The organism is Comamonas guangdongensis, from assembly GCF_041079535.1.
Classification (GTDB): domain Bacteria; phylum Pseudomonadota; class Gammaproteobacteria; order Burkholderiales; family Burkholderiaceae_C; genus Comamonas; species Comamonas guangdongensis.
In genome coordinates, this window is sequence record NZ_JBFYGN010000007.1 from 1 (window position 1) to 111,565 (window position 111,565).

Below are 111,565 nucleotides of genomic sequence, written 5' to 3' on the forward strand. Positions count from 1 at the left end.
ACCCATCGCCTGCCAACCCCGCAAGCCATGCTCCTCGCGGCTATCGGCGTTTTTCCACACTCAACGGGGACATAGCCTTTTTTTATGCCTGCGCACGCTATTGGTGCTGCGGTGCGACAATCGGCGCGCTCCGCGCCCGGGACTCAGCACCACCGGGCCTTTCCCCCGCAGGCTGGCGGCCTCGCCCGCCAGCCACGCACCACTTGCAGGCACCGCTTCATGGAATGGATTCTTGTCTCTCTCGCCTCGGCCCTGGCCGGTTTTGTCGATGCCATCGTGGGCGGAGGCGGCCTGATTCTGGTGCCGGCCATGTTTGCAGCCTTTCCCAGCACCACGCCCGCCACGCTGTTCGGCACCAACAAGAGCGCGGCCGTCTGGGGCACGGCGATTTCGGCCTGGCAGTACAGCAAGCGCGTGCAGATCACCTGGGCCACCCTGCTGCCCGCCATAGGCACCACGCTGGTGGGAGCTTTTCTCGGCGCCTGGGCCGTGACGCTGATCTCGCCGCATTTCCTGCGCCAGCTCCTGCCCTTCATCCTGCTGGGCGTGCTGCTCTACACCCTGGCCAAGAAGGAGCTGGGCCGCGACCATGCGCCGCGCCTGGCGGGCCGCGCCGAGATGCTCACGGCCAGCGCCATCGGTCTGCTCATAGGCTTTTATGACGGTTTCTTCGGCCCCGGCACCGGCAGCTTTTTCGTGTTCCTGTTCGTGCGCCTGCTGGGCTACGACTTCCTGAACGCCTCGGCCAGCGCCAAGCTGCTGAATCTGGCCTCGAATGCGGCGGCGCTGCTGCTGTTCTCACTGAAAGGCCATGTGTGGTGGCACTTCGCAATCCCGCTGGCCGTGGCCAATGTGCTGGGCAGCATGCTCGGCACCTGGCTGGCCCTGCGCCGCGGCACGGGCTTTGTGCGCACCATCTTCATCGGCGTGGTCGGCGTGCTGATCCTCAAGACCGGCTACGACGCCTTCCTCAAGTAATCAGGGCGCCTCGTCCGAGGCGTCCAGCGGCACGTCCTCGGCACGGCGCGGCGTGCCTATCGGGGCCGCGGCCTTACCCACGCGCATGGCGGCCATGTCGGCCTCGCTGGGATAGTTGCCCAGCAGCCAGTAATCGATGATGCGACGCGCCATGGGTGCGGCGGCCGCAGCGCCGAAACCCGCGTTCTCCACAATCACGCCGACGGCGATCTTCGGGTCCTCAGCCGGCGCATAGGCGATGTACAGCGAGTGGTCGCGCTGGTATTCGGCCAGGCGCGCCGCGTTGTACTTCTCCTTCTGGCCCACGGAAATGGCCTGGGCCGTGCCGGTCTTGCCACCGGACAGATAGCTGGCCCCGCCAAACACGCCGCGGCCGGTACCGCCGGTCACCACGGCCATCATGCCGCGCTTGACGGCGTCGATATTGCTCTGCTTGTAGCCCATGTTCACGGGGGCCGGCCGCTCTATGGCGGTGCGCGCGCCGGTCACGGCGTCGATCAGCTCCTTGCCCACATGCGGCGTGTGGTTCACGCCGTTGGCGACCAGCGTGGACAGCGCATGCGTGAGCTGCAGGATCGTGAAGTTGTTGTAGCCCTGGCCGATGCCCAGCGAGATCGTCTCGCCCGCATACCACTGCTGCTGCGCGGCGCGCTTGTAGGTGTTGCGCTTCCACTCCTTGCTGGGCAGCACGCCGCGCACCTCGCCGGGCAGGTCGATGCCCGTGAGCTGGCCGAAGCCCAGCGGCTTCATGAAGTCGTGAATCCCGTCCACGCCCATCTCGTTGGCCAGCGTGTAGAAGTAGACATTGCTCGAATGCTGGATGGCGCGCACCAGATCCACCGGCCCCAGGGCATGGCCCGAGCGGAAGGTATGGCCGCCGAAGGTCCAAGAGCCTCCGTCCTGGATGATGGTGCCTACCGTGCGCTTGCCGGTTTCCAGGCCCGCCAGCCCCATGAAGGGCTTGTAGGTCGAGCCCACGGGATAGGTGCCGCGCAGCGAGCGGTTCAGCAGCGGCCGGTCCAGGGACTCGTTGAGCGCCTTCCAGCTTTCCTGGTCTATGCCGTCCACGAACAGGTTCGGGTCATAGGTGGGCTTGCTGACCATGGCCAGCAGCTCGCCGTTGCGCGGATCCATGGCGACGGCCACGCCGCGGCGATTGCCGTAGAGATCCTCGATCATCTTCTGCAGCTTGATGTCTATGGACAGCTGCAGGCTGTTGCCCGGAGTCGCCGCGCGACTGCCCAGCTTGCGCACCGCATGGCCGCCGGCCGAGGTTTCCATTTCCTCCCAGCCGGTCTGACCGTGCAGCTGCTGCTCGTAGCTCTTTTCAACGCCCAGCTTGCCTATGACCTCGGTGCCGCGGTAATTGGCTGCATCGTCGGAGTCGTCGATCTCCTCTTTCTCCTTCTGGTTGATGCGGCCGATGTAACCGATGACGTGGCTGGCCGTCTCCTTGAGCGGATAGGTGCGGAACAGCCGCGCCTTGATATCCACACCGGGGAAGCGATAGCGCTGGGCCGCGAACTTGGCCACCTCCTCGTCCGTGAGGCGCGAGCGGATGGGAATCGACTCGAAGCTCTTGGAGTCGTCCATGAGCCGCTTGAACTTGCGCCGGTCGCGCGGCGTGATCTCCACGATCTCGGCCAGCCCGTCTATGGTCTGGTCCAGGTCTTCGACCTTGGAGCGCGTGATCTCCAGCGTATAGGCGGAGTAATTGCTGGCCAGCACCACGCCGTTGCGGTCCAGGATCTGGCCGCGGTTGGGCACGATGGGCACCACGGCCGTGCGATTGCTCTCGGCGCGCTCGGCCAGTTCCTCGTGGCGCTCCACCTGTAGCACCAGCAGACGCGACACCAGCAGGCAGAAGGCCAGGAACACCACCACACTCATGACCAGCGTGCGCAGCCGAAAGCGCTGCAGCTCGGCTTCGGTGTTGCGAATTTCCATCATGACTCAATACCCACGAGATTGGCGCGCCCCAAACGCGGGCAGCCGAGCAAGGGCCGTCCCGCAGCAAGGGCTGCGTCCCCTTCCCATAGCGCGCAGCGCGTAGAGAGAGGGGGAAGGCGCGAAGCGACTCAGGGGGTGCTGCATCACAACGGACGGTTTTCGTCGCTGTCGGGCGCACGGCGCTGGGGCGCCAGCAGCAGCACGCTGATGATGGGCCACAGCAGCGTCTCGATGACGGGCGCCAGCAGAAACCAGGGGCCGGGGAAGATGCCGCCCACGGCCACGCGCAGCAGCACCTGCAGGCCATGCGCGGCCGCAAACAGCGGCAGCATATGCAGGGCCTGCACGGGGCTGGAGAACCACAGCAGGCGCCGGCTCATCCAGCCCGTCACATAGACCAGCAGGGTATAGGCCAGCGCATGCTGGCCCAGCAGCGCCCCGCGGTCCACGTCCATGATCAGCCCCAGCATGAAAGCCAGGCCCATGCCCACGCGCTGGGGTTGGTTCAGGCTCCAGAAGGCCAGCAGCACGATCAGCCAGTCGGGCAGCCAGACGATGCGGCCCAGCGGCAGCATATTGATGACCAGCGCCAGCAGCAGCGTGATCGCGATGAACAGGGGATTGACCGGCAGCAACAGCTGCTGGCCGCGCGGCATGATCATGCGGGGTCCTTTGCTTGCGGGGCTGCCGGCTTGTCGTCGGCCTTCTCGGCCGCCGCTTTTTCCTTCCTGCTGCGCGCTTTGACGGTCTTGTCGGCCTTGGTGGCTTCGGCCTGGGCCGCCATACTCGCGGCCTCGGGGTGCTCGACGCGGTTCAGCGGCTGCAGCACCATCACATGGCTGACCCCCTGCACCCGGCCCACGGGCTCGCAATAGATGCGGCTAAAGGCCGAATCGGCCCGGCGGTCCACGGTCACCACCTTGGCCACGGGCAGGCCGGTCGGGTACAGCCCGTCTACGCCGCTGGTGGTCAGCAGATCGCCGACCTGCACATCGGCATTGCTGGGCATGAAGCGCAGCTCCAGCCCGCCGGCGCGCGCCGACGAGGCGTCGCCATAGGCCACGCTGCGGGCCCCGGTGCGCGGGTTGAAGACGGGAATCGCCTGGTCGCGGTCGATCAACAGCGTGACCTCGGCGCGCGTGGGATAGACGCGCGTGACCTGGCCAACCACCCCTCTCTCGTCGAGCACGGGCGAGCCCGGCGCGACCTTGTCCACCTGGCCCTTGTCGATCACCACGCGGCGGGTATAGGGATCGGGGCTGTCATAAACCACCTCTGCCACCTGGCCCGGAGTGGTGCTGCGCTCGCGCAGCGTCAGCATGGCGCGCAGATGTTCGTTTTCCTTGAGCAGCTCCTCGGCCAGCTCGGCGCGCTGAGCCATAACGACCAGCTCCTTGCGCGCCGCATCCTCGCGGGCCACGGCCTGCTGCTGCACCTCGGCATAGCGGCTGGCGTTCTGGTAGGCCAGCACGGGCTGGGCCACCACCCACTGCACGGGCGCCAGTGCCACGGACACGGCGGCGCGCACCGGCGCCGTGATCTTGAAACGCGCATCGGCCACCATCAAAAACAGCGCCAAGGCGCTGTAGAGGGCAAGCTGCGAGGTGCGCGAAGCCTGCTGCTTGAACAGCGAGGGCGCGCGGCGGTCCAGGGTTTCCAGTGTCATAGCCACCCCAGGTGCAGGGCCGTGTACGCACAGCCTCCCGTCGCGGGAAGCATGCCAAAGGAGAGCGCAGTTAGGCGTATCACGGACTCAAGCCCTGTTCAGTCAATAGCGGTGGCGGTACGCGCACTATGCCGCGTACCGCAAAACACCACGGTGCACAGCGATTAATCGCTGGTGAAGATGCTGCCCTGGCGGTCCATGGTCTCCAGCGCCATGCCGCAGCCGCGCACCACGCAGGTCAGCGGCTCTTCGGCCACCAGCACGGGCAGGCCGGTTTCCTCGGCCAGCAGGCGGTCCAGATCGCGCAGCAGCGCACCGCCGCCGGTCAGCATCATGCCGCGTTCGGCAATGTCGGCGCCCAGCTCGGGCGGCGTCTGCTCGAGCGCGTTCTTCACGGCCGAGACGATCTGGTTCAGCGGATCGGTCAGCGCTTCCAGCACTTCGTTGGAAGAGATGGTGAAGCTGCGCGGCACGCCTTCGGAGAGGTTGCGGCCCTTGACTTCCATTTCCTTGACTTCGGAGCCGGGGAAGGCGGAGCCGATCTGCTTCTTGATGGCTTCGGCCGTGGGCTCGCCGATCAGCATGCCGTAGTTGCGGCGGATGTAGCTGATGATGGCTTCGTCGAACTTGTCGCCGCCCACGCGGACCGAGCCCTTGTAGACCATGCCGCCCAGCGAGATCACGCCCACTTCGGTGGTGCCGCCGCCGATGTCGACGACCATGGAGCCCGAAGCTTCGGACACGGGCAGGCCCGCGCCGATGCCGGCGGCCATGGGCTCTTCGATCAGGTACACGGCCGTGGCGCCCGCGGCTTCGGCCGCGTCCTTGATGGCGCGGCGCTCGACCTGGGTGGAGCCGCAGGGCACGCAGATGATGATGCGCGGGCTGGGCGTGAGCACCGAGCGCGGATGCACCATCTTGATGAACTGCTTGATCATCTGCTCGGTGATCACGAAGTCGGCGATCACGCCGTCCTTCATGGGGCGGATGGCTTCGATGTTGCCGGGCACCTTGCCCAGCATGGCCTTGGCCTCGCGGCCCACGGCCTGGATCACCTTCTTGCCGTGGGGGCCGCCTTCGTGGCGAATCGCGACAACCGAGGGCTCATCGAGAACAATGCCCTTGTCTCGGGCGAAAATCAGGGTGTTGGCTGTGCCAAGGTCAATGGCTAGGTCGGTGGAGAAGTACCGACGGAAAGCTCCGAACATTCAAGGTCCTCTCAGGCACGGCTGGCGCATCGGCTGCCGTCGCCGGGGTGTAAGGTAATGGAGTCTGGGTGGGTGGGCTTTTTTTGCACAATGACCAGCCGGACGGAGGTCTTGCGGCAAAGCCGAGATAATACCGTATCCCCTGTGAATAACTTCTACTGTCAGGGTTAGAAACACTGCTTTACACGCGGCTGCCCTGTTTAATATTTTCTATGGCATTGAACGATCAAGATATTGCGCGTATCGCCAACCTGGCACGGCTTGAGCTGTCGCAAGACGAAAGTAAGCGCATGCTCGCGCAGCTAAACAACTTTTTCGGCATCGTCGAAAAAATGCAGGCTGTGGATACTTCAGGCGTCAGCCCTCTGTCACATCCCGTGGCGGCCATCCAGGACATCGCCTTACGGCTACGTGACGATTTGGTAAGCGAGCCCAATAACCGCGAAGCCAACATGCAAAACGCTCCGGCCGCCGACAAGGGCTACTTCCTCGTGCCCAAGGTCATCGAGTAAACGCGCAAGCCAAAGAACCATGAGCAACACCGAACTGCACAACCTCGGCGTGGCCGAGCTGGCCGCACAGCTGCGCGCCAAACAGGTTTCCGCCACCGAAGCCGCCCAGCACTTTCTGGCCCGCGCCAAGCAGCACCAGAACCTGGGCGCTTTCGTCGCCATCAATGAAGAAGCCACGCTGGCCCAGGCCAGGGCGGCCGATGCCCTGATCGCCGAAGGCCGGGGCGGCAAGCTGGCCGGCGTGCCCATCGCGCACAAGGACATCTTCGTCACCAAGGACTTTCCCACCACTGCCGCCAGCAAGATGCTGGAAGGCTACCAGTCGCCGTTTGACGCCACCGTGGTGCGCAAACTGGCCGATGCCGGCGTCGTGACCCTGGGCAAGCTCAACTGCGACGAATTCGCCATGGGCGGCGCCAACGAGAACTCGGCCGTCGCCCCCGTGGGCTTCGACACGGCCCAGCCCGTGCGCAACCCCTGGAACCACGAACGCGTGCCCGGCGGCTCCTCGGGCGGCTCGGCCGCTGCCGTGGCCGCGCGCCTGGCCCCGGCCGTGACCGGCACCGACACCGGCGGCTCCATCCGCCAACCCGCGAGCTTCTGCGGCATCACCGGCATCAAGCCCACCTACGGCCGCGCCAGCCGCTACGGCATGATCGCCTTCGCCTCCTCGCTGGACCAGGCCGGCCCCATGGGCCGCAGCGCCGAAGACTGCGCGCTGCTGCTGTCCGAGATGTGCGGCCCCGATCTGGACCGCGACTCCACCAGCCTGGATGTGCCCGCCGAGGATTTCAGCGCCAAGCTGGACGATTCGATCGAAGGCCTGCGCATCGGCATTCCCGCCGAGTTCTTCGGCGAAGGCCTGTCGGCCGATGTCCGCGCAGCCGTGGACGCCGCGCTCAAGGAATACGAGAAGCTGGGCGCCAAGCTGGTTCCCGTGAGCCTGCCGCGCACCGAGCTGTCCGTGCCCGTGTACTACATCCTGGCTCCGGCCGAGGCCTCGTCCAACCTCTCGCGCTTCGACGGCGTGAAGTTCGGCCACCGCGCCGCGAAGTACGAAGACCTCAACGACATGTACCGCAAGACCCGCGCCGAAGGCTTTGGCGACGAGGTCAAGCGCCGCATCATGATCGGTGCCTATGTGCTCAGCGAAGGCTATTACGACGCCTACTATCTGCAGGCGCAGAAGATCCGCCGCATGATTGCCGACGACTTCCAGGCCGCGTTCAAGGACTGCGACGTCATCGCCGGTGCGGCCGCGCCGACGACGGCCTGGGCCATAGGCGGCAAGGCCGACCCCGTGAGCAACTACCTGGCCGACATCTTCACCCTGCCCGCATCGCTGGCCGGCCTGCCCGGCCTCTCCCTGCCCGCCGGCTTCGGCGACGGCGGCATGCCCGTGGGCCTGCAGCTGATCGGCAACTACTTCGGCGAAGCCAGGCTGCTCAACGCGGCCCACCGCTTCCAGCAAGCCACCGACTTCCACCTGCGCACCCCCGCCGGTATTTAAATGGAACACCCCCTGAGTCGCTTCGCGCCTTCCCCCTCAAGGGGGACGACAGCCTCGCTGCGGGGCGGCCCTTGCTCGCTGTCCCTGGATCGGGCCGCGCCGGTTTCATGCGCGGTGCCATGGATACAGCCCACTTTTTGAAGCAAGAACATGACTGTGAAACTAATCAATGGCTACGAAGTCGTCATCGGCTTCGAAACCCACACCCAGCTGGCGACGAACAGCAAGATCTTTAGCCGCGCCAGCACCGCCTTCGGCGCAGAGCCCAACACCCAGGCCTGCGCCGTGGACCTGGCCCTGCCCGGCACGCTGCCGGTCATGAACAAAAAGGCCGTGGAATGCGCGATCAAGCTGGGCCTGTCGCTGGGCTCCACGATTGCGCCGCGCTCCATCTTCGCGCGCAAGAACTACTTCTACCCCGACCTGCCCAAGGGCTACCAGATCTCCCAGTTCGAGATCCCCGTGGTGCAAGGCGGTGAAGTCAGCTTCTACGTGGGCGACAAGCTCAAGACCGTGCGCCTGGTGCGCGCCCACCTCGAGGAAGACGCGGGCAAGTCCGTGCACGACGAATTCCCAGCCGAATCGGGCATCGACCTGAACCGCGCGGGCACGCCGCTGCTCGAGATCGTGACCGAGCCCGACATCCGCAGCACCGAGGAGGCCGTGGCCTACGCCAAGGAGCTGCACAAGATCGTCACCTGGATCGGCATCTGCGACGGCAATATGCAGGAAGGCAGCTTCCGCTGCGACGCCAACGTCTCCGTGCGCAAGCCCGGCCAGCCGCTGGGCACGCGCCGCGAGATCAAGAACCTGAACTCGTTCAGGAATATGCAGATCGCCATCGACTACGAAATCCTCTGGCAGATCGAGCAGATCGAGGACGGCCACAAGATCCAGCAGGCCACCGTGCTCTTCAACCCCGACACGGGCGAGACCCGCGCCATGCGCACCAAGGAAGACGCGGCCGATTACCGCTACTTCCCCGACCCCGACCTGCCGCCGCTGGTCGTGGCCCCCGAATGGGTGGAGCGCGTGAAGGCCGAAATGCCCGAACTGCCCCGCGCCATGGCCGCACGCTTTGTCGAGCAATACGGCCTGCCCGAATACGACGCCACCACCCTGACCCAGAGCCAGGCCATGGCCGCCTACTTTGAGGACGCGGCCAAGGCCTGCGGCCAGGCCAAGCTGGCGTCCAACTGGGTGATGGGAGAAATCTCGCGCCGCCTGAACCAGGAAGAAATCGGCATGGAGGCCGTCAAGGTGAGCAGCGCCCAGCTGGCCGCCATGATCGGCCGCATCTCCGACGGCACCATCTCCAACAACGCCGCCAAGCAGGTGTTCGAGGCGCTGTGGAGCGGCGAGGGCTCGGACGTGGACGCCGTCATCGAAGCCAAGGGCCTCAAGCAGATGAACGACACCGGCGCGCTGGAGGCCATCATCGACGAGGTGATCGCTGCCAACCCCGCGAATGTGGAGCAGTACAAGGCGGGCAAGGACAAGGCCTTCAACGCCCTGGTCGGCCAGGTCATGAAAGCCTCCAAGGGCAAGGCCAACCCCGGCCAGGTCAACGAACTGCTCAAGGCCAAGCTGGCCTAACTCTGTTACAAGCACGTCGTTACACGCACGTCGCCAAAGGCGTGCCTGTGAGCTCTGATAATGCGCAAGGCCGCAGGCAGCATATGCCTGCGGCCTTGTTATTTGTCGGTTCCCATGCCCTGCGCCGCCTGCTCAGGAAAGTTTCTGTGATCTTCTCGAACGCCTCCCTCATCGAATCCGAAAAAGAGCGCAACCTCTGCACCAAGTTCTTCGCCGGCTACTTCTTCAACGAATTCACGCCCGGCTACACCAAGCGCATCACACTCTTCAACCGCTACCTCCAGGAAGTCACGGGCCGCGAAGACCTGGCCCTGCACAGCCCCCATGTCTCGTTCGACACCCACGCCTATCTTTGCCACGAACGCCTGCGCAGCAAGCTGTCCGACGTCCTGATCTCCGACCCCGCGCGCCAGATCTTTCTATTCATCGAAACCAAATACCTGAGCAACTGGACCTATGCCGCCGATGTGGCCAAGGGCCTGGAGCGGCTGGACAAGGTCTTTGACGCCGAGAAAAAGCCCCACCTGGCCGATGCCCGCCAGCATTACTTTGTGCTGACCTCACGCCGCAAGGAAGAAGCCACGGGTCGCCCCGTGCAACACTACGCCCCGGTGAACGTGCCTATCTTTGTGCCCAGCCCTGCGCGCACCGCAGATGCGACCGAGGGCGACGTGGCAGAGCCTGCCAAGGCTGCTTTCACCAGCTTGCTGTACTGGGAAGATCTGGCGCAGATGTGCGATCGCTCGGAAGTGCGGCAGTACATGGAGGCGCGGTTGAAGCTGTGTGTGAGCAGCAGTCGGAATCAGCATAGGTCGGGGTATTTTTTGCCGACCGCCTAAACGTCAAGCAAGCCATTAGGTATGCGTCCAAGACAAAACCTCATCTGTCTCTAGCCCAGCGGCATCAAGCGTAAGTCGCTATCAAAGCAGCGATTGCTTTGTCGCTCACGACAGAGGCCGGGTCTCGCCCCGGCAGGCGAGGTACTTTCTTTTGCTTCGCCAAAAGATAAGTACCCAAAGAAAAGGCGACCCTACCGTCCGCGTCCCTGCGCTTCGCTCCGGGCAAACCTGCGTCACGCAATTCAGGCTGCGGTGCGGCAGCTGCGCGCGCCGCTCAAACACGTTGCCGCAAATTGGATGACGCAGTATTGGCACTCTTCGGTGCCAATACCCGCAGTCTGAACCGCGTGCCGCAGGCGCAGCCAAACGGGGAGAACAGATTCGGATGACCTGCACGAAATCAGGCTCTAGCGCCTATCCAGATTGCGGCAACAGCTATCAAAAACACGCAGAAGCTATCCCGCACCCGGTATCGCCCCTTGTGCCCACGCCTGCGACGGCAGCCTCTTGGGGCGCGCGGCTGCACCGCAGAGTGCAGCCGCATCGTGCTCTGACTTGCGGCAACGTGTCTGAACGAAGCGCATCAGCGCGCAGTGAGTTTTGCCGCACAGCCACAGGAGGTTGACGGCGCAGGTTGCCCCACAGCGCAGCGAAGGGGTCGTGGGCAGCAGGGGCTGTGTTCTTTGCTTACTTTCTTGCACAAGCAAGAAAGTAAGTCGGCAAGGCGGGCCGAGACCCGCCCTCTGCTCAAAAATCAGGCATGCGGCGGTACAAGCCCATCAAAAACCCGGCCCGGCTCGCAGCAAAAACAGAAGCACAAGCAGAATCAGCCTCAAGCCAAGACACATCAAGCGCCGCCAGCTATCAATTTCACAGCCTCTTTTACATAAAGCTGCGTCAAAGACTACACAGCAGTCACACAAAACTGCGCACAATCCAGCGCACTCCCGCATCACTTGCCCGTCCGTTCATGTTCTCCAAGCTGCTCAAGCCCCTGCTCTGGCTGCTCGCCCTGTGTGTGGCGATCTATGTCTGCATCTGCAGCTATATGTTTGCGCAGCAGCGCCAGATGATTTTTCAGGGCGGCAGCACGCGGGTGGAGGCCGAGAGCACGAACTTCTCGCTGCAGCGCGCCGATGTGCTGCTGCGCGGCTGGCAGCTGCATCCCAAGGACGGCCAGGCCGGCAGCGCGGTGATCTACTTTGGCGGCAATGCCGAGAATATCGAGCGCCGCCTGCCCCAGCTCGCGCACAACCTGCCGCATAGCGATATCTATACGCTGGCCTACCGCGGCTATGGCGCCAGCGAGGGCGAGCCCACGCAGGAGCTACTGGAGCTCGATGCCGCGGCCCTGTTCGACGAGGTCAAGCGGCTGCACCCGCAGCAGCCCATCACCGTCATCGGCCGCAGCCTGGGCACAGGCGTGGCATCGGCCGTGGCCGATCTGCGCCGCCCCGACAGGCTGGTGCTGGTCACGCCCTTCGACAGCATGCTGAACACGGTGCGCGGCATGTATGGCTGGCTGCCCGTGGAACTGCTGCTGCGCGACCCCTTCGACTCCGCCGCGCATCTGCAGCATTACGGCGGCCCGATTCTGGTGCTGCGCGCGGGCCAGGATCAGGTGGTGGAGCCGGCGCGCACCGATGCCCTGCTGCAGCGCCTCAAGGGCAAGGCCGTGCAGGTGCTGGCCTTCGACCAGGCCGGCCACTCCAACATCCTGCGCAGTCCCGGCCTGTGGCAGGCCATTGAGCGCTTCGTGGACGGGGCTCCGGTCCAGGCATTGCCGCAAGGCCTCTGAGCTTCGCCCTGCAAGGCCAAAGCCGCAGCGGCTCGGGCCGGCTGTGTCTTTTTGCACTGTAGCGCTGGTTCGACAAGCGCTTTCAGCTATCAAAACCAGAGTTTCTCAACCATCAGGGCTTGAGCACGCGCCGGTAGAAGAACACGCACAGGCCCGCAAAATACGCGAGGCCCAGCCACATGGCGGGCGCGAAGCCCTCGCCCACGACGGCCAGCGGCGCATCCTTGCCGCTGAAGCCTATCAGCGCGGCGATGATCAGGCCCATCAGGCTTTCGCCCACGATCAGGCCCGAGGCCAGCAGCAGCCCGCGCTCCTCGGCGGCCGCCCCCCAGGGCTGGCCGCCGCGTTCGGCATGGGCCTTGACGGCCCTGTGGATCAGCCAGCCCAGCAAGGCGCCTAGAGTCAGCGTCAGGCCTATGGTGGGCGGCAGATAGATGCCCAGGCCCACGGCCAGCGGCGGCAGCGCGCCCCGGCCGCTCTTGCGCAGCAGCACATCGGCCACGATGACGACCAGGCCCGTGGCCACGCCCAGGCCCAGGCCCAGGCCCAGCATGCTCCAGTCCAGCGAGCCCTCGAAGATGCCCGAGGCGATCTTGAGCATCAGCGTGGCCTGGGGCGCGGCCAGCGCCTGGTTCGGGTCCATGCCGGCGCGCGGCAGACTGCCCGCAAAGCCGTAGGCGTTGTAGAGCAGATCCAGCACGGGCGGAATCACGGCCGTGCAGATCAGCGCCGTCTGCCAGAACGGAAAGCCCGTCCACAGGCCCAGCATCAGCAGCGCCGGCAGCACGAAGATCACCGAAGACAAGGTGCCGGCCGCCGAGGCCTGGGTCTGCACCAGATTGTTTTCGAGGAGGTTGGAGTCCTTGAAGCGGTAGAGCAGCGCCATGGAGATCACGGCCGCCGGTATGGCCGAGGCAAAGGTCAGCCCCACCTTGAGCCCCAGATACACATTGGCCGCGGTAAAGGCCAGGGTGATGAGCGCACCCAGCATGACGCCGCGCAAGCTGAACTCTCTCATAGCGGTAGTTGTTTTCATGATGGACTTGAAGAGCTGCAACCGGCATCAGCCTAGCACCGCCTGCGGCGCCCCGCATGCCCCACGGAGCGCGGGCAGGCCCGGTCCTACAAAGCGCCCGTATCATGCGCGCATGGCCGAACTGACCTACCAGCTCACCGAAGCGCAATTCGTGGATGCGCAGCGCCTGCACGCCTCGCTCAAGCCCTGGTGGGCCAGGCTGCTGCTGTATTTCGTCAGCTTGGCGGGGCTGGCGCTGCTGGGGCTGGGCCTGTACTACGGCAACCACTGGCTGGCCCTGGGCGGGCTGGTCTACGCCCTGCTGCCCCTCGGCAGCTTCCGGCTGATCACCCAGCCCATGGCGCGGCGCAGCTACCGGCGCTCGCCCTCGCTGCGCGAGCAAAACACCGTGGCGCTGCGCGACGGACAGCTGCAGCTGCGTTCGGCGCGCGGCGGCGGCAGCCTGCCCTGGGAGCACATCATCCAGTGGGCCGAGGACGAGCGCAGCCTGCTGCTCTATCTGCAGCCGCGACTGTTTCTGGCTCTACCCAAGGCCGCCGACACGCAGCCCGGCCTGATCGCGCCGCTGCGCGAGCTGCTGCTGGCCAATGTGGGCGCACCGCGCAGCTAGGCCGGGACTAGGCCTTGCGCCATGAAAAAAGGAGACCTGGGTCTCCTTTTTTCATGGCTGCGGTAAGCGTTAGAACAGCACGCGGCAGCGTATGGTGCCCGGAATCTGAGCCAGCTTGGCCAGCGCCAGCGCCGAGGACTGGGCGTCGATGTCGATCACCACATAGCCGACCTTCTCGTCGGTGCGCAGGTACTGGCCCGCGATATTGATGCCGTTGTCGGCAAACACCTGGTTGATGGCCGAGAGAATGCCGGGGCGGTTCTCGTGCACATGCAGGATGCGGTTGTTGCCCGGGTGCTCGGGCAGCGCGACCTCGGGGAAGTTGACGGCCGAGGTGGTCGTGCCGTTGTCGCTGTACTTGACCAGCTTTTCCGCGACTTCCAGGCCGATATTGGCCTGGGCCTCCATGGTCGAGCCGCCGATATGCGGCGTCAGGATCACATTGTCCATGCCGCGCAGCGGCGACTGGAACTCGTCCTTGTTGCTCTTGGGCTCCTTGGGGAAGACGTCGATGGCCGCGCCCAGCAGCGTACCGGCCTTGAGCGCCGCGGCCAGGGCCTCGATGTCCACCACCGTGCCGCGCGAGGCATTGATGAGGATGCTGCCGGGCTTCATGGCCGCGATCTGCGCGGCGCCCAGCATGCCGTGGGTGGAGGCCAGCTCGGGCACATGCAGGGTCACGATATCGGCCTGGCCCAGCAGCTCGCTCAGGCTCGCGGCCTGGCGCGCATTGCCCAGCGGCAGCTTGGTCACCACGTCGTGGAAGACGACCTTCATGCCCAGGCTCTCGGCCAGCACCGACAGCTGGGTGCCTATGGAGCCGTAGCCGACGATGCCCAGGGTCTTGCCGCGGATCTCGAAGGAGTTCTCGGCGCTCTTCTTCCAGCCGCCGCGGTGCGCCACGGCGCTTTTTTCGGGGATGCCGCGCAGCAGCAGAATGGCCTCGCCCAGCACCAGTTCGGCCACCGAGCGGGTATTGGAATAGGGCGCGTTGAACACCACCACGCCGCGCTCGCGCGCCGCGTTCAGGTTCACCTGATTGGTGCCTATGCAGAAGCAGCCCACGGCCACCAGCTTCTGCGCGGCCGCAAACACCTCGGCCGTGAGCTGGGTGCGCGAGCGTATGCCCACAAAGTGCACGTCGGCGATCTTGCGCTTGAGCTCCTCGCCCTCGAGCGCGCCGCTCAAGGCTTCCACATTGGTATAACCCGCATCATTGAGCACCTTGAGTGCGGAGGGGTGGATGCCTTCGAGCAGCAGAAACTTGATCTTCGATTTGTCCAGCGATGTCTTGGCCATAAGCGGGCCCTCCGATCCGTGAAAACCCCATTACAGCGGATTGGATAATTCGGCACAGCTTCTGGGTGCAATTCATGGATATTTGTTGCATTTGTGCCGCGGCGCAGTGTTTTTATATGGCCATCCCCGCGCCAGAGGTCAAGCTCGCACGGGGAGCAAGTGCCAACACCGGCGCCCGCCCACTTGTAACAGACTGAGACAAACGCTTTCGCTTCCTAGAATCCCTGGCACCCGAATGCTTCAAATTTAATAGCTTGAAGCCTTTTATCGACAAGTTTTCAAAAAGGATTTGCCGCATATGCTGAACCTGTTGCGCCGCGTGGAAGACACGCTGGTACAGATCGTGCGAGTGGTGCTGCTCGCGTTCTCCGTCTTTGTGCTGATTGGCATGGGCCTGTGGATCTGGGACCACTACAAGAGCAAGAAGCCCGATGCCGCGCTGGCCGCGCCCGTGGCGCTGAACTGGAAGGACGCGCCCTACGACCTCAAGTACATGGAGGAGGAGACCGGCCGCGACCTCAGCAGCATCAACCCCCAGATCCCCCTGGAAAAGCGCCTGGCCGACCCGGCGCTGCGCTCCAGCTTCCAGAAGGCCGACGGCCTGCTGCGCGGCCTGATCTACAAGGACCCCGCGGCACGCAAGCGCATCGAGAAGGAAAACAGCGGCCAGGGCCTGGACCCGATTCACCCGCTGCTCAAGGGGGATGCCGCGCCTTCCGACGATGAGGTCAACCGCCAGATCAAGATGCGCGAAGCGCGCGAGAACTCCTGCTGCGACAAGGAGGCCGCCGACGCCGCGGCCGCGGCCGCCGATGCGGCCTGGAGCGCGCGCCGCATTGCGCTGAACCGCGAGGACCGCGCCGCAGCGGCGGCTGTCAGCGCTGCCGTGGCTGCCGCCGCCGAAGCCGAAGCCTCCGACGAGGACGTACCGCTCAGCGATCCCGTGAACCTGGCCGCCGAAATCCACAGCCGCGCCCAGGCCGCCGAGCAGGAGCATGGCGAGGGCTCGTACGCCGCCTATGTGAAGGGCCTGCCCGCGGCCCTGGAGAAGGTGCTGGCCAACGAGAAGCTGACCGCCAAGCTGCAGCTGCAGCCCGCGCAGCAGATCGTGAACATTCTGCTGACCAACTACACCCTGTCCTTCGATCGCACGGCCCAGATGCTGCGCGGCGAGAACCCCGACGAGGACAAGTGGAAGTTCCTGGGCGTGGACACGGCTTTCGCCACCATGCTGATCTCCTGCCTGGTGATGGTGGTCATGGTGCTGGTGCTGATCCGCATGGAGCGCCATATGCGCACCATGAGCCAGAACTCCACCCCCAAGTCCTGATACCGAGGCTCCGAGCAGAAAGCCGGAGCTTGAGCTATGGTTTCGGGCCCGGCCCTCCTGTGAGGCCGGGCCTTTTTGTTTTCCGGATTTCACGATGAGCACCACCCGCACCACCGCCACCCCCATCCACTCCCAGTTCCTGGAGCGCATGTCGCCACGCGCCTTCGTTCCCGAGGCGCTGAGCACGGCCCAGCTGGAGCAGCTGGTGGACGCCGCCCGCTGGGCTCCCTCGGCCAGCAACAAGCAGCCCTGGCACTTTGCCTATGCGCTGCGCGGCGACGCCCACTGGCAGGCTTTCTCCCAGATCCCCAACGAGGCCAACCGCCGCTGGTGCCTGAACGCCGGCGCGCTCATCGTGCTGCTGTCCAACCAGGAGAGTTCTCCGGCCAAGCACAGCTTCGACGCGGGCTGCGCCTGGGGCTATCTGGCGCTGGAAGCCCATGCCATGGGCCTGGCCACCCACGCCATGGGCGGCTTCTCGGCCGACGAGGCGCGCCGGGTGCTGAACCTGCCCGCCCATCTGCTGCCCGAGTGCGTGATCGCCGTGGGCCGCCGTGCCGACGCGGCCACCCTGCCCGAGGACCTGCGCGCGCGCGAAATCCCGTCGCTGCGCAAGCCGCTGAACGAGGTGCTGAGCGCCGGCGCCGTGCCCAGCGCCGCCTAAGCACTCGCGCAAAATCCAAAGCCCCGGCCCCATTGTGCCCAGCGGCTTTGGATAAAAATGGCAGGCAAACCAAGACTACAAGGCGCAGCCAGCTATCAAATTTGCTAGCTCCTCTGCGCCAGACCACACCATGTCCGTGATGCAAACGCTGAGGCAGCGCCTGGGGCCTGTCACCACCCGTCCTTCTTGGCGCGAGCTGCTGCGCTCGGGCATAGGTGCCGGCCTGGGCCTGGCGCTGGCCGGCATGCTGGTGGGGCTGGTGGACACTTTTTTCCCGCGCACGCTGTTTCTGTTCGCGCCGCTGGGCGCCACGGCCGTGCTGGTGTTTGCCGTACCCAGCAGCCCGCTGGCCCAGCCCTGGAACTGCGTGGTCGGCAACACGGTCTCGGCGCTGTACACGCTGCTGCTGCTCTGGGCCTTTCCCTCGCTGTCGCAGACTGGGCTGGCCGCGCTGGCCGTGGCCGGGGCCATCGCCCTGATGCTGCTGCTGCGCGCGCTGCACCCGCCCGGAGGTGCCGTGGCCCTGCTGACGGTGCTGGCCGCGGCGCAGATGGTGCCGCTGGGCTGGCATCTGCTGATTCCCATGGCCGTCATGTCGGGCGTGCTGGCCGCCGTGGGCGTGCTCTACCACCGCGCCTGCGGCCGGCCCTATCTGCACCAGCCGCCGCCGGCAGCCGTGCGGCGCCAGGCTTCAGGCCTGGCACTGAGCGAGCAGGATCTGCAGCAGCTGCTGCAGCGCTTTGACCAGTCCTACAACCTGACGCCCGACGACCTCGGCGAGCTGCTGGCCGCGGCCGAGGAGCAGGCCATCAAGCGCCGCCTGGCGGCCGTGAGCTGCGGCGAGGTCATGTCCGCCCGGCTGCTGACCGTGAGCCCGCAAACCCCGCTGGAAGAGGTGGCCGACCTGTTTCACCGGCATCTGGTCAAAAGCCTGCCCGTGGTGGACGAACAGCAGCAGCTGATAGGCCGCGTTCTGCGCGCCGACCTGTTCGACTGGCTCTGGCAGGGCCACCGCGCCAGCCAGCAGCAAAGCCTGTGGCAGCGGCTGCGCAAACCCGGCCACAAGTCCGGGCCCGTGGCGCGCAGCCTGATGCGCGAGCCCGAGCTCTGCGTGCAGGAGTCCACGCCCATGGGCGATCTGCTGCACGAGCTGGCCTCCCACACCGTGCAGTTCATCGCCGTGCTGCGCGGCAACACGCTGGTGGGCGTGATCACGCGCTCGGATGTGATCCGCACCCTGCTGTCGCTCAACCGCTAGGCCCGCCCCGAGCGCACCCTCTTGCGGCGTCGCGGCCGCGGACTACACTGTCTGCAATGCGTCGCCTCAAAGGAGTTGCCATGGACAGCGTGCTCACCCCAAATCTCGACAAGCTGCGCAACATCGTGCAGAGCTTCGGCCCCCATTCCTTCACCGCTGCCCAGGTCGCCACGGAGTACGAGGGCAGCGCAGCCAGCAGCGACACCGCCAGGACTTTCGACGAACTGCTGGCCCACCATGCGGCCGTGCTCGGCATCCAGGCCGTGCCCGGCGGCCATGCGCTCTGGCAAGCCGCCTGAGGCCGCCATCCCATGTGCCCGCCCGCTAAGGCGGGCATTTTTTTGAGCCTTTGCTATCTGCGCTAAAGTGCCGCGCCATGTCGTCGCTGATTCCTCTTTCGCTCTGGCTGCCGCTGTCCATCGCGGCCTGCGCGCTGCTGGTGCTGGCCGCCGTGGGCTGGCTGTGGCGCGGCGCGCTGCGCATTCCCGCGGCCAGCCGCGACGGCCGCAATATGCGCGTCATGGCGGCGCTGGCCAGCCTGGGCCTGCTGCTGTGGCTGGGCTACGGCCTGTTCAAGGGCTATGCGGCGCTATGGCAGGCCAATGCGCTGCGGCTGCTGGCCCAGGGCCCACTGCTGCTGCAAACGCCGCTGATCGTGGGCGGGCTGGCCTGGGCCTGCACCCTGCTGCTGGGCCGGCTCATGGCCATGCACAATCCGTGATCAGTGCGACTCGCGCGGCTGGGCCTGGGCGGCCCAGAGCTTGCGCAGCTGCTGCAGCTCCGCATCGAAGCGCTGGTTGATGCGCTGCTTTTCCTCATCCTGCTGGCGGATGAAGCGCTGCTGCTCTTCCTGGGACTCGGTGTTGTCCTTGAGCTGGCGGCGCAGATTGGCCGGAGCCTTCGCGGCATCGTTCTGATAGAACTCCAGCTCGGTGTCGAGTTTCCGGCGCCGCTCCCTGAGCTCGGTCTGCCGCTGCTGGGCCACGGCGACCACGTCATTGGCCTGGGCCAGAGCCTCGCTGCGGGCCGCATCGTGCACGCCCTGATTGGGATAGCGCAGCAGCATGGCGCGATCGCGCGAGCGCTCCTCGCGCAGCCGCGCCTGTTCGGCCTGGTTTTCACGGCGCCGGGCTTCCTGAGTGCCGCGCTCCTGCTCGGTCAGCGTGGGGCCCACACGGCGCAGCTCCACGCCGGTCTTGCCCAGCACGCGCTGCTCGCGGTCCACGCAGTCGGCAATCGGGCGGTCGGCCGTGATGCGCCGCCCCTTGGCGTCGGTGCAGGCATAGATGCCACCGGTATTGGCCTGAGCCTGGGCGAGTGCGACCCCGGCCCAGAAGATGGCTCCCACGGACAAACCCAGTTTTGCATGCCATGCCTGCTTCATGCGTGTTTATTCCTTGTCTTCGACACCGTAACGCTGGCGATAGGCTAGCACGCGCTCGTGGTGCTCGCGGCCCGCATCGCTGCCCTGCTGCTCGAGATAAAGCAACAAATCTGCCAATTTGGCAATCGCGCAGACCTGCATGCCCAGCTGGTGGCGCACGTATTGCACGGCGCTGTGGGGCACGTCCTGGCCATTCTCGGTGGCCATTTCCTGGCGGTCCAGGGCGATGGCCACCGCATGGGGCTCGGCACCTGCGGCCTTGATGATGGCGATGGACTCACGCGCGGCCGTGCCCGCGCTCATCACGTCGTCGACGATGAGCACGCGGCCCTTGAGAGGCGCGCCGACCAGGGTGCCGCCTTCGCCGTGGTCCTTGGCTTCCTTGCGGTTATAGGCGAAAGGCACGTTCTTGCCCTGGCGCGCGAGCTCCACGGCCACGGTCGCGGCCAGGGGGATGCCCTTGTAGGCCGGGCCGAAGACCATGTCGAACTCGATGCCGCTGGCCAGAATGGCTTTTGCATAGAATTCGGCCAGACGGGCCATCTTGGCGCCGTCATCGAACAGGCCTGCGTTGAAGAAGTACGGGCTCAGTCGACCGGCCTTGGTCTTGAATTCGCCAAAACGCAGCACGCCCGCATCAACGGCAAACTGCACAAAATCCTGCGCCAGACGGCCTGCGCCGTCCACTGGCTGCTTACTCACCACCATGGATTCATCCTTGTTCAAATTAACCAGCCTCAACCTCAACGGTATCCGCTCTGCAACGACCAAAGGCGCGGAAGCCTGGATCGCGGCCACTGCGCCGGATTGTATTTGCGTCCAGGAAATCAAGGCCCAGGCCAGCGATATGGCCGGGCGTTTCGAGGTGTTGGCCGGCATGAAGGGCCACTTCCACTTTGCCGAGAAAAAAGGCTATTCGGGCGTCGGCGTCTACTCCCGCCACGAGCCCAGCGACGTGGTGGTGGGCTTCGACGGCGAGGAGTTCGACGCCGAGGGCCGCTATGTCGAGACCCGCTTCGACAAGCCGGGCCGCAAGTTCTCCATCATCAGCGCCTATTTCCCCAGCGGCAGCTCGGGCGAACTGCGCCAGGAGGCGAAATTCCGCTTTCTGGCCAAGATGCACACCCATCTGATGCAGCTCAAGGCCGAGCGCGATTTCATCCTCTGCGGCGACATCAACATCGCCCACCAGCAGATCGATCTGAAGAACTGGCGCGGCAACCAGAAGAACAGCGGCTTTCTGCCCGAAGAGCGCGACTGGATGACAAAGTTGTTGCACAAGACTGAAGCCTCGGGCGGCCTGGTCGACGTTTACCGTCAGCTCCAGCCCGACACCACCGATGCCTGCTACACATGGTGGAGCAACCGCGGCCAGGCCTATGCGAACAACGTGGGGTGGCGTCTGGATTACCACCTGGCCACGCCCGCCGTGGCCGCGCTGGCGCGCTGCGAGTCCATCTACAAGGACGAGAAGTTCTCGGACCATGCGCCCATCACCATAGGCTACGAGATGACGCTGTAAGCGGCCCGCGGCCGCTGCAGCCATCCCGGCAACGCCTGCGCCACGCAGGCGTTTTGCTATCTGGCGCCGGCCGCGGGCCTAGTCCATGGCCGAGGTCAGGGGGCGGTTGGTGACCACATGCTTCATCACCAGGGTGGAGGTCATGCGCTTCATGCCGGGCAGGTCCGTGAGCCTGGCGTCATACAGGCGCTGGAAGGCGGGCAGGTCGCGCACCACCACATGCAGCAGGTAGTCGGGGTCGCCGAACAGCCGCTGCGCCTGGACCACGTTCTCGATCTGGGCCACGGCCTCTTCAAAGGCCGGCACGGACTTGCTGTCATGCAGGGTCACGAAGACCAGTGCCGAGAACTCCAGGCCCAGCGCCGCCGGGTCCAGTTCCGCGCGGTACCCCCGGATCACGCCCGACTCTTCGAGTGCACGCACCCGCCGGTGGCATGGCGACAGGCTCAGACCCACCTGCTCGGCCAGCTCGGTCACCGTCAGGCGGCCATCGTTTTCCAGCGCCGCAAGAATTTTTCGATCAATTGCATTCACGAGGCAGATTCTTTCAATCTCAAGCCGTTAACCGGCATTTATTGAGAGCACATTCTCGCTGGTCTTCCATATTCTCTCTGCACCCATGCTTTTCGAGAGAACTTCGTGTCATTTGCCGCTCTGACTGCCTTCTGGGCCGTCTCCTTTCTTCTGGTGCTCACGCCCGGCGCCGACTGGGCCTATGTGATTTCCGCGGGCCTGCGCGGGCGCAGGCTGGTGCTGCCCGCCACCGTGGGCCTGGCCTGTGGCGCGCTGCTAGCCACGCTGGCCGTGGCGGCGGGCGTGGGCGCTCTGGTGGCGCGCAACCCCGCCCTGCTCACGGCTCTGACTGCCACGGGTGCGCTCTACCTGGCCTGGATGGGCATAGGCCTGTGGCGCAGCCCGGCCGCCATTCAAGGCGGCGACGATGCCGAGGCCGGCACGCGCTGGCACTGGACGCTCAAGGGCGCCAGCGTCAGCGGCCTCAACCCCAAGCAGCTCCTGCTGCTGCTGGCCCTGCTGCCCCAGTTTGTACGCCCTGCCGACCACTGGCCCGTGTTCGCCCAGATCATGGCCCTGGGCGCGGTCCATGCAGCCAGCTGCGCCGTGGTCTACTTTGGCGTGGGCTGGGGCTCGCAAAGCGTGCTGCGCTCGCGCCCCGCGGCGGCCCAGCTGGTCTCCCGCATCTCCGGGACCTTGATGCTGGGCATTGCCCTGCTTTTGCTCGTCGAGATGGCCTGGCATTGATCCCCGAATAGAAAAGCGCCCGGGACCTATGTCCCGGGCGCTTCGCGAGGGGGAGGCGCATGGCGCCTCAGGAGATGCGGCCCCTCAAGCCTTGAGCGCCGACAACACCTCGTCGAGCATCTTCTTGGCGTCGCCGAACAGCATGCGGTTGTTCTCCTTGTAGAACAGCGGGTTGTCCACCCCCGCATAGCCCGAGGCCATGGAGCGCTTCATCACGATGGAGGTCTTGGCCTTCCAGACCTCGAGCACCGGCATGCCGGCGATCGGGCTGGCCGGATCGTCCTGGGCGGCCGGGTTCACGATGTCGTTGGCGCCTATGACCATGGCCACGTCGGCCTCTGGGAAGTCCTCGTTGATCTCGTCCATCTCCATCACGATGTCGTAAGGCACTTTGGCCTCGGCCAGCAGCACGTTCATGTGGCCGGGCATGCGGCCGGCCACGGGGTGGATCGCAAAGCGCACGTTCACGCCCTTGTCGCGCAGGGTCTTGATGATTTCATTGACCGTGTGCTGTGCCTGGGCCACGGCCATGCCGTAGCCGGGCACGATGATCACGCTCTTGGCCTCGCGCAGCAGCTCGGCCGTGTCGGCCGCCGCCACGGGCACCACCTCACCCTGGGGCTCGGCCGCCGCGGCATCGCCCTTCTTGGCGGGCGCGCCCGAGCCGAAGCCGCCCGCGATCACGCTGAGGAAGTTGCGATTCATGGCGTTGCACATGATGTAGCTCAGGATCGCACCCGAGGAGCCCACGAGAGCGCCGGTCACGATCAGCAGGTCGTTGCTGAGCATGAAGCCCGTGGCCGCGGCGGCCCAGCCCGAGTAGCTGTTGAGCATGGACACCACCACGGGCATGTCGGCGCCGCCGATGGCCATGACCATGTGGATGCCGAACAGCAGCGCGATGGCCGTCATCACCACCAGCGGCAGCATGCCCTGGGCCAGGGTCTCGGCGCGCAGGAACTCGCGGCCGAACCAGATCACGATCAGCAGCGCCGCCAGATTAAGCCAGTGGCGGCCCGGCAGCAGCAGCGGCTTGCCGCCGATGCGGCCGTTGAGCTTGCCGAAGGCGATCAGCGAGCCCGAGAAGGTCACGGCGCCGATGAGAATGCCGACATAGATTTCCACCTCGTGGATGATCTTCTCCGCACCCTGCAGCGCGCTGGAGCTGTCCACATAGCTGGCGAAGCCGACCAGGCAGGCGGCCAGGCCCACCAGGCTGTGCATGAGGGCGACCAGCTCGGGCATCTGGGTCATCTTCACGACCTTGGCCGCATACAGGCCTATGCCGCCGCCCACGACCAGGGCGCCGACGATCCAGGCAATTCCGGCAGGGCTGACGCGCGGGCCGAAGACCGTGGCCAGCACGGCCAGGGCCATGCCGATCATGCCGAACAGATTGCCGCGGCGCGAGGTTTCGGGGTTGGACAGGCCACCCAGACTCAGGATGAACAAAATGGCGGCGCCCAGATAGGCCACCGTGGCGAGACTTTGGGACATGGTTCTCTCTTCCTGCTTCTTCTTATTTGCGGAACATGGCCAGCATGCGGCGCGTGACGGCAAAGCCGCCGAACATGTTGACGGCCGTCAGCACCAGCGCGGCAAAAGCCAGCCAGCGGATCAACTCGTCGGGCCGGCCGCCGGCCGCGCCGTCGGGCGGCGCGATCTGCACCAGGGCGCCGATGGCGATGATGCTGGAGATGGCATTGGTCACGCTCATCAGCGGCGTGTGCAGCGCGGGCGTGACGTTCCAGACCACCATGTAGCCGATGAAGCAGGCCAGCACGAACACCGTGAAGTGGCCCAGGAAGGCCGCGGGCGCATAGGCGCCGATGAACCAGAAGGCCAGGGCCGCCACGGCAAACAGAATCGCCAGCGTCCTCGCGGGCAGCGGACCGGCCGAGCCATGGCCGTGACCGCTTTTCTTCTGCTCCACGGGCGCGGCCGCAGGCTTGGCTGCGGGCTTGGGCGCCTGGGCCAGGGGCGGCGCGGGCCAGGTGATTGCGCCGTCCTTGACCACGGTCAGGCCGCGGATCGCGTCGTCCTCCATGTTCACCACGGCCCGGCCGTCCTTGGCCTTGCACAGCTCCTCGCACAGGCGCAGCAGATTGGTCGCGTACAGCGTGGACGACTGCTTGGCCAGACGCGAGGCCAGGTCGGTGTAGCCGATGATGGTCACGCCATGGCGCACCACGGCCTCGCCGGGCTGGGTCAGCTCGCAGTTGCCGCCCTGCTCGGCCGCCATGTCCACGATCACGCTGCCGGGCTTCATGCTTTGCACCATCTCGGCCGTGATCAGCTTGGGCGCGGGCTTGCCGGGGATCAGCGCCGTGGTGATGATGATGTCCACCTCCCCGGCCTGCTGCGCATACATCTGGCGCTGCGCGGCCTGGAAGCCCTCGCTCATGACCTTGGCGTAGCCGCCGCCGCCCGAGCCTTCCTCCTCATAATCGACCTTGACGAATTCGCCACCCAGCGAGGTGACCTGATCGGCCACCTCGGCGCGCGTGTCGTTGGCGCGCACGATGGCGCCCAGGCCTGCGGCCGTGCCTATGGCCGAGAGGCCGGCCACGCCGGCACCGGCGATGAAGACCTTGGCCGGCGGCACCTTGCCCGCGGCCGTGATCTGGCCGTTGAAATAGCGGCCGAAGGCGTTCGCGGCCTCGATCACGGCGCGGTAGCCCGAAACCCCGGCCATGGAGGTCAGCGCATCCATCTTCTGCGCACGGCTCAAGGTCCGCGGCAGGCAGTCGATGGCCAGCACCGTGACCTTTTTGGCGGCCAGCTGCTGCATCAGCTCGGGGTTCTGGGCCGGCCAGATGAAGTCGATCAGCGTCTGGCCTGCGCGCATCAGCGCCACTTCCTCGACAGTCGGCGGACGCACCTTGAAGACGATGTCGGCCGCGGCCCAGAGCGCGGCCGCATCGGGCAGCACCTCGGCGCCGGCAGCGCGGTAGGCATCGTCGCTGAAGTTGGCGGCCGCGCCGGCGCCGGCTTCGATCGCGACCCTGAAGCCCAGCTTGACGAGTTTTTCCACCACCTCGGGTACGGTGGCCACGCGCTTTTCCAGCGCAAAGGTTTCCCGCGGAATGCCTATGCACTGGGCGTCACCTCGCTGGGCCTCGCTGCGCTGTGCATCGCCATGCTGCGCCGGCGGGTTGGAAGGGCTAGACATGAAAAGTCTCCTGGAGTTTACAAACTGGCTCTCCAGGCCGACACCGGACCCCAACCACTCCTTCTGCGGAAGGAAAGTGCTTTGCACGGGCATTGGCACGGCCTGAACGATCTTGAAACTGTGTCGGGCCGCTTCTTGTGAGCGCTTGCCCGCTGCCTTGCAGCACAAATACGTTTTACCAGCCCGCACCAAAATGGGGCACTCGTATTCATGCTAGCTCATATGAAGGATGACGCAGGGTCTGAGCGGACATTTTTGATGCTCGCGGCTTGCCGTGTCATGCTTGCGGGGTTCGCTGCCCGCGAGACTACGCAAACGCCCGAAAAATACAAGTCACCCATGTTGCAATACCACACCGTTCCCGTCACCGCCTTTCAACAGAACTGCTCTCTGGTCTGGTGCGACCAGACCATGGAAGCCGCCGTCATCGACCCCGGCGGCGATATCGAGCAGATCGAATGGGAAGTCGAGCGCCTGGGCCTGAAGCTCAAGGCCATCTGGATCACCCACGCCCATATCGACCATGCGGGCGGCACCAGCGAGCTCGCGGCCAAGCACGGCCTGCCCGTCATCGGCCCCCAGGAAGGCGACCAGTTCTGGATCGACGGCCTGCCCCAGCAGGGCGCGATGTTCGGCTTTCCCCATGCCGATCCCTTTGTGCCCACGCGCTGGCTGCAGGACGGCGACCAGGTGACGATAGGCAAGGAGACTCTGAACGTGCGCCACTGCCCGGGCCACACGCCCGGCCATGTGGTGTTCCACGCGCCGCAGATCGAGCGCGCCTTCGTGGGCGACGTGCTGTTCGCGGGCAGCATAGGCCGCACCGACTTCCCCCAGGGCAACCATCAGCAGCTGATCGACTCCATAGTCCAGCGCCTGTGGCCCATGGGCGACCAGACGGTGTTCATCCCCGGCCATGGCCCCGAGAGCAGCTTCGGCCGCGAACGCAGCATGAATCCCTACGTCAGCGGTACCTGAGCGGGCCGACGCGGGCCTGCGGGGCGCGCAAAGGTTGACATTCGACCCCTTGCGGATTGCGGGGGCTGGTAGCAGTATGTGCGGGTCACGGACTTTGTGACGTCAATCCACCCGGGAGTGCATGTATGCGCAACACATGGAAAGTCTGGCTGGCTTCAGCCCTGGTTAGTGCCTCGTTTGCAAGCTTTGCCCAAACCCCTGCGGCTGCACCCGCCGCTGCCGCAGCGCCGGCTGCCGCAGCAGCGATGCAGACCTTTGTGTGCAAGGACGGCACCAGCGTCAGCGCCGCCAGCTCCAAAGGCGCTTGCACGGGCCACAAGGGCATAGACAAGACCGCCACCAGCAAGGCCGGCGCAGCGCCAGCCGCCATGCCGGCTCCCGCAGCCGGCGGCAAGTCCGCACCGGCGGCGGCTGCGGCTCCCGGCGGCGGCCCCGGCCAGGTCTGGGTCAACGAGAAGACCAAGGTCTACCACTGCCAGGGCGACCGCTACTACGGCAAGACCAAGAGCGGCAAGTACATGAGCGAAGCCGATGCCAAGGCCGCCGGCATGCATGCCTCCAATAACAAGGCCTGCGCCTCCTGAGCGCCCGGCCGCCACGCCAAGCGCCTGCCATCGCAGGCGCTTTTTATGTCTCCGAGGCCGCCTGCCCCGCGGTTCAGGGCTGTGGCGCATCCCGCCACTGGCCGGGCTCCAGGCCCTGGACCGAATACGGTCCTATGGCCATGCGCACCAGGCGCAGCGTGGGATGGCCCACGGCCGCCGTCATGCGGCGCACTTGGCGGTTGCGGCCTTCGCGGATGATGAGCTCTATCCAGCAGTCGGGAATGTTCTGCCGCACGCGGATCGGCGGCTGGCGCTCCCACAGCTGGGGCTGCGGCTCGAGCAGACGCACCCTGGCGGGCAGGGTCCTGCCGTCGTTGAGTTCCACGCCATCGCGCAGGCGCTGCAGCGCGGCTTCGTCGGGAATGCCTTCGACCTGCACCCAATAGGTCTTCTCCATCTTGTGGCGCGGATCGGCAATGCGCGCCTGCAGCTGGCCGTCATTGGTGAGCAGCAGCAGGCCCTCGCTATCAGCATCGAGCCGGCCCGCCGCATGGACGCCGGGCACAGCGATCCAGTCCGCGAGCCCCTTCCAGCGCCCCTCGGAGGTGAACTGGCTCAGCACGCCATAGGGCTTGTTGAAGCACAGCAGCCGCGGCACGGCGGGCCGGGGCGCGGGCTGGCGCAGGTTGCGACGAGGGCTGGGAGGGCGGCTGGAGGAAAACGGGCGGGGCATGGCGCGAGCTTAGCGCCTGCCCAATGGCCCGGTTCTAGTGCATGAAATGCCCGATCGCCCTTAGACCCATCTGCCTTCTTCGCTGGGCGCTATGTTTTTTGGTAATCCGGAAACTCGGTCCCCGCCAGTGGCTGCGGATAGACCTCACGCACGCAGTCCAGCCAGGCCTGCGCAGCGCGCGAGAGATAGCCGGGGCGCCACATCAGCGCCACGTCCCAGGTGATTTCAGGCTCGACCAGCGGGCGGCTGGCCACGCGCTCGGGGTTGTAGCGGGCGATGACATGCTCGAACATCACGGCCACGCCCACATCGGCGGCCACGAGGTGGCCGATAAAGTCCCAGTAGCGCGACTGCAGCGTGACTCTGGGAGTGAAGCCCGCGGCCTCGCATTGCTGCAGCACATGCTCGTGCAAGGCGAAGTCCGAGGTATAGAGCACAAAGCGCAGGTCGCGCAAATCCTGCCAGCGCATGGGCAGCGTGGCGTCCGCCACGCGGTGCACGGGCAGGACCACGCGGGTCTTCTGCCGCGCCACCGTGTAGCGCTCGACCTGCGGATCGGGGGCGCTGAACAGGCCTAGCGCCATGTCGAGCTTGCCCTCCTGGATCAGCTGGTACTGGGCGCGCGCGCCCTGCTCGTTGACCTTGAGGTCCACGCCGGGATAGCGCTGCTGGAACAGCGCGATCACCGGCGCCATATAGTGGCCCGTGGTCGGCATGATGCCCACGGAGAGCTCGCCGCGCGTGATGCTGTCCACCTCGGCCACCTGCTGGCGCAGCAGCTTGGCCTGGTCGAGGATTTCCAGGCCGCGGTCGTAGACCACCTGGCCCGCATCGGTGAGCTGCACGCCGCGGCCCGCGCGCAGCAGCAGCGCACCGCCGAGCTCGTCCTCCAGCGACCTGACCATCTTGCTGATGGTGGGCTGGGTTACATGCAGGGTTTCGGCGGCGCGGGTGAAACTGTTCTGGCGTACCACCTCAATGAAATAGCGGAGAGCGCGCAGGTCCATGGGTATTCCTTGAGCAATGCCTTTTATGAATTCAAAAAATGAAAATAATTCATTTTTAGAATATAGGTAAAAACCCTAGAATTTTCCCCATGTCACAGCATTCGGAAATTTCTTCGGCTCCCGCCGCGTTCTGGCGCCAGAGCCTCTGGCCGCTGGCCAAGGCGGTCGCGCAGATCGCGCTGCTCAGCGCCATCTGGATCGCCATGGACATGCTGCGCCAGCATTTTGGCTGGAGCATGCCCGCCGGGCTGATCGGCTTCGCGCTGCTGGCCGTGGGCCTGTTCACGGGCCTGGTCAAGGCCCGGTGGCTGCAAAGCGGCACCAACTGGCTGCTGGCCGAGATGCTGCTGTTCTTTGTGCCGGCCATGCTGGTGGTGACCGAATATCCCGACCTGATCCGCCACCAGGGCCTGCGCATTCTGGCCGTCATCGTGGCCAGCACGGCCTGCGTGATGGCCGTGACCGCGCTGGCCGTGGACCGCGTCTACCGGCTGGAGCTGTGGCTGGCGCGGCGCAGGTCCACACGCCAGGCCCAGGAGTAAGACATGATCTCCAACCAAGTCATAGGCGTGGTGTCCTTTGTCGCCACCGTGGCCTGCTACTGGGCCAACAAGCGCGTCTATCGCAAGCACCCGCATCCGCTGCTGATGCCCATAGTCGCCACCCCCATCGTGCTGATAGGCCTGGCCCTGCTAACCCATGTCAGCTATCCGCAGTACATCGCCCAGACGCACTGGCTGGTCTGGCTGCTCGGCCCCACCACCGTGGCCTTTGCGCTGCCGCTGTACGAGCACCGCAGCCTGCTGCAAAAGCACTGGATGTCCATCGCCACGGGCGTGGTCGTGGCCAGCGTGGTGTCCATCGGCACCACCGTGCTGTTTGCCCATGGCTTCGGCCTGTCGGAGGAGCTGCAGAAAGGCCTGGCCGTGCGCTCCGTCACCACGCCCTTCGCCATCGAGGCCGAGAAAGTGCTGGGCGGACCTACCGACCTCGCGGCCCTGTTCGTGCTGCTGACGGGCGTCAGCGCCATGCTGCTGGGCGAGACCGTGCTGCGCCTGCTGCCGCGCGTGCGCAGCAAGCTGGCCACCGGTGCCAGCTGGGGCGGAGCGGCCCACGGAAGCGGCGTGGCGCGTGCGCGCCAGACCGGCGAGGTGCAGGCCGTGATGGCCTCCCTGGTCATGATGATTGCAGGCGCCGTGAATGTGCTGGCCGCGCCCTGGGTGCGCACGCTGCTGTTCTGAGCAGGCCGCAGCACGGTCCGAAAAGCAAAAGCGCTGCCTGGGCAGCGCTTTTTTTCATGCCGCGCGCAGGCAGGGCTCGGACTGCCGCATGCTGCCGGTCTGCAGATAGCGCTGGTGCCAGGCATAGGCTTCGCCCAGCAGATGCGGCGTGTGCTTGCCCGGTGCCTCGCGCAGGGCCCGCTCCAGATACTCGCGCATCGCATCCCGGTAGTCGGGATGCACGCAGTTCTCTATCACCAGACGCGCGCGCTGCACGGGCGCTAGGCCGCGCAGATCGGCCAGGCCCTGCTCGGTGACTATGACCTGTACATCGTGCTCGGTGTGGTCCACATGCGAGACCATGGGCACGATGCAGCTGATCTTGCCGCCCTTGGCCACGGAAGGCGTCATGAAGATGGACAGATAGGCGTTGCGCGCGAAGTCGCCCGAGCCGCCTATGCCGTTCATGATGGACGAGCCCATGATGTGGGTGCTGTTGACGTTGCCGTACATATCGGCCTCGATCAGCGCGTTCATGGAGATCAGGCCCATGCGGCGTATCAGCTCCGGATGGTTGGAGATCTCCTGCGGGCGCAGCACGATGCGCTGACGGAAGCAGTCGATCTTGGCCAGAAAGCGCTCCATGGCCGCAGGACTCAGCGCCAGCGAGGTCGTCGATGCGGTATCGAGCTTGCCCGACTCCAGCATGTCCAGCATGCCGTCCTGCAGCACTTCGGTATAGGCGTTCAGATGCTCGAACGGGCCATGGTTGAGTCCGGCCAGCACGGCGTTGGCGATATTGCCCACGCCGGACTGCAGCGGCAGCAGCTCGGGCGGCAGGCGACCTACCTTCACCTCGTGCTGCAGAAAGTCGATGATGTGCCCGGCAATGCGCTGCGAGTCGGCGTCGGGGGCCGCAAAACCCGCCAGCTTGTCGCGCTGGGCCGTGGGCACGACGGCGATCACCTTGCTCGGATCGCAGTGCAGATACGGGTCGCCGATGCGGTCGAACGGGTGCTCCATGGGAATCGGCTTGCGCCTGGGCGGCACGGCGGCGCCGTAATAGATGTCGTGCATGCCTTCGAGCTCGGCCGGCTGGGCGCTGTTGACCTCGAGGATGATCTTGTCGGCCTGCTCCAGCCAGGTCTTGTTGTTGCCCACCGAGGTCGAGGGGATCAGCCGCCCGTCGGGCAAGATGCCCGCCACCTCGATCACGGCCACGTCGAGATGGCCCAGAAAACCGAACCACACATACTGCGCCACATGGGACAGGTGGATGTCCACATACTGCATGCGGCCGCTGTTGATCTCGGCGCGCACCGTGGGGTCGCTCTGGTAGGGCAGGCGGCGCTCTATGCCGTGGACCTTGGCCAGCGCCCCGTCGAGCTCGGCCGAGGTCGAGGCTCCCGTCCACAGGCTGATGCGGAAATTGCCGCCTGAGGCATTCTGCTGCTCGATGCGGCGCGCCAGCGCCTGGGGCACGGCCTTGGGCGCACCGGCAGGGGTGAAGCCGCTCATGCCCAGCGTCATGCCGGATTGAATCAGGCTGGCGGCCTGGTCGGCCGTCATGATGCGTTCGCGCAGGGCGGCGCACAGCACGCGGTCCGCGGGTGATGCATGGGTGAAAGTCGTGTGCATGGACTATGTCTCGTGGTGCGAGCCGCCGGGCGCGGCATCTTTTTGTAGCTTATGAGTTGCACTTTGACTGGTGCAAACCCGGAGTGAACCACGCTCGCGGCGAAGAATCCACCGTAGTTGACTAGTGCAAACCCCGATGCAGCGATAGGCAAAAACTGGGCGCGGTTGCCGTTGCGCTCCGGAAATGCGAGCACCGTCCGCACAGCCCATAAGGCAGCCGAAAACAAAGGCCCCGCAGCGCTACCCCTTGTGGGCGCGGCCGCTACGGATCGAGTCACGCCCAAGAATTTGCACAAGGTCGGCCGGAAACCACGGCCGCAGCGGCGGCACCGGGCCGGCTTAGAGCACACAATGCATGCATGGATGCAACTCTTTCTGCCTGGACGCAGCGGCTGATCCGCCCCGCCCGGCCGCTGGTGAGCGCCGTGCAGCTGTGGCTGCAGGCCGACGGCCTGCGCATGAGCGCGGCCATGTCCTTCTACGGCATGCTGAGCCTGGCCCCGCTGGCGCTGGCCGTAGTCGGCCTGCTGGGCTGGTGGCTGGACCGCAGCTATGTGGAGCACACGCTGATCACCCAGATCCAGCATGTGGTTGGCGACAGGGTGGCCCAGGTCATACAGGGCGCGCTCAACAGCGCCAAAAGCTCGAACGAGGGCTCGCTGGCCTCGGTGCTGGGTCTGGCCATGATGCTCTCGGGCGCGACCGGGGTGTTTGTGGAGCTGCAGGTCTCGCTGGACAAGCTCTGGTCCATGGGCGAAGCCCCGGCCCCCAAGGCCAAGGCGGCCTGGTGGAATATGGCGGTCTCGCGCCTGCGCGGCCTGATCTATGTGGGCGGCCTGGGCTTTTTGCTGCTGCTGTCCATGGTGATGTCCACGGCGCTGCAGATCGTCACCAAATGGGCCCACGAGGAGCTGCAGCTGGTGCCGCTGGGGCCGGTGCTCGGGCTGATCAACGAAAGCGTGTCCTTCGGCATCGAGGTCGTGCTGTTCCTGGGCCTGATGCGCATGGGCCATGGCATCAAGCCCGCGCTGCGCTATCTGCTCGTGGGTTCGGTCGTGGGCGCCGCGCTGTTCACGCTGGGCAAGCAGGCGCTGGCCTGGTATCTGTCCACGGCCGCCGTGGTCTCGGCCTATGGCGCGGCGGGCTCGCTGGTGGTGGTGTTGATGTGGTTTTACTTCACCTCGGCCATCCTGCTGTTCTCCGCCGCCACGGCCAAGGCCTGCAGCAAGGCCGAGCTGCACTTCGGCAAACGCAAGAGCCAAGCCTCCCGGATACCGCCGCAGGACCTGCGCCAGCGGCCCGACTCCGCGGGCGAGAACATCTAGGCAGCCGGCAGGTTCTCGCCGCAAGCCCCATACTCCCGGCGCTCACCCCGCTCTTGTTTTGCATGCACAAAGAACATCATGGACCGACTGTTGACCATGCGCGTATTCCAGGCCGTTGCCGACGAGGGCGGCTTTTCCGCGGCCGCGCGCAAGCTGGACATTTCCGTGCCCACGGTGACGCGCCTGGTGGCGGATCTGGAGCAGCACCTGGGTACGCGGCTGATGCAGCGCACCACGCGCAGCGTGACGCTGACGGGGGCCGGCGAAGCCTATCTGGACCGCGTGCGCCGCATCCTGGCCGAGGTCGATGATGCTTTTTCCCTGGCGCAGGAACATACGGCGCAGCTGTCGGGCACGGTGCGCATGCTGATGCCGCCGGTATTCGCCGAGCACATGCTGGCGCCGCTGATCACCGAGTTCCACCAGCGCTACCCCCATGTGAGCATCGATGTGTTTGTGGAGTCCGCCACCGAGGCCGCCCAGGGCGAATACGACATCACCTTCCTCAGCGCCGCCGAAGGCTATAACGCCAATGTGATTGCCAGGCCCATCATCAGCACCTACGGGCTGGCCTGCGCCTCCCCCGATTACCTGCGCAAGTTCGGCACGCCCCGACACCCGTCCGATCTGGCCGCACACCAGGTGCTGCTGCGCCGCTCCCTGGTCACGCGCGGCGACGTTCTCCACATGCACCGCATCGACAACATCCAGGACCAGGTCCCGGTCGCCGTCAAGCCCATACTGGTGGCCAACCACACGGGCACGCTGCTGCGCGCCACGCTAGACGGCGCGGGCATCAGCACCCAGCCGCTGGACCTGGTGACCCGCCATCTGCAGGCCGGCAGCCTCTGCCATGTGTTGCCCGAATGGACCAGCGGCATCTTCACGCTCTATGCCACCCTGCCCTCGCGCAAATTCATGCCGGCACGGGTGAGAGCCTTTCTGGACTTTCTTACCGAGCACACGCGCGATTCGCTGCAGCGCACGCTGCCGCCGGATCTGCCGACCCTGTCGCTGACGCAATGAAAAAAGGCCTGCTGCTGCAGGCCTTTTGTCTGGACGAAGCCAGAATCACTTTTCCACGAACGCGCGCTCGATCACGAAGTCGCCGGGCGTGGTGGTATTGCCTTCCTTGAAGCCGCGCTTTTCGAGCAGCTCCTTGAGCTCGGCCAGCATGGCAGGGCTGCCGCAGAGCATGACGCGGTCGGTCTCGGGGTTGAGCTCGGGCAGGCCGATGTTCTGCGGGAAGCTGCCGTTGTTGATCTGCGTGGAGATCCGGCCATGGTTGCGGAAGGGCTCGCGCGTCACCGTGGGGTAGTAGACCAGCTTGTCCTTGACGATCTCGCCCAGGAACTCGTGCTCGGGCAGCTCCTTTTCCAGCAGTTCCTGGTAGGCCAGTTCGTTGATCTGGCGCACGCCGTGCACCACGACCACCTTCTCGAACTTGTCGTAGGTCTCGGGGTCGCGCGCCACCGACAGCCAGGGTGCGAGGCCGGTGCCGGTGCCGATCATGTAGAGATTCTTGCCGGGCAACAGATAGTCGATGAGCAGCGTGCCCGTGGGCTTCTTGCCCACGATGATGGTGTCGCCCACCTTGATGTTCTGCAGCTTGGAGGTCAGCGGGCCGTCGGGCACCTTGATGGACAGGAACTCCAGATGCTCTTCGTAATTGGGGCTGGCGATGGAATAGGCGCGCAGCAGGTTTTTGCCATCCACCTTCAGGCCGATCATGGTGAAGTGGCCGTTGGAGAAGCGCAGCGAGGTGTCGCGGGTGGTGGTGAAGGAGAAAAGACGGTCGGTCCAGTGGTGAACCGACAGCACGCGTTCTTCGAGAAAAGCACTCATGATTCGTCTACAGCAATAAATCCAGGCCAGCGATGACTGGCGCAGCAAGAAAAGCCCGGCAGATTTGCCAAGAAGGCAGCGGGTAGCGAATTGCGCGGCGAGACCATAGACCTCGGACCTAGCGCGTTGGCTGCCGGTTGCCAAGCGGGACAGAACCTATATTGTCCGGCAAATGCGCAGGAAACGGGTACATTGCACGCCAATGTCTTGAGATTGATTAGTGATAAGGAGAATGACGATGCGTTCGCACATGCGCTGGGTGACTCCAGTCCTGACCCTCGCGGCCCTTTCCGGCGGAGCTTCCGCCTGGGCCCAGGGCGTGATCAAGATCGGGGAAATCAACAGCTACAAGGCCCAGCCCGCGTTTCTCGAGCCCTACAAGAAAGGCATGGAGCTAGCCGTCGAACAGGTGAACGCGGCCGGCGGCATTGCAGGCAAGAAGCTGGAACTGGTGACGCGCGACGACAATGCGAATCCCGGCGACGCCGTGCGCGCGGCCGAGGAGCTCTACACGCGCGAGAAGATCGACGTGCTCACGGGCAGCTTTCTCTCCCATGTGGGCCTGGCGCTGACCGATTACGCCAAGCAGAAGAAGCGCTTCTTCCTCGCGTCCGAGCCGTTGACCGACAAGATCGTCTGGGCCGACGGCAACCACTACACCTACCGCCTGCGCGGCTCCACCTATATGCAGACCGCGATGCTGGTGGAGGAAGCGCTCAAGCTCAAGAAAAAGCGCTGGGCCATCGTCTACCCCAACTACGAATACGGCCAGTCGGCCATCGCCACCTTCAAGACCTTGATGAAGGCCAGGCAGCCCGACATCGAGTTCGTGGCCGAGCAGGCGCCGGCCCTGGGCAAGATCGACGCCGGCTCCGTGGTCCAGGCCCTGGGCGACGCCAAGCCCGACGCCATCTTCAACGTGCTGTTCGCCACCGATCTGGGCAAGTTCGTGCGCGAAGGCAATACGCGCGGCCTGTTCAAGGGCCGCGAGGTCGTAGGCCTGCTGACGGCCGAGCCCGAGTACCTCGATCCGCTGAAAAACGAAGCACCCGTGGGCTGGACCGTGACCGGCTACCCCTGGTACTCGATCAACACGCCCGAGCACGCGGCCTTCCTCAAGGCCTATCAGGCGAGATTCAAGGACTATCCGCGCCTGGGCACCATCGTGGGCTATAACGCCATCCAGTCGATTGCGGCCGGCCTGCGCAAAACCCACGGCGACCCCGATACCGAAAAGCTGGTGGCGGCCTTCAAGGGCCTGGAGGTCGACACGCCGTTCGGCCGCATCAGCTACCGCGCCCAGGACCACCAATCGACCATGGGCGCCTATGTGGGCAAGACCGCGTACGACGAGAAGCTCAAGCGCGGCGTGCTGGTCAACTACCGCTACGCCGACGGCAAGAACTACCAGCCCACGAACGAGGAAGTGAAAAAACTGCGTCCGGCATCGGCCAACTGAGCTCCGGGCCGGCGCGGCTTTTGCGAAAATATCAGAGCCACCCATGTCAGGGTGGCTTTTTCGCATCTGCACAGGAGTGGGGGAATCTCGGGTGATGAATAGGAGCACCGCAGCATGAGCGTATCCGGCCTGCTGGCCCAACTGCTCAACGGGCTGGCCAGCGCATCGGCGCTGTTCCTGGTCTCGGTGGGGCTGTCGCTAATCTTCGGCGTCACGCGCACCATCAATTTCGCCCATGGTTCGTTCTACATGCTGGGCGCCTTCATCGCCTACAGCAGCGTGGACCTGCTCTCGCCCCATATCGGCTTCTGGCCCGCGCTGCTGCTCGCGCCCCTGGCCTGCGGCGTACTCGGCGCGCTGGCCGAAACCCTGCTGCTGCGCCGCATCTACCAGGCGCCCGAACTCTTCCAACTGCTCACCACCTTCGCCCTGGTGCTGGTCATCAAGGACGCGGCGCTGTGGCTGTGGGGGCCCGAAGAGCTGTTCGGCCCGCGCGCCGCGGGGCTGGAAGGTTCGGTGGAGATCCTGGGCCGCCAGTTCCCCAGCTACGATCTGTTTTTGATAGCTGTAGGCCCATGCGTGCTGCTGGCCCTGACGCTGCTGCTGGGCAAGACCCGCTTCGGCACCCTGGTGCGCGCCGCCACCCAGGACCGCGAGATGGTGGGCGCTTTAGGCGTGAACCAGGCCTGGCTGTTCACGGCCGTGTTTGCCCTGGGCACGCTGCTCGCGGGCCTGGGTGGCGCGCTGCAGCTGCCGCGCGAACCCGCGAGCCTGGAGACGGACATGCTGACCATAGGCGCGGCCTTTGTGGTGGTGGTGGTCGGCGGCATGGGCAGCATTCCCGGCGCCTTCATCGCCGCGCTGCTGGTGGCCGAGCTCAAGGCCGTCTGCATCTGGCTCGGCGTGCAGCAGATTGGCGGCCTGGATATCTCGTTTTCCAAGCTCACCCTGGTCGTGGAATTCCTGGTCATGGCCGTGGTCCTGGTCTGGCGCCCCTGGGGCCTGCTGGGCAAGCCCCAGGCGCCGGCGCGCAGCGGCGGCACGCCCGAGCAGCCGCTGCGCGCCGCCGGCCGCGCGGCCTCGGCCGCATGGCTGGCGCTGCTGGCCGCGCTGCTGCTGCTGCCCGTGATCGGCGATGCGGGCAGCTATGCCACCGTGCTGCTGACCGATATCTTCATCGCCGCGCTGTTTGCGGCCAGCCTGCATTTCATACTCGGCCCCGGCGGCATGCACTCCTTCGGTCACGCGGCCTACTTCGGCCTGGGCGCCTATGGCGCGGCCCTGCTGGTACGCGCTCTCGATCTGCCCATGGAGGCCGCGCTGCTGCTGGGCCCGCTGGCCGCTGCCGCGGGCGCCCTGCTCTATGGCTGGTTCTGCGTGCGCCTGTCGGGCGTGTACCTAACCATGCTGACGCTGGCCCTGGCCCAGATCAGCTGGGCCATAGTCTTCCAGTGGAACGACTTCACGGGCGGCAGCAACGGCGTGACCGGCGTCTGGCCGCCGCAATGGGCCTCGCAGGGCGCGGCCTTCTACTGGCTAGCGCTGGCCATCTGCGCGCTGGGCATCTATCTGCTGCGCCGCCTGCTGTTTTCGCCGCTGGGCTATGCGCTGCGCGCCGCGCGCGATTCGGCGCTGCGCGCCGATGCCATAGGCATAGACGTGCGCCGCGTGCAGTGGACGGCGTTTGTGATCGCCGGCCTGTTCGCGGGCCTCGCGGGAGCGCTGTTTGCCTTCAGCAAGGGCGGCGTGGCGCCCGATTCCATGTCCGTCACCAAATCCGTCGATGCGCTGGTCATGGTGCTGCTGGGCGGCGTCCAGACCCTGGCCGGCCCCGTGGTGGGCGCGGCGGCGTTCACCTGGCTGCACGACACCGTGGCGCGCAACACCGAATACTGGCGCGCGCTGCTGGGTGCGACCATGCTGGTGCTGGTGCTGCTGGCGCCCCAGGGCATTGCCGGCTATGCACAGCGGCTGCGGCAGAAATTTGCGCCGCTGAAGCGGCAGGGAGAGCCCGCATGAGCCTGCTGCGGATCGAGGGCATCAGCAAGGCCTTTGGCGGCGTGCAGGCCGTGCAGAACATCTCTTTCGGCCTTGAAGCTGGCGAGCTGCTGGCGCTGATAGGCCCCAACGGTGCCGGCAAGAGCACCACCTTCAATATGGTCGGCGGCCAACTGGCACCCGACAGCGGCCAGGTGCTGCTCAACGGCCAATCCATCACCGGCCTGCCACCGCGCACCATCTGGAGCCTGGGCGTGGGACGCACCTTCCAGATTGCCCAGACCTTTGCCTCGCTCAGCGTGGTGGAAAACGTGCAGATGGCCCTGCTGTCGGCAGACCGCAAGATCTTCAGCTGGTGGCCGCGCGCCGCCAGCCACCGGCCTGACGACGCCCTGGCCCTGCTGGAACAGGTGGGCATGGCAGACCAGGCCGATCGCCCCTGCAGCGCTCTGGCCTATGGCGATGTGAAGCGTGTGGAGCTGGCCATGGCGCTGGCCCACGATCCGCAACTGCTGCTGATGGACGAACCCACGGCCGGCATGGCCCCGGGCGAGCGCGTCACGCTGATGCAGCTGACGCGCCAGATTGCGCAACAGCGCCGCATGGGCGTGCTGTTTACCGAGCACAGCATGGACGTGGTCTTCGGTCAGGCCGACCGCGTGGCCGTGCTGGTGCGCGGCCAGTTGCTGGCCGAAGGTACGCCGCAGGCCATTCGCGACGATGCGCGCGTGCAGCAGGCGTACCTGGGCACGGGCCTTGTTCTGGAAAAACCATGAAACACCCCCTGAGGCGCAAAGCACCTTCCCCCTCTCTGGTGCTGCGCACCGGAGGGGGACGACACCCCCGCTGCGAGGCGGCTCTTGCTCGGTGTCACTCGTCAAAGCCACGCCCGTTTCACCCGCAGCGAACGACACTCGCCATCTCGGATTCTTGCCATGCAAAAACATAGCAGCCAGCGCTTGATGGATAAGGGCCAGAATCAAAAGTTGCTTGAAGTCCAGAACCTCAACGCCTGGTATGGCGCGGCCCATATCCTGCATGAGGTATCGCTGACCGTGGGGCGCGGCGAGGTCGTGGCACTGATGGGACGCAATGGCGCGGGCAAGTCCACCACGCTCAAAAGCATCGCCGCCCTGGTGCCGCGCCGCGAGGGCAATATCCGCTTCATGGGCGAGGCGATAGAGAAAAAGGCCTCGCACCAGATCGCCCAGCGCGGCCTGGGCTATGTGCCCGAGGACCGCCGCATCTTTACCGAACTGACGGTGCTGGAAAACCTCGAGGTCGGCAAGCAAAAGCCTCGCCAGTGGCCCGATGGCTCCGCCATGCCGCACTGGACGCCCGAGAGGCTGTTCAAGCTGTTCCCCAATCTCGGCGAGATGCCCGCTCGCCTGGGCGGGCGCATGAGCGGCGGCGAGCAGCAGATGCTGAGCGTGGCACGCACGCTGATGGGCCAGCCCTGCCTGGTGCTGCTCGACGAGCCTTCGGAGGGCGTGGCGCCGCTGATCGTGGAGCAGATGGCGCGCACGATTCTCGAGCTCAAGGCCCAGGGCATAGGCATTCTGCTCAGCGAGCAGAACCTGCCGTTTGCCGGACTCGTGGCCGACCGCGCCTATGTGCTCGAAAAAGGCCAGATCGTGCACCACAGCCCCATGGCCGAACTGGCCGGCGATGCGAAGCTGCGCCGGCAATATCTGGGTATTTAAAAAATGAAGGAAGAACGCTAATTTCAGCCTTCACCGTTCTGGTCTTGCAACGGGAAACCGCGCAGAAAATTTACAAAGACCGGTACGCCGAACTAGGGGCCGAATAAGCAGACTCACTCCACCACCACGGGGCTGAATTCCGGCGGCGCGCCGAAGTAGGCGCGCGGCGACGGCGGCTGGGCGCCATCGATGTCCAACACGCCATACCGGCCGGCCAGCTCGGCGGTGTAGAACACGCGGCCCGAGCGCTGCTCCAGGCAGTCGGGGTCGCCATGCAGCGCCAGCACCACGCGGCCTATGAACTGCGGGGTTTCGGCGCTGTCGAAGCTGTCGCCGTATTTGTCGGGCTCGGCCGCGCAGACGCGTTCGGAGCGCTCGGTCCTGACCAGGCCCGGCCACAGCGAGACCACGCTCACGCCCGCGGGCCGGAAGTCATGGGCCATGTCGAAGCTCATCTTGTCGCCGCCGGCCTTGCCCGCGCCATAGGCCGGGCCGTGCATATAGCAGCGGCTGCCCGCCGACGAGATATTGACCACCAGGCCGCGCGCCGCAATCAGCAGTTCGGCCCCCTGGTGGCAGGCCACATAGGTGGAGCGCAGGCCCACGTCCAGCAGGGAGGTCATGGCCAGCGGCTTCTGCCAGAACGGACCGGCCATGGTCAGCGGATCGGGAATCGCGATCGCGCAGTTGACCAGAATGTCCAAGCGTCCATGTTCGCGGCGCACGCACTCGAACAGGGCCGCCACCTGGGCGTCGTCGCCATGGTCGCAGGCCACGGCGATGCCCGTGCCGCCCGCGGCCGTCACCTCGTCCGCCGTCCGGCCCACGGTGCCGGGCAGGGGCGAATCGCCCTCTGTCAGGCTGCGCCCCGTCACATAGACGGTCGCGCCCGCCGCGCCCAGCGCCAGTGCCACACCCCGGCCCACGCCGCGGCTGGCCCCCGTCACCACGCATACCAAAGCCTTACTCATCCCTCGCCCCCTTTTGTCGCTCCAGCCTGCAATGTGGCGCCGGAGCGCGGGCCGGGCAACGTCTGTCAGGACTATCGGGTTTGCGAGGAGTTCAGGCGAACGCCGTGGCCGCCAGATGCGGGCGCCCGGCCATGCTCTCCAACCATCGGCACAGCCGCGGGCATTGCCGTGCGTTCAGGGTGCCGGGCAGGCGGAAGTTCACATACTCGGCCGCCACGGCCACCACCAGCTGGTCCAGCGTCGCATGTTCGCGCGCCGCCGCGGGCGGGGACTGTTCCAGGCATTGCAGGTCGCGCCCGATGGCGGCCAGGCGGCGCTGGCCCAGCAGCGTGGCATCGGCCCCTGCATCGTGCTTGCGCGCGATCATGGTGCCGAAGGCCGCCTCCATCAGTCCATAGCCCACGCTGGCCATGGCCAGCGTGGCGGCCATGGTGGCCGCGGGCACCAGGGGCGCGCCCCCGCCCCGGGCATCCAGATACTGCGCGATCAGCAGCGACTCGGCGATCGCGTGGCCGTCGTCGGTGAGCAGCACCGGTATCCGGCCCTGGGGATGGACGGCCAGCAGCGCCGAGTCATTGGCCCAGGGATCGCACCAGACCAGCTCGGGGTTCAGCCCTTTCTCCAGGGCCAGCACACGCGCCACGCGTGCAAACGGGGAAGTGGCGTTCAGGAACAGACGCATAGACTCAACCTTATTTGAAACAGTAGCTGCCGGCGCTCAGCCATGCAGGGCCAGCACCGGTTTCGATCTGGAAAAAACCACCAGCAAGGTGCCGAGCACCAGCGCCGCGCAGCCGAGCACGAACAACTGGCGGTAGCTGCCGGTGCTGGCATAGATGAAGGCCATCAGATAGCCCGAACTGGCCTGCAGCAGCGCGAACGCCGCCGTGGCATAGCCCCACATCTTCTTGTGCTGGCCCGCGCCTATGAGCTGCATCAGATAGCCCGAGGTGATGGCCGCCATGCCCGGCGACAGCGCCCCCACCAGAAAGCCCGACAGCGCATGGCCCGCAAACCCGGCCCAGACCAGCGGCAGGCCTATGGCCAGGGCCTTGATGGCGTAGGCGCCGGCCGTGGTGCCCCACCAGCCCCAGCGCGTGGCGCAGTAGGCCGCACACAGCGGCCCCGCAATCGCGCCGAGGCCGAAAAACGCCCATTGCGTGGACGCATAGGCCGCGCCCAGCTGCAGCTCGCGGTCCAGATAGTCGACCCAGAACACGGTATGGGGCACAAAGCCGAAGGCGTCGCAGGTATAGGCGAGCAGGACCAGCACCACGGCCAGGCTCCACAGCGGAGCGGCGGGCACGGCCGCCGCTACGGCGGGCGCGGCGGCCACGGGAGCATGCAGCTGGATCTGGCGCGCGGCGCGGCGGCCGCTCCACAGCGCCAGCACGCACAGCGCGGTCAGCGCCCACCACACGGCGCTCAGGCTGCTGCGCGCAAACATGGGCACCAGGGTCGCGGCCAGCAGCGCGCCCACGCCTATGCCGCAGAACATCAGCGGCCCCAGCGTGGCGCGGCGCGACGGCTCTGCGGCCGCCATCGCCACCGACGGGCCCAGCACCATGAGCGCCGCACCGGCAATGCCCGAGATCAGCCTCCAGACGAAGAACACGGCCATGGGCAGGGGCAGGCTGCAGCCCGCAAAGCTCAGCGCCACGGCCACCCAGCAGATCACCAGCACGCGCAGCGCTCCCATGCGCTCGGCCCAGGGGGCAGCGGCCAGCGCGCCGATCAGATAGCCGAGCAGATTGGCCGCGCCCAGATAGGCGACCTGTTCGCCGCTGAACCAGCCCGCATGCACCATCTGCGGCATCAGCGCCGTATAGGCAAAGCGGGCCAGGCCCACGCCGCTGAGCGTGGCCATGAAGCCGGTCAACAGAAGAGGAAGTTCTTGGCGCTGGATCACAGGTCGGTTTCCGTGGAAATTTGCATCAAGCCTAAACGCAGTGGCTCAATCATGTCCAATGATTCAAAATGATGGCCTGAATCTTTTTTTGAGATATTGGAGTGCGGCATGCAACTCAAATCCCTGCGCATGTTCGAAGCCGTTTGCGACGGCGGCAGCTTTGGCGTGGCGGCCCAGCGGCTGCATACCGTGCAGTCCAACGTCACGGCCCATATCAAGAAGCTCGAAGACGAAGTAGGTGCGCAATTGCTGATGCGCGCCAGCCCCGTTTTCCCCACGCCGGCGGGCCGCACCCTGCTGCAGTACGCGAGGCAGATGCTGCAGTCCCACGATCAGGCTCTGGCCCTGTTGCAGTCGCGCCAGCTCGCGCCGGGCCAGGCCAGGGGCACGCTGCGCATAGGCTCCATGGAGACCACGGCCGCCCTGCGCCTGCCGCCCCTGCTGGCCCGGTTGCGCCGGCAGCATCCCGACATCGATCTGGAGCTGGATGCCAGCCCCACCGCAGCCTTGCTGACCGAGCTGACGGCCGGACGCATAGACTGCGCCTTCGTCAACGGCGCGGCGCCGCAGAGCGATCTGCATTCCTGGCCCGTGTTCCGCGAAGAGCTGGTACTGGTCAGCGGCCAGCCGCTGCTGCGCTTCCCCACGGCCGACGAGTTCTGCGCCTCGGTGTTCCTGGCCTTCCGCCAGGGCTGCAGCTACCGCCAGCGCATCGAGCTGCTGATGGCCTCCATGGGCATCAGCGCCGTGCGCATCATGGAGCTGGGCATGCTGGACACCATTCTGGGCTGCGTGGCCGCGGGCATGGGCTATGCGCTGCTGTCGCGCTCCCTGGTCGAGGTCCAGCAGCAGCGCTTTGGCGTGCACTGGATGAGCCTGCCCGGCAAGACCGGCCAGGAGCTGGCCTGGGTGGACACCTGCTTTGTGACCGGCGCGCCGCAGGGCTGGTCGCCGGTGCTGCATGCGTTTGCGCAGCTGCTGGGCGTGGACCCGCAGGCGCGGCAGGCCCAGCCCGTGCCGCTGGCCATGGCCGCCTGAAGCTAGGCCTGCATCAGCGCCCGCCGGTATTGCAGGGCCTCGGCCACATGGACCAGGGCGATGCTGTCGCAGCCCGCCAGGTCGGCGATGGTGCGCGCCACCTTCAGCGCCCGGTGCGTGCCGCGCGCCGACCAGCCCAGGCGCGCGGCGGCCTTGTGCGCAAACACCAGGGCCTCGGGCAGCAGCCGCAAATGCGCGTCCAGCTGCGCGCCCTGCAGCAGATGGTTGGCCACGCCCTGGCGCTGCAAGGCCATGGCGCGCGCCGCGCTCACGCGCTCGCGCACCTCGGCGCTGCTCTCGCCCGCGGGCGCCGCCAGCAGCTCCTCGGGCGGCAGGGCCGCGACCTCCACATGCAGATCGATGCGGTCTAGCAGCGGCCCGCTGATGCGGGCCTGGTAGCGCGCCACCTGGTCGGGCGTGCAGCGGCAGACGCGCTGGCGCGAGCCCCAATAGCCGCAGGGACAGGGATTCATGGCCGCGAGCAGCTGAAAGCGCGCCGGAAACTCCGCGCGCTGCGCGGCCCGCACGATGGTGATGCGTCCCGTCTCCAACGGCTCGCGCAAGGCCTCGAGCGCGCTGCGCGCAAACTCGGGCAGCTCATCGAGAAACAGCGAACCGCCATGGGCATGGGAGATCTCTCCGGGCCGGGGCGGCGAGCCGCCACCCACCAGCGCCACCGAACTCGCCGTGTGATGCGGCGCCGCAAACGGGCGCCGGCGCCAGTGCTCGGGCGCAAAGCGGCCGCCGAGGCTGGCGATGGCCGCGGCCTCCAGCGCCTCCTCGTCGCTCATGGGCGGCAGCAGACCCGCAAAGCGCTGGGCCAGCATGGACTTGCCCGAGCCCGGCGGGCCGACCATCAGCACGCCATGCGCGCCCGCGGCCGCAATTTCCAGCGCCCGCTTGGCCTGCATCTGCCCACGCACCTCGCGCAGGTCCAAGGCCTGCGGCGCGGCCGCGGCCGAGGCCGGCTCCACGCGCTGCCAGCCGGCTGCATCATCCGGCTCGGCGTCCTGCTCTGCGCCCGCTGCGGGCTGGGCTTCATGGGCGATGAACTGCTGGACGACATCCAGCAGATGCCGGGCGCCGAAGACCTCGATCGCCGGCACGAAGGCCGCTTCCTGCGCGCTCTCGGACGGTAGCACCAGGCGCGCCCTCTGCTGCTGGCGTTGCAGAGCCAGCGCCGTGGCCAGGGCCCCGCGCACCGGGCGCAGGGCACCCGTCAGGGACAGCTCGCCCGCAAACTCGTAGTCGGCCAGGCGCGCGGCCTCGATCTGGGCGCTGGCCGCGAGAATCCCGAGCGCGATCGGCAGGTCGAAGCGGCCCGAGTCCTTGGGCAGGTCCGCGGGCGCCAGATTCACGGTGATGCGCTTGTTGTTCGGGAACTCCAGCCCCGCGTTCACGATGGCTGCGCGCACGCGCTCGCGCGCCTCCTTGACCTCCACATCGGCCAGGCCGACCAGGGTGAAGGAAGGCAGGCCGTTGGCCAGGTGCACCTCCACCGTGACGGCGGGCGCGTCCAGCCCCAGCAGGGCACGACTCTGAACCAAGGCAAGTCCCATAAGCCCCTCCGCATTGAACCCATAGGTTATGCGCGAGCCCCGCTTCCGGGCAAGAGGGGCGGAACTCAGGCCGCCGGCCGCGACGAGCTGCGGCCGCGGCGGCGCTCGGCCTTGGGAAAATCGCCCTGCTGCTGCATGGCCGCGGCCCGCACCCGTATGCGCGCGAACAGCTGCGACAGCAGCTGCAGCTCCGCATCGCCGATGTCGGCCAGCAGCTCCTGGTTGATCCGCTGTATCTGCGGGAACAAGGCCGCATGCAGGGCCTGACCGGCCTCGCTCAGCCGCAGCAGCGCCTGGCGCCCGTCCCCGGCAATGCCCTGCTTTTGTACCAGGCCCTTGGCAATCAGGGTGGAGACGGTGCGCGAGGTGCGCGTGCGATCCAGCTGCGCGAGCTCGGCCAGCTGCGAAGGCTGCATGGCTCCCTTGTCGGCCAGCAGGCCCAGCATCCGCCATTCGCGCCGGGTGATGCCGAACCCGCCCTCGCACAGGCGCACCACCATGCCACCCGTCGCGCTCATCAGACGGGCCAGGTGGTAGAGGAACAGGTCGTCCAGCTCGGACGGCTGCCGCCACGGATGGCTGCGGTCCTTGGGCATGCTCACTATGGGTTTTCTCTAGGGATGATGGATTAGATCCATTATCGAGGCAGTACTTACAGTGACTCCGAGAACAACCACCGGAGACACCATGCCTTGCTTTCGTATCGCCCGCCGAGCCCTGGGCATGCTGGGGGCCGCGGCCCTGCTGGCGGCTCAGCTGGGGAGCGCCGCCCAGGCCGCCGACGCCTGGCCGAGCAAACCCATACGCATCATCGTTCCCAACCCGCCGGCCGGCCCTTCCGACATCGCCATCCGGCCGCTGGCGGCGGCCGTGCAGAAGGCCCTGGGTCAGCCGGTGATCGTGGAAAACCGGGCCGGGGCCAACGGCAATATCGGCGCCGCCGAAGTCGCGCGCGCGCCGGCCGACGGCTACACCTGGTTCTGGGCCATGGACCCGGTGCTCACGGTCAACAAGCATATCTACAAAAGCCTCGGCTACTCCAGCGACGCCATCGTGGTGCTCAATGCGGCGGCCCGCTTCTCGCAGACCCTGATCTGCAACCCCGCTCTCGGCTTCAAATCCGTCAAGGACATGGTGGACGCGGCCCGCACGCGCGAACTCAGCTACGCCACGGGCGGCGCCGGCTCTCCCGGCCATCTGGTGATGGAGTCGCTGCTGTCGGCCACCGGCGCGAAGATGGTCCACATTCCCTACAAGGGCCCGGCGCCCGCCATGCAGGACCTCATGGGCGGCCAGGTCGACTGCGGCTTTCTGGCCGCACCCACGGTGCTGCCGCAGATCCACAGCGGCCGCGTGACGGCGCTGGCCACCTCGGGCAAGACCCGCTCGACGCTGCTGCCCCAGCTGCCCACGATTGCCGAGTCCGGCTATCCGGAGTTCGACGGCACGTTCTGGCTGTTCCTCGCGGCTCCCAAGGGGGTGGCGCCCGAGATCCAGCAGCGCTTTCTGCAAGCCATGGAGCAGGCCATACGCTCGCCCCAGCAGCAGGAGAAGGTGAAGTCCGTGGACATAGAGATGGTGGGCAGCTCACCCGAGCAGGCGCAGCAGAAGGCCAGGGAGCTGTCCGAGAAATGGGGCGACCTGGCGCGCAAGATCAAGCTCAAGGCCGAATAGGCGGGGTCGCGCATCGCCCTACACTGCACCGGCTATCCAGCTGCGGCGCGAAGCCCTCGCCCGCCGCAACCAGAACACAGGGCCGGTGCCGGGATGCAGCGCCGGTCAGGGAGACACAATGCATAAAAGAACCTTGGGCAAGCTGCTCATCGCCGCCGGACTCGCGGGCGGCCTGGGCCCAGCCCTGGCGCAGAGCCAGAGCGCCGCGCCGCTGTTTCCGGGCAAGACGCCCTTGCGCCTCGTGGTCGGCTACCCGCCGGGCGGGGCCACGGACCGCGTGGCGCGCATCGTCGCCGACAAGCTGCAAAGCCGCATCGGCAGCCCCGTCATCGTGGAGAACAAGCCCGGCGCTGGCGGCCGCCTTTCGGCCCAGTTCGTGAAGAACAGCAGCGCGGCCCAGCCCGCGCTGCTGCTGGCCAACCCCGCCGTGATGGTGGTGGCGCCGCTGGTGTTTGCGGACTCGGGCTACGACCCCGAGAAGGACTTCAGGCCCGTCAGCGAGGTCAACCGCTACGAGTTCGGCCTGGCCGTCTCCACCGCCGTGCCGGTCAAGCAGCTGTCCCATCTGTTTGCCTGGCTCAAGGCCAATCCCGAGCACGCCAATTTCGGCGTGCCCGCCACGGGCAGCCTGCCGCATTTCTTCGCGCTGATGCTGGGCGAGACGGCCAGGGTTCCGGTCGAGGTCGTGGGCTACAAGGGTTCGGGCCCGCTGCTCAGCGATCTGCTGGGCGGCCAGGTCCCCATCGCCGTCGACACCTTCGACACCCAGATCGCCCAGCACGAAGCCGGCAAGCTGCGAGTGCTGGCCGTCTCGGGCGAGAAGCGCAGCCCCATGGCGCCCGACATTCCCACGCTCAAGGAACTGGGCCTGAACCTGGTCGGCACCGGCTGGAACACCTTGTTCGCGCCGGCCAGCATGGCGCCGGCCACGGTGCAGCGCCTGGCCGAGCTGGTGCAGGAGGTGATGAAGGACCCGGACACACAGCAGAAGTTTGCGGCCTCCAAGCTGGAGCCCGTGGTCAGCAGCGCCGCCGAGACCGACAGCAGGCTCAAGGCCTACCGCGCGCAATGGGCACCCGTGGTCAAGCGCTCGGGCTTCAAGCCTTGAAGGCCCATGAATTGAGGAGCTGCCAGCGCAGGTGCTGTGAGCATTTCAAGTCTTTAATGACTTGTAATTCATAGCCATCAGGCGCAAGCCGCTTCTGTTTTTGAAACCCACCGCATGTCGCGCCGGTTCGCCGGAACGGCCTGCAACTTTCTCTTCACCATGGCTGATCCCCGTCCCAATCTGATCTTCATCCTGGCCGATGACCTAGGCTATGCCGACCTGGGCTGCACCGGCGCGCGCGACGCGCACAACAACGCCTGCGATGTCTCGCCACGGCTCGATGCCATGGCGGCCCAGGGCCTGCGCTTCACGCGCGGCTACTCGAATTCGGCCGTGTGCTCGCCCACGCGCTTTGCGCTGGCCACGGGCCGCTGGCAATACCGGCTGCGCGGCGCGGCCGAAGAGCCCATCGCCAGCGCCCATGGCGACAAGGTGCTGGGCCTGCCGCCCGGTCACCCCACGGTGGCCTCGCTGCTGCGCGATGCCGGCTATGCCACGGCCCTGGTCGGCAAATGGCATCTGGGCTACCCGCCGCACTTCGGCCCGCGCCGGTCCGGCTACGAGGAGTTCTACGGCTTTCATGCGGGCGGCGCCGACTACTTCGCGCACTGCGATCCGCGCGGCCGCCCCGACTTCTGGCTCAACGAAGAGCCGCATGAGGAGGACGGCTATCTGACCGATCTGCTGAGCCTGCGCGCCGTGGACTTCGTCAGACGCCAGTCGGCCGACCAGCCCTTCTACCTGTCGCTGCACTACAGCGCGCCGCACTGGCCCTGGCTCACGCGCGAGGACCGCGCGGAGTCCGAGCGCCTCAAGGGCATGGGCAAGCATGTGGACGGCGGCTCCATCGCCACCTACCAGCGCATGATCCACCACATGGACGAGGGCATAGGCTGGCTGCTCGATGCGCTGGAGGAAAAAGGCATGAGCGAGAACACCCTCATCGTCTTCACCAGCGACAACGGCGGCGAGCGCTTTTCCAACAACTGGCCGTTCGTGGGCCAGAAGATGGATCTGCTCGAGGGCGGCATCCGCGTGCCGCTGCTGGCGCGCTGGCCCGCGCGCATGGCCGCGGGCGCGGTCTGCACCACGCCCAATCTGACCATGGACTGGTCGGCCAGCTTTCTCGATGCCGCCGGCGTCGAGCCCGCGGCCGACTATCCGCTGGACGGCATCAGCCTGCTGCCGCTGATGCAGGCGCCGGACTGGAGCCCCGAGCGCGATCTGGCCTGGCGCATGAAGCACCGCGAACAAAAAGCCCTGATCCGCGGCGACTGGAAATATCTGCAGGTAGAGGGCATCGAATACCTGTTCAACCTCGCGGCCGACCCGCGCGAGCGCGCCAATCTGCGCGAGCGCGAGCCGCAGAAGCTGGCCGAGCTGCGCAGCGCCTGGCAGAGCTGGGACGCGGGCCTGCCGCCGATTCCCGAGGAGGCCAAGGTCTCCCTGGTCTTCAGCCGAAACGACCTGCCCCAGGCCAGTTTCTAAGAACCGGTCAACGCGACCCGCCCACTCCCGACCCGCTGCCGACCCAGCGGGTTATTTTTTGCCCCAATTTGGTGCATATCGCTCATGCGAACCGGCGCACGGCGCAGGCCTCCAAGCGCGGCACCGTATCGGTGCATTTCCAGATCTATCCTGTAACAGGCGACGTGAGCTGCACCCGGATTTACGGCAAAAAGATAGCCGCATGCGCAATGCAGATCAGCGAATCCGCTCTTTTTTACTCCTGCAACAAAGGCTTTCCAAAACTGCAACTTGAAGCTGGCACGGTCTGTGCTTTTACCGGTTATCACAGATTTTTTACAAACCGGAGGAAATCAGAATGCCCAGTTTCGCTGCCAGCCGTTTCAAGACCTTCGCCAAGACCGCCGGCCTGGCCTGCGCCGTCGCAGCCCCCCTTTGGGCCCAGGCCCAGCTGTCGGGCAACGTCGCCGTGACCACCGACTACAAGTTCCGCGGCCAGGACCAGGATGCGAGCCGCAACAAGGCCGTCAAGCCGGCCCTGCAAGGAGGTTTTGACTACGCGTTTGGCGACAGCGGCTTCTATGTAGGCAACTGGAACTCCTCGGTGGACTGGCTGCCGGGCAACTCCATAGAAATGGATTTCTACGGCGGCTACAAGTTCAAGGCCGCCGACGTGGACTGGGATGTGGGCGCCCTGACCTATGTCTACCCCGGCAACGGCCATGGCAACACGACCGAGATCTACGGTGCGGCCACCTACGGCGCTTTCACGGCCAAGTACTCGCACACCGTGTCCGAGGACTATTTCGGCTGGGCCGGCGCCAAGGCGGGTTCGGGCCTCAAGGGCCGCAACACCGGTTATCTGCAGTTCTCCTACAGCCAGGAAGTGATGCCCAAGGTCACACTCAAGGCTGCGCTGGGCTACACGCATTTCTCCAGCGACATCCGGGACACGGGCGTGCCCAACTATATTGACTACAGCGTGGGGGGTGCTTACGACCTCGGCGACGGCTTCTCGCTGGCCGCCGCCGTGGCTGGCGCCAACAAGAAGTCCTTTTTCGGTGACGTGAACAAGACACGTCTGATTCTGACGCTGGCCAAGACTTTTTAATCCTTCAGGAGCCCAGTCATGAAAATGGTGATCGCCATCATCAAACCCTTCAAGCTCGACGAGGTGCGCGAAGCCCTGTCGCAAATCGGTGTGCAAGGCATTACCGTGACCGAGGTCAAGGGCTTCGGCCGGCAGAAGGGGCATACCGAGCTCTACCGCGGTGCCGAGTATGTGGTGGACTTCCTGCCCAAGCTCAAGATCGAGGCCGCTGTTGCCGACGATCTGGTGGACGCCGCCATCGACGCCATCGAAGGCGCGGCCCGCACCGGCAAGATCGGCGACGGCAAGATCTTCATCCAGCCGCTGGAGCAGTCCATCCGCATCCGCACCGGCGAGACCGGCGAGTCGGCCCTGTAAGCATCCTTGGACCCATTTTGAGAAAGAGTGCCATGACCAAAAAGCTCTTGAGTGCAGGCCTGGGATTGGGCCTGCTGGCCGCCAGCGCCGCGGTCTTCGCGCAAGATGGCGCTGCAGCAGCTGCTGCAGCCCCCGCCGCCGCAGCGGCCGTGGAGGCCGTGCCCACGCTGAGCGCCGGCGACACGGCCTGGATGCTGACATCCACCATGCTGGTGATCCTGATGACCATTCCCGGCCTGGCGCTGTTCTACGGCGGCCTGGTGCGCAGCAAGAACATGCTGTCGGTGCTGGCGCAGGTGTTTGTGATCTTCTCGCTGATCACCGTGCTGTGGGCCATCTACGGCTATTCGCTGGCGTTCGGCGGCGAAGGCAAGTTCTTCGGCAACTTCGACAAGCTGTTCCTCATGGGCACCACGCCCGACACGCTGTCGACCATGCTCAAGACCATCCCCGAGTATGTGTTCGTGGCCTTCCAGTCCACCTTCGCGGCCATCACCGTGGCCCTGATCGCGGGCGCTTTTGCCGAGCGCATCAAGTTCGCGGCGGTGATCGTGTTCTCCGTGCTGTGGTTCACCTTCGCCTACATCCCCATGGCGCATATGGTGTGGGGCGGCGGCCTGCTGGCGGCCGACGGCGCGCTGGACTTCGCGGGCGGCACCGTGGTGCACATCAACGCCGCCGTGGCGGGCCTGGTCGGCGCCTATATGCTGGGCAAGCGCATAGGCTTCGGCAAGGAGGCCCTGCCGCCGCACAGCCTGACACTGACCATGGTCGGCGCCTCGCTGCTGTGGGTGGGCTGGTTCGGCTTCAACGCGGGTTCGGCCGGCGCGGCCAACGGCATCGCGGGCCTGGCCTTCATCAACACCATACTGGCCACCGGTGCGGCGGCCCTGGCCTGGCTCGCGGCCGAAGCGCTGATGCGCGGCAAGGCCTCGATGCTGGGCGCAGCCTCGGGGGCCGTGGCCGGCCTGGTCTGCATCACGCCGGCCGCCGGTTTTTCCGGCCCCATGGGCTCCATCGTCATGGGCCTGATCGCCGGCCCGCTGTGCTTCTGGGGCGTGTCTGGCCTCAAGCACATGCTCAAGGTCGACGATGTGTGCGACGTGTTCGGCGTGCACGGCGTGGGCGGCATGCTGGGCGCCATCCTGACCGGCGTGTTCTGCGCCAAGGGCCTGGGCGGCATCGAGCCCGAAGGCTACAACATGGCGCACCAGGTGTGGGTGCAGCTCAAGAGCGTGGCGCTGACCATCGCCTGGTCCGGCGTGGTGTCCCTGGTGGCCTACAAGATCGCCGCTCTGACCGTGGGCCTGCGGGTTTCCGAGGAATCGGAGCGCCAGGGCCTGGACATCACCTCCCACGGCGAAGTCGCCTATACCCGCTGACTTCCCGCCTGTTCGGTTTCATTACGTTGGCCCCGCGGCGCAAGCTGCGGGGCTTTTTTATGGGGCGCCGGCCAGCGGCCGCTGCAGGCGGCACTCCAATTCGCCTCACAGTACTTGTTCAAAAAAATCAAGCCCCCGGGTCTGGGGCTGCGAGGCGCCAGCCGCTACCATGCGGCCATGGACTCAGCCATCAGCCCCCATCCCCAGATCAACCAGCTGGCCGAGCGCATACGCGCCGCGGCGGCCGACAAGACGCCGCTGCACATACGCGGCGGCGGCAGCAAGGATTTCTATGGCCTGGCCCTGCAGGGCGAACCGCTGGACACGCGCGCGCTCAGCGGCATCGTGAGCTACGAACCCAGCGAGCTGGTCGTGACCGTGTACGCGGGCACGCCGCTGGCCGAGCTCGAAGCCGTGCTGGCCGAAAAAGGCCAGGGCCTGGCCTTCGAGCCGCCGCACTTCGGCGCGCACAGCACCGTGGGCGGTATGGTCGCGGCCGGCCTGTCGGGCCCGGCACGCGCCAGCGTGGGCGCGGTGCGCGACTTCATGCTGGGGCTGGAGATGCTCAACGGCCGCGGCGAGCTGCTGCGCTACGGCGGCCAGGTCATGAAGAACGTGGCCGGCTACGATGTCTCGCGCCTGATGGCCGGCAGCTGGGGCACGCTGGGCCTGCTCACCGAGCTCAGCCTCAAGGTGCTGCCCGCGGCGCCGGCCGAGGCCACGCTGCGCTTTGCCTGCACGCAGCAGCAGGCCCTGCAGTGGCTCAACCAATGGGGCGGCCAGCCCCTGCCGCTGAACGCCAGCTGCTGGCTGCACGCTCCCGGTCAACCCGAAGGCACGCTGTACCTGCGCCTGCGCGGCGCCCGTGCCGCGGTGCAGGCGGCCTGCCAGCGCTTGATGGGCGAGTGCAGCGGCGAGCTGCTGGACAACGCCCTGGCGGCCCCCGACTGGCAGCTGTGCCGCGAACAGGCCCTGCCCTGGTTTGCCGAGCGCGCGCCCGAGCACTGCCTGTGGCGGCTGTCGGTGCCGCAGACGGCGCCGGTGCTGGCCCTGCCCCAGGGCTGTACGGGGCCGTTCATCGAATGGCATGGCGCGCAGCGCTGGGTGCAGGCACCGCGCGACCTGGGCGCGCAGCTGCAGGCCCTGGCCACCTCCGTGGGCGGCTCGGCCACGCTGTTCAGGGCCGAGGGCGCCGCGCAGATCGGCGCCGCTCCGGTGTTTGCGGCCGCCGCAGACTCGGCCCTGGCCGTGCTGCACCAGCGGCTCAAGCAGGCCTTCGACCCTCATGCCATCTTCAATCCGGGCCGCCTGGCCGGTGCCTGGTAGCCCGGTGCCGCGTATGCGCCGCCTGCATCTGCTCACCGACAGGCACCGCACCGGTGCCAGCAACCGCACGCTGGGCCTGCTGCTGGCCTTCAACGCGGGGGCGGTGAATGCGGGCGGCTTTCTGGTCGTGCATTTCTATACCTCGCACATGACAGGCGTGGTCTCGCTGCTGGCCGACAACCTGGTGCTGGGCAATACGGCGCTGGTGCTGGGGGCCCTCGGCACGCTGCTGGCCTTTGTCTGCGGCGCGGCCGTGACGGCGCTGCTGGTCAACTGGGGCCGCCACCGCGGCCTGCGCGGCAGCTATGCACTGCCCCTGCTGCTGGAGGCAGCTCTGATGCTGGTCTTCGGCCTGCTGGGCGCGGCCACGCTGGCCTGGTCCACGCCGTTCACCGTGCCGCTGACCGTGCTGCTGCTGGCCTTCATCATGGGCCTGCAGAACGCCACGGTGACCAAGATGTCGTCCTCCCAGATCCGCACCACGCACATGACGGGCGTAATCACCGACCTGGGCATAGAGCTGGGCCGTGCCATGTACTGGAATCGCCACGGCAGCCCGCCGGAACGCCAGATTCATGCCAACCAGGCCAGGCTGAAGCTGTTCGCGGGCCTGCTGGGCATGTTTCTGCTCGGCGGCGTGGCGGGCGCCGCGGGCTTCAAGCATGTGGGCTTTGTGTTCGTGGTGCCGCTGGCCGTGGTGCTGTGCGTGCTCTCGCTGCCGCCCCTGTGGGCCGACCGCGCGCGCCTGCCGCCGCCGCTGGGGCGCCTGGCCCCTACCCGCTCCGATCCGTAAACCCATAACCGCCCCACCATGCAAACCCAACTCGCTCCCGAATACAGCGCCACGCCCGAGGGCCAGGAGGTCGAAGCCATTTTGCGCAAATGCGTGCACTGCGGCTTCTGCACGGCCACCTGCCCCACCTACCAGCTCCTGGGCGACGAGCTCGACGGCCCGCGCGGCCGCATCTATCTGATCAAGCAGGTGCTCGAGGGGCAGCAGCCCACGCGCGCCACGCAGCAGCATCTGGATCGCTGCCTGACCTGCCGCAACTGCGAATCCACCTGCCCCAGCGGCGTGCAGTACGGCCATCTGGTCGATATCGGCCGCAAGATCGTGGACCAGCAGGTGGAGCGTCCCCTGGGCGAACGCCTGCAGCGCTGGGCGCTCAAGGAAGGCATGAACTCCACGCTGTTCGCCCCCGCGCTCTCGCTGGGACGCGCGGTGCGCGGTCTGCTGCCCGAGGCTCTGGCCAACAAAGTGCCCGCGGCGCAGGAGAGCGGCCCCTGGCCCACGCGCGAGCATGCGCGCAAGGTGCTGCTGCTGGCCGGCTGCGTGCAACCGGCGATGATGCCGCGCATCAACTACGCCACGGCCCGCGTGCTCGACGCCGTGGGCGTGCAGACCGTGATCGCCGAGCAGGCCGGCTGCTGCGGCGCGGTGAAGTTCCACCTCAACGATCAGGAGGGCGGCAAGGCGCAGATGCGCGCCAACATCGATGCCTGGTGGCCGCTGGTCGAAAGCGGGGCCGTGGAGGCCATCGTGATGAATGCCTCGGGCTGCGGCGCCACCGTCAAGGAATACGGCCATCTGCTGCGCCTCGATGCGCAGTACGCCGACAAGGCCGCGCGCATCAGCGCGCTGACCCGCGATCTGAGCGAGCTGCTGCCGGCCATGCTGCCCGAACTGGTGAGCCGGCTCAAGGACCAGATCCAGCTGCCCAAGGCGCCCGTGGCCTACCATCCGCCCTGCACGCTGCAGCACGGCCAGCAGCTGCGCGGCGGCGTGGAAGCGGGCCTGCGCGAGCTGGGCTTCGATGTGCGCGTGGCGCGCACCGAATCGCATCTGTGCTGCGGCTCGGCCGGCACCTATTCGGTGCTGCAGCCCGAGCTCTCGCACCAGCTGCGCGACCGCAAGCTGGCGGCGCTGGACGAGGCCTTTGCGCCCGCCAGACCGGCGGCGATCCTCTCGGCCAATATGGGCTGCATCGTCCATCTGCAGAACGGCACCGAGGTGCCGGTGATGCACTGGGTGGAGCTGCTGGACCGCTCGCTCAGCGCCGCTTGACGCCCCCGCTTGCCACTTCGGTATGCAATGCTGGCATGATAGGGAGTTTTTCCCCCAAGCCCATGGGCTTTGCCATGACTGAAATCGTGTCTGAACCACAAGAACAGAAAGCCCAGCAAGCCGCACCGCAGGCTGAGGCCGAGAACACCGCAACCGAGTCGCAGCCGGGCAAGCGTTCGCGCCGCGGCGGCCGTGGCCGCCAGAACCAGGCCAAGCCGGCCCAGGCGCCGCAGCAGGCCGCACGCCCGCAGCACCCGCTGCTCGAGCAGCTGGCCCAGTGGCATCCGGCGCTGTTTGGCGAGCAGCTGCTGCCCTTCAAGCGCGGCATCTTCGAGGATCTGCTGTCCGCCCATCCCGAGCTGGACCAGAGCGCGCTCAAGACCGCGTTGCAGCAGCACACCCGCTCCGGCCGCTACCTGGTGGCCATGGCCAGCGGCCAGCAGCGCCATGACCTGAGCGGCCAGCCCGTGGAAGCCACGCTGCCCGAGCATGTGCACCACGCGCTGGTCGAGGTCTTCCGCCGCCGCCAGCAGCGCACGCAGGAAGATCTGACGCCCAAGCTGCGCAACCGCATCGTCCAGGCCTACGAGGCCTCGGGCCTGGCGCGCGAGGACTATGCCGAGCGCGTGCGCGGCCGCGACGAGAAAGCCAATGCCCTGGTGGCCGAAGCCCTGGCCGAAGCCGATGCGCGCGCCGCCAAGGACGAGGCGCTGCTGCGCTCCTTCCAGCTCAGCGGCCAGACTTCGGAGCAGGAGTTCGCCGAGATGTACGGCATGAACCCGCACCAGGTGGCCCAGCAGCTGCAGCGCGCACGCCGCCGCCAGCAGTAAATTCAAAAAAATAGCTGCTGGCGCCCACCAAGTGGGCGCCAGCAGCTATCAAAGTTGAAAGTCAGGCCGCGCCGTAGCCCATGACGGCCTTGGTTTCAAGGAAATCGCGGAAGCCGTGCTCGCCCCATTCGCGGCCATTGCCTGACTGCTTGTAGCCGCCGAACGGCGCATTGAAGTCGGGCCCCGCGCCGTTGAGGTGCACCATGCCAGTACGCAGTCGCGCGGCCACGCGGCGCGCACGCTCAAGGCTGGCCGATTGCACATAGCCCGAGAGTCCGTACACCGTGTCGTTGGCCATGCGGATGGCGTCTTCCTCGTCGTCGTAGGGGATCATCACCAGCACGGGACCGAAGATTTCCTCGCGCGCGATGGTCATGTCGTTGCTCACGTCGGCAAACACCGTGGGTTTGACAAAGTAGCCCCGGGCCAGCCCCTCGGGGCGGCCTGTGCCGCCCGCCACCAGGGTCGCGCCCTCTTCAATGCCCTTGCGGATCAGGGCCTGGATCTTGCCCCATTGCGCCTCGCTGACCACGGGGCCCATGTGCATGCCCTCGGCCAGCGCATCGGCCACGGTCGCTGCTGCGGCGACGCTGCGGGCGATCTCCACGGCCTGCCCATGCAGGGCCCGCGGCACGAACATGCGCGTGGGGGCATTGCAGCTCTGGCCCGAGTTCATCAGCACTGCCTGCACGCCCTGGGTCACGGCCTTTTGCAGGTTGGCGTCGTCCAGCACGATGTTGGCGGACTTGCCGCCCAGCTCCTGGGCCACGCGCTTGACGCTGTCGGCCGCGGCCTTGGCCACGGCAATGCCTGCGCGCGTGGAGCCGGTGAAAGTCATCATGTCTATGCCGGGGTGGGAGGACATGGCCTCGCCCACGCCGGGGCCGTCGCCGTTGACGAGGTTGAAGACGCCGGGCGGCACGCCCGCCTCGTGCAGCACCTCGGCCACAAGCAGGGCATTGAGCGGAGCGACTTCCGAGGGCTTGAGCACCATGGTGCAGCCAGCAGCCAGGGCCGGAGCGACCTTGCACATGATCTGGTTGATGGGCCAGTTCCAGGGCGTGATCATGCCGACCACACCCACGGGCTCGTGCACGACGGCTGTGCTGCCCTGCACCTGTTCGAAGGCGAAGTTCTTGAGAACCTCGATGGTGGAGCCCAGATGGGCTACCCCCATGGCGGCCTGCGCCGCCTTGGACAGCCACAGCGGCGCCCCCATCTCCTGCGAGATGGTCTGCACAAAGTCGCCGTAGCGGCGCTGGTAGACCTCCAGCACCTTGGCCAGCAGGGCCAGGCGCTCTTCACGGCTGGTGCGCGAGTAGCTCTCGAAGGCGCGGCGTGCAGCGGCTACGGCCTTGTCCACGTCGGCGGCCGAGCCCATGCTGATGCGGGCGATGGCCTGCTCGCTGGAGGGATTGATGACGTCCAGGCTGCGCGGGCTGACCGGATTCACCCATTGGCCGTCGATATAGAACTGCAGATGGTCTTGCATAAGGCTGTTTCCTTGATATCGAGTCAAAAGAAGAGGTTTGCAATCTGGGCCCGCCGGTGCGTGGCTCGGACGCACCGGCGCGGTGAAAACAAGCTTCAGTTTTTGGGCCGGATGGCGTCTGCCGTACCCTGGATGAAGGCCTTGAGGGACTCCACGTCATCGCCCGACAGCTTGCCCGTGAAGTCCGGCATGCCGCGCGCCATGGCCGGGCCCTTGAAGATGAAGTTGGGCAGGTTCTCGATATAGCTCGCGTCCATATAGCCCAGATTGGGAATGTTGCCGCCACGATCCACGCCCGGCACGCCGTGACAGAAAACACAGTTGGCCACATACAGCATGGTGCCGGCCTCGACCTTGGCGGCATCGTATTTCACGCCCTGCAGCAACTGGCCCGTGCGCTGGGCCACGAAGTCCGGCATCTTGGCCTTTCCGCCCACAACGAAGGTATAGACCGTGCCCGGACCCTGGCGCTCGGTGGCGCGCGCGGCCAGACCGTAGACACCGCCCCAGCCCACGGCCACCGAGACATACTGCTTGCCGTCCACCATATAGGTGCTGGGCGCGGCCACCACGCCGGTGCCCGTGGGCGCTTCCCAGAGTTTCTCGCCGCTGGCCGCGTGATAGGCCACGAGGCGGCCATCGGCCGTGCCCTGGAACACCACATTGCCGGCCGTGGTCAGCGTGCCGCCGTTCCAGGGCGAGACATGCTCCACGCTCCAGGCGGCCTTTTGCGCAACGGGGTCCCAGGCCAGCAGGCGGCCGAAGGGCTGGCTCTTGGGCGGCTCGGCATTGAAGAACTTGGCCGTGTTCCAGCCGGTACCCGACTGGGGCTTGCCCGGTCCGGCCTGGTTGAACTCCCAGTTCTTGTCGTCCATCAGGTTGACGGGCACATTCTGCGCCGGCAGGTACACCAGGCCCGTCTGGGGGTTGAAGGACATGGGGTGCCAGTTGTGCGCGCCATAGGGGCCCGGCACCGCATCATGGGGCTTGCTGCCGTCGCGCGCCGCGGCAATGTTCATGGGCTTGCCGTGCTTGTCGTAGCCGCTGGCCCAGTTCACGGGCACGAAGTTCTTGGCGGAAATGAACTTGCCGTTGGTGCGGTCGAGCACGAAGAAGAAGCCGTTCTTGGGCGCATGCAGTATGACCTTGCGCGGCTTGCCGGCGATCTTGATGTCGGCCAGGATCATGGGCTGGGTGGAGGTGTAGTCCCAGTTGTCGCCCGGCGTTTCCTGGTAGTGCCACTTGTACTTGCCGGTGTCGGGATCCAGGGCCACGATGGAGGCCAGGTACAGGTTGTCGCCGCCCTTGGGGCTGCGCACCTTGTGCGACCAGGGCGAGCCGTTGCCCGTGCCCACATACATGGTGTTGAGCTCGGCATCGAAGGTCATGCTGTCCCACATGGTGCCGCCGCCGCCGGCCTCCCACCATTTGCCGCTGGGGTCCCAGGTCCTGGCGGCGCGCTTCATGGATTCGTCCTCGAAGGGTTTGGACGGATCGCCGGGCACGCTGAACCAGCGCCATTTCTGCTCGCCGGTCTCGGCGTCATAGGCCGTGATATAGCCGCGCACGCCATATTCGGCGCCGCCGTTGCCGATGATGACCTTGCCCTTGAACACGCGCGGCGCGCCGGTGATGGTCAGCGAGCCCTTCTGCCCCTCGAAGGTGTTCTTCTGCCAGACCTCCTTGCCGGTGGCGGCATCGAGCGCGATCAGGCGGCCATCCCATGCGCCCACATAGACCTTGCCCTTCCACAGCGCCACGCCGCGGTTGACGACGTCGCAGCAGCCCTTGAAGCCGGTGCTGCGGTCGATCTGCGGGTCATAGGTCCAGATCCTGTTGCCGGTACGGGTGTCGATGGCGTGCACCACGCTCCACGAGGCGCTGACGTACATGATGCCGTCCACGACGACGGGCGTGGCCTCCACGCCGCGCGTGGATTCGAGGTTGTACGACCATGCCAGGCCCAGGTCCTTGACGTTGGCCGCATTGATCTGGTCGAGTCGGCTGTATCGGGTCTCGGCATAGTCCACGCCGGTGGTGGGCCAGTCGGGCGTCTTGGCGGCATTGGCGCGGATGAAAGCGCCATCGACGCGCTGCACCGCGGCAGCGGCCTGCGCCGCAAGGTCGACCTGTGCGAAAGCCGCCGTGCTCCCCAGACAGGCGGCCAGCACCCAGGCCACGCGGCCCGACCGTCCGAGAGAGTTGTCGATCAACCGTTCCATCGAGGTCTCCTGTTGTGATTTCTATGCTGCAAAGCATGGTGTATCGCCTGTTTTTCTTCACGATCGGGATTTCCCCAGGCCGAAACTGTTCCATTGCGGGACACATTGGTCCCTCCTTCGGACTGCCTGGAAATGACATGAGCTTTGGCGAGCCACGCGCGATGGACGCGCTACAGCAGTGCTTCTCAAGCACCGGGGCGGAGCGGGCCCTGCAGGCTCGCCGCCAGTTCTTCGAGGCCGGCATACGCCCCTCGGGCCTGGTCAGCGAGGCCGTCATCCAGTCCTGGCTGCGCAGCCAGCGCCAGCACCGCAATCGACGGCGGCTGCCGCTGGCTCCCGTCAGTCCCAGTCGGCTGCATGCCACGCAGGAGCGCTGCCGCAGCCTGCTGCTGGCACTGCAGCACGAGCTGCCGACCCTGGAGCAGGCGCTGGCGGGCACCGGCACGCGCGTGATGCTGACCGACGGCAAGGGCATCGTGCTCCATGTCTCCCCGGCATCCATGCGGCCCCGCGACGAGCGGGTCGGCCTGAACATGTCCGAGCAGGCCATGGGCACGACCGCACCGGGCATCGTCGCTGCCACCGGCCAGGCCTGCACCGTCAGCAACGGCGAGCACTATTTCGACGAGCTGCACGCCTTCCGCTGCGCAGCAGCACCCATACGCGACGTGCATGGCCGCCTGGCCGGGGTGCTCAATCTGATGGTGGAGAACCAGCATTTCAGTTTCGACGCCAGCCCCGTGGTCGGCATGTATGCCATGACCATCGAAAACACCTTGCTGCAGGCGCAGTCGCACGAGCATCTGGTGCTGCGCTTTCAGGTGACACCAGCCCTGCTGCACACGCCGCTGCAAGCGCTGCTGGGCGTGGCCGCCGATGGCCGCGTCGCCTGGATGAACGCCACCGCCGCCCAGCTCATCGGCCAGCCCGGGCATGGTGCGTGCAGCGCGCAGGAGCTGCTGGGCCATGATCTGCCGCGCTTGCTGCAGCTGAGCGGCCGGCCCGCCCCCGCACCGCTGCGCCTGGCCAGCGGCCTGGGCGTCTGGATGCAGGCACATCTGCAAACCTCGCACGGCCTTGGCACACACCTGGACACCAGCGCCGCGGAAGACGAGGCCAGCCCCGTCGCCACCGAGGCAACGGCCGTCGCCGAGGCGCAACCCATGGCGACGCTGCGCGAGCACAGCGCGCAGCTGATCAAGGAAACGCTGGACCACCATGGCGGCAATGTCTCCCAGGCCGCGCGCGCCCTGGGCATCTCGCGCGGTACGCTGTACCGCCGCCTGCGTGGCGGTCGCGATGAGGGTTGCTGACCTCATTCCCGACCCATGGCGCAAGACTCTTTTGCGTTCGCCCAGGGTTACGCCCCGCCCCGCACGGCCCCACAATCCTGGCCGCGCTGCACCGGCCTGCAGCCAAGGAGCGTGTATGTGGTTGGGTTTGTCGCTGTTTTATGTGGGTGCGGTGCTGTTTCTCAACGGCCTGTGGATGCTGGGCAAGATTGCCGATAAGGAAATCTGGGTCATCAATATCTTCACCGGGGTGGTGTCGCTATGCATTGGCCTGGCCAGCATCTTCGGCCCGGCGGCCGACGCGGCATCGGTCAAGAGCGGCGCGCTGACCCTGCTGTTCGCCTTCACCTATCTCTGGGTGGCTTTCAATCGCTTCAGCGGCGCCGATGGCCGCGGCCTGGGCTGGTTCAGCCTGTTCGTGGCCATCACCGCCGTTCCCGTCGCCCTGGATACGCTGACCAGCGCCAGCTCGGGGCTGGACTGGTGGATGGGCGTCAACTGGGCCGCCTGGGCCGTGCTCTGGGCCCTGTTCTTCGCCCTGCTGGCCCTCAGAAAGAGCATTGAACGCCCCACGGGCTGGCTGTGCATCGCACAGGGAGTGCTCACGGGCTGGGTGCCCGGATACCTGATCCTGGCCGGCAAGCTCCTGTAACCCGGCCAGCGCTCAGCTGCGGCGCGGCTCCCGCAGGATGCTCTGGTGTCGCTGCGGGCTACTTTCTCGGGATTCTGCCCAAGGTCGCCAGCAAGGCCGCGCCCATGATGAGTGTGCCACCGGCCAGCGTGCGCACCGCGAGCGCCTCATGGGCGATGAGCACGGAGGAGACGCTGGCAAACACCACTTCGCTGAGCATGACCACCGAGGTCACGCCCGAAGGCAGATGGGCGGCACCGAATTGCAGGGCCCAGTTGCCCAGCATCAGCAGCACGGCCAGGCCCAGCGCCACCAGGGCCCAGCCGCCATCCAAGGCCGGAAAGCCCGGCACCACGCCCAGGCTGCTGGCGGTCAAGGCGGTCAGCAGGCCCATGCTCATGCAGCCGGCAAACATGGCCAGCATGCGGGCCTGGGCCGGGATGCCTTGAAAGCGGCGCAGCAGCACATTGGTCAGTGCAAACATAAAGCCGCCAAACACGGCCAGCGCATCGGCCAGGGTCTGGCCGGCAAACAGCCCGGAGAGCGACGCATCAGTGGGCAGCAAGACCAGCACCACACCGCCAAAGGCCAGCAACAGGCGCAGCAGCGCCATGGGCGTGGGCTTTTCGCCCAGCAACTTCCAGGCCAGCAGCACCGCCCAGGCCGGCATGAGATAGAACAGCAGGATGACGCGCACCACGTCGCCCACGGTCACGGCCCAGTTGAAGGCCACGTTGTTCAGGCCCGAACTGGCCGCCAGCAGCAAGAGCACCGGGTATTGCCAGGCCTGCTTGAGGCTGGCGGGGCGCAGCACCAGCAGCCCGGCCAGCACCAGTGCGTACATCGATGCCGTGGCCCACAGCGGGTGCAGGCCGGCCTCATGCATGAGGCGAAACGGCCACCATGACAAACCCCAGATCAGGGCATTGAGCAGCAGTGCAAATACGGGCAGTGGACTATGCATAAAAAAGGCTTCTAGCACTTGATTTAAAAGCGCTAGAAGCTATTGATTTTGCAGTGAACGGGTTTGGTCGCCGCAGGAGTTCAATGGCAGCAGTCGCGGCGTGCGATTTCCAGCAGCCGCTCCACCTCGCGCGGATGGCGCTTGCAGTTATGCCTGTGCCACATGCCGATCAGCAGCATGGCTGCTGCCACGATCAGGCCGAACACGGTGATGGCGCCAAAAGCCGTCAGCCCCATCTTGGTGGACAGGCTGTAGAACGCGCCCATGGCCAGAATGGCCAGTTGCTCGTTGAAGTTCTGCACGGCGATGGAGCGGCCCGCGCCCATGAGGTTGTGGCCGCGGTGCTGCAGCAAAGCGTTCATGGGCACGACCAGGAAGCCGCCCAGGCCGCCGAGCAGGATCAGGAAAGGCACGGCCACCCACAGGCTGTTGATGAAGATCATGCAGACCACCAGCAGGCCCATGCCCACGCCCAGCGGAATCACGCTGGTGGCCGTGTCCAGCCGCATGCGTATGGAAGCCACCACCGCGCCCACGGCCGTGCCTATGGCGACCACGCCCACCAGCGCCGACGCCTGGGTGGTGCTGTAGCCCAGAGCCGCCGCGCCCCAGGCCAGCACGATGTAGCGCAGATTGCCCGAGGCTCCCCAGAACAGCGTGGTGGTGGACAGCGAAATCTGGCCCAGCTTGTCCGCCCACAGGCGCTTGCTGCACTGCCAGAAGTCGGGCAACAGGCCCAGAATATTGCTCAGCAGGCTTTTTTCGGGATCCTGGCGCAGCGGGCGCATGGCCACGCCGGTGAGCGGAATATGCAGATTGAACCAGGCCGCCAGCACGTAGATGAGGATGAGCACGGCGATCGCCGCCTCGGCCGGCGTGTCTATGCCGGTATCGAAGTACGGGAAGTCCAGCGCCAGCAGATGGTCGGAAATCGTCGGCCCGACCAGCTGGCCGCCCACCAGCACGCCCAGGATGATGGAGGTGATGGTCAGCCCCTCGATCCAGCCATTGGCCTTGACCAGCTGGGACGCGGGCAGCAGCTCGGTGAGGATGCCGTACTTGGCCGGCGAGTAGGCGGCGGCCCCCAGGCCTATGACCGCATAGGCCACCAGGGGATGGTTGCCGAACAGCATCATCAGGCAGCCCACCACCTTGATGGCATTGCTGATGAGCATGACCCGCCCCTTGGGCAAGGCGTCCGCGAAGGCTCCCACGAATGGCGCCAGGACCACATAGAACAGGGCAAACATGGGCACCAGTGCGGCACGCTGCCACTCGGGAGCGCCATTGGCACGCAACAGCTCTACAGCGGTCACAAACAAGGCATTGTCTGCCAGCGAGCTGAAAAACTGCGCTGACATGATGGTGTAGAAACCGCGCTTCATGAATTGGCTGAAAGCGGCACCGGGCGGCCCGATGCCAAGGAAATAAGAGACCCTGTGGCAGGTAACTGGTGGTTATATCACGCAGGCCCTGGCTGTCAGTGCCAGAATCCCGTAGGTCTGACTGAGAGAAACCATGCCCCGTCCCATCACCGCCATCATCCATCCTGCAGCCGTTCGCCACAATCTGGAGCGGGTGCGGCAAGCCGTCCCCGATGCCAAATTGTGGTCCGTGGTCAAAGCCAACGCTTACGGCCACGGTATCGAAAACGTGTTCGAGGGACTGCGCGCGACGGACGGCTTTGCCATGCTGGACCTGGACGAGGCCCAGCGCGTGCGCGCCCTGGGCTGGCGCGGACCGATTCTGCTGCTCGAGGGCGTGTTCGAGCCGCGCGACCTGGAACTGTGCTCGCGGCTGTCGATCTGGCACGCCGTGCACTGCAGCGAGCAGATCGACTGGCTGGCGGCCCACAAGACCCAGGTCGGCCACCGCGTGTTTCTCAAGATGAACAGCGGCATGAACCGCCTGGGCTTCACGCCCGAACGCTTCCGGGCGGCCTATGCGCGCCTCAATGCCCTGCCCCAGGTGGACGAGATCTCCTTCATGACCCACTTCAGCGATGCCGATGTGGAGCATGGCCTGGACCGGCAGCTGGCCGTCTTCCACCAGACCACCCAGGACCTGCCCGGCGAGCGCAGCATAGGCAACAGCGCCGCCACCCTGCTGCGCGGCACGGACGCACAGGTGCGCTGCGACTGGGTGCGCCCCGGCATCGTGCTCTACGGCAGCTCGCCCGACTTCCCCGCTCACGATATCGCCCACTGGGACCTGCAGCCCACGATGACGCTGCGCAGCAAGATCATTGGCACGCAGGAGCTGCACGCGGGCGATACCGTGGGCTATGGCTCGCTGTTCCAGGCCGAGGGCGTGATGCGCCTGGGCGTGGTGGCCTGCGGCTATGCCGACGGCTACCCCCGCCACTGCCCCACGGGCACCCCGGTGCTGGTGGACGGCCAGCGCACACGCAGCCTGGGCCGCGTCAGCATGGACATGATGGCCGTGGACCTGAGCCACCTGCCCCAGGCGGGCCTGGGCAGCGAGGTCACGCTCTGGGGGCGCGCCAGCAACGGCACCGTGCTGCCCGTCGACGAGGTGGCGGCCGCGGCCGGCACCCTGGGCTATGAGCTGATGTGCGCCGTGGCGCCGCGCGTGGCCAAGGTCGTCGACGGCGCGGAGAAATAAGCCCGGATCAGAACGCGTGGGACATGCCCACGCCGAACGAGCTGCTGGGGCTCTTGTTTTCGGGCCGCTGCTGGCCCAGACCCGCGTACAGCGTGGTGCGCCTGGACACAGCGTAGTCGGCGCCCAGCGAATAGAACATATGGGTGTTGCTGTTCAGGCGCTGATGGCCCAGGCCCGCCTTGAGCGTGACCGACCCATCGAGCTTGTGCGTGGCGCCCAGGGCCAGCACGCGGGAGCGGCCCTGGTCCTGGGCCCTGCGGCTGTCGTCGTAGGAACTCATCAGCGTGGTAGCGCCGAAGCGGTATTTGACGGCCGCGAACGAGGCGCGGTCGCCGCTGCCGTTGCGGTCGAAGGCCAGCATGGCGGCCGCGGCCCCCTGCGCATATTCGAGCGAGGCCGCATAGGGCTTGCCGCCGCCCGGGCCCTGGGTGCGCTCGGGCGAGCCGCTCAGATGCAGGGTGAAGCCCGCGAGATTGGGCGCGTCATAGAAGATGCCGTTGGGCGTGCGGCCGAACTCCGGCGCGCCGTTGTTGCTGGCGCGGTCCGTGGGTACGTAATAGAACCACTGATACCAGGCAGACGAGGACACGCGGTTCATATGACCCCAGGGATCGAACTTCCAGTCGTGCGCCCATAGCGCCGACAGGGCCCGGCCCAGCCGCACCTGGCCCCAGCCGCCCTTGAGGCCGACCGTGGATTCGCCATGCCAGAACGGCTTTTGTCCATAGCCTTCGCCCAGACCCGTATCCAGCTCCAGCCGGTGGCTGAGGCGGAACGTGGCCTGCAGCCCGCCGCCCAGATCCTCCGCCCCGGAGAAGCTGATGCTGCTGCGCTGTATCGTGCCCAGCTGCGCCGTGCCCTGGAAGTCGCGGTAGATGCCGAGATCGAGGAAACCGCTGATCTGCACCTGAGAAGGCTGGGCCCATGCCGGGCCCAGAGCAGCCGTGGCCAGCAGCAGCGCTGCCGAGCCCTGGGAGAAACGCGTCAAAAATAGCTCCGGAATGTGGTTGAGAAACTAGGCCCTCGGCGATGCCAGCTCCGCCAGTGCGGCCAGCAGCTGATTGACATCGGCCTCGGTGTGCGCAGCAGACAGCGCAATGCGCAGGCGGGCGGTGCCCGCAGGCACGGTGGGCGGGCGAATCGCCGGCACCCACAGGCCGCGTTGGCGCAGGCCCTCCATCAGGTCCAGCGCGGCGGCATTGCCGCCTATCACCAGCGCCTGCACCGCGGTGTGCGAGGGCAGCAGCCGCCAGCCCGTGTCTTGCAGCAAAGGCTGCAAGCCGCTGCGCAGCTGGGCGATGCGCGCCTGCAGCCGCTCGCGCAACGCACTCTCGTGCTCGATCAGCTGCAGACTGGCCTGCAGCGCCTGCGCCAGCAGGGCCGGGGCGGCCGTGGCAAAGGTGTAGCTGCGCGTTTTTTGCAGCAGCCACTCGATCAGCAACTCATGCCCGGCCACAAAAGCGCCCGACACGCCGGCCGCCTTGCTCAGCGTGGCCATGTACAGCACGCGCGGCGAGGCCTTCGCGCCGTTCAGGCCCGCAGCCGCCAGACAGCCGCGCCCCTCGGGGCCCAGCACGCCAAAGCCGTGGGCATCGTCCAGCAGCAGCAGGGCGTCGTAGCGCTCGCACAGCGTCAGCAGGCCGGGAATGTCGGCCACATTGCCGTCCATGCTGAACACCGCATCGCTCACCACCAGCTTGCGCGGCACGCTGCAGGCGGACAGCTGGCTCTCGAGCGCCGCCAGATCGCCATGCTCGAAGCGGTGGATCTGCGCACGCGACAGGCGGCAGCCGTCGATCAGGCTGGCGTGATTCAGCGCATCCGAGAAGACCGCGTCACCCGCGCCCACCAGGGCCGGAATGATGCTGGCGTTGGTCGCAAAGCCGGCATAAAAGTACAAGGCCCGGGGCAGCTGCACAAAGCGGGCCAGATCCGCCTCCAGCGCGGCATTGGCCCTGCTGTGGCCGTTGACCATGGGCGAGCCGCCCGAGCCCACGCCAAAGTCGCGCGCACCGGCGCGGGCCGCCTCCACCAGGGCCGGGTGCCGGGCCAGCCCCAGATAGTCGTTGCTGCAAAACTGCAGCATGGGCCGCCCGTCTACCGTGATGTGCGCGCCTTGCAGGGGCTCAACGGTGCGGCGGGTGCGGCGCAGCGCGGCGGCATCGAGCGCCGCCAGCTGCCGGGGAATGTCCTGCAGCCAGAAGTTGGATGCGCTGGTGTTCATTGCCACTCCTTGGGTAGCGCGACCGGGGTCAAACGCGGGTCGGGCGTGGCTTGCCACGGAATGTCGGCCAGCAGCGGAGCGCCCAAGGCTTCCATCTGGCGGCGCAGCCAATCCATGTTCTCCTCGGGCACCAGCATCTGCGGGTCGACGCGGCTGGCCACCCAGCCCGCCAGAGGCAAGCCGCTGGCGCGTACGGCCTCGGCCGTCAGCACCGCATGGTTCAAGCAGCCCAGCTTCAGCCCCACCACCAGCACCACGGGCAGTTGCAGCGCCAGCGCCAGATCGGCAATGCTGAGCGTCTCGGACAGCGGCACACGCCAGCCGCCTGCGCCTTCGACCACCACGGCGTCGGCCTGCGCGGCCAGCTGGCGGTAGGCGTCCAGAATCGGCGGCAGCGTCACTGCCACGCCCGCGCGCCGCGCGGCGATATGGGGGGACATCGGGTCGGGCAGCAGCACCGGGTTGTCCAGCGCGGCGGGCACGGCCCAGGTGGAGGCCGCGCGCAGGGCCAGCGTGTCTTCGTTGGCCCTGCCGCCCTGCCCGTCGGGCTCGGCACCTGCGGCCACGGCCTTCATGCCCACCACGCGCGGGTGGTGCCGGGCCAGCGCATGCAGCAGTGCGCAACTGGCCAGGGTCTTGCCCACACCGGTATCGGTTCCGGTCACAAAACAGCCGATCATGCTTGCACCTCCTGCGCTGGCAGCTCTGCCTCTTGTAGCAAGGTGGCGTCGAGTGCGGCGAGCGCGGCACGGCCCAGATGGGCCACGGCCGCGTCGTCCAGCACATAGGGCGGCATGCAGTACAGCGTGCGGCCTATGGGTCTCAACAGCAGACCATTATCCAGCGCCGCGGTGTGGTAACGCTGGGCAAAGTCGGGCAGCCGGGTGTCGATATCCCAGGCCCAGATCATTCCCTGCTGGCGCGCATGGCGCACCCGCGGGTGCGCCGTCAAAGGCGCGAACGCGGCGCCGATGCGTCGGGACAGCTGGCGGTTGGCGGCCAGCGTATCCAGCTGCTCGAACAGCTCCAGCGTGGCCACGGCGGCGCGGCAGGCCAGCGGGTTGCCGGTGTAGGAGTGCGAGTGCAAAAAGCCGCGCGCGGCATCGTCGTCGTAGAACGCGGCGTAGACCGCATCGGTGGTCAACACCGCCGACAGCGGCAGCGTGCCGCCGGTCAGGCCTTTGGACAGGCAGATGAAGTCCGGCATGATGCCCGCCTGCTGGTGGGCGAACAGGCTGCCGCTGCGGCCGAAACCGACGGCGATCTCATCCACCACCAGATGCACCTCGAAGCGGTCGCACAGCGCGCGGGCCAGGCGCAGGTATTCGGCGTCGTGCATGGCCATGCCGGCAGCGCATTGCACCAGCGGCTCCAGAATCAGCGCGGCCGTCTCGGCGTGGTGGGCCTGCAGCCAGGACTCCAGGCCCTCTGCGGCGCGGCGCGCCACATCGGCAGCGGTTTCGCCGGGCCGGGCCTGGCGTGCATCGGGGCTGGGCACGGTGGCCGACAGGCGCAGCAGCGGACCATAGGCATCGCGGAACAGCGCGATATCGGTGACCGACAGCGCGCCCACGGTCTCGCCGTGGTAGCCGCCGGCCAGGCCCACGAAGCGGTGCTTGGCGGGGCGCCCCTGGTTGCGCCAGTAATGCGCGCTCATCTTCAGCGCGATCTCGGTGGCCGAGGCGCCGTCGCTGCCGTAGAACGCATGGCCCAGACCCGTGAGATCGGCCAGGCGCTCGGACAGCTCCACCACGGGTGCGTGGGTAAAGCCGGCCAGCATCACATGGTCGAGGCGCTGCATCTGCTCGGCCAGTGCGGCGCGAATATGCGGGTGCGAGTGACCGAACAGATTCACCCACCAGGAGCTGATGCCGTCCAGATAGCGGCGGCCCTCGGTGTCCACCAGCCAGGGGCCGCTGGCGTGGTCGATCGCAATCGGCGGTGCGGCTTCGTGCCGCTTCATCTGGGTGCAGGGGTGCCACACATGCTGCATGCTGCGGCGGGCAAGGCAGTTGTCCATCGAAAAACTCCTGAAGGCGTGATCGCAAGTCCCCAACCACGCCGCTCGCCAAAAAGCAGGCAAAAACAGGCGTGATGGGACCTGGCCCCATGCAAGGCCATGCAATCCAAGAAATGAAGCCCCGGCGCGAACGCCGGGGAAACTCAGGCGCCGGTCCGCGTCGGCGGGACTTAGCTGGCGACGGAGGCGCGCAGCCCGTGCAGGCCCAGCTTGCGCATCAGCGTGGTGTCGGCTTCCACATCGGGGTTGCCGGTGACCAGCAGCTTGTCGCCATAGAAGATGGAGTTGGCACCGGCCATGAAGCACAGGGTCTGCACGGCCTCGCCCAGCTGCTGGCGGCCGGCCGACAGGCGCACGCGCGCCTTGGGCATGGTGATGCGGGCCACGGCGATCACGCGCACGAAATCCAGCGGGTCCACGGGTTCGCTGTCGGCCAGCGGCGTACCGGGCACGCGCACCAGGCTGTTGATGGGCACGGATTCGGGATAGGGCTCCATATTGGCCAGCTGGGCGATCAGGCCCGCGCGGTGCACGGGAGCCTCGCCCATGCCGATGATGCCGCCGCAGCAGACGCTGATGCCGGCGCCGCGCACGGCGGCCAGCGTGTCCAGCCGATCCTGGTACTGGCGGGTGCTGACCACATCCTGGTAGTACTCGGGCGCGGTATCGAGGTTGTGGTTGTAGTAGTCGAGGCCCGCTTCGCGCAGCGACTGGGCCTGGTGCGCCTGCAGCATGCCCAGCGTGGCGCAGGTCTGCAGGCCCAGGCCTTTGACCGCACCTATCAGCTCGTTCATCTTCTCGATGTCGCGGTCCTTGGGCGCGCGCCAGGCCGCGCCCATGCAAAAGCGCGTGGCCCCTGCATCCTGGGCGGCCTTGGCGGCGCGGGTGACCTCTTCCACGCTCATCAGCTTCTCGGCCTTCACCCCGGTCTCGAAATCGGCCGACTGCGGGCAATAGCCGCAGTTCTCGGGGCAGCCCCCGGTCTTGACGGACAGCAGCGTGGCCAGCTCGATCTCGCCCGCGGGCCAGTGCTCGCGGTGCACGCTCTGGGCGCGGTGCAGCAGATCCAGGAATGGCAGATCCAGCAGCTGCTGCACGGCCTCCACGGGCCAGCGCGGCGCTGGCGCCGCGCCCGGTGCGGGCTTGGCCGGCGCATGCCAGTGCATGGTCTGGCTGCTGCAGCCGGCGTCGACGGAGCGGTCTTGGGACTCGGTATGGGACATGACGGTCTCTCCTCAATCGGGGGAATGCCGCGCATTTTGGTCAAAAAAATCAGGGATTTACAGAGCGAACATGCAAATAGTTGGCTTGTCCGAAGTTGCCAAATGAAGCGCTATTTTTGACAGCAATATCAAAGAAGTTACCGCATTTTCAAATCCCGTTGAAGGCAGCCGCGACTAACTTTGACCAAACCCACGCCATATGCGGCTATTTCAGATCATCGCCCTCCTCAACCTTCTAAAAATTAGACATCGAAGACAGACGATGAAGACATGAAATCCGTGACTCCAGGGATTTTGAGCGGCGAAGGCGCTTGCAGCGGGAGAAAATAGTTCGCTGCGGCCAGCCTCTGCACCCCAATTGGCCGATTTAATCCCGTCGAATTTCTTGGGGTATTGGGTGCGGGCACCAAAAAGCCGCAGCGCCGGCCGCTGCGGCTCTTCGGCCGACCCGCCTAGAACGCGTGGGCCATTCCCACGCCGAACGCGGTCCCCGAGTCCGCGCCATGGGCATAGCTCTTGCGGCCCAGGCTTGCATACAGGGTGCTGCGCTTGGACAGCGCATAGTCTGCGCCCACAGAGTAGAAATGATTGCTCTGCTGCTGCAGGCGCTGGCGGCCGTAGCCGGCCTTCAAGGTGGTGGACCCCATCTGGTAGCTGGCTCCCAGCGTCACGGCCCTGGCCGAGAGCGCGCTCTCGGCCACCCGGGTGTAATCCCAGGCCGCCATGAGCGCCGCCGCGCCAAAGCGGTATTTGGCGGCCGCGAACGTGTCCTTGTCGCCGCTGCCGTTGCGCTCGAAGGCCAGCATGCCGCTCAGGCTCGCTGAGTCATAGTTGAGCGAAGCCGAATAGCCACGTCCTTCGCGGCGCGGGCTGCCCGGCGCCTGGCTGCGCTGCGGCGATGCGCTCAGGTGCAGCGCAAAGCCGGCCACGGAAGGCGAGTCATAGAAGATGCCGTTGGCCATGCGCCCGTATTCGGCCGCGCCGTTGTTGCTGTAGCGGTCCGTGGGCGTGAGCCCATGCCACTGGTACCAGGCCGGCGAGGCAATGCGGTTGAAGTTGGCCCAGGGGTCGAACTTCCAGTCCTGCGACCACATGGCCGACAGGGCCCGGCCCAGGCGCAGATGGCCGAAGCTCCCTTGCAGGCCCACGGTGGACTCGTCGTGCCAGAAGGGCTTGGAGCCCTGGTCCTCCATCCGTCCGCTATCCACATCGAAACGGGCGCTGAGGCGGAAAGTGGCCTGGAGGCCGCAGCCCAGGTCTTCCCGGCCCGCGATGGCCAGGTTGCTGCGTTGAATGGTGCCGAGACGGGCCGTGCCTTCAAAGCCTCTATAGATGCCACCATCCAGCAGGCCGCCGATCTCGACCTTGGATTGGGCCGCGGCGGGTAGGGCCGCTGACAGAAGTGTGAAACATGTGGAACAAGCAAAGCCAATACGCCAGCGCATGCCGGTAGTTCTCCTTGAATTGTGAAGTCGCTCCAGCACCAGGCCGGGATGAGCGGGGCTGGAGACTGGAAAGGTCGTGGACCTGCGGGAGGATGAGGACAGGCAGCCGGGCCAAGCCCGCTGCGTCGAGGACAGCCGGAATGCGTGCTGGCAGCGTGGCTGCCCATTCCGGCCTGAAGCCGCCTGCGCAAAAAACAGGCAACTGCGGGCATTATGAAAGCCGTGCCGGACCTGGTCCAGCCCCGCGTCAGCTTGGTTCAGCCGCTGCGCGCAACGCCGGTGGCGGCCCAGATGCGGTTCATCTCGCTGCAGAACGGCTGGGCGCAGGGCGCCAACCCCTGGTACTGGCAGCCCTCGGTGGCGCACAGATGCGAACGGTGCTCGCCGCCGCGGCGCTGCAGGGGCAGGGCATTGGCGGCCTGCGCGGCCGCCATCAGCAGCCAGGGATCGCTTTTGTTCTGCAGCAGCTGCTGCACTTCCTGGGCCAGCGCCGGTGCCGGCGCGAACAGCGGCAGGCCGGCGCTGCCGGGCGCCACGGTCGTGGCGCTGTCGACATGCGCAGCCCCCACGGGAGCGGACTGGAATTCCAGCCACAGCAGCGCGCTGGTGCGCGCGGCGGCCGGGTTGCCCTGGGGCTGCAAGACCAGGGCGACGGGGCCGGAGGCCGGCAGCGGCGTGCTGTCCGGCCAGGGCAGGCGCAAGGCCGGGGCCGCCGCCTGGGGCGAACCGCCCGCGGGCGCTGCGCCCCCCATGGACTGAGCCCAGGCCACGGGCACCTGCAAGGTCAGGGTGAAACCGCGCTCGCCCTGGGGCGTGAGCACCGTGCCTTGCTGCACCCACCAGTTCTGCAGCGGCGGCATGGCGGGTGCGGCGCTGGCCGTGGCGGAGGATGCAGCGGCTGGTGTGGCCGCGGCCTGCAGTGCCGCCGCCAGCGTGGGCGACAGTGCTGCGGCGGTGCGCAGCGCCGAGGCCTGGGCATTGCCCGGCTGGGAGCCCTGCGCCTGGGCCTGGGCCAGCGCCTGTATCAGTGCGGCGGAACCGGGCTGGGCCGCCAGCATCTGCAGCGGCTGGCCCTGCACGGCGACCTGCAGCAGCAGGGTCTGCAGCCATTGCTGCAGCGGTGCGGAAACGCCTTGTGCGGGCCAGGCCGGAGCCAGGGGCTGGCCGGGGGCCTGAGCCTGCACCTGCAGCGCGAGCTGGGCGATCAGTTGTTCGAAGGCCTGCAGTCGCAGCTCCTGCAACGCCTGGGCCGACCATTGGATGCTGGTGGCCGGCGGCATGGCAGCAGGGGCGGGAGCCGCCGCAGGTACGGCCGCTGCCGGCGGCACCGTGCCCACCGCGGCGGTGGCGGGCTGGGCCGGATCGGGCACATTTCCCAACCCGGCCGGCAGTGCTGTCGTGGAAGGAATGGGGGTGCTCATATCAAAAAAGGCCCCCATGCCTGTTCGCTACGCCTGGCCGCCGCCCCTTGGCCGGCCGCCTCGCGAGAGGGCAGCTTTTTGCCCAGGGACGGTGCGGCAACAAAAAAGGAGCTGCTTGCACTTGTCCCGCCTAGGTTGGATGCCGATTCGACGAGGAACTCAGGCCGTGGCCGGGTAGAACAGCCGGCGTGCTGGCGTGCTCTGCACCGCCTTGGCGATCGCGCCTATATGGTCGGGCGTGGTGCCGCAGCAGCCGCCCACGATATTGACCAGGCCTTCGGCCGCGAACTCGTGCACCAGGCGGCTGGTGATCTCGGGCGTCTCGTCGAAGCCGGTGTCGCTCATGGGGTTGGGCAGGCCGGCATTGGGGTAGCAGCTGATGAAGGTGTCGGGCGCGGCCTTGGTCAGCTCCTGCACATAGGGGCGCATCAGGGTCGCGCCCAGCGCGCAGTTCAGGCCTATGGACAGCGGATTCGCATGGCGCACGCTGTGCCAGAAGGCCGTCACCGTCTGGCCCGAGAGAATGCGGCCCGAGGCATCGGTCACCGTGCCGCTGATCATGATGGGCAGAGTCTCGCCGGTCTGCTCGAAAGCCTCGTCGACCGCAAACAGCGCGGCCTTGGCGTTGAGCGTGTCGAAGATGGTCTCGACCAGGATCACGTCGGCCCCGCCTTCGATCAGGGCCAGGGTCTGCTCCAGATAGGCCTGGCGCAGCTGCTCGAAAGTGATGTTGCGCGCGCCCGGGTCGTTCACATCGGGGCTGATGGAGGCCGTCTTGGGCGTGGGGCCCAGGGCGCCGGCCACATAGCGCGGATGATCGGGCGTGCTGTACTTGTCGCAGGCAGCGCGCGCCAGCCGCGCGCTCTGGAGGTTCATCTCATAGGCCAGATCGGCCATGTGATAGTCCTCCTGCGCAATCGTGGTCGCGCCGAAGGTATTGGTCTCGATCAGATCGGCGCCCGCGGCCAGATACTTCTCGTGGATGTCGCGGATCACGTCGGGGCGGGTCAGCGACAGCAGCTCGTTATTGCCCTTGACGTCGTAGCCGAAGTCCTTGAAGCGCTCGCCAGCGCCGCCGGGACCTGCATAGCCTTCGCCGCGGTACTGGGCCTCGCCCAGCTTGAAGCGCTGGATCATGGTGCCCATGGCACCGTCGAGGATCACAAGGCGCTTGGCAAGAGTGGCGGGCAGTGCTTGGGCGCGGGTATAGGCGGGAAGGGTATGCGGCTGGCTCATAGTCTGCCATTGTAGGAAAGTCGGGCCGGCCCAGGCCCCAGGCTTTGGCTAATCCGGCCATGCCCAAGGTGATCGGCAGCGTCCGGGCTCCCTCAGGCCGCGGGATAGCGCACCCTGGCCATGCGGAAAGTCAGGTTCCAGCGTTCGTCGCCCAGCAGATGGTGGTGCCCGTCCTTGAGCGGGCTGACGCCGTGGTAGGTCAGGCGCGTGCGCCCGCCCCAGACCAGCACATCGCCATGCATCAGGAGCATGCGTTTGACGGGGTCCTTGCGCGCCAGTCCGCCCCAGAGAAAGGTACAGGGCAGGCCCAGCGAGACCGAGACTATAGGGGCCGTGAAATCGGCTTCGTCCTCGTCGCGATGCAGCGTGAGCTTGGCGCCGGGGCGGTAGCGGTTGATCAGGCAGACGTCGGGCGCAAAGCCCGGATACAGGGCCTTGGCGGCGGCCGCAATCGCCTGGTTCCGGAGAAACGGCGGCATGGCCGGCCAGGGCAGTCCGGACAAGGGGTCTGTGCCGCTGTAGCGATAGCCTTTGGCATCCGACACCCAGCCCCAGCTGCCGCAGTTGGTCATGGCCACCGACATGCGCGCGCCGCCGGGCAGGTCCATCACACGAAACGGCGCGCCCGCCTGCAGCGCCTGCACCTCGGCCACCCAGCGGCCGGCCAGGCCGGCCGCAAAGCCGCGCAGCAGCACGGCTCCGTCATCGATGATTTCGGGAGCCGAGGCCGGGGTTTCGAAAAGCGGCAGCGTCATGGCTGCCCATCATAGGCGTGCCATGCGGCGCCGGCTCAGGCCCGGCCGCGCGCGAAGTCCAGCGCGGCCTGCAGCATGGCGGCAAGCGTGGGCTTGATCCGGTCCGCCACCTCGGGCAGATAGTCGAAAGGCATGTGCTCCTGCATATAGCTGGACTGCGTCATCTCCAGCTGCACGGCGTGGAAGCCCTGTTCGGGCCGGCCGTACTGGCGCGTGATGTAGCCGCCCTTGAAGCGGCCGTTGAGCACGCTGGTATGGGCCGGCGCCCGGCCGGCGATCTCCAGCAGCTTAAGGGCCAGCGCGGGATCGCAGCTCTTGCCGTCGGCCGTGCCCAGGTTGAGGTCGGGCAGCTTGCCTTCGAAGAAGCGCGGCAGCACCGAGCGGATGCTGTGTGCGTCCCAGAGCATGGCCGTGCCGTGCTGGCTCTGGATGCGGTCCAGCTCGGCGCGCAGCTGGCCGTGATAGGGCTGCCAGTAAGCCTCGCGGCGGCGCGCGATCTCGGCTTCGTCGGGCTCGTCGTCCTTGCTCGCATACAGCGGCGTGTCGGCGAAGGTGTCGACGGGACACAGGCCGGTCACGCTCTGGCCCGGATAGAGGCTGGCGCCGTCGGGCGGACGGTTGAGGTCGATCACATAGCGCGAATGCGTGGCCACGAGGATGGACGCGCCCAGCTCCTTGGCAAAGTCATAGAGCCGCGGCATATGCCAGTCCGTGTCATGGACTTCGCGGCCTTCGGGCCTGAGCCTGGCCGCAATCTCGGCGGGCACATGGGTGCCGGTATGCGGCATGGAAATCAGCAGCGGCGCCGTGCCCTGATGGAAGATGAACGGCGGGATGGATGGGCTCATGGAGCGTCTCTCTTCTTTCGGAAAACTGTCTGGGACTGGTGCGGATCCGCGCCAGCCGTCTCTCAAATGTTCTGCAGCAAGGCCTTGCGGGCCTTGACGAAAGCCTGCTGCACGGCTTCGTGCTGCGCATGGCGGCCGGCCTGCACGCGCTGCTTGCCGCCAACCCAGACATCGGAGATCGCCGAGGTACGGTGGCTCGCAAACACATGGCTCGCATGGGCGCTTTCGGGCGGCAGTCCGGCCAGTGCCACATGGCTGGCGTCCAGCACCACGAAATCGGCCTGCTGGCCCATGGCCAGGCCCGCCACCGTCCCGGCAGCCACGCGGCCCGAGGCCTGGGCGCCGCCGGCCACGGCCTGCAGCGTCATGGCGGTCGCCACCTGGGGCTGGGCGCTGCCGCCCAGTACATTGCGCTGGCGCAGATTCAGGCGCTGGCTGTACTCCAGCATCAGCAGCTCCTCGGCCGCATTCACCGTGGCATGGCTGTCCGAGCCCACGCCCCAGCGGCCGCCGTGCTTCAGCCACAGCGGCATGTCGAAAATGCCGTCGCCCAGATTGGCCTCGGTCGTGGGGCAGATGCCGGCCACGGCGCCGCTCTTGGCTGCGCTCGCGTATTCCTCGGGTGTCATATGGGTGGCATGGATCAGGCACCAGCGCGGGTCGACGGGAGCATGCTCCATCAGCCATTGCACGGGGCGCTGGCCGCTCCAGGCCAGGCAGTCATCGACCTCCTGGGTCTGTTCGGCAATATGGATGTGCACGGGCGCCTGGGGCAGCATGGCGTGCAGACCGGCCACGGCGGCCTTGAGGCTGTCGGGCGGCACGGCGCGCAGCGAGTGCGGAGCCAGGCCCAGCACGGCTTTCTGCGCTTTTGTGGCGGGCGTCAGGCGCTGCAGCAGAGAGAGCATATTGTCCGTGCTGCGGATGAAGCGCGCCTGGTCCTCGCGCGGCGGCTTGCCGCCGAAGCCACTGGTCTGGTAGAGCACGGGCAGCAGCGTCATGCCCATGCCGGTCTTTTCGGCCGCACGCAGCAGGGCCAGCGACAGCGTGGCGTCGTCGGCATAGGGCTTGCCGCCCACATCGTGGTGCACATAGTGGAACTCGCAGACCGAGGTATAGCCGGCCTCCAGCATCTCCAGATACAGCCAGGTCGCGATCGCTTCCAGCGCCTCGGGCGTCATGCGGTTGGCAAAGCCGTACATCAGATTGCGCCAGCTCCAGAAGCTGTCCTGCGCCTGGCCGCGGAACTCGGTCAGCCCGCCGAAGGCGCGCTGAAACGCGTGCGAGTGCAGATTCGGCATGCCGGGAATCACCGGGCCGGCGGCACGGATGGCCGTGTCGACCTCGCCGGCCTCGCCGCTTTGCGGATCCACATCGGTGAGCACCTCGGCCAGGCGGCCGTTCTCGTCCCAGCTCAGCAGGACGTTGCGCGCCCATCCCGTGGGCAGCAGGGCGTCGTCGGCAAACAATGTGCCGCTGGAGGAAGAAGATTGCATGGTCATTTCGAAGTGCCTGAAGGAGATGAAGCAAAACGGTGGGCGCGGGCCGCAAGCCCCAGCGCTGCCGCAGCCAGCAAGGCCAGCGCGGCGCTGACCAGGATGGCCAGGGTGTAGCCGCCGGTGCGGTCGAACACCCAGCCGGACGCACTGGCGCCGATGACGGCCGCCAGCCCCACGCTGATGTACAGAATGCCCAAAATGGCACCCAGCCGCAAGGTGCCGAACCAATGGGCGGCCACGGCGGGAAACAGGGCGATGCAGCCGCCGTGCGCGGCGCCGAACAGCACCGCAAATAGCGCCAGCGCGGCCCAGCCATGGGCCTGCCACCACAGCAGGTGCAACAGGGCCAGCAGGATGCTGAGACCTGTGAGCAGGCGCAGCGCGCCCAGCCTGTCGCCCAGGCTGCCCAGCAGCGGGCGGCCCAGCACATTGCCGGCGCCTATCAGGGCGATCAGCAGCTGGCTGGACGTGGCATCGATGCCCAGGCCCTGGGCCATGGGCGCGATATGCACCAGGGCCGCAAACAGGCTCACCGAGGCCAGGAGAATGGCCAGGAAAAGCCACCAGAAGCCGCCGCTGCGCAAAGCCTGGGACAGCTCCATGCCCCGGGCCTGAGCGCCGGACTGGGCGCCATGCGGATCGCCGTCGGGCGCCAGGCCCAGCTGCGCGGGCTGGCCGACGATGGACAGCACGGCGGGCAGGCCCAGCAGCAGAATCGCCAGCGCAAACCACTGCATGGCGATCTGCCAGCTCTGTTGCTCCAGCAGCCAGCCCGCAAACAGCGGTGCGGCAAAAGTGCCGACTCCCGTGCCGGCCGAGGCCAGACCCGAGGCGCGGCTGCGCAGCCGCACGAACCAGCGCTGCACGGCCACCACGGCCGGCACGTAGATCAGGCCCACGCCGCAGCCCACGAACAGGCCGAAAACCACGAATAGCTGCGGCAAGGATGTGGCCCGGCTGGCCAGCGCAAACCCCGTGGCCAGCAGCAGGATCCCGGCGCCGGTCACGCGGCGCAGGCCTATGCGGTCGGCCAGGGGGCCGGCGATGGCACCCACGCAGTAGTACAGCAGGGCCGTCACCGCAAACAGCGAGCCCACGGAAAAGCGCCCCGCATCGAACTGCGTCTGGATGCTCTTGAAAAAAGCGCCAAAGGAATAAGCCGCACCGAAGGCCAGGGCCAGCAGCCCATGGGCCGCCGCAACAACAGTCCAGCCGCGGAACAGCTTCATGGCTCAGGCCTCCATCGCGGCCAGCAGGGCCTGGACAAAGCGCGCGTTGTCCTGCTCGGTGCCTATGGAGACGCGCAGGAAATGCTCGAAACCCGGCTCCTTCCAGGGCTTGATGATCACGCCCTGGCGCAGCAGCGCCTCGGTCACGGGGCCGTTGGGCCGGCCTATGTCGAGGAACAGGAAATTGGCCACCGAGGGGGCGATGCGCAGGCCCTGCAGCGGACCGCCGGGCGCGGCCAGGGTCTGCAGCTCGTGGCGCAGCGCCTCGCGCAGTGCCACCGTGGTCGCGACGCCCGAGCGCATGTGCGTGGGATCGCTCCAGGCCGCCAGCGCCGCGCGCTGGGCCGCCAGATTCACGTTGAAGGGCGAACGCACCTTGTCCAGCAGGTGCACGAAAGCGGCGCTGTCGGCCATGCCATAGCCAACGCGCAGGCCGGCCAGGCCCCAGGCCTTGGAGAAGGTGCGCAGCACGATCCACGGGCCCTGGCGTGCGGCCAGCATGGCCAGCACGTCGGGGTAGTCCTCGTCATGCAGCGCGTATTCGTAATAGGCCTCGTCCACCACCAGGATGGTGCTGCCGGGCGTGGCCTCCAGCACGCGCGCAAACTGCGCCACGTCCATCATGCAGCCCACGGGGTTGGACGGGTTGGGCAAAAAGGCGATCTTGGGCGCCTTGGCCATGGCCGCGCACCAGGCGTCGATGTCGAAGCCCAGTTCGGCGTCGAGCTCGAGCAACTGCACCTGCGCGCCCATCATCTTTGGATAGATCTCGTGCAGGCCGAACACGGGGCGCTGGGTCACGACCAGATCGCCGGGCGAGAGAAACACCTCGCAGAGGATCTTGATCAGGTCTTCCGAGCCGTTGCCGAACACCAGGCGGTCGGCGGCCATGCCGCTGCGCTCGGCAATCGCCTGGCGCAGTGCCGTGCAGTGGGCGTCGGGGTAGTTGCCCACCGCGTCGGCCACGCCGGCCAGGGCCTGGCGCACGGCGGGGCTGACGCCGAACGGGTTTTCGTTGCTGGCCAGGCGCGCGATGTCGGTGACGCCGTAGCGCGCGCGCACGGCCTCGTTGGACAGGCCTGCGTTGTAGGCGGGCAAAGGACGCGCTTCGGGGCGCGCCAGCGTGGCGATAGGAGAGTGGGTCAAAGAGTCAGTCATCAGTCGAAAACCTTTCCTGGATTCATCAGGCCCAAAGGGTCCAGCGCCTGCTTGATGGAGCGCATCACGGCCAGCTCCTGCGGCGTGCGGCTGGCCTGCAGATAGGGCTTTTTGTGCAGGCCTATGCCGTGCTCGGCCGAGACGCTGCCCTGGAATTCGCCCACCAGGCGGTAGAGCTCGGCTTCCACGGCCTCGCATTCGCCGCCCACGGTCTTGCCGTCCACCGAGACATGCAGATTGCCGTCGCCCACATGGCCGAAGTACAGCGCATGCTTGCCGGGCCAGCGCGCGCTGAACGCGGCTTCGCAGGCCTGCGCAAACCGGCCTATGTCGGCCTGGGGCAGGCTCACGTCGAAGTTGATGGCCGGGTGCATGTTGTTGTTGAGCTCGGCCGGCGCCTCGCGCAGCTTCCATAGGGTCTGCGCCTGAGCCACGGACTGGGCGACGATGGCGTCCAGCACTTCGCCGGCCTCCATGGCTTCCTCGAGCACCTGCTGCACGTCGCCCTGCAGCTGGGATTCGTTCTTGCCGTCCACATTGATCAGCGCCAGCAGCGGATGGCTTTCGGCGAACGGCGCACCGAGCTTGAGCCAGGACAGCGAGGCCTGCACAAAGCTGTCCCACATCAGCTCGTAGGCCGCCACGCTGTTGCCGAAGCGCGATTGCATGCGCTTGAGTACGGCCAGGGCCGCGTCGAAATCGGGCATGGCCACCAGCGTGGTGGCCGTGGCCTGGGGCGCGGGGCGCAGGCGCAAGAGCACGCGCGTGACCACGCCCAGCGTGCCCTCGGCGCCGATGAAGAACTGCTTGAGGTCGTAGCCCGTGTTGTTCTTGATCATGGGCCGCAGCATGGGCAGCACCGTGCCGTCGGCCAGCACCGCCTCCAGGCCCAGCAACTGCTCGCGCATCATGCCATGCTGCAGCACGCCGTTGCCGCCGGCATTGGTGGCGACATTGCCGCCGATCTGGCAGCTGCCGCGCGCGCCCAGGTCCACGCCGAAGACCATGCCCGCGGCCACGGCCGCTTCCTGCACGGCCTGCAGCGTGACGCCGGCCTGCACCTGCATCAGGCCGGCGCGGGTGTCGGTGCTCTCGATGGTATTCATGCGCTCCAGCGACAGCGCGATGGCGCCCTGGCTGGGTACGGCGGCGCCGGCCAGGCCCGTGAGCCCGCCCTGGGGCACGACGGCCACCTTGTGCGCCGTGCACAGGCGCAGCACCGCGCTGACCTCCTGCGTGCTGCGCGGGCGCACCAGGGCCAGGGGGCGCTGCGGCGGCGTGCCGCTCCAGTCCGTGTGGTAGCGCTCGGGCACGTCGGCGCCGCGCTGCGCCACATCGGCGCCCAGGGTGGAGATCAGTTCATCGAGAAATTGTTCGTGTGACATCGGCAGCCTTTCAGGCTCCCCGTGCTCAGCCGCCGGTCCGGGCGATCCGGCCCTGGCGTACCACGGTGCAATCGGGCTTGTGGCCGAACCAGTAGGCCAGCTCGGCCGCATGGCGCACCGGCCACAGCACGAAGTTGGCAGGCCGGCCCGCGGCGATCAGGCCCTGCTCGTGCTGCAGGCCCAGGGCCAGCGCCGCATGGCGGGTGATGCCGGCCAGGGCCTCGGGCACCGTGAGCCTGAACAGCGTGCAAGCCATATTGGCCATGAGCAGCAGGCTCAGAGCCGGGGAGGTACCCGGATTGTGATCCGTGGAAACGGCCATCGGAACCTTGGCGGCCCTCAAACCGTCGATAGGCGGCAGCTTTGTGTCGCGCAGCGTGTAGAAGGCGCCGGGCAGCAGCACGGCCACGGTGCCCGCATCCCGCATGGCGGCGATGCCGTTCTCGGACAGATGCTCGATATGGTCGCAGGACAGAGCGCCATAGCGCGCGGCCAGCGCCGCGCCTTCCATGTTCGACAGCTGCTCGGCATGCAGCTTCACGGGCAGGCCCAGCGCCTGCGCGGCCTGGAACACCTGTTCGGTCTCGGCCAGCGAAAACGCGATGCGCTCGCAGAACACGTCCACGGCGTCGATCAGGCCTTCGGCGGCCAGCGCGGGCATGATGTCGCGGCAGACTAGGTCTATGTAATCCTGGCTGCGGCCCGCGTACTCGGGCGGCAGCGCATGAGCGCCGAGAAAGGTGGTGCGCACGGTCACGCCGCGCAGCTCGGCGAGGCGGCGCGCCACGCGCAGCTGCTTGCGCTCGTGCTCCAGCGACAAGCCGTAGCCCGATTTGATCTCGATGGCGGTCACGCCCTCGGCCAGCAGCTGATCCAGGCGCGGCAAGGCCTGGGCGATCAGCTCTTCCTCGGAAGCTTCGCGCGTGGCCTTGACGCTGGAGACGATGCCGCCGCCGGCCCGCGCCACTTCTTCGTAGGTCGCGCCGGCCAGGCGCATGGCGAATTCGTTGGCGCGCTCGCCGCCATAGACCAGGTGGGTGTGGCAGTCGACCAGGCCCGGCGTGGCCAGGCGTGCGCCGCCCTCATGGGCGGGCAGGCCCGCGTAGACGGCGGGAACCTTATCCTGCGGACCCACCCAGACGATGCGGCCCTGCTGCACCACGATGCAGGCCGGCAGCCCCTCGGCGACAGGCACATCGGCCGCGAACAGCTCGGGCGCCAGACGCAGATTGAGCCAGCGCCCGTCGGCGGAAGTGTGAGGCTTTGCGGCTTGCGTCATGGCATGGGTTCCTTTGAATGATTCTCTGATTCGATAGCTTCTTGCGCTTGCTGGGCAGTGGTTTCAATATGAATTCATATCGGATGACCTATGTATCGCGCGTCAGAAGCTCTTGTTTAGATAGCAGCCTATGCGGGGTGCAGGCTCACCAGCACCAGCCGGCTGTGTGCATCGCCGGGCAGCAAAGGCTCGGCATCCTCGGCAGCGTCCCACCACAGGCCCTGGCCGGCCTGCAGCACGGTCCGGCCCTGGGCAAAGCCGCCCTGCAACACCAGGCACAGGCCCGCGGCGCTGCGACCCGGCTGGACCACGGCGTCATGAATGCTCACCTCGGCCGACCAATGGCCGCGCCGCGTCATGACGTTGAAATCGGTGGACGTGCCGCCCAGCAGGCTGCAGTCCAGCGCCGCATCGCCCGAAAACGCAAACGGCTGCCAGCGCTGCTGCAGCGCATGGTCTATGCCCGCCGCTGCGCTGACCAGCTGCACCCCGTCGCCGTCCAGCAGCATGATCTGTCGGTCTATGCCCGGAAATGCCGAAAACGGCCCGGCCTGGGCGATCGTGGCCACGCTGATGCGCCAGCCGAAGCTGTCCATGCCCGCGCCCTGCGGCCAGCAGGCAATCTCGCGCGTGCTGCCGCCCCCGTTCTTCCAGGGGCTGTGGGGAATCTGGTTCAGATCAAAACGTTGCATGAAGGTGAGACATCCGTAAAAACTGGCACGATCCAGCAAAGAGACAGCGAGCAAGGGCCTAAGCCGGCCGCGCCGCCCCGCAGCGAGGCTGTCGTCCCCCTCCCGCGCAGCGAGAGAGGGGGAAGCGGCGGGGCCGCCTAGGCAAAGCCGCTCAGGGGGAGATTACTTGACCATCGGCAGGTTCAGGCCATGGCGCTTGGACGCCTCCACGGCAATCTCGTAGCCCGCATCCGCATGGCGCATCACGCCCGTGGCCGGGTCGTTCCACAGCACGCGGCCCAGGCGCTTGGCAGCTTCGTCGGTGCCGTCGGCCACAATGACCACGCCGGCGTGCTGGGAGTAGCCCATGCCCACGCCGCCGCCATGGTGCAGGCTGACCCAGGTGGCGCCGCCCGCCGTGTTCAACAGGGCGTTGAGCAGCGGCCAGTCGGAGACGGCGTCGGTGCCGTCCTTCATGGCTTCGGTTTCGCGGTTGGGGCTGGCCACGGAGCCGCAGTCCAGGTGGTCGCGGCCGATGACGATGGGGGCCTTGAGCTCGCCGTTCTTGACCATCTCGTTGAAGGCCAGGGCCGCCTTGTGGCGCTCGCCCAGGCCCAGCCAGCAGATGCGCGAGGGCAGGCCCTGGAAGGCGATGCGCTCACGCGCCATGTCCAGCCAGCGGTGGGTGTGCTTGTTCTCGGGGAACAGCTCCTTGATCTTGGCGTCGGTCTTGTAGATGTCCTCGGGATCGCCCGACAGCGCCACCCAGCGGAACGGGCCCTTGCCCTCGCAGAACAGCGGACGGATGTAGGCGGGCACGAAGCCGGGGAAGTCGAAGGCATTCTTCACGCCTTCGTCGAACGCCACCTGGCGGATGTTGTTGCCGTAGTCCACCGTGGGAATGCCCATGGCCTGGAAGTCCAGCATGGCTTGCACATGCTGGGCGCAGCCCTGGGCCGCGGCCTTGCTCAGGCGGGCATGCTGGCCGGGGTCGGCGGCAGCGGCTTCCCACTGCGCCACGGTCCAGCCCACGGGCAGGTAGCCGTTGATCAGGTCATGGGCAGAGGTCTGGTCGGTCACGATGTCGGGGCGAGGGCCGCCGGCCTTGGCGCGCTTGACCAGCTCGGGCAGGATTTCGGCCGCATTGCCCAGCAGGGCGATGGAGACGGCCTCGCCCTTTTCGGTGTGGTGCTTGATCAGGGCCAGCGCATCGTCGATGTCCTTGGCCTGCTTGTCCACATAGCGGGTGCGCAGACGGAAGTCGATGCTGCTCTGCTTGCACTCGATGTTCAGCGAGCAGGCGCCGGCCAAGGTGGCGGCCAGCGGCTGGGCGCCGCCCATGCCGCCCAGGCCGGCCGTGAGAATCCACTTGCCGGTCAGGTCGTTGTTGTAGTGCTGGCGGCCGGCCTCGACAAAGGTCTCGAACGTACCCTGCACGATGCCCTGGCTGCCGATGTAGATCCAGCTGCCGGCCGTCATCTGGCCGTACATGAACAGGCCCTTCTGGTCCAACTCGTTGAACTTCTCCCAGGTGGCCCACTTGGGCACCAGGTTGGAGTTGGCCAGCAGCACGCGCGGTGCGTCGGGATGGGTCTTGAACACGCCCACGGGCTTGCCCGACTGGATCAGCAGCGACTCGTCGGCCTCGAGCTTTTTGAGCTGGGCCAGGATCTCGTCAAAGCATTCCCAGTTGCGCGCCGCGCGGCCGATGCCCCCGTAGACCACCAGGGCCTTGGGGTTCTCGGCCACATCGGGGTCCAGGTTGTTCTGCAGCATGCGGTAGGCGGCCTCGGCCAGCCAGTTCTTGCAATGCAGCTGGCTGCCGTGGGGAGCGCGGATGACGCGGCTGGCGTCGTAGCGGGGATCGGCTGCGGCTTGGAGGATGGCGTCGTTGGCGTTCATGGTCTGGTCCTTCATGAAAAAACTGAAAAAATCTCGGCGCTGTGGCTCAGGCGGCGGAGGCGGTATTCGGATAGCCGGCGGGGCTGCCGTGGCCGATGGCGGTAGCGGCCTGATCGGCCGGGTAAATCATCTGGTCGGGGACCTTCATGGTCTTCTTGGCCAGCGGGTAGTAGACGAGCGAAGTGACGATCAGGCTCACGATCCAGGAGATGTCGGCGCCGCCCATGGCCTTGGCCAGCGGGCCTTCGTACATGGCCTGGTTGATGAACGGGATCTGCACGACGATGCCCAGCACATAGCTGAACAGGGCCACGCCGTTGTAGGCGCCGTAGCGGCCCTGGCTGTTGTAGAGCGCGGGGATGTCCACCTTCTCCTTGGAGACCAGGTAGTAGTCCACGAGGTTGACGGCGCTCCAGGGCACGAACACCGTGAGCAGCAGCAGCACGAAGTTCTTGAAGGTGGCCAGGAAGTTGGAGCTGGCCAGCAGGGCCACCAGCACCGTGAGCAGCACAAAGCCCAGGATGTAGACGAGACGGGTGGCGGGCGTGAACTGCTTTTTGTCGTTGAAGGCGCTGACCGTAGTCAGCATGGTCATGACGCCGCCATAGGCGTTGAGGCAGTTCACCGTGAGCTTGCCGGTCACGATGACCAGATAGATCACCACGGCCAGCGGGCCCGCGAGCTCGCCCAGGAAGCCGACCTGGTTCTTGATGAAGTTGCCGCCCAGGGCTGCCACCAGCGTGCCGAAGGTCATAGCCAGCTGGGCGCTGATCACGCTGCCGCCGAAGGTGGTCCAGAAGGTGGCGGCCGTCGAGGTCTTGCTCGGCAGATAGCGCGAATAGTCGGCCACATAGGGCGCGAAAGTCATCTGCCAGCCGGCCGACAGGGCCATGGCCGTCAGAAAGCTGGTCCAGGTGAAGGGCTTCTGGCCGAAGGCGCTGGCCACGTCGTACTGGTGGCACAGCTGCCAGGCCAGGTAGCCGAAGCCCAGGATGCCGACCACGGTGGAGATGCGGCCCACCACGTGGATCAGCTTGTAGCCGACCACGGCCACCAGGGCCGTGAGCGCGCCGAAGATGATGATGCCGGCGGCCGGGGTGCTGAAGCCGAACATCAGATTGATGGCCTGGCCCGAGAGCACCGTGCCCGTGGCCGCAAAGCCCAGGTACATGAGGATGACCAGCAGCAGAGGCAGGGCCGCGCCCTTGACGCCGAACTGCACGCGGCTGGAAATCATCTGCGGCAGGCCCAGGCGCGGGCCCTGGGCCGAGTGCAGGGCCATGACGATGCCGCCGAGGATGTTGCCTATCAGCAGGCCGAGTATGGCCGTCGTGGCCTCGGCGCCGAAGACCACGGCCAGGGCGCCGTCGACCACGGCCGTGATCTGCATATTGGCACCGAACCAGAGGGTGAACTGGCTGGAGGGCGAACCGTGGCGCTCCCGCTCGGGAACCATGTCTATGGTTCGGGTTTCGATGGGACCGGTCGAAACCGGCGCGTTTGTCTCAATGCTCATGGGATGGATGCTCCGTCATTCCCTCTGGGTGCTTTTATGTGCATACAACTTCTAGGTAATTCATCTAGAGTTGTATAGACCAATTTTGTGTTTTACTCCCGTCACCGTCAATCGTCTATACAGGTTTTTTGATCCGAACAAACCCTATGCCCAGCCCCATTCGCGCGTCCTCCCAGGCGGCCGTTCCGGCCTTCCAACGTATCAAAGACTATGTGCTGCAGCAGATCCACAGCGGCACCTGGCAGGAAGGCGATGCCATTCCCAGCGAAGCGGCCCTGGCCAGGCAGTTCGAGGTGGCGCGCATGACGGTCAACCGCGCGCTGCGCGAGCTCAGCGACGAGCAGACGCTGACGCGCGTGCAGGGCTCGGGCACTTTCGTGGCCCAGCAGAAATACCAGTCCACCCTGGTCCAGCTGCGCAACATCGCCGACGAGATCGCGGCGCGCGGCCACAGGCACCGCGGCGAGCTGCAAAAGCTCGAGCGCTGCCGCGCCGATGCGGCCCTGCTGCGGCAGTTCGAGCTATCCACCGCCCAGACCCTGTTCCATTCGGTGGTGGTGCACTTCGAGAACGACGTGCCCATCCAGGTCGAGGACCGCTATGTCAATCCCGCGGTCGCGCCCGACTACCTGACCCAGGACTTCGCCAGCCAGACGCCCAATGCCTATCTGACGCGCGTGGCGCCGCTGCAGGGCGTGCAGTTCGCCATCGAGGCCAGCATGCCCGGCACCGAGGTGACCGAGCTGCTGCATATGGAGGCCGGCGAGCCCTGCCTGGTGCTGCGCCGCGCCACGCGCTCCCAGGGCCAGGTGGCGTCGGTGTCGGCGCTGTGGCATCCGGCCTCCCGCTACAAGTTCACCGGAAGTTTTTGATCCGGGTTCAGCGCCCCGTGCTCGGCAGAATGCGCTGCAGCGCGGCGGGCCAGTCGGTTTCCAGCGCCCACAGGCGCATGGTCTCGATGTCGGGCGCCAGATAGCGGTCCTTGTCCAGATAGGCCACCTTGCTGCGGATCAGTGCGTACTGCTCCTCCATCAGCGCCGAGCTCTTGAGCCGACGGTCGAAGTCCATGCCCTGCACGGCGGCCATGGCCTCCACGCCCACCACCACGGCGGTGTTGCTGGCCATGTCGGCCAGGCGGCGCGCGCCGTAGGTGGCCATGGAAACATGGTCCTCCTGGTTGGCCGAGGTGGGCAGGCTGGTCACGCTGCTGGGGTTGGCCAGGCACTGGTTTTCGGCGGCCAGCGCGGCGGCCGTGACCTGGGCGATCATGAAGCCCGAATTCACGCCGCTGTCCTCGATCAAAAAGGCCGGCAGGCGCGACAGGCCGGTATCCAGCAGCAGAGCCATGCGGCGCTCGGAGATGGCGCCGATTTCGGCGATCGCCAGCGCGATGATGTCGGCCGCAAAAGCCACGGGTTCGGCATGGAAGTTGCCGCCCGAGATCACGTCACCGTTGTCGAACACCAACGGGTTGTCGGAGGCCGCATTGGCCTCGGTTGCCAGCACGCGCGCCGCGTGGCCGAGGTTGTCCAGGCAGGCACCCATGACCTGGGGCACGCAGCGAATGGAATACGGGTCCTGCACGCGGCCGCAGTTGGGGTGCGAGGGATCGATGGCGCTGCCGTCGAGCAGCTCGCGCACCGCGGCGGCCACGGCGATCTGGCCCAACTGGCCGCGCGCCTCGTGGATGCGCGCATCGAAGGGCTTGATCGATCCCTGGATGGCCTCCAACGTCAGGCAGCCGGCCACCAGGCCCGCGGCCAGCACGCTTTCGGCCTGGAACAGGCCGGCCAGCGCCAGCGCCGTCGACACCTGGGTGCCGTTGAGCAGGGCCAGACCCTCCTTGGGGCCGAGCACAAAGGGCTCGAAACCCACGTGCTTGAGCGCCTCGCGGCCCGAGACCACGGTGCCGTCGACCTTGGCCTGGCCCTCGCCGATCAGCACGCAGGCCAGATGCGACAGCGGCGCCAGGTCGCCCGAGGCGCCCACCGAGCCCTTGGCCGGTATCACGGGCAGCACGTCGGCATTGGCCAGGGCCAGCAGCGCGTCGACCAGCTCCGGGCGGGCGCCCGAGTGGCCGCGCGCCAGGCTCACGGCCTTGGTGGCCAGGATCAGGCGCACCACATGGTCGGGCAGCGGCTCGCCCGTGCCCACGCTGTGCGAGAGCACCAGATTGCGCTGCAGCTCGGCCAGGCGGTCCTGAGCGATCTTGGTCGAGGCCAGCTTGCCGAAGCCGGTGTTGATGCCATAGACCACCTGATCCTCGTCCACGATGTGCTGCACATGGGCCTGGGCCGCGCGCATCGCCTCGTAGGCCGAAGCGGCCATGCTCAGCCGCACGCCGCCGGCCTGAATGGCGCGCAGCTGGGCCAGCGTGACCTGGCCCGGACGCAGTTCCAGCCCGGCAGAGATGAGTCCTGGAGTGGTGATGGTGTTCATGGCTATACCTGTCTATACAGTTGAGAAGTCAAAAAACCCCGCATAGATCTTTCTACAGCGTTCTTCAGCCGCCGTGTACCGGGTCCGTGCGGAAGCGGCTACCGAGCCGGTAGCGCATGCCCGGATGCACGCAGTGCACCCAGGTAATGGGGACGCCGCGCAGCCAGGTGCGGCGTGTCAGCATCAGGCAGGGCTGGTCGGCAGCCATCTGCAGCCAGTGCGCCTGTTCGGCGGTGGGCAGGATGGCGTCGACCACATGCTCGATCTGGTCGTACTGTACGTTGCGCACCAGATAGACCGAGGGCTGGACGGCCGAGAAGTCCTGCTCCATGAAGTCCGGCACCAGGCGCGGATTCACGTAGCGGTCCTCGAGCTGCACCGGCACCTCGTTCTCGAAATGCACGCCCTGCAGGTGGAATACCGAGGCACCGACGGCCAGGTCCAGCGCGGCCGCCACCTCGGGCGAGGCCGAGGCGCGGCGCATGCTGATGAGCTCGAAGCGGTGGTCGTGTCCGCGCTGCGTGATCTCCTCGCCGATATTGGCGATGCGCAGCAGCGTGGACTGGGGCTTTTCCTCGGCCACAAAGGAGCCGACACCGGCCACCCGCACGATCACGCCCTGCTCGGCCAGCTCGCGCAGCGCGCGGTTGACCGTCATGCGCGCCACGCCGAACTTCTGCACCAGCTCCTGCTCGGAAGGCACACGCGCGCCGGCCGTCAGCGAACCGTTGCCGATCTTCTGCAGCACATGGTCTTTGACCTGCTGGTACAGCGCGACAGGCATGTCGCGGCCGGACCTGGCAGCGGAGCGGGAGGGGACGGCACGGGAGGTCATGGGTTCAGCCAGAGTTGGAACAGCCCTCAGTGTGCTGCAGCCGCGAGGGCTTCGGCACGAATCTCCTCCGTCAGTCTGGCCTTGAGCTCCATGAACTCCGGCGAAGTCTTGACCGTGTAGTGCCGGGGATGGGGCAGATTCACGGGGATATCGGCCTTGATGCGGCCGGGCCGGGCGCTGAAGACCGCCACGCGGTTGGCCATGAAGATGGCCTCGTCGATGTCGTGCGTCACGAACATCACGGTCTTGCGCTCGGCCTCCCAGATGCCCAGCAGCAGCTCCTGCATCACCACGCGGGTCTGGTTGTCCAGCGCGCCGAAGGGTTCGTCCATGAGCAGGATCTTGGGGTCGTTGGCCAGCGCGCGGGCGATCGCCGTGCGCTGCTGCATGCCGCCCGAGAGCTGCTTGGGGAAATGGTTCTCGAAGCCGCGCAGGCCCACCTTGGCGATGAAGTAGTCGCTGCGCTCCTTCTGCACGGCCTCGGGCACGCCTTTTTCGCGCAGGCCGAAGCGGATGTTCTGGGCCACGGTGAGCCAGGGGAACAGCGTGTAGCTCTGGAACACCATGCCGCGGTCGGCGCCGGGGCCGTCGATGGCCTGGCCGTCCAGCAGGACCTGGCCCGTGGTCGGAAAATCGAGCCCCGCCACGATGCGCAGCATGGTCGACTTGCCGCAGCCCGAGGGGCCGAGGATGGTGACGAAATCGTTCTCGCGCACCTCGAAGTCCACGGGCAACAAGGCCTGGGTCTGGGTGCCTTTATGGCTGGTGAAGGTGCGCGATACACCTTGAATAGACAAAAGATTCATCACAGCGTACTCCACTCGAACATGCGGCGGTTGATCGTCTTGAAGATGAAGTCGGACACCAGGCCGATCAGGCCGATGACGATGATGCCGAAGATGATCTGGCCGGTATTGAGCAGGGCCTGGCTGTCGGTGATCATGTGGCCTATGCCCGAGGACGAGCCGATCAGCTCGGCCACGATCACATAGGTCCAGGCCCAGCCCAGCACTAAGCGCAGTGTCTCGGCAATGCCGGGGGCGGCACCTGGAATCAGCACGCGGCGCACGATGCCGGTATTGCTGGCGCCCAGGGTATAGGCCGCCTCGACCAGGTCCTTGCGCGCGCCGCCCACGGTGACGGCCACCATCAGCGTGATCTGGAACACCGAGCCGATATAGATCACCAGCAGCTTCTGCGTCTCGCCCACGCCGGCCCAGAGGATCAGCAGCGGGATGAAGGCCGAGGCCGGCAGGTAGCGGCAGAACGAGACAAAGGGCTCGAAGAAGGCTTCGACGGGCTTCCAGGCGCCCATGGCGATGCCCAGGGGCACGGCGACGATGGAGGCCAGGATGAAGCCGCCCATGACGCGCCACACCGTCATGCCGATGTCGTTCAGGAAGTCGTACTCGGTGAACAGCGTGATGCCCTCGCGCACCATGGTCATGGGGCTGGCCAGGAAGGTGGGCGAGACAAAGCCGCCCAGGGTCACGATGGACCAGATCACGACGAACAGCACGAAGAAACCGGTGCCCAGCACCCATTTCATCGCGGGGCTGACGGGCTCCAGCGGAGCCATGCGGCGCTTGCGCGCCGCAGGCGAGGAAGGCGATATCACCTTGGTCATGACGGGGGGAGCTGAGTGAAGAGAAGGGGATACCGCTTCCATGGCGACCTCGCGCTTACTTGATGAAGCTGGCGTCGTACATGACGCTGTAGTTCTCGGGGATGCTGCGGATGACGCCGGCTTCCTTGAGGATGACGGCCGACTCCTTCATGAAGGGCACGAGGTCATTGACGAAGAATTTCTGGTTGGCTTCCTTGTCCGACCACTTGAGGAAGGAGGCCGACTTGCCGAACTGCTCGCCGCTTTGCTTGACGGCCGCGCCCATGATGTCGTAGCTCTTGTCCTTGTCGGCGCCGATCATGGTCACGGCATCGAAATAGGACTGGGCCAGGGCCTTGGCCGCGGGCGCGTTGGCCTTGAGCCACTTGGGATCGCAGCCCACGGTGTCCATCACCATGGGGTAGTCGATGGTGGTGGCGAGGATCTTGCCGGCCGTGGGGTTGGCGCGCACGGTGGACAGATAGGGCTCATAGGTCATGGCCGCGTCGTTCTGGCCCGAGACAAAGGCCTGGGCCGCGGGCTGGGGCTCCAGCGACACGGTCTTCACGTCCTTCATGGTCATGCCGTTCTTGTGCAGCATCCAGGCCAGGCCGAAATAGGGAGCCGTGCCCGGTGCGCTCACCGCCACCGTCTTGCCCTTGAGGTCGGCAAAGCTCTTGACGTCGTTGCGCACCGCGATGCCGTCGGCGCCGTAGGACTTGTCCATCTGGAAGATCTGCACGATGGGCACGCCGTTGGTGTTCCAGGCCACATGGGTCTCGATGGTGGTCGCGGCGCACTGGATGGCGCCCGAGGCCAGCGCCAGGTGGCGGTCCTTCTGCGGGATCATCTTCAGCTCGACGTTCAAGCCGTTCTTCTTGAAGATCCCGGCCTTGTCGGCCAGGGTCAGCGGCGCAAACCCGGTCCAGCCGGACATGCCCAGCACGATCTTCGTTTCCTCGGCCCCGGCCTGCGGCGCGGCGGCGGCCAGGCAGGCGGAAACCAGCGCCATTTGCCAGGCTGGGATGCGACGCAATGGGTTTGTCGATGTCATAAGACCCTCCTCGTTCAGGGTGAGCAGCAAGATTGCAGAAATGGGTTTGTCGGCCTGGCAGACAGTGCGGACAACGCAGTGTGTTTTTGTTGTGCAGTCATGTATATACAGGCTTACCCGAGACTGACGCGAAGCCCAGGGTTAACCGGTAGAACTGCCAAGCCGACACCGCTGTTTCAGCAAGCGGCGTGCCAACTTGCCTGCGCCCCGGCCGCACCCGAGGAGGCCGGCGCAGCGGGGTGGAAAGCCGGCGGGCAGGCCCTATTGCGGTGCGATCACGCTTCTGGCCACGCTCAGAAACGGTGCAATCAGCGGCGAGGCATTGCTGCTGGGCACGGACAGCACCACGGGCTGCTTGGCCACCCGGCCCTTGATGCGCTTGCAGACCAGGCGCTTGCCGTCATGGGTGCGGTCCACGGCGGGGCGGGTGGTCAGAATGCTGACCCCATGGCCGTTGGCCACCATGGAGCGCAGCAGCTCCAGCGACGAGAACTCGTAGCTCACCGTGGGCGTGACGCCGGCCTCGCGGAACAGGGACAGAAAGTACTCGCGGCTCTGCGGCAGATTGATCAGCAGCAGCGGCGAGCGGGCCAGCTCGGCCAGGCTCACGCTGGCCGCCGCCGCCAGCGGATGCCTGGGCGGCAGCAGCACATAGGGCGGCAGGGCCGCGACGGCCTGAGTGCTCAGGCCCGGTCTCTCCAGCCCCAGGCCATACTGCAGCGCCGCGTGCAGCTCGCCCTGCTCCACCTGGCGCGTGAGCGAGGCGATATCGCCCTCGACCAGCTCCAGCCGGATGTCGGGATGGCGCTTTTGCATCTGGGTCAGGATCTGCGGAATCCACAGCGCGCCCAGCGTGCTCAGAAAGCCCAGGCGCAGCACGCCGACCAGGCCGTGCTGGCGCCGCTGCTGCAGCTTCTCAGCGGCGGCCAGCAGCGCCATGGCCTCCTGGCTGCGGCTCGCGCCCGCGGCCGTCAGATCCAGCCCCTTGGCATGCTTTCTCACGAACAGCACCTCCTTCCATTGCAGCTCCAGATCGGCAATGGCCTTGGAGATCGAAGGCTGGGAGACGTTGATGGCTTGTGCGGCCCTGGAGGTGCTGCCATGGCGGGCCGCGGCCACGAAGTACTCGAGCTGGCGCAGATTTAGATGAATCAATTTTTTGAATTCAATGCATGTGAAATGAATATTTTCCATTGATTCGATATCGGCGCAGCATGGACCCTCTTTTCAGGCCCGACACGCAATCCCATGACCGCTGCCCAAACCCCATCCAAGCCGCTCCCGCTGGACGGCATCCGCATCCTGGACTTCACGCGCGTGCTGGCCGGCCCCATGTCCACGGCCTTGCTGGCCGACCTGGGCGCCGAAGTGGTCAAGGTGGAGCCGCCCCAGGGCGACGACTATCGCGCCATAGGCCCCATGAGAAACGGCCAGAGTGCGCTGTTCACGGTGATGAACCGCAACAAGCAAAGCCTGGTGCTGGACCTCAAGCATCCGCAGGCCGTGGCCGTGGTGCATGAACTGGCGCAACAGGTGGATGTGGTGGTCGAGAACTTCCGCCCCGGCGTGGCCGAGCGCCTGGGCATCGGGCCCGCGGCGCTGCGCGCGCTCAATCCCCGGCTGGTCTATGTGAGCGTCTCGGGCTTCGGCCAGACCGGCCCGCTGGCGCACCGACCGGCCTACGACATCATCGTGCAGGCCATGAGCGGGCTGATGGAGGCCACGGGCGAGCCCCAGGGTGCGCCCACGCTGGTGGGCGAGGCCGTCAGCGACGTGGTAGCCGGGCTGTTCGCCTCCTGGGCCACGCTGGCCGCACTGCTGCAGGCCCAGCGCACGGGCGAAGGCCAGCATGTGGACGTGTCCATGTTCGACACCACGCTGAGCTTTCTGGCCACCTCCATGTCGCGCTATCTGTTCACCGGCCAGCCCGCGCGGCGCGTGGGCAACCGCCATCCGCTGTCGGCCCCGTTCGGCGTCTACCAAGCGCGCGACGGCCACTTTGCGCTGGCCGTGCTCAACAAGAAGCTGTTCGACGCCACGGTGCAGGCCATGGAGCTGCCGCAGCTGGCGGGTGACCCGCGCTTTGCCACGGACGAGAGCCGCTCTGCCCACGAGCCAGCGCTGCGCGCCGCGCTCGAGGGCTGGGCCATGCAGCACGAGGTGGCCGAGGTGGTGGCCAGGCTGGAGGCCGCGGGCGTGCCCGTGGCGCCGATCTGGAACATAGCGCAGGCGCTCGAGTCCGAGCAGATCCAGGCGCGCGGCCTGCTGCGCGAGGTTGACGACGCACGCCTGCCCGGCCTGCGCCTGCCCACCCAGCCCGTGCACTTCAACGGCGCTTGCGCCAACCGCGCCCGGCGCGCGCCGGCCCTGGGCGAGCACACCGAGCTACTGCTGTCGAGCTGGCTGAACCGCAGCGGCGAGGCCATAGCCGCCCTGCGCGAGGCCGGCGCCCTGGGCCCCGCGCATTGACGCTTGACCCGCGAATCCACTTTTCACCTTGCGAGCTAACGATATGAACTTTCTGAGACTGGGAAGCACCGAGGACGACCAGGCCATTGCCGACGCCGTGGCGCGCTTTGCCGACGAAACCCTGGCCCCCGTGGCCCAGGCCATGGACGAGGAGGCGTTTTCCGCCACCCGCCATGTGCCGGGCCTGGCGGCGCTCGGCGTGATGGGCATGAACCTGCCCGTGTCCGTGGGCGGCCCGGGCGTGACGCCCACGGCCATGCTGATGTCGCTGGTGGCCATCTCCCGCGCCTGCGCGGCCACCTCGTCGATGATAGGCGCCCATTACCTGGGCACGGATGCGGTACACCTCGGCGGCAGCGCCGAGCAGCAGGCGCAGTGGCTGCCGCGCTGCGCCAGCGGCGAGTGGCTGGCCGCGTTCGCGCTGACCGAGCCGCGCGGCGGCTCCCATCCCGCCGACATGCGCACGCGGGCCGTGCGCGAGGGCGACGAGTACGTGATCACAGGCGTCAAGCACTTCATCTCCAACGCCGCGGAAGCGACCTTCATGGTGGTCTTCGCCAAGACGGACATGGAGGCCGGCGCGCGCGGCGTCAGCGCCTTCATCGTGCCGCGCGATCTGCCGGGCATCCAGGTCTCTTCGCCCGAGAAGCTCATGGGCATACGCGGCGGCCATGCTTTCGAGGTTTCGCTGGACGGCGTGCGCGTGCCCGCCGCCAACCGCCTGGGCGCCGAGGGCCAGGGCTTCAAGATCGCGATGAAGGTGCTGGACAACAGCCGCCTCGACGTGGCCGCGACCTCGCTGGGCATTGCCGAGGCCGCGCTCCAGGCCGCGGTAGCCTGGGCCAACCAGCGCCTGGTCGGCGGCGAGCCCATCGCCAGCAAACAGGCCATTCAGTTCAAGCTGGCCGAGATGAAGCTGCGCCTGGAAGCGGCCTGGGGCCTGACCATGCAGGCGCTGGCCCTGCGCCAGGCCGGCCAGCCCTTCACCCAGCAGTCGGCCATGGCCAAGCTCTACGCCTCGGAAATGGTGGGTTTCGTGACCGACGAGGCGCTGCAGATCCACGGCGGCTATGGCTACACGCGCGAGATGCCGCTGGAGCGCTATGTGCGCGACGCGCGCATTCTGCGCATCTACGAGGGTTCCTCGGAGATCCAGCGCAGCATCATCGCGCGTTCGGTGCTGGCCGGCTGAATCCGGCTCCCGGCGGCAAAAAAGGGTGGGCGCCGCAATTGCTGGTGTAATCCGGGCATGGAAAAACGCGCCTCCACTTCGCTGCACGGGAAAATCCTCACCGAGATTGAGCAGAACATTCTCAGTGGGCGTTGGCCACCCGGCTTTCGCATCCCCTCGGAGATGGAGCTGACCGCGCATTACCAGTGCTCGCGCATGACGGTGAACAAGGTGCTGACCCAGCTGGCCAAGGCCGGGCTGCTGGAGCGCCGGCGCCGGGCCGGCAGCTTTGTCACGCGCCCGCACACCAGCTCGGCCGTGCTCGAGATCCCCGATCTGCGCCAGGTGGTGCTGGGCATGGGCAAGGAATACGCGAGCCAGCTGCTGAGCCGCGGCCAGCGGCACAGCACGCCCGAGGACATGGGCGCCATGCGCATGGGGCAGGCCGGCCCCGTGGTCCATGCGCTATGCCTGCACATGGCGGGCTCGCGGCCGTTCTGCATCGAGGACCGGCTGATCAATCTGGAATCCGTGCCCGACGCGGAGCACGAGATGTTCACCGAGCACAGCCCCAGCTCCTGGATGGTGAACCATGTGCCCTGGAGCTCGGCCGAGCACCGCATCCGCGCCGAAGCCGCCAGTGAGGAGACCGCGGCCCTGCTCCAGCTCGCGCCCGGCTCCCCCTGCCTGGTGATAGACCGCCGCACCTGGACCGGACACCTGCCCATCACCTTTGTGCGCCTGACCTTCCCCGCCGATCTCTACGAACTGGATGCGCATTTCTCGCCGTCCAGCATCACGCTGCCGCCCGAGCGCGCATAACCCGGCTTGGGCAGCGCGCCGGAGCACAGCGCACAATAGAGCTCTTTTTCGGCGCCTGGTTCCGAGGTCAAATCCGCCTCTTCCCCATATCTATCAAGCGCACCCAGCTATTGTTTCAAGAGTAACCGGTGTCTCCCGCGCAATCCATTCTGCAGGCCGTTTTTGGCTACGAGCAATTTCGTGGCCCGCAGCAGGCCATCGTCTCGCATGTCATAGGCGGCGGCGATGCGCTGGTGCTCATGCCAACGGGCGGCGGCAAATCGCTGTGCTATCAGGTGCCGGCCATCGCTCGCCAGCAGCTGGGCCATGGGGTGAGCATCGTGGTCTCGCCGCTGATTGCGCTGATGCACGACCAGGTCGGCGCGCTGGATGAGGCCGGTGTCAGCGCCGCCTATCTGAACTCCACCCTCAGCTACGACGAAACCCGCGAGGTGGAACTGCGCCTGCAAAGCGGCGACATCACCCTGCTCTATGCGGCGCCCGAGCGCCTGAACACGCCGCGCTTTCTGGGCCTGCTCGACGATCTGCATGCCCAGGGCAAGCTCTCGCTGTTTGCTATCGACGAAGCGCATTGCGTGAGCCAGTGGGGCCACGACTTCCGCCCCGAGTACCGCGCGCTCACGGTGCTGCACGAGCGCTACGCGGGCGTGCCGCGCATCGCGCTCACGGCCACGGCCGATGCGCTGACGCGCGCCGACATCATCGAGCGCCTGCGCCTGGAGGCCGCGCAGCAGTTCATCAGCAGCTTCGACCGGCCCAATATCCGCTACAAGATCGTCGAGAAGAAGGACGTCACGAACCAGCTGCTGCGCTTCATAGAGCGCGAACACGAAGGCGAGGCCGGCGTGGTCTATTGTCAGTCGCGCAAGCGCGTGGAGGAGCTCGCCCAGACCCTGGTGCAGAACGGCATCAACGCCCTGCCCTATCACGCGGGCCTGCCCCAGGAGATGCGCCAGCAGCATCAGGACCGCTTTCTGCGCGAGGACGGCGTGGTGATGGTGGCGACCATCGCTTTCGGCATGGGCATCAACAAGCCCGATGTGCGCTTTGTGGCCCATGTGGACATGCCCAAGAACATCGAGGGCTACTACCAGGAAACCGGCCGCGCGGGCCGCGACGGCCTGCCGGCCGACGCCTGGATGGCCTACGGCCTGTCCGACGTGGTCAACCAGCGCCGCATGATCGACGAAAGCCCGGCCGAGGAGGAGTTCAAGCAGGTGATGCGCGGCAAGCTCGATGCGCTGCTGGGCCTGGCCGAGGCCACGGACTGCCGCCGCGTGCGCCTGCTGGCCTACTTCGACGAGCAATATGGCCTGGGCCCGACCAGCGAAGGCCGCCCCCTGCAGGCCGTGGCCAGGACCGAATGCGGCAACTGCGACAACTGCCTGGAGCCGCCGGCCCTGTGGGACGGCACGGACGCCGCGCGCAAGCTGCTGTCCACCATCTACCGCGTGCACGAAGCCAGCGGCCTGACTTATGGCGCGGGCCACATCATGGACGTGCTGCGCGGCAAGGAAACCGACAAGGTCGCCCAGTTCGCGCACGACAAGGTCTCCACCTTCGGCATCGGCAAGGACTACAGCGAGCCGCAGCTGCGCGCCGTGATGCGCCAGCTGCTGGCCACGGGCGCCCTGGGCCTGCACAAGGTGGTCAGCGAAAACAGCGGCCATGTGTTCGACACGCTGTGCCTGGCCGCGGGCTCGCGCGCCGTGCTCAAGGGCGAGGTGCAGGTGCAGCTGCGCGAGGCCGTGGCCGCATCGCGCAGCAAGAAGCAGGGCAAGAAGTCGGCGGCGAATGCGGCGGCCGCCAATCTGGGGCCCGATGCGCAGGTGCGCTTCATCAACCTCAAGGCCTGGCGCGCCGAGGTGGCCAAGTCCCACAATCTGCCGGCCTATGTGATCTTCCACGATGCCACGCTGGCATCGATTGCCGAGCTCAACCCCAAGAGCCTGCAGGAGCTGCAAGGGGTGAGCGGCATGGGCAGCAAAAAGCTCGATGCCTATGGCGCCGAGGTGCTCAGAGTCGTCGCTCTGGGCTGAGCTTAGAAGGCCTTGACCAGACCCAAGCGCAGCAGCGTGCCCTTGGGCTGCGGACCCAGGGAGCCGGCCTTGGCGCTGACCTCCTGATAGAGAGCGGCCTTGAGGTTCATCTTCTGCGCCGGGATGGCATAGGAGAACTCGGCACCGATGGCATGGCGCGCGCTCTTGGCATCGCCTGCGCCCGGGCCGCTGTCATTCGTCAGCTGCCACTGGCTGTAGCCCACGATGCCGCCCTGCATCACGCCATAGCGCTTGCCCACGCCCCACTCCACGGTCAGCTGGTTGCCGTAACGGAAACCGGCGTCGCTCCTGGTGTTGCGCTCAAAGCGCGCCAGGGCCGAACCGGACCAGTTCTTGGCTGCGTCAAAGTAATAGGTGCCGCCGCCCGTCAGCATCCAGCTCTTGAAGCCCTTGCCGGGATCGGCGGGCGTGTTGGCACGCGCATTGTCCAGCCACACACCGGCCGCGCCCACGGCATCCCAGTTGCCGCCATGCCAGCCCAGCACCACGGGGCCGACATAGATGTCACCCAGGCCCGTGTGGTTGTCGTTCACGCCGGCGGCATTGAGATGCAGCGAGGTGCCGATCACCGGGATGATGGTCTCGACGCCATAGTCGGCGCCCAGCACCTTGGCGCCCGTCATCCACACCAGGCGATTGGCCAGCGCCGTGACATGGCCCTGGTTGCTGCCGGGCAGGTTGCTGCTGCTGCCGGGGGCGCGGAAGCTGTGGATGTCGTAGTTGACCAGATAGCCTATGTAGTACAGCCCCGGGGGCGGCGCGCTGGCGGCCTGCATGCCTTCAACGCCGGGCACATAGTGGCCTTCCGCATGGGCCATGGTCAGAGCGGAGCACAGGGCCAGGCCGGCCGCTGCAATGCTTGTAGTATGTTTTTTCATGGTGAGGGAGCCCGTTTGCCGGGCTTTGTCGCGCTTGGATACGTCCACGGCAGGGGCTGCCATGGGCGCGCTGAGCATAAGTGGCGACAGCTGCCCGCCCCTGCCGTTTTCACACACAGCTGCTATGCCGGCATTGAGCTTGCCAAGCGGCCGCGGCCCGGCTTAGTCCGGCCCTCAGAAGGCCTTGATCAGGGTCAGGCGCAGCAAGCTGCCCTGGGGGCTGGCGAGGCTTGCGGCCTGCACGCCGAACTCCTGGTAGTAGGCGGCGCGCAGCATCATCTTGGCGGGCAGAAAAATATACGAGGCCTGCAAGCCCAGTGCATGGCTTTGGGCATGGGCATTCAGAGTGCCGGGACCGCTATCGCGGCTGACCTGCCAGCGGCTATAGCCCACGACCCCGGCCTGCAGCAGCCCCCAGCGCTTGCCCGCGCTCCATTCGGCACCGATCTGGTCGCCGAAGCGCCAGCCCTGGTCGGTACGGCTGTTGCGCTGATAGTGCAGCAGGGCCGAAGCCGTCCAGCTGCGGCTCTCATCGAGGTAATAGGTGGCGCCGGCGCTGAGCACCGCGCTTCTGTAGCCGCTGCCGGGCGCCACCGGCGTGCCGGAGCGCGCCTGGCCCAGCCACATGCCGGCACCGGCGCTCACATCCCAGCGCGGCGCATGCCAGCCCAGGATCAGCGGACTCACATAGATGTCGGCGCCGCCCGAGCCCTGCAGGTCCAGGCCATAGGCGCTCATCTGCAGCGAGTTGCGCGCCACGGGCGCGAGTATCTCCATGCCGTAATCGGCGCCCAGCAGCTGGTGCTCGGTGATCCACAGCAGCCGGTTCACGATCACCGTGCTCTCGGCCTTGTTGTTGCCGGGCGCACTGGCATCGGCCACGGGCAGACGGATATCGTGAGCGCGGTATTTGAGGAAATAGCCCAGGTAGTACAGCCCGGGAGGCGGCGCCGTCGCATCGTCCATGGCTTCGCGCCCGGCCGGCTCCTCGGCCGGAGTGGACAGCAAACGCAGGCTCATCAGCACGATGGAGAGCAGTTGCTGCCGGGCGGTCAGGGTCAGGTTCATTGACGAAGTTTCAAAGGCTTGATGCCAATTTACCAAGCTTCATGCCGATCGCGAAATGCCGTTTGGGCAGCGGCCCCATGCGGATCCGCTCGAGCTCTGCAGGCCCGGTTCGCGCGGCGACAGAGCACGGCCTTGGCGGGCCTCTCCACAATTCCCACACAATTGCTCGACAGCCCGGAAATATTGCTAGACCACACTGCGCGCGCATACCGTTAACCGGATTCCTTTTGCGGAGCCTCTCCTGTTGTGATCAATACTGCCCAATTACTGGCTGACGAAGCCAAGTACTGCTCGTTCGGCGACACCGTCCACTACGTCAATCCCCCCAAGATCTTCACCGGCTGCGACGGCAGCTATATGTACGACGACGCGGGCACGCCCTACCTCGATCTGCAGATGTGGTACTCGGCCGTCAACTTCGGCTACAAGAACAAGCGCCTCGAAGCCAAGATGATCGAGCAGCTGCAGGAGCTGCCCCAGGTGGCCAGCCAGTATCTGCACCCCACCAAGATCGAACTGGCCAAGTTCATCGCCGAAGATGCCAAGCAGAAATGGGGCCACGACGGCCGCGTGCACTTCAACGTGGGTGGCGCGCAGGCCATCGAAGACTCGCTGAAGGTGGTGCGCAACGCCAGCGGCGGCAAGAGCCTGATGTTCGCCTTCGAAGGCGGCTACCACGGCCGTACGCTGGGTGCGTCCTCGATCACCTCCAGCTACCGCTATCGCCGCCGTTTCGGCCACTTCAGCGACCGCGCGCAGTTCATCCCCTTCCCCTACCCCTTCCGCCGCCCCAAGGGCATGACGGCCGAGGAGTATGCGGACCAGATCGTGCGCGAGTTCGCGCGCAAGTTCGAGAACGAATACCACGCCGTCTGGGACCCCAAGACCAACCAGTGCGAATACGCAGCCTTCTACGTGGAACCCATCCAGGGCACGGGCGGCTACGTGGTGCCTCCTCCCAACTTCTTCAAGGGTCTGAAGAAGGTGCTGGACGACCATGGCGTGCTGATGGTGGTCGACGAAATCCAGATGGGCTTCTGGCGTACCGGCACGCTGTGGTCGGTGGAAAACTTCGGCATCAAGCCCGATGTGCTGGTGTTTGCCAAGGCCCTGACCAACGGCCTCAACGCCCTGTCCGGCCTGTGGGCACGCGAAGAGCTGATCAACCCCACGGTGTTCCCGCCCGGCTCGACCCACTCCACCTTCGCCTCCAACCCTCTGGGCACGGCCCTGGGCCTGGAAGTCATGAAGATGACCCACGAGATGGACTTCGGCCGCCAGGTGCGCGAATCGGGTGCCTACTTCCTCGAAGGCCTCAAGGAGCTGCAGAAGCGCCACAAGGAAATCGGCGATGTCGACGGCCTGGGCCTGGCGCTGCGCGCCGAAATCTGCACCGAAGACGGTTTCACGCCCAACAAGGCGCTGCTGGACAAGATGGTCGACATCGGCCTCGAAGGCGGCCTCGAGTACCAGGGCCAGAAGCGCGGCCTGGTGCTGGACGTGGGCGGCTACTACAAGAACGTGATCACCTTCGCGCCTTCGCTGATGATCTCGCGCCCCGAGATCGACGAAGCCATGGTGCTGCTGGATCAGCTGCTGACCAAGGCAAAGCAGGCGTAACACCCCCTGAGCGGCTGTGCCGCTCCCCCTTTCTGTTTTTGAACGGGGGACAGCGCCCTCGCTGCGGCGCGGCCCAGGCCCCTGTTGGCGCCTGGGCCGCGCCGGTTTCCGGCACTGCAGACGTGCGCCGGCACGCATCAGAAACTGAATACGAAAAAAGGCGAAATGGCGAGGGAGACTTTCCGCAACCAGCTCGAACCCAGCGGCCTGCTGCGGCAGTTTGCAGACCACCCTCCAGAGGGGTTTGCACTGCTGCAAGGCTGGCCGGCACCGGCTTTTACCGCACCGTTTGACTTGCTGACCACCGCAGAGGACGCGCTCAAGGCGCGTCTTTTGTCGTTGCCGGGCGGCAAATGGCTGAGCCGCAAGCTGCGGCTGCAGACCGACTTCGTGGGCACCACGGTCAGCGAATATGCGCTGCTGCCGCAAAGCGGCGAGCCCGCAGCGCTGGCCCAGCAGCTGCGCGCCTGCGCGGGCCGCAGGATGCTCACCATCGTCAAGGACCTGCCCCAGGCTTCGCCCCTGCTCAGCGCCGCGGACAATGCTTTTGCCAAGGCGCTGTCCGAGGCCCTGGCCGGCCAGGGCTTCATCGCCGTGGAAGGCCAGGCCCTGGCCTATGTGCCCATAGACTTCGCCAGCCTCGACGACTATCTGGCCCGGCTGTCCAAAAGCCGCCGCAGCAATCTCAGGCGCAAGCTCAAGAGCCGGGCCCAGCTCAAGATTGCACGCATTCCCACGGGCTCCGCGTTTGCCGACGAGGCGCGTGTGGACGAGTACTACGCGCTGTTCGATGCCGTCTATGCGCAAAGCGAGATCCACTTCGACAAGCTCACGCGCGCCTTCTTCGCCAAGCTGCTGCGCGATACGGACAATGGCGGCCTGGTGTTCGAGTACCGGGACCTGGACAGCGGGGCACTGCTGGGCTGGAATCTGTGCTTCGAGCACGAGGGCCGGCTGATTGACAAATACATAGGCCTGTCCTATCCCGCGGCCCGCGAAGCCAATCTGTATTTCGTGAGCTGGATGATCAACCTCGAACACGCGCTGGAGCGCGGCCTTTCCCACTATGTGGCCGGCTGGACCGACCCCGAGGTCAAGGCCCAGCTGGGCGCCAGCTTCACCATGACCCAGCACGCGGTCTTCATCCGCCATCCCTGGCTGCGGGCCCTGGGCCGGCGCTTTGCCGGGCATTTCGAAAGCGACAGCCAGTGGAGATAACCCCCTGAGCCGCTTCGCGTCTTCCCCCAAGAGGGACGACGGCCTTTGCTGCGGGGCGGCCCTTGCTGGCCGTCCCGCACTTGCATCACGCCAGTTGCACAGCTGGTGGATGGCATTCATCGCTGTGGAGAAGTGATATGACACAACGCCCCGTGGTACTGGATGTGGACGGGTCGGTGGGCCCTCTGGCCGGCGAGCTGCGTCTGCCGCTGCAGGACTGGCAGGAAAGCGTGCGCTTTGGCTGCGGCCTGGGCCGGTTCGCGCGCTTCAAGGCCGCCATGCAGCAAGGCCTGCCGGCCGAACACGGCACGGCTTTCCTGGGCAGCGGCGACTTCCACCATCTGAGCTGGCCGCTGATCGAGCGCTGCATCGCCGAGCAGGGCTTCTCGGCGACGCGCCCGCTGCGCGTGGTGGTGCTCGACAACCATCCCGACAATATGCGCTTCCCCTGGGGCGTGCATTGCGGCTCCTGGGTCAGGCGCGTCGCCATGCATCCGGCGGTCTCGCAGGTGCATGTGGCCGGCATCACCTCGCAGGACATAGGTTCGGGCCATGCCTGGGAGAACTATCTGCAGCCGCTGCGCGCGGGCAAGCTCAGCTACTGGAGCTGCGGCGTGGACACCCGCTGGGCCGGGCGCGTGGGTGCGGCGCAGGCGTTTCGCAGCTTCTCCAGCGTCGCCGAGCTCGCGCATGAGCTCTCACGCCATCTGGGTGCCCGGCCGCAGCCCAGCTATCTGAGCATAGACAAGGACGTGTTCGCGCCCGAGGTGGTGCGCACCAACTGGGACCAGGGCCGGATGCTGGAGAGCGAGGCCGGCCGCATCATCGAAGCCCTGAGCGGCCAGATCGTGGGCAGCGACATCACGGGCGATGTCTCGTCCTGGCGCTACACCACCTGGTGGAAGCGGCTGATGAGTGCGAGCGACGGCCAGGACACGGAAATCGACGCCGCGACCCTGGCCGGGTGGCAGGCCGGACAGCATGAATTGAACCGGCGCCTGGTGGAACATATCGCAGTCAGCCGGATCGGTTAAAACGAGGTCTGAACCACTCACTTCTGGAGCCCGCATGCTGGACCGTTTGACCGCAAGCTTGACCGAGAATCTGCTGCAACGCGCATTCGAGCCTCTGGTCAGGACGGGACAGCTGGAAGTCGTTGCGCCTTCGGGCAGGACTCTGCGCTTCGGCGACGGCGGCCGGCCCCAGGCCCGCATCCGCTTCAGCGACAAACGCGCCGTGTTGGCGCTGCTGCGCGACCCCGATCTGAACTTTGGCGAGATGTTCATGCAGCAGCGCCTGCGGGTAGAGCAGGGCACGGTCTACGAGGTGCTGGAGCTGATCCTGCGCGGCGCCAAGCATGTGCCGGTCAGTGCCAGCGTGCGCCTGCTGGATGCCTGGCGCATGCGGCTGCGCCCCCTGCTGCAGCACAACCGGCGCGCCAGGTCCCGCGCCAATGTGGCCCACCACTACGATCTGGACGACAGGCTGTACCGGCTGTTTCTCGACAGCGAGCGCCAGTACTCCTGCGCCTATTTCGAGCAGGGCGATGAAGACCTCGAGACCGCGCAGCTGGCCAAGAAGCGCCATATTGCGGCCAAGCTGTTGATCGAGCCCGGCCAGCGCGTGCTTGACATAGGCTGCGGCTGGGGCGGCCTGTCGCGCTATCTGGCCGAGGTGGCCGGGGCCAGCCATGTCACGGGCATCACGCTGTCTGCCGAGCAGCTGGCCGGCGCTCAGCACCGGGCCGCGCAGTCGCCCTGCGGTGACCGGCTCGAATACCGTCTCGAGGACTACCGCGACACGCGCGGCCCGTTCGACCGCATAGTCTCGGTCGGCATGTTCGAGCATGTGGGCACCCAGTTCCACGAGGCCTTCTTCCGCCAATGCCATGAGCTGCTCAGCGACGACGGCGTGATGCTGCTGCATTTCATAGGCAACAGCGATGTGCCCGACTTCAACAACCCCTGGATAGAGCGCTACATCTTTCCGGGCGGCCATATCCCGTCGATGTCCGAATTCACGCCGGCCATAGAGCGTGCGGGCCTGGTGATCTGCGATATCGAGGTGCTGCGCCTGCACTATGCGCAGACGCTGCGCCTCTGGCGCGAGCGCTTCATGGCGCGCCGCGCCGAGGCCGTCGCGCTCTACGACGAGCGCTTTTGCCGCATGTGGGAGTTCTATCTGTCCATGTCGGAGACGGCCTTCCGCTACCAGGACATCGCCATCTTCCAGGTGCAGCTCGCGCGCCGCCAGGAGGCCGTGCCGCTGACGCGCGACTATATCGCGCGGCGCGAGGCCGCCCTGAAGACCCGGGAGGCGGGCTCGGGCCTGGTAGCCCCGGTCATGGCCGGCGCAGCAAAAATCAGAGCGGGCAGCGTTTGATCTGTCTTTGTTTTAGATGGATTTTTGTGGAATTCCGATATCCTGCAAGCGTCAGCCGCTCATGTTTTCACTAGCCGCAGAGCGCACTAAACTGTGCTAGCCATGTCTTCTCATCCGCAAGCCACACCCTTGCTACGCCTGCAGCAGCTGCAAAGCCTGCCCGAGCGGCCGCGCAACGGCCCTTTTGATCTGCAACTGGCCAGTGCCGAACGCCTCATGCTGATGGGCGCTTCGGGCGCCGGCAAATCCGTGCTGCTGCGCCTGATCGCCGACCTGGATCCGGGCCTGGGCAAAGTCTGGCTGGACGGCCGGCCGCGCAGCAGCTTCAGCGGCCCCGCATGGCGCGGCCAGGTCATGTATCTGGCCGCCGAGCCCGCCTGGTGGAGCACCGAGCTGGCCGCACACTTCGATGCCGCGGCCTGGCAGCAGCTGCCGGCCCTGGCGCTGCGCCTGGGCCTGCGCGAACAGGCCCTGCAGACCCCGGTACCGCAGCTGTCTACGGGCGAGCGCCAGCGGCTGGCCCTGCTGCGGGCCCTGCTGCGCCAACCCCGGGTCCTGCTGCTGGATGAGCCCACGGCGGCGCTGGACGAGGACTCGACCCGCTGCGTGGAGTTGCTGCTGGAAGAGCAGCGCTGCGCCGGCATGGCCATGATCTGGGTCACCCACTCCAGGGCCCAGGCCGAACGCATGGGCGGCGGCCGGCCCTGCCTGTGGCTGGAGCAGGGGCAGCTGCATGACGCCGCCCCGGAGGTCCGGCCATGAACAGCGTCATCCATTTGCAGTTCGGCGATCTGATGCTGGCCGCCCTGCTGGTGCTGGCCAGCTCTGCCGCCTCCTGGGCCCTGCGGCTTCAGGTGCAGCAGCAGGTGCTGATCGCCGCGGCCCGCATGGTGGTCCAGCTGCTGCTCGTGGGCTGGGTGCTGCGCTGGGTGTTCCAGTCGGCATCGGCGGGCATGACGCTGCTGGTCATAGTTTTCATGATCGCCGCCGCCGCGCGTGAAGTGGCTGTGCGCCCGCACCAGCACCTGAAGCGCGCCGGCAACTATCCGATCGCGGGTCTGGTGGTCGCGAGCTCCAGCATCGCCACCGTGGTGCTGGCGCTGATGACGGCCGTGCGGCCCGAGCCCTGGTATGACGCGCGCTATGCGATTCCGCTCATGGGCATCGTGCTGGGCGCCGTGCTCAACTCCGCCAGCCTGGGGCTGGACAGTTTTTTTGACGGCGTGCAGAACGGCAGGGCCGCCATCGAGGCCCAGCTGGCCCTGGGCAAGAGCATGCGCGAAGCGCTGGCCCAGCATGTGCGCGCCGCCATACGCCGCGGCCTGGTGCCCATCATCAATCAGATGTCCGCGGCCGGTCTGATCACCCTGCCCGGCATCATGACCGGCCAGATCCTGGGCGGCATGGACCCGGTGGAGGCCGCCAAATACCAGATCCTGCTGCTGTTTCTGCTCACCGGCGCCGGGGGCCTGGCGGCCGTGGCCAGCGTTTTCCTGGCCGCTCGTGCGCTGACGGACGAGCGCGAGCGCCTGCGGCTGGACCGGCTGCAGTCAGCCTGAGCGCGGCAGCAGGCGCTGCAGATCGCTCAGCAGCCGGTCGAACCGGGAATCGTCCAGCCACGGGCTGTTGCTGATCGCCAGCAGGCGCTGGGCCCAGTCCCGCGCCCGGCTCACCGCGTCGCCGCCCGCGGTGCCCAGCACATGGTCATAGCGGCCGTAGTCGGGCAGCACATACACAAACGGCAGGGACAAGCCGCTGCCGTCGCCCCAATGGGACTGAAGAAAATCGTCGCGCAGCTGCCCGCTCGGCAGGCGCAGCAGAATCACGGGCCATACGCCCTGGGCGCCGGCAGCGGCATCGGCGACCACCTCCAGCCCCAGAGCCTGCAGCCGCGCCACGCGGCCCATGGCCCGCTGCTGCGCCTCGCGCTGGAAGGCGCCCAGCCGGCGCAGCGCACTCGCGCCCACGCGCTGGCGCCAGCGGCCCAGCGCATGCTGCGGAATGAAGTCCCCGAAGTCGTCGCCGGCGGCCTCGACCCAGTCGCGGCGCGACAGCGCTTGTGCCAGCGGCCGGCCATAGGCCAGGCCCAGGCCCGAGGGCCGGTACAGGGCCGCATAGCCGAGCAGCTCCACGCAGCGGCGCAGCTCCCAGCCCGGGCTGGAGCCCGAGGCTCCGGCCTGCCGCAGCGCGGCGCGCATGGACGCCTCGCGCGCCACCAGCACCCCGCCCTCGAAGGTGCTCAGCCCCTTGCCCACGGCCAGGCTGAAAAAGCCCAGATCGCCTCTCATGCCTACCGATTCGCCGCCATTGCGCGCTCCCAGCGCCTGGGCCGCATCCTCGATCACATAGGCGCCGACCGCGCGTGCGCAGGCCAGGGCCTGGTCCACATCGGCGACACGGCCGCACAGATGGGTGGGCAGCACGGCCAGCGTCTTGGCGCTGCACAGCCCGCGCAGCGCCCGGGGGTCCAGGTCCAGAGCATCGGCGCGCAGATCGCACAGGCGCAGCTGCAGGCCGCACTGCGCGATCGCCAGCGCGACCAGCGGGCAGGTATAGGCGGGCGCGACGACCTCGCTGCGGCCCGGCTCGAGCGCCTTGAGCGCGCGCAGCGCGACCATCAGCGCCGAGGTCCCCGAGCACTCCAGCTGCACCTCGGGCAGCTGCAGCCAGGCCGCCAGATCGCGGGCCAGATCGCCGCCCCGCCAAGGCAGCAGATCGCCGAACTGCAGCGGCAGGCCCGCGGTGGGCGGCACGGTGGGCAGGCGCATCTCAGCGGGCCTTGGGCGCCAGCTCGTTCGTTTCGCTCACGGCCAGACACATGATGCCGGCCACGATGAACAGGCAGCCGATGATCTGCGGCCAGCCGATCGGCTCGTTGAACAGCCAGTACGACACGCCCAGGACCGAGATGATCTCGAGGTGCGAAGCCGCAAACGCCGGGCCTATGGGCGCATGCCTGAGCAGGCTCATCCAGGTGAAGAAGGCACCGATATAGCCTACGAAGGCGCCATAGATCCAGGGCTGGCCGAACACCCGCAACAGCCACGCGGCCGAGAATTCCAGCGGCAGGGCCGACTCGCCGGCGTACTTGAAGCTGAGCTGGGCCAGGGTGTCGAAGGCCATGAGCACCAGAAAGCCGACGATGTAGAAACGCTTCATCTCAATGCAACCCCACGACGGCCACGCCGATAGAGACCAGCACGATGCCGGCCACCCGCATGGGCGCCAGCCTTTCCTTGAACAGCACGCGCCCCAGAATCATGATGGCGACGATATTGATCGAGCCCAGCAGCACGCCGTCGGACAGCGGCACCAGCGACAGAAACGCCAGCCAGACCAGGAATTCCGCCACATAGCAGGCCACGCCGACCCAGAGCCAGGGCCGCGCCAGCATGAAGCGCCAGCGCTCCATGCCGTCCCGCTCACCGGGCTCGCTGGCCGCGGCCTTGAAGGCCAGCTGTCCGCCGCTGTCGACCAGCACATTGAGCACCCACAGCGTCACCACCAGGGGCGAGAGATCACTGCCCATGCGCGTCCTTGGCCGGCGTTGCCGCGTTGGCGATGTTCGCCACGAATTCATTCATCTTGGCGATCACGGTGCGGCGCTCGCGGTCGATGGTGATCATGTGATAGCAGTTGTCGAGCAGCACCAGCTCCACATGGGCGTTCTTCGCACCGCGCTCGATGTCGTAGGCATTGCTGACCGAAGAGATATCGTCGTCCTTGGCATGGAGGACCAGGCAGGGCGAGCGCAGCCGGTCCAGCTGCGCGAGCACATGGGCTGACAGGGCTCTGAGCTCGATGATGCTCCACCAGGGGTTGCCGGGCAGGCCGGCGGCCGCGCTGTCGCCGCTGTGCATCTGCTCGACGATGCGCGCGCGCAGCGCCTCGTCCTTGATGCCGTAGGGCGGCGCTTCCATGAAGACGCTGCGGCGGCCTATGCCCAGCAGGCGGAACAGCGGCAGCAGAAACGCCAGCCGCGTATAGAACGGGATGCTCCAGCCGTCATAGCGGAAGGTGGTGGACAGCGCGCAGACGCCGGCCACCTGCTCCGGGTTGCGCTCGG

103 protein-coding genes (1 of these 103 cut by a window edge) are annotated in these 111,565 nt (G+C 66.7%); 49 read left to right on the forward strand and 54 right to left on the reverse strand.

The genetic code is table 11. The features are described 5' to 3' along the window. The first annotated feature begins 219 nt into the window (after positions 1–219). Positions 220–978 (forward strand): sulfite exporter TauE/SafE family protein, encoded by a 759-nt coding sequence (locus tag AB6724_RS07715; protein WP_369337931.1) that lies wholly within the window; start codon positions 220–222, stop codon positions 976–978. Here the strand turns inward: AB6724_RS07715 and mrdA are convergent, their stop codons facing one another. The 4 genes from mrdA to AB6724_RS07735 form a co-directional block, all read right to left on the reverse strand. Further along, entirely contained in the window at positions 979–2,928 is a 1,950-nt protein-coding gene (gene mrdA, locus AB6724_RS07720) for a penicillin-binding protein 2 (protein WP_369337932.1), read from the reverse strand. A 143-nt stretch (positions 2,929–3,071) separates the two neighbouring features. Continuing rightward, positions 3,072–3,590 (reverse strand): rod shape-determining protein MreD, encoded by a 519-nt coding sequence (mreD, locus tag AB6724_RS07725; protein ID WP_369337933.1) that lies wholly within the window; start codon positions 3,588–3,590, stop codon positions 3,072–3,074. After that, positions 3,587–4,594 carry a rod shape-determining protein MreC gene (gene mreC, locus AB6724_RS07730; RefSeq protein WP_369337934.1) on the reverse strand — a complete coding sequence of 336 codons (1,008 nt, stop codon included), beginning with the start codon at positions 4,592–4,594 and terminating at the stop codon, positions 3,587–3,589. Before mreC ends, mreD begins: the two co-directional genes overlap by 4 nt. Before the next feature lie 164 nt (positions 4,595–4,758). Then, complete coding sequence (locus AB6724_RS07735; protein ID WP_283486930.1) at positions 4,759–5,802, reverse strand: rod shape-determining protein; 1,044 nt, start codon at positions 5,800–5,802, stop codon at positions 4,759–4,761. Positions 5,803–6,014: 212 nt separating this feature from the next. Here AB6724_RS07735 and gatC point away from each other — a divergent pair, with 212 nt between their 5' ends. From gatC to AB6724_RS07760, 5 genes are all read left to right on the forward strand, one after another. Next, positions 6,015–6,314, forward strand: a complete 300-nt coding sequence (gatC, locus tag AB6724_RS07740) for an Asp-tRNA(Asn)/Glu-tRNA(Gln) amidotransferase subunit GatC (protein WP_369337935.1) — start codon at positions 6,015–6,017, stop codon at positions 6,312–6,314. Positions 6,315–6,333: 19 nt separating this feature from the next. Then, the gene (gene gatA, locus AB6724_RS07745) at positions 6,334–7,824 is read left to right on the forward strand and encodes an Asp-tRNA(Asn)/Glu-tRNA(Gln) amidotransferase subunit GatA (protein WP_369337936.1); all 1,491 of its coding nucleotides are present in this window, start codon (positions 6,334–6,336) and stop codon (positions 7,822–7,824) included. A 150-nt stretch (positions 7,825–7,974) separates the two neighbouring features. Continuing rightward, positions 7,975–9,420 (forward strand): Asp-tRNA(Asn)/Glu-tRNA(Gln) amidotransferase subunit GatB, encoded by a 1,446-nt coding sequence (gene gatB, locus AB6724_RS07750; RefSeq protein ID WP_369337937.1) that lies wholly within the window; start codon positions 7,975–7,977, stop codon positions 9,418–9,420. Between the two features lie 146 nt (positions 9,421–9,566). After that, on the forward strand, positions 9,567–10,259 hold the full coding sequence (locus AB6724_RS07755) for an excinuclease ABC subunit A (protein ID WP_369337938.1): 693 nt from the start codon (positions 9,567–9,569) through the stop codon (positions 10,257–10,259). A 970-nt stretch (positions 10,260–11,229) separates the two neighbouring features. Further along, positions 11,230–12,057 (forward strand): alpha/beta hydrolase, encoded by an 828-nt coding sequence (locus tag AB6724_RS07760; protein ID WP_369337939.1) that lies wholly within the window; start codon positions 11,230–11,232, stop codon positions 12,055–12,057. Positions 12,058–12,169: 112 nt separating this feature from the next. On the opposite strand, the gene AB6724_RS07765 is transcribed toward AB6724_RS07760, so the two are convergent. Further along, on the reverse strand, positions 12,170–13,075 hold the full coding sequence (locus AB6724_RS07765; RefSeq protein ID WP_369337940.1) for an OPT/YSL family transporter: 906 nt from the start codon (positions 13,073–13,075) through the stop codon (positions 12,170–12,172). Positions 13,076–13,205: 130 nt separating this feature from the next. Between AB6724_RS07765 and AB6724_RS07770 the strand changes: the two genes are divergently transcribed. After that, positions 13,206–13,703, forward strand: coding sequence for a YcxB family protein (locus AB6724_RS07770; protein WP_369337941.1), 498 nt, complete (start codon positions 13,206–13,208; stop codon positions 13,701–13,703). Between the two features lie 69 nt (positions 13,704–13,772). Here the strand turns inward: AB6724_RS07770 and serA are convergent, their stop codons facing one another. After that, positions 13,773–15,002 carry a phosphoglycerate dehydrogenase gene (gene serA / locus AB6724_RS07775; RefSeq protein ID WP_369337942.1) on the reverse strand — a complete coding sequence of 410 codons (1,230 nt, stop codon included), beginning with the start codon at positions 15,000–15,002 and terminating at the stop codon, positions 13,773–13,775. A 298-nt stretch (positions 15,003–15,300) separates the two neighbouring features. Here serA and AB6724_RS07780 point away from each other — a divergent pair, with 298 nt between their 5' ends. From AB6724_RS07780 to AB6724_RS07800, 5 genes are all read left to right on the forward strand, one after another. Beyond that, complete coding sequence (locus AB6724_RS07780) at positions 15,301–16,332, forward strand: hypothetical protein (protein ID WP_369337943.1); 1,032 nt, start codon at positions 15,301–15,303, stop codon at positions 16,330–16,332. 94 nt (positions 16,333–16,426) lie between these two features. Next, complete coding sequence (locus tag AB6724_RS07785) at positions 16,427–16,996, forward strand: nitroreductase family protein (RefSeq protein ID WP_369337944.1); 570 nt, start codon at positions 16,427–16,429, stop codon at positions 16,994–16,996. Positions 16,997–17,126: 130 nt separating this feature from the next. Continuing rightward, positions 17,127–18,254 carry an HPP family protein gene (locus AB6724_RS07790; protein ID WP_369337945.1) on the forward strand — a complete coding sequence of 376 codons (1,128 nt, stop codon included), beginning with the start codon at positions 17,127–17,129 and terminating at the stop codon, positions 18,252–18,254. A gap of 80 nt (positions 18,255–18,334) precedes the next feature. Next, positions 18,335–18,553 (forward strand): hypothetical protein, encoded by a 219-nt coding sequence (locus tag AB6724_RS07795; protein WP_369337946.1) that lies wholly within the window; start codon positions 18,335–18,337, stop codon positions 18,551–18,553. 77 nt (positions 18,554–18,630) lie between these two features. Beyond that, positions 18,631–18,975, forward strand: a complete 345-nt coding sequence (locus tag AB6724_RS07800) for a hypothetical protein (protein WP_369337947.1) — start codon at positions 18,631–18,633, stop codon at positions 18,973–18,975. Here AB6724_RS07800 and AB6724_RS07805 read toward each other — a convergent pair whose 3' ends face one another. Together AB6724_RS07805 and pyrE are read right to left on the reverse strand one after the other, a co-directional pair. Continuing rightward, a complete protein-coding gene (locus tag AB6724_RS07805; RefSeq protein ID WP_369337948.1) occupies positions 18,976–19,638 on the reverse strand; it encodes a DUF4124 domain-containing protein in 663 nt (220 codons plus the stop codon). A gap of 6 nt (positions 19,639–19,644) precedes the next feature. Then, positions 19,645–20,346, reverse strand: a complete 702-nt coding sequence (gene pyrE, locus AB6724_RS07810; RefSeq protein WP_369337949.1) for an orotate phosphoribosyltransferase — start codon at positions 20,344–20,346, stop codon at positions 19,645–19,647. A gap of 10 nt (positions 20,347–20,356) precedes the next feature. Between pyrE and AB6724_RS07815 the strand changes: the two genes are divergently transcribed. Beyond that, a complete protein-coding gene (locus AB6724_RS07815; RefSeq protein WP_369337950.1) occupies positions 20,357–21,160 on the forward strand; it encodes an exodeoxyribonuclease III in 804 nt (267 codons plus the stop codon). A 78-nt stretch (positions 21,161–21,238) separates the two neighbouring features. On the opposite strand, the gene AB6724_RS07820 is transcribed toward AB6724_RS07815, so the two are convergent. Then, the gene (locus tag AB6724_RS07820; protein ID WP_369337951.1) at positions 21,239–21,694 is read right to left on the reverse strand and encodes an Lrp/AsnC family transcriptional regulator; all 456 of its coding nucleotides are present in this window, start codon (positions 21,692–21,694) and stop codon (positions 21,239–21,241) included. Between the two features lie 105 nt (positions 21,695–21,799). Between AB6724_RS07820 and AB6724_RS07825 the strand changes: the two genes are divergently transcribed. Further along, entirely contained in the window at positions 21,800–22,420 is a 621-nt protein-coding gene (locus AB6724_RS07825; protein ID WP_369337952.1) for a LysE family translocator, read from the forward strand. A gap of 84 nt (positions 22,421–22,504) precedes the next feature. Here AB6724_RS07825 and pntB read toward each other — a convergent pair whose 3' ends face one another. Together pntB and AB6724_RS07835 are read right to left on the reverse strand one after the other, a co-directional pair. Beyond that, entirely contained in the window at positions 22,505–23,917 is a 1,413-nt protein-coding gene (pntB, locus tag AB6724_RS07830; protein ID WP_369337953.1) for a Re/Si-specific NAD(P)(+) transhydrogenase subunit beta, read from the reverse strand. Positions 23,918–23,939: 22 nt separating this feature from the next. Next, positions 23,940–25,592 (reverse strand): Re/Si-specific NAD(P)(+) transhydrogenase subunit alpha, encoded by a 1,653-nt coding sequence (locus AB6724_RS07835; protein WP_369337954.1) that lies wholly within the window; start codon positions 25,590–25,592, stop codon positions 23,940–23,942. 339 nt (positions 25,593–25,931) lie between these two features. On the opposite strand from AB6724_RS07835, the gene AB6724_RS07840 reads away from it, so the two are divergent. Further along, positions 25,932–26,570 (forward strand): MBL fold metallo-hydrolase, encoded by a 639-nt coding sequence (locus AB6724_RS07840; RefSeq protein ID WP_369337955.1) that lies wholly within the window; start codon positions 25,932–25,934, stop codon positions 26,568–26,570. Between the two features lie 125 nt (positions 26,571–26,695). Next, positions 26,696–27,154 carry a DUF3761 domain-containing protein gene (locus AB6724_RS07845; protein WP_369337956.1) on the forward strand — a complete coding sequence of 153 codons (459 nt, stop codon included), beginning with the start codon at positions 26,696–26,698 and terminating at the stop codon, positions 27,152–27,154. Between the two features lie 73 nt (positions 27,155–27,227). On the opposite strand, the gene AB6724_RS07850 is transcribed toward AB6724_RS07845, so the two are convergent. Then, complete coding sequence (locus tag AB6724_RS07850) at positions 27,228–27,848, reverse strand: pseudouridine synthase (protein WP_369337957.1); 621 nt, start codon at positions 27,846–27,848, stop codon at positions 27,228–27,230. 89 nt (positions 27,849–27,937) lie between these two features. After that, positions 27,938–28,855, reverse strand: coding sequence for a LysR family transcriptional regulator (locus AB6724_RS07855; RefSeq protein ID WP_369337958.1), 918 nt, complete (start codon positions 28,853–28,855; stop codon positions 27,938–27,940). 89 nt (positions 28,856–28,944) lie between these two features. Here AB6724_RS07855 and AB6724_RS07860 point away from each other — a divergent pair, with 89 nt between their 5' ends. Further along, the gene (locus AB6724_RS07860; RefSeq protein WP_369337959.1) at positions 28,945–29,397 is read left to right on the forward strand and encodes a CidA/LrgA family protein; all 453 of its coding nucleotides are present in this window, start codon (positions 28,945–28,947) and stop codon (positions 29,395–29,397) included. Between the two features lie 3 nt (positions 29,398–29,400). Beyond that, positions 29,401–30,096: an LrgB family protein gene (locus AB6724_RS07865; protein WP_369337960.1), complete on the forward strand. Its 696-nt coding sequence runs from the start codon at positions 29,401–29,403 to the stop codon at positions 30,094–30,096. 54 nt (positions 30,097–30,150) lie between these two features. Here AB6724_RS07865 and scpC read toward each other — a convergent pair whose 3' ends face one another. Further along, complete coding sequence (scpC, locus tag AB6724_RS07870; protein WP_369337961.1) at positions 30,151–31,713, reverse strand: succinyl-CoA:acetate CoA-transferase ScpC; 1,563 nt, start codon at positions 31,711–31,713, stop codon at positions 30,151–30,153. Positions 31,714–32,072: 359 nt separating this feature from the next. Between scpC and AB6724_RS07875 the strand changes: the two genes are divergently transcribed. Beyond that, positions 32,073–33,038, forward strand: a complete 966-nt coding sequence (locus tag AB6724_RS07875) for a YihY/virulence factor BrkB family protein (protein WP_369337962.1) — start codon at positions 32,073–32,075, stop codon at positions 33,036–33,038. Positions 33,039–33,116: 78 nt separating this feature from the next. Beyond that, on the forward strand, positions 33,117–34,064 hold the full coding sequence (locus tag AB6724_RS07880; protein ID WP_369337963.1) for a LysR family transcriptional regulator: 948 nt from the start codon (positions 33,117–33,119) through the stop codon (positions 34,062–34,064). Positions 34,065–34,109: 45 nt separating this feature from the next. Here AB6724_RS07880 and AB6724_RS07885 read toward each other — a convergent pair whose 3' ends face one another. Further along, a complete protein-coding gene (locus AB6724_RS07885; RefSeq protein ID WP_369337964.1) occupies positions 34,110–34,883 on the reverse strand; it encodes a ferredoxin--NADP reductase in 774 nt (257 codons plus the stop codon). Between the two features lie 232 nt (positions 34,884–35,115). On the opposite strand from AB6724_RS07885, the gene AB6724_RS07890 reads away from it, so the two are divergent. The 4 genes from AB6724_RS07890 (at position 35,116) to AB6724_RS07905 (ending at position 40,043) form a co-directional block, all read left to right on the forward strand. Continuing rightward, the gene (locus tag AB6724_RS07890) at positions 35,116–36,342 is read left to right on the forward strand and encodes an ABC transporter substrate-binding protein (protein WP_439329838.1); all 1,227 of its coding nucleotides are present in this window, start codon (positions 35,116–35,118) and stop codon (positions 36,340–36,342) included. Between the two features lie 114 nt (positions 36,343–36,456). Further along, complete coding sequence (locus tag AB6724_RS07895) at positions 36,457–38,361, forward strand: ABC transporter permease (protein WP_369337965.1); 1,905 nt, start codon at positions 36,457–36,459, stop codon at positions 38,359–38,361. Further along, positions 38,358–39,116, forward strand: a complete 759-nt coding sequence (locus AB6724_RS07900; protein WP_369337966.1) for an ABC transporter ATP-binding protein — start codon at positions 38,358–38,360, stop codon at positions 39,114–39,116. Before AB6724_RS07895 ends, AB6724_RS07900 begins: the two co-directional genes overlap by 4 nt. A gap of 159 nt (positions 39,117–39,275) precedes the next feature. Next, positions 39,276–40,043, forward strand: coding sequence for an ABC transporter ATP-binding protein (locus tag AB6724_RS07905; RefSeq protein WP_369337967.1), 768 nt, complete (start codon positions 39,276–39,278; stop codon positions 40,041–40,043). A 113-nt stretch (positions 40,044–40,156) separates the two neighbouring features. On the opposite strand, the gene AB6724_RS07910 is transcribed toward AB6724_RS07905, so the two are convergent. From AB6724_RS07910 to AB6724_RS07920, 3 genes are all read right to left on the reverse strand, one after another. Next, complete coding sequence (locus AB6724_RS07910) at positions 40,157–41,014, reverse strand: SDR family NAD(P)-dependent oxidoreductase (RefSeq protein WP_369337968.1); 858 nt, start codon at positions 41,012–41,014, stop codon at positions 40,157–40,159. A gap of 91 nt (positions 41,015–41,105) precedes the next feature. Beyond that, the gene (locus AB6724_RS07915; protein ID WP_369337969.1) at positions 41,106–41,696 is read right to left on the reverse strand and encodes a glutathione S-transferase family protein; all 591 of its coding nucleotides are present in this window, start codon (positions 41,694–41,696) and stop codon (positions 41,106–41,108) included. Between the two features lie 36 nt (positions 41,697–41,732). Next, a complete protein-coding gene (locus tag AB6724_RS07920) occupies positions 41,733–42,923 on the reverse strand; it encodes a YbfB/YjiJ family MFS transporter (protein ID WP_369337970.1) in 1,191 nt (396 codons plus the stop codon). Between the two features lie 108 nt (positions 42,924–43,031). Between AB6724_RS07920 and AB6724_RS07925 the strand changes: the two genes are divergently transcribed. Next, entirely contained in the window at positions 43,032–43,961 is a 930-nt protein-coding gene (locus AB6724_RS07925; protein WP_369337971.1) for a LysR substrate-binding domain-containing protein, read from the forward strand. A 2-nt stretch (positions 43,962–43,963) separates the two neighbouring features. Here AB6724_RS07925 and AB6724_RS07930 read toward each other — a convergent pair whose 3' ends face one another. Both AB6724_RS07930 and AB6724_RS07935 read right to left on the reverse strand, forming a co-directional pair. Next, positions 43,964–45,520 carry a YifB family Mg chelatase-like AAA ATPase gene (locus AB6724_RS07930; RefSeq protein ID WP_369337972.1) on the reverse strand — a complete coding sequence of 519 codons (1,557 nt, stop codon included), beginning with the start codon at positions 45,518–45,520 and terminating at the stop codon, positions 43,964–43,966. 65 nt (positions 45,521–45,585) lie between these two features. Continuing rightward, on the reverse strand, positions 45,586–46,116 hold the full coding sequence (locus AB6724_RS07935; RefSeq protein ID WP_369337973.1) for a MarR family winged helix-turn-helix transcriptional regulator: 531 nt from the start codon (positions 46,114–46,116) through the stop codon (positions 45,586–45,588). 91 nt (positions 46,117–46,207) lie between these two features. Between AB6724_RS07935 and AB6724_RS07940 the strand changes: the two genes are divergently transcribed. The 10 genes from AB6724_RS07940 (at position 46,208) to AB6724_RS07985 (ending at position 56,840) form a co-directional block, all read left to right on the forward strand. Next, positions 46,208–47,194 (forward strand): tripartite tricarboxylate transporter substrate binding protein, encoded by a 987-nt coding sequence (locus AB6724_RS07940; RefSeq protein WP_369337974.1) that lies wholly within the window; start codon positions 46,208–46,210, stop codon positions 47,192–47,194. A 118-nt stretch (positions 47,195–47,312) separates the two neighbouring features. Continuing rightward, a complete protein-coding gene (locus AB6724_RS07945) occupies positions 47,313–48,302 on the forward strand; it encodes a Bug family tripartite tricarboxylate transporter substrate binding protein (RefSeq protein WP_369337975.1) in 990 nt (329 codons plus the stop codon). A 159-nt stretch (positions 48,303–48,461) separates the two neighbouring features. Then, the gene (locus tag AB6724_RS07950) at positions 48,462–49,790 is read left to right on the forward strand and encodes a sulfatase family protein (protein WP_369337976.1); all 1,329 of its coding nucleotides are present in this window, start codon (positions 48,462–48,464) and stop codon (positions 49,788–49,790) included. A 337-nt stretch (positions 49,791–50,127) separates the two neighbouring features. Then, entirely contained in the window at positions 50,128–50,880 is a 753-nt protein-coding gene (locus AB6724_RS07955) for a TorF family putative porin (RefSeq protein ID WP_369337977.1), read from the forward strand. A gap of 18 nt (positions 50,881–50,898) precedes the next feature. After that, positions 50,899–51,237: a P-II family nitrogen regulator gene (locus tag AB6724_RS07960; RefSeq protein WP_369337978.1), complete on the forward strand. Its 339-nt coding sequence runs from the start codon at positions 50,899–50,901 to the stop codon at positions 51,235–51,237. Positions 51,238–51,269: 32 nt separating this feature from the next. Next, positions 51,270–52,619 carry an ammonium transporter gene (locus AB6724_RS07965; protein WP_369337979.1) on the forward strand — a complete coding sequence of 450 codons (1,350 nt, stop codon included), beginning with the start codon at positions 51,270–51,272 and terminating at the stop codon, positions 52,617–52,619. Between the two features lie 177 nt (positions 52,620–52,796). After that, the gene (gene glcE, locus AB6724_RS07970; RefSeq protein ID WP_369337980.1) at positions 52,797–53,945 is read left to right on the forward strand and encodes a glycolate oxidase subunit GlcE; all 1,149 of its coding nucleotides are present in this window, start codon (positions 52,797–52,799) and stop codon (positions 53,943–53,945) included. Between the two features lie 13 nt (positions 53,946–53,958). Then, complete coding sequence (locus tag AB6724_RS07975; RefSeq protein WP_369337981.1) at positions 53,959–54,738, forward strand: YoaK family protein; 780 nt, start codon at positions 53,959–53,961, stop codon at positions 54,736–54,738. An 18-nt stretch (positions 54,739–54,756) separates the two neighbouring features. Next, the gene (gene glcF / locus AB6724_RS07980; RefSeq protein ID WP_369337982.1) at positions 54,757–56,010 is read left to right on the forward strand and encodes a glycolate oxidase subunit GlcF; all 1,254 of its coding nucleotides are present in this window, start codon (positions 54,757–54,759) and stop codon (positions 56,008–56,010) included. 74 nt (positions 56,011–56,084) lie between these two features. Then, positions 56,085–56,840, forward strand: coding sequence for a ProQ/FinO family protein (locus AB6724_RS07985; protein WP_369337983.1), 756 nt, complete (start codon positions 56,085–56,087; stop codon positions 56,838–56,840). A gap of 61 nt (positions 56,841–56,901) precedes the next feature. Here AB6724_RS07985 and AB6724_RS07990 read toward each other — a convergent pair whose 3' ends face one another. Beyond that, positions 56,902–58,332: an aldehyde dehydrogenase family protein gene (locus tag AB6724_RS07990; RefSeq protein WP_369337984.1), complete on the reverse strand. Its 1,431-nt coding sequence runs from the start codon at positions 58,330–58,332 to the stop codon at positions 56,902–56,904. A gap of 95 nt (positions 58,333–58,427) precedes the next feature. Continuing rightward, complete coding sequence (locus tag AB6724_RS07995; protein ID WP_369337985.1) at positions 58,428–60,554, reverse strand: PQQ-dependent dehydrogenase, methanol/ethanol family; 2,127 nt, start codon at positions 60,552–60,554, stop codon at positions 58,428–58,430. Between the two features lie 161 nt (positions 60,555–60,715). On the opposite strand from AB6724_RS07995, the gene AB6724_RS08000 reads away from it, so the two are divergent. Together AB6724_RS08000 and AB6724_RS08005 are read left to right on the forward strand one after the other, a co-directional pair. Next, positions 60,716–61,867, forward strand: a complete 1,152-nt coding sequence (locus AB6724_RS08000; protein WP_369338128.1) for a helix-turn-helix domain-containing protein — start codon at positions 60,716–60,718, stop codon at positions 61,865–61,867. 115 nt (positions 61,868–61,982) lie between these two features. Then, entirely contained in the window at positions 61,983–62,498 is a 516-nt protein-coding gene (locus AB6724_RS08005; protein ID WP_003059656.1) for an AmiS/UreI family transporter, read from the forward strand. A 58-nt stretch (positions 62,499–62,556) separates the two neighbouring features. Here the strand turns inward: AB6724_RS08005 and AB6724_RS08010 are convergent, their stop codons facing one another. Further along, complete coding sequence (locus AB6724_RS08010) at positions 62,557–63,441, reverse strand: DMT family transporter (RefSeq protein WP_369337986.1); 885 nt, start codon at positions 63,439–63,441, stop codon at positions 62,557–62,559. A gap of 80 nt (positions 63,442–63,521) precedes the next feature. Beyond that, positions 63,522–64,826, reverse strand: a complete 1,305-nt coding sequence (gene lplT, locus AB6724_RS08015; protein ID WP_369337987.1) for a lysophospholipid transporter LplT — start codon at positions 64,824–64,826, stop codon at positions 63,522–63,524. Between the two features lie 133 nt (positions 64,827–64,959). Here lplT and alr point away from each other — a divergent pair, with 133 nt between their 5' ends. Continuing rightward, a complete protein-coding gene (gene alr, locus AB6724_RS08020) occupies positions 64,960–66,066 on the forward strand; it encodes an alanine racemase (protein WP_369337988.1) in 1,107 nt (368 codons plus the stop codon). 7 nt (positions 66,067–66,073) lie between these two features. Here alr and AB6724_RS08025 read toward each other — a convergent pair whose 3' ends face one another. The 18 genes from AB6724_RS08025 to AB6724_RS08110 form a co-directional block, all read right to left on the reverse strand. Then, positions 66,074–67,054: a porin gene (locus AB6724_RS08025; protein ID WP_369337989.1), complete on the reverse strand. Its 981-nt coding sequence runs from the start codon at positions 67,052–67,054 to the stop codon at positions 66,074–66,076. A 27-nt stretch (positions 67,055–67,081) separates the two neighbouring features. Beyond that, positions 67,082–68,290 (reverse strand): 8-amino-7-oxononanoate synthase, encoded by a 1,209-nt coding sequence (bioF, locus tag AB6724_RS08030; RefSeq protein WP_369337990.1) that lies wholly within the window; start codon positions 68,288–68,290, stop codon positions 67,082–67,084. After that, the gene (gene bioD, locus AB6724_RS08035) at positions 68,287–68,970 is read right to left on the reverse strand and encodes a dethiobiotin synthase (protein WP_369337991.1); all 684 of its coding nucleotides are present in this window, start codon (positions 68,968–68,970) and stop codon (positions 68,287–68,289) included. Before bioD ends, bioF begins: the two co-directional genes overlap by 4 nt. Further along, positions 68,967–70,310: an adenosylmethionine--8-amino-7-oxononanoate transaminase gene (gene bioA / locus AB6724_RS08040; protein ID WP_369337992.1), complete on the reverse strand. Its 1,344-nt coding sequence runs from the start codon at positions 70,308–70,310 to the stop codon at positions 68,967–68,969. Before bioA ends, bioD begins: the two co-directional genes overlap by 4 nt. Positions 70,311–70,480: 170 nt before the next feature. Next, entirely contained in the window at positions 70,481–71,476 is a 996-nt protein-coding gene (gene bioB, locus AB6724_RS08045) for a biotin synthase BioB (protein ID WP_369338129.1), read from the reverse strand. A 509-nt stretch (positions 71,477–71,985) separates the two neighbouring features. Next, entirely contained in the window at positions 71,986–72,978 is a 993-nt protein-coding gene (locus AB6724_RS08050) for a porin (RefSeq protein ID WP_369337993.1), read from the reverse strand. A 257-nt stretch (positions 72,979–73,235) separates the two neighbouring features. Further along, the gene (locus AB6724_RS08055) at positions 73,236–74,399 is read right to left on the reverse strand and encodes a Fe-S oxidoreductase (protein ID WP_369337994.1); all 1,164 of its coding nucleotides are present in this window, start codon (positions 74,397–74,399) and stop codon (positions 73,236–73,238) included. A gap of 159 nt (positions 74,400–74,558) precedes the next feature. Next, positions 74,559–75,635: a homocysteine S-methyltransferase family protein gene (locus tag AB6724_RS08060; protein ID WP_369337995.1), complete on the reverse strand. Its 1,077-nt coding sequence runs from the start codon at positions 75,633–75,635 to the stop codon at positions 74,559–74,561. Positions 75,636–75,727: 92 nt separating this feature from the next. Then, entirely contained in the window at positions 75,728–76,390 is a 663-nt protein-coding gene (alkB, locus tag AB6724_RS08065; protein ID WP_369337996.1) for a DNA oxidative demethylase AlkB, read from the reverse strand. Positions 76,391–76,425: 35 nt separating this feature from the next. Further along, entirely contained in the window at positions 76,426–77,238 is an 813-nt protein-coding gene (gene hutG, locus AB6724_RS08070; protein ID WP_369337997.1) for an N-formylglutamate deformylase, read from the reverse strand. A 62-nt stretch (positions 77,239–77,300) separates the two neighbouring features. Beyond that, positions 77,301–78,740 (reverse strand): formimidoylglutamate deiminase, encoded by a 1,440-nt coding sequence (locus tag AB6724_RS08075; RefSeq protein ID WP_369337998.1) that lies wholly within the window; start codon positions 78,738–78,740, stop codon positions 77,301–77,303. Continuing rightward, a complete protein-coding gene (locus AB6724_RS08080) occupies positions 78,737–79,966 on the reverse strand; it encodes an MFS transporter (RefSeq protein ID WP_369337999.1) in 1,230 nt (409 codons plus the stop codon). The genes AB6724_RS08075 and AB6724_RS08080 overlap by 4 nt, the downstream gene beginning before the upstream one ends. A gap of 3 nt (positions 79,967–79,969) precedes the next feature. Continuing rightward, entirely contained in the window at positions 79,970–81,124 is a 1,155-nt protein-coding gene (locus AB6724_RS08085) for a histidinol-phosphate transaminase (RefSeq protein ID WP_369338000.1), read from the reverse strand. Then, positions 81,124–82,509 (reverse strand): FAD-binding oxidoreductase, encoded by a 1,386-nt coding sequence (locus AB6724_RS08090; RefSeq protein WP_369338001.1) that lies wholly within the window; start codon positions 82,507–82,509, stop codon positions 81,124–81,126. Before AB6724_RS08090 ends, AB6724_RS08085 begins: the two co-directional genes overlap by 1 nt. A 25-nt stretch (positions 82,510–82,534) precedes the next feature. Next, positions 82,535–83,788, reverse strand: coding sequence for an imidazolonepropionase (gene hutI, locus AB6724_RS08095; protein ID WP_369338002.1), 1,254 nt, complete (start codon positions 83,786–83,788; stop codon positions 82,535–82,537). Between the two features lie 128 nt (positions 83,789–83,916). Beyond that, positions 83,917–84,480, reverse strand: a complete 564-nt coding sequence (locus tag AB6724_RS08100; RefSeq protein ID WP_369338003.1) for a HutD/Ves family protein — start codon at positions 84,478–84,480, stop codon at positions 83,917–83,919. Positions 84,481–84,642: 162 nt separating this feature from the next. Further along, complete coding sequence (gene hutU / locus AB6724_RS08105) at positions 84,643–86,361, reverse strand: urocanate hydratase (RefSeq protein ID WP_283486849.1); 1,719 nt, start codon at positions 86,359–86,361, stop codon at positions 84,643–84,645. 46 nt (positions 86,362–86,407) lie between these two features. Further along, positions 86,408–87,877, reverse strand: a complete 1,470-nt coding sequence (locus AB6724_RS08110) for a purine-cytosine permease family protein (protein WP_369338004.1) — start codon at positions 87,875–87,877, stop codon at positions 86,408–86,410. A 146-nt stretch (positions 87,878–88,023) separates the two neighbouring features. On the opposite strand from AB6724_RS08110, the gene hutC (AB6724_RS08115) reads away from it, so the two are divergent. After that, complete coding sequence (gene hutC / locus AB6724_RS08115; RefSeq protein ID WP_369338005.1) at positions 88,024–88,749, forward strand: histidine utilization transcriptional repressor HutC; 726 nt, start codon at positions 88,024–88,026, stop codon at positions 88,747–88,749. Positions 88,750–88,756: 7 nt separating this feature from the next. Here hutC (AB6724_RS08115) and hutH read toward each other — a convergent pair whose 3' ends face one another. The 6 genes from hutH to AB6724_RS08145 form a co-directional block, all read right to left on the reverse strand. Next, positions 88,757–90,316, reverse strand: coding sequence for a histidine ammonia-lyase (gene hutH, locus AB6724_RS08120; protein ID WP_369338006.1), 1,560 nt, complete (start codon positions 90,314–90,316; stop codon positions 88,757–88,759). 64 nt (positions 90,317–90,380) lie between these two features. Further along, positions 90,381–91,151: a histidine utilization transcriptional repressor HutC gene (gene hutC, locus AB6724_RS08125; protein WP_369338007.1), complete on the reverse strand. Its 771-nt coding sequence runs from the start codon at positions 91,149–91,151 to the stop codon at positions 90,381–90,383. A gap of 26 nt (positions 91,152–91,177) precedes the next feature. Continuing rightward, positions 91,178–91,957: an ABC transporter ATP-binding protein gene (locus tag AB6724_RS08130; RefSeq protein WP_369338008.1), complete on the reverse strand. Its 780-nt coding sequence runs from the start codon at positions 91,955–91,957 to the stop codon at positions 91,178–91,180. Beyond that, positions 91,957–92,778, reverse strand: coding sequence for an ABC transporter permease (locus AB6724_RS08135; protein ID WP_369338009.1), 822 nt, complete (start codon positions 92,776–92,778; stop codon positions 91,957–91,959). The genes AB6724_RS08130 and AB6724_RS08135 overlap by 1 nt, the downstream gene beginning before the upstream one ends. A 55-nt stretch (positions 92,779–92,833) precedes the next feature. Next, positions 92,834–93,769 carry an ABC transporter substrate-binding protein gene (locus AB6724_RS08140; RefSeq protein ID WP_439329839.1) on the reverse strand — a complete coding sequence of 312 codons (936 nt, stop codon included), beginning with the start codon at positions 93,767–93,769 and terminating at the stop codon, positions 92,834–92,836. 303 nt (positions 93,770–94,072) lie between these two features. Next, entirely contained in the window at positions 94,073–94,966 is an 894-nt protein-coding gene (locus tag AB6724_RS08145) for a LysR substrate-binding domain-containing protein (protein ID WP_369338011.1), read from the reverse strand. A 93-nt stretch (positions 94,967–95,059) separates the two neighbouring features. Between AB6724_RS08145 and AB6724_RS08150 the strand changes: the two genes are divergently transcribed. The 4 genes from AB6724_RS08150 to recQ all read left to right on the forward strand — a co-directional run bounded on the left by AB6724_RS08150 (position 95,060) and on the right by recQ (position 100,312). Further along, positions 95,060–96,280, forward strand: a complete 1,221-nt coding sequence (locus AB6724_RS08150) for a CaiB/BaiF CoA transferase family protein (RefSeq protein WP_369338012.1) — start codon at positions 95,060–95,062, stop codon at positions 96,278–96,280. 43 nt (positions 96,281–96,323) lie between these two features. Next, complete coding sequence (locus tag AB6724_RS08155) at positions 96,324–97,472, forward strand: acyl-CoA dehydrogenase family protein (RefSeq protein WP_369338013.1); 1,149 nt, start codon at positions 96,324–96,326, stop codon at positions 97,470–97,472. Positions 97,473–97,529: 57 nt separating this feature from the next. Further along, positions 97,530–98,273 carry a histidine utilization transcriptional repressor HutC gene (hutC, locus tag AB6724_RS08160; protein ID WP_369338014.1) on the forward strand — a complete coding sequence of 248 codons (744 nt, stop codon included), beginning with the start codon at positions 97,530–97,532 and terminating at the stop codon, positions 98,271–98,273. A gap of 128 nt (positions 98,274–98,401) precedes the next feature. Further along, entirely contained in the window at positions 98,402–100,312 is a 1,911-nt protein-coding gene (gene recQ, locus AB6724_RS08165) for a DNA helicase RecQ (protein ID WP_369338015.1), read from the forward strand. Between the two features lie 2 nt (positions 100,313–100,314). Here recQ and AB6724_RS08170 read toward each other — a convergent pair whose 3' ends face one another. Both AB6724_RS08170 and AB6724_RS08175 read right to left on the reverse strand, forming a co-directional pair. Then, positions 100,315–101,211: a SphA family protein gene (locus tag AB6724_RS08170; RefSeq protein WP_369338016.1), complete on the reverse strand. Its 897-nt coding sequence runs from the start codon at positions 101,209–101,211 to the stop codon at positions 100,315–100,317. Positions 101,212–101,385: 174 nt separating this feature from the next. Continuing rightward, positions 101,386–102,279, reverse strand: a complete 894-nt coding sequence (locus tag AB6724_RS08175; RefSeq protein ID WP_369338017.1) for a SphA family protein — start codon at positions 102,277–102,279, stop codon at positions 101,386–101,388. 246 nt (positions 102,280–102,525) lie between these two features. Between AB6724_RS08175 and AB6724_RS08180 the strand changes: the two genes are divergently transcribed. From AB6724_RS08180 to AB6724_RS08205, 6 genes are all read left to right on the forward strand, one after another. Continuing rightward, positions 102,526–103,899, forward strand: a complete 1,374-nt coding sequence (locus AB6724_RS08180) for an aspartate aminotransferase family protein (protein ID WP_369338018.1) — start codon at positions 102,526–102,528, stop codon at positions 103,897–103,899. 165 nt (positions 103,900–104,064) lie between these two features. Then, the gene (locus AB6724_RS08185) at positions 104,065–105,117 is read left to right on the forward strand and encodes a GNAT family N-acetyltransferase (RefSeq protein WP_369338019.1); all 1,053 of its coding nucleotides are present in this window, start codon (positions 104,065–104,067) and stop codon (positions 105,115–105,117) included. Between the two features lie 137 nt (positions 105,118–105,254). After that, positions 105,255–106,151 carry an arginase family protein gene (locus AB6724_RS08190; protein WP_369338020.1) on the forward strand — a complete coding sequence of 299 codons (897 nt, stop codon included), beginning with the start codon at positions 105,255–105,257 and terminating at the stop codon, positions 106,149–106,151. A 34-nt stretch (positions 106,152–106,185) separates the two neighbouring features. Further along, the gene (locus AB6724_RS08195) at positions 106,186–107,499 is read left to right on the forward strand and encodes a class I SAM-dependent methyltransferase (RefSeq protein ID WP_369338021.1); all 1,314 of its coding nucleotides are present in this window, start codon (positions 106,186–106,188) and stop codon (positions 107,497–107,499) included. A gap of 102 nt (positions 107,500–107,601) precedes the next feature. Further along, positions 107,602–108,261, forward strand: coding sequence for an ABC transporter ATP-binding protein (locus AB6724_RS08200; RefSeq protein WP_369338022.1), 660 nt, complete (start codon positions 107,602–107,604; stop codon positions 108,259–108,261). Next, the gene (locus tag AB6724_RS08205; protein ID WP_369338023.1) at positions 108,258–109,058 is read left to right on the forward strand and encodes an ABC transporter permease; all 801 of its coding nucleotides are present in this window, start codon (positions 108,258–108,260) and stop codon (positions 109,056–109,058) included. The genes AB6724_RS08200 and AB6724_RS08205 overlap by 4 nt, the downstream gene beginning before the upstream one ends. Here AB6724_RS08205 and AB6724_RS08210 read toward each other — a convergent pair. The 4 genes in view from AB6724_RS08210 to AB6724_RS08225 are tightly spaced (at most 1 nt apart) and all read right to left on the reverse strand, a layout consistent with a single transcriptional unit that may run on beyond the window. Further along, on the reverse strand, positions 109,050–110,267 hold the full coding sequence (locus AB6724_RS08210) for a DegT/DnrJ/EryC1/StrS family aminotransferase (RefSeq protein ID WP_369338024.1): 1,218 nt from the start codon (positions 110,265–110,267) through the stop codon (positions 109,050–109,052). The two genes, AB6724_RS08205 and AB6724_RS08210, sit on opposite strands and share 9 nt — an antisense overlap. A gap of 1 nt (position 110,268) precedes the next feature. Then, positions 110,269–110,658, reverse strand: coding sequence for a DMT family transporter (locus AB6724_RS08215; RefSeq protein ID WP_369338025.1), 390 nt, complete (start codon positions 110,656–110,658; stop codon positions 110,269–110,271). Between the two features lies 1 nt (position 110,659). After that, positions 110,660–111,028 carry an EamA family transporter gene (locus tag AB6724_RS08220; RefSeq protein ID WP_369338026.1) on the reverse strand — a complete coding sequence of 123 codons (369 nt, stop codon included), beginning with the start codon at positions 111,026–111,028 and terminating at the stop codon, positions 110,660–110,662. After that, positions 111,018–111,565, reverse strand: the 3' portion of a protein-coding gene (locus AB6724_RS08225) for an alpha/beta hydrolase (RefSeq protein ID WP_369338027.1). 379 nt of this gene lie beyond the right edge of the window; only the last 548 of its 927 coding nucleotides appear in the window; the start codon falls outside the window, past its right edge; it ends in the stop codon at positions 111,018–111,020. The genes AB6724_RS08220 and AB6724_RS08225 overlap by 11 nt, the downstream gene beginning before the upstream one ends.

What these genes read in the sequence shown, in the direction of transcription:
- AB6724_RS07715 (WP_369337931.1), top strand. Translation starts at nt 220, where the DNA reads ATGGAATGGATTCTTGTCTCTCTCGCCTCGGCCCTGGCCGGTTTTGTC.
- mrdA (WP_369337932.1), bottom strand. Translation starts at nt 2,928, where the DNA reads ATGATGGAAATTCGCAACACCGAAGCCGAGCTGCAGCGCTTTCGGCTG.
- mreD (WP_369337933.1), bottom strand. Translation starts at nt 3,590, where the DNA reads ATGATCATGCCGCGCGGCCAGCAGCTGTTGCTGCCGGTCAATCCCCTG.
- mreC (WP_369337934.1), bottom strand. Translation starts at nt 4,594, where the DNA reads ATGACACTGGAAACCCTGGACCGCCGCGCGCCCTCGCTGTTCAAGCAG.
- AB6724_RS07735 (WP_283486930.1), bottom strand. Translation starts at nt 5,802, where the DNA reads ATGTTCGGAGCTTTCCGTCGGTACTTCTCCACCGACCTAGCCATTGAC.
- gatC (WP_369337935.1), top strand. Translation starts at nt 6,015, where the DNA reads ATGGCATTGAACGATCAAGATATTGCGCGTATCGCCAACCTGGCACGG.
- gatA (WP_369337936.1), top strand. Translation starts at nt 6,334, where the DNA reads ATGAGCAACACCGAACTGCACAACCTCGGCGTGGCCGAGCTGGCCGCA.
- gatB (WP_369337937.1), top strand. Translation starts at nt 7,975, where the DNA reads ATGACTGTGAAACTAATCAATGGCTACGAAGTCGTCATCGGCTTCGAA.
- AB6724_RS07760 (WP_369337939.1), top strand. Translation starts at nt 11,230, where the DNA reads ATGTTCTCCAAGCTGCTCAAGCCCCTGCTCTGGCTGCTCGCCCTGTGT.
- AB6724_RS07765 (WP_369337940.1), bottom strand. Translation starts at nt 13,075, where the DNA reads ATGAGAGAGTTCAGCTTGCGCGGCGTCATGCTGGGTGCGCTCATCACC.
- AB6724_RS07770 (WP_369337941.1), top strand. Translation starts at nt 13,206, where the DNA reads ATGGCCGAACTGACCTACCAGCTCACCGAAGCGCAATTCGTGGATGCG.
- serA (WP_369337942.1), bottom strand. Translation starts at nt 15,002, where the DNA reads ATGGCCAAGACATCGCTGGACAAATCGAAGATCAAGTTTCTGCTGCTC.
- AB6724_RS07780 (WP_369337943.1), top strand. Translation starts at nt 15,301, where the DNA reads ATGCTGAACCTGTTGCGCCGCGTGGAAGACACGCTGGTACAGATCGTG.
- AB6724_RS07785 (WP_369337944.1), top strand. Translation starts at nt 16,427, where the DNA reads ATGAGCACCACCCGCACCACCGCCACCCCCATCCACTCCCAGTTCCTG.
- AB6724_RS07790 (WP_369337945.1), top strand. Translation starts at nt 17,127, where the DNA reads ATGTCCGTGATGCAAACGCTGAGGCAGCGCCTGGGGCCTGTCACCACC.
- AB6724_RS07795 (WP_369337946.1), top strand. Translation starts at nt 18,335, where the DNA reads ATGGACAGCGTGCTCACCCCAAATCTCGACAAGCTGCGCAACATCGTG.
- AB6724_RS07800 (WP_369337947.1), top strand. Translation starts at nt 18,631, where the DNA reads ATGTCGTCGCTGATTCCTCTTTCGCTCTGGCTGCCGCTGTCCATCGCG.
- AB6724_RS07805 (WP_369337948.1), bottom strand. Translation starts at nt 19,638, where the DNA reads ATGAAGCAGGCATGGCATGCAAAACTGGGTTTGTCCGTGGGAGCCATC.
- pyrE (WP_369337949.1), bottom strand. Translation starts at nt 20,346, where the DNA reads ATGGTGGTGAGTAAGCAGCCAGTGGACGGCGCAGGCCGTCTGGCGCAG.
- pntB (WP_369337953.1), bottom strand. Translation starts at nt 23,917, where the DNA reads ATGTCCCAAAGTCTCGCCACGGTGGCCTATCTGGGCGCCGCCATTTTG.
- AB6724_RS07835 (WP_369337954.1), bottom strand. Translation starts at nt 25,592, where the DNA reads ATGTCTAGCCCTTCCAACCCGCCGGCGCAGCATGGCGATGCACAGCGC.
- AB6724_RS07840 (WP_369337955.1), top strand. Translation starts at nt 25,932, where the DNA reads ATGTTGCAATACCACACCGTTCCCGTCACCGCCTTTCAACAGAACTGC.
- AB6724_RS07845 (WP_369337956.1), top strand. Translation starts at nt 26,696, where the DNA reads ATGCGCAACACATGGAAAGTCTGGCTGGCTTCAGCCCTGGTTAGTGCC.
- AB6724_RS07850 (WP_369337957.1), bottom strand. Translation starts at nt 27,848, where the DNA reads ATGCCCCGCCCGTTTTCCTCCAGCCGCCCTCCCAGCCCTCGTCGCAAC.
- AB6724_RS07855 (WP_369337958.1), bottom strand. Translation starts at nt 28,855, where the DNA reads ATGGACCTGCGCGCTCTCCGCTATTTCATTGAGGTGGTACGCCAGAAC.
- AB6724_RS07860 (WP_369337959.1), top strand. Translation starts at nt 28,945, where the DNA reads ATGTCACAGCATTCGGAAATTTCTTCGGCTCCCGCCGCGTTCTGGCGC.
- AB6724_RS07865 (WP_369337960.1), top strand. Translation starts at nt 29,401, where the DNA reads ATGATCTCCAACCAAGTCATAGGCGTGGTGTCCTTTGTCGCCACCGTG.
- scpC (WP_369337961.1), bottom strand. Translation starts at nt 31,713, where the DNA reads ATGCACACGACTTTCACCCATGCATCACCCGCGGACCGCGTGCTGTGC.
- AB6724_RS07875 (WP_369337962.1), top strand. Translation starts at nt 32,073, where the DNA reads ATGGATGCAACTCTTTCTGCCTGGACGCAGCGGCTGATCCGCCCCGCC.
- AB6724_RS07880 (WP_369337963.1), top strand. Translation starts at nt 33,117, where the DNA reads ATGGACCGACTGTTGACCATGCGCGTATTCCAGGCCGTTGCCGACGAG.
- AB6724_RS07885 (WP_369337964.1), bottom strand. Translation starts at nt 34,883, where the DNA reads ATGAGTGCTTTTCTCGAAGAACGCGTGCTGTCGGTTCACCACTGGACC.
- AB6724_RS07890 (WP_439329838.1), top strand. Translation starts at nt 35,116, where the DNA reads ATGACGATGCGTTCGCACATGCGCTGGGTGACTCCAGTCCTGACCCTC.
- AB6724_RS07895 (WP_369337965.1), top strand. Translation starts at nt 36,457, where the DNA reads ATGAGCGTATCCGGCCTGCTGGCCCAACTGCTCAACGGGCTGGCCAGC.
- AB6724_RS07900 (WP_369337966.1), top strand. Translation starts at nt 38,358, where the DNA reads ATGAGCCTGCTGCGGATCGAGGGCATCAGCAAGGCCTTTGGCGGCGTG.
- AB6724_RS07905 (WP_369337967.1), top strand. Translation starts at nt 39,276, where the DNA reads ATGCAAAAACATAGCAGCCAGCGCTTGATGGATAAGGGCCAGAATCAA.
- AB6724_RS07910 (WP_369337968.1), bottom strand. Translation starts at nt 41,014, where the DNA reads ATGAGTAAGGCTTTGGTATGCGTGGTGACGGGGGCCAGCCGCGGCGTG.
- AB6724_RS07915 (WP_369337969.1), bottom strand. Translation starts at nt 41,696, where the DNA reads ATGCGTCTGTTCCTGAACGCCACTTCCCCGTTTGCACGCGTGGCGCGT.
- AB6724_RS07925 (WP_369337971.1), top strand. Translation starts at nt 43,032, where the DNA reads ATGCAACTCAAATCCCTGCGCATGTTCGAAGCCGTTTGCGACGGCGGC.
- AB6724_RS07930 (WP_369337972.1), bottom strand. Translation starts at nt 45,520, where the DNA reads ATGGGACTTGCCTTGGTTCAGAGTCGTGCCCTGCTGGGGCTGGACGCG.
- AB6724_RS07935 (WP_369337973.1), bottom strand. Translation starts at nt 46,116, where the DNA reads ATGCCCAAGGACCGCAGCCATCCGTGGCGGCAGCCGTCCGAGCTGGAC.
- AB6724_RS07940 (WP_369337974.1), top strand. Translation starts at nt 46,208, where the DNA reads ATGCCTTGCTTTCGTATCGCCCGCCGAGCCCTGGGCATGCTGGGGGCC.
- AB6724_RS07945 (WP_369337975.1), top strand. Translation starts at nt 47,313, where the DNA reads ATGCATAAAAGAACCTTGGGCAAGCTGCTCATCGCCGCCGGACTCGCG.
- AB6724_RS07950 (WP_369337976.1), top strand. Translation starts at nt 48,462, where the DNA reads ATGGCTGATCCCCGTCCCAATCTGATCTTCATCCTGGCCGATGACCTA.
- AB6724_RS07955 (WP_369337977.1), top strand. Translation starts at nt 50,128, where the DNA reads ATGCCCAGTTTCGCTGCCAGCCGTTTCAAGACCTTCGCCAAGACCGCC.
- AB6724_RS07960 (WP_369337978.1), top strand. Translation starts at nt 50,899, where the DNA reads ATGAAAATGGTGATCGCCATCATCAAACCCTTCAAGCTCGACGAGGTG.
- AB6724_RS07965 (WP_369337979.1), top strand. Translation starts at nt 51,270, where the DNA reads ATGACCAAAAAGCTCTTGAGTGCAGGCCTGGGATTGGGCCTGCTGGCC.
- glcE (WP_369337980.1), top strand. Translation starts at nt 52,797, where the DNA reads ATGGACTCAGCCATCAGCCCCCATCCCCAGATCAACCAGCTGGCCGAG.
- AB6724_RS07975 (WP_369337981.1), top strand. Translation starts at nt 53,959, where the DNA reads ATGCGCCGCCTGCATCTGCTCACCGACAGGCACCGCACCGGTGCCAGC.
- glcF (WP_369337982.1), top strand. Translation starts at nt 54,757, where the DNA reads ATGCAAACCCAACTCGCTCCCGAATACAGCGCCACGCCCGAGGGCCAG.
- AB6724_RS07985 (WP_369337983.1), top strand. Translation starts at nt 56,085, where the DNA reads ATGACTGAAATCGTGTCTGAACCACAAGAACAGAAAGCCCAGCAAGCC.
- AB6724_RS07990 (WP_369337984.1), bottom strand. Translation starts at nt 58,332, where the DNA reads ATGCAAGACCATCTGCAGTTCTATATCGACGGCCAATGGGTGAATCCG.
- AB6724_RS07995 (WP_369337985.1), bottom strand. Translation starts at nt 60,554, where the DNA reads ATGGAACGGTTGATCGACAACTCTCTCGGACGGTCGGGCCGCGTGGCC.
- AB6724_RS08000 (WP_369338128.1), top strand. Translation starts at nt 60,716, where the DNA reads ATGGACGCGCTACAGCAGTGCTTCTCAAGCACCGGGGCGGAGCGGGCC.
- AB6724_RS08005 (WP_003059656.1), top strand. Translation starts at nt 61,983, where the DNA reads ATGTGGTTGGGTTTGTCGCTGTTTTATGTGGGTGCGGTGCTGTTTCTC.
- AB6724_RS08010 (WP_369337986.1), bottom strand. Translation starts at nt 63,441, where the DNA reads ATGCATAGTCCACTGCCCGTATTTGCACTGCTGCTCAATGCCCTGATC.
- lplT (WP_369337987.1), bottom strand. Translation starts at nt 64,826, where the DNA reads ATGAAGCGCGGTTTCTACACCATCATGTCAGCGCAGTTTTTCAGCTCG.
- alr (WP_369337988.1), top strand. Translation starts at nt 64,960, where the DNA reads ATGCCCCGTCCCATCACCGCCATCATCCATCCTGCAGCCGTTCGCCAC.
- bioF (WP_369337990.1), bottom strand. Translation starts at nt 68,290, where the DNA reads ATGAACACCAGCGCATCCAACTTCTGGCTGCAGGACATTCCCCGGCAG.
- bioD (WP_369337991.1), bottom strand. Translation starts at nt 68,970, where the DNA reads ATGATCGGCTGTTTTGTGACCGGAACCGATACCGGTGTGGGCAAGACC.
- bioA (WP_369337992.1), bottom strand. Translation starts at nt 70,310, where the DNA reads ATGGACAACTGCCTTGCCCGCCGCAGCATGCAGCATGTGTGGCACCCC.
- bioB (WP_369338129.1), bottom strand. Translation starts at nt 71,476, where the DNA reads ATGCACTGGCATGCGCCGGCCAAGCCCGCACCGGGCGCGGCGCCAGCG.
- AB6724_RS08050 (WP_369337993.1), bottom strand. Translation starts at nt 72,978, where the DNA reads ATGCGCTGGCGTATTGGCTTTGCTTGTTCCACATGTTTCACACTTCTG.
- AB6724_RS08055 (WP_369337994.1), bottom strand. Translation starts at nt 74,399, where the DNA reads ATGAGCACCCCCATTCCTTCCACGACAGCACTGCCGGCCGGGTTGGGA.
- AB6724_RS08060 (WP_369337995.1), bottom strand. Translation starts at nt 75,635, where the DNA reads ATGAGCCAGCCGCATACCCTTCCCGCCTATACCCGCGCCCAAGCACTG.
- alkB (WP_369337996.1), bottom strand. Translation starts at nt 76,390, where the DNA reads ATGACGCTGCCGCTTTTCGAAACCCCGGCCTCGGCTCCCGAAATCATC.
- hutG (WP_369337997.1), bottom strand. Translation starts at nt 77,238, where the DNA reads ATGAGCCCATCCATCCCGCCGTTCATCTTCCATCAGGGCACGGCGCCG.
- AB6724_RS08075 (WP_369337998.1), bottom strand. Translation starts at nt 78,740, where the DNA reads ATGACCATGCAATCTTCTTCCTCCAGCGGCACATTGTTTGCCGACGAC.
- AB6724_RS08080 (WP_369337999.1), bottom strand. Translation starts at nt 79,966, where the DNA reads ATGAAGCTGTTCCGCGGCTGGACTGTTGTTGCGGCGGCCCATGGGCTG.
- AB6724_RS08085 (WP_369338000.1), bottom strand. Translation starts at nt 81,124, where the DNA reads ATGACTGACTCTTTGACCCACTCTCCTATCGCCACGCTGGCGCGCCCC.
- AB6724_RS08090 (WP_369338001.1), bottom strand. Translation starts at nt 82,509, where the DNA reads ATGTCACACGAACAATTTCTCGATGAACTGATCTCCACCCTGGGCGCC.
- hutI (WP_369338002.1), bottom strand. Translation starts at nt 83,788, where the DNA reads ATGACGCAAGCCGCAAAGCCTCACACTTCCGCCGACGGGCGCTGGCTC.
- AB6724_RS08100 (WP_369338003.1), bottom strand. Translation starts at nt 84,480, where the DNA reads ATGCAACGTTTTGATCTGAACCAGATTCCCCACAGCCCCTGGAAGAAC.
- hutU (WP_283486849.1), bottom strand. Translation starts at nt 86,361, where the DNA reads ATGAACGCCAACGACGCCATCCTCCAAGCCGCAGCCGATCCCCGCTAC.
- AB6724_RS08110 (WP_369338004.1), bottom strand. Translation starts at nt 87,877, where the DNA reads ATGAGCATTGAGACAAACGCGCCGGTTTCGACCGGTCCCATCGAAACC.
- hutC (WP_369338005.1), top strand. Translation starts at nt 88,024, where the DNA reads ATGCCCAGCCCCATTCGCGCGTCCTCCCAGGCGGCCGTTCCGGCCTTC.
- hutH (WP_369338006.1), bottom strand. Translation starts at nt 90,316, where the DNA reads ATGAACACCATCACCACTCCAGGACTCATCTCTGCCGGGCTGGAACTG.
- hutC (WP_369338007.1), bottom strand. Translation starts at nt 91,151, where the DNA reads ATGACCTCCCGTGCCGTCCCCTCCCGCTCCGCTGCCAGGTCCGGCCGC.
- AB6724_RS08130 (WP_369338008.1), bottom strand. Translation starts at nt 91,957, where the DNA reads ATGAATCTTTTGTCTATTCAAGGTGTATCGCGCACCTTCACCAGCCAT.
- AB6724_RS08135 (WP_369338009.1), bottom strand. Translation starts at nt 92,778, where the DNA reads ATGACCAAGGTGATATCGCCTTCCTCGCCTGCGGCGCGCAAGCGCCGC.
- AB6724_RS08140 (WP_439329839.1), bottom strand. Translation starts at nt 93,769, where the DNA reads ATGGCGCTGGTTTCCGCCTGCCTGGCCGCCGCCGCGCCGCAGGCCGGG.
- AB6724_RS08150 (WP_369338012.1), top strand. Translation starts at nt 95,060, where the DNA reads ATGACCGCTGCCCAAACCCCATCCAAGCCGCTCCCGCTGGACGGCATC.
- AB6724_RS08155 (WP_369338013.1), top strand. Translation starts at nt 96,324, where the DNA reads ATGAACTTTCTGAGACTGGGAAGCACCGAGGACGACCAGGCCATTGCC.
- hutC (WP_369338014.1), top strand. Translation starts at nt 97,530, where the DNA reads ATGGAAAAACGCGCCTCCACTTCGCTGCACGGGAAAATCCTCACCGAG.
- AB6724_RS08170 (WP_369338016.1), bottom strand. Translation starts at nt 101,211, where the DNA reads ATGAAAAAACATACTACAAGCATTGCAGCGGCCGGCCTGGCCCTGTGC.
- AB6724_RS08175 (WP_369338017.1), bottom strand. Translation starts at nt 102,279, where the DNA reads ATGAACCTGACCCTGACCGCCCGGCAGCAACTGCTCTCCATCGTGCTG.
- AB6724_RS08185 (WP_369338019.1), top strand. Translation starts at nt 104,065, where the DNA reads ATGGCGAGGGAGACTTTCCGCAACCAGCTCGAACCCAGCGGCCTGCTG.
- AB6724_RS08190 (WP_369338020.1), top strand. Translation starts at nt 105,255, where the DNA reads ATGACACAACGCCCCGTGGTACTGGATGTGGACGGGTCGGTGGGCCCT.
- AB6724_RS08195 (WP_369338021.1), top strand. Translation starts at nt 106,186, where the DNA reads ATGCTGGACCGTTTGACCGCAAGCTTGACCGAGAATCTGCTGCAACGC.
- AB6724_RS08200 (WP_369338022.1), top strand. Translation starts at nt 107,602, where the DNA reads ATGTCTTCTCATCCGCAAGCCACACCCTTGCTACGCCTGCAGCAGCTG.
- AB6724_RS08205 (WP_369338023.1), top strand. Translation starts at nt 108,258, where the DNA reads ATGAACAGCGTCATCCATTTGCAGTTCGGCGATCTGATGCTGGCCGCC.
- AB6724_RS08210 (WP_369338024.1), bottom strand. Translation starts at nt 110,267, where the DNA reads ATGCGCCTGCCCACCGTGCCGCCCACCGCGGGCCTGCCGCTGCAGTTC.
- AB6724_RS08215 (WP_369338025.1), bottom strand. Translation starts at nt 110,658, where the DNA reads ATGAAGCGTTTCTACATCGTCGGCTTTCTGGTGCTCATGGCCTTCGAC.
- AB6724_RS08220 (WP_369338026.1), bottom strand. Translation starts at nt 111,028, where the DNA reads ATGGGCAGTGATCTCTCGCCCCTGGTGGTGACGCTGTGGGTGCTCAAT.